The organism is Bifidobacterium sp. LH_424, assembly GCF_056356895.1.
The window spans coordinates 1-115,343 of the sequence record NZ_JBKEVC010000008.1; the positions used below are offsets into that span (position 1 = coordinate 1).

Annotated in this window: 78 protein-coding genes, 5 tRNA genes and 1 pseudogene (1 of these 84 running past the window's edge); 71 read left to right on the plus strand and 13 right to left on the minus strand. The window is 66.6% G+C overall.

All coding sequences use genetic code 11. The features are described 5' to 3' along the window. Positions 1-201 precede the first annotated feature (201 nt). Positions 202-615 (minus strand): OsmC family protein, encoded by a 414-nt coding sequence (locus tag AC1AYP_RS07355; RefSeq protein ID WP_034525863.1) that lies wholly within the window; start codon positions 613-615, stop codon positions 202-204. A gap of 337 nt (positions 616-952) precedes the next feature. Between AC1AYP_RS07355 and AC1AYP_RS07360 the strand changes: the two genes are divergently transcribed. The 4 genes from AC1AYP_RS07360 to AC1AYP_RS07375 all read left to right on the plus strand — a co-directional run bounded on the left by AC1AYP_RS07360 (position 953) and on the right by AC1AYP_RS07375 (position 9,965). Continuing rightward, positions 953-1,828, plus strand: a complete 876-nt coding sequence (locus tag AC1AYP_RS07360) for a thymidylate synthase (protein ID WP_476547305.1) — start codon at positions 953-955, stop codon at positions 1,826-1,828. A 44-nt stretch (positions 1,829-1,872) separates the two neighbouring features. Beyond that, positions 1,873-2,538, plus strand: a complete 666-nt coding sequence (locus AC1AYP_RS07365) for a dihydrofolate reductase (RefSeq protein WP_476503094.1) — start codon at positions 1,873-1,875, stop codon at positions 2,536-2,538. 13 nt (positions 2,539-2,551) lie between these two features. Continuing rightward, positions 2,552-3,085, plus strand: a complete 534-nt coding sequence (locus AC1AYP_RS07370; protein ID WP_476547307.1) for a low molecular weight protein-tyrosine-phosphatase — start codon at positions 2,552-2,554, stop codon at positions 3,083-3,085. Positions 3,086-3,365: 280 nt separating this feature from the next. Beyond that, on the plus strand, positions 3,366-9,965 hold the full coding sequence (locus tag AC1AYP_RS07375; protein WP_476547309.1) for an Ig-like domain-containing protein: 6,600 nt from the start codon (positions 3,366-3,368) through the stop codon (positions 9,963-9,965). A 952-nt stretch (positions 9,966-10,917) separates the two neighbouring features. On the opposite strand, the gene nagA is transcribed toward AC1AYP_RS07375, so the two are convergent. The 4 genes from nagA to trmB form a co-directional block, all read right to left on the minus strand. Continuing rightward, the gene (nagA, locus tag AC1AYP_RS07380; RefSeq protein WP_476547310.1) at positions 10,918-12,378 is read right to left on the minus strand and encodes an N-acetylglucosamine-6-phosphate deacetylase; all 1,461 of its coding nucleotides are present in this window, start codon (positions 12,376-12,378) and stop codon (positions 10,918-10,920) included. 590 nt (positions 12,379-12,968) lie between these two features. Next, entirely contained in the window at positions 12,969-13,547 is a 579-nt protein-coding gene (locus AC1AYP_RS07385) for a hypothetical protein (RefSeq protein WP_476547311.1), read from the minus strand. 301 nt (positions 13,548-13,848) lie between these two features. Next, positions 13,849-13,920 (minus strand) — tRNA-Glu (locus AC1AYP_RS07390). A gap of 132 nt (positions 13,921-14,052) precedes the next feature. Then, entirely contained in the window at positions 14,053-14,829 is a 777-nt protein-coding gene (gene trmB / locus AC1AYP_RS07395) for a tRNA (guanosine(46)-N7)-methyltransferase TrmB (RefSeq protein WP_476547401.1), read from the minus strand. A 342-nt stretch (positions 14,830-15,171) separates the two neighbouring features. Here trmB and galE point away from each other — a divergent pair, with 342 nt between their 5' ends. The 4 genes from galE to AC1AYP_RS07415 all read left to right on the plus strand — a co-directional run bounded on the left by galE (position 15,172) and on the right by AC1AYP_RS07415 (position 17,301). Next, positions 15,172-16,185 (plus strand): UDP-glucose 4-epimerase GalE, encoded by a 1,014-nt coding sequence (galE, locus tag AC1AYP_RS07400; protein ID WP_476503099.1) that lies wholly within the window; start codon positions 15,172-15,174, stop codon positions 16,183-16,185. 219 nt (positions 16,186-16,404) lie between these two features. Then, positions 16,405-16,478, plus strand: a tRNA-Asp gene (locus AC1AYP_RS07405). Positions 16,479-16,523: 45 nt separating this feature from the next. Then, a tRNA-Phe gene (locus AC1AYP_RS07410) sits at positions 16,524-16,599 on the plus strand. A gap of 261 nt (positions 16,600-16,860) precedes the next feature. After that, positions 16,861-17,301 carry a nucleoside 2-deoxyribosyltransferase gene (locus AC1AYP_RS07415; RefSeq protein WP_476547312.1) on the plus strand — a complete coding sequence of 147 codons (441 nt, stop codon included), beginning with the start codon at positions 16,861-16,863 and terminating at the stop codon, positions 17,299-17,301. A 71-nt stretch (positions 17,302-17,372) separates the two neighbouring features. Here AC1AYP_RS07415 and AC1AYP_RS07420 read toward each other — a convergent pair whose 3' ends face one another. Then, the gene (locus tag AC1AYP_RS07420) at positions 17,373-18,677 is read right to left on the minus strand and encodes a class I SAM-dependent methyltransferase (RefSeq protein WP_476547314.1); all 1,305 of its coding nucleotides are present in this window, start codon (positions 18,675-18,677) and stop codon (positions 17,373-17,375) included. 320 nt (positions 18,678-18,997) lie between these two features. Here AC1AYP_RS07420 and fucO point away from each other — a divergent pair, with 320 nt between their 5' ends. Next, on the plus strand, positions 18,998-20,149 hold the full coding sequence (gene fucO, locus AC1AYP_RS07425; protein WP_476503102.1) for a lactaldehyde reductase: 1,152 nt from the start codon (positions 18,998-19,000) through the stop codon (positions 20,147-20,149). 292 nt (positions 20,150-20,441) lie between these two features. On the opposite strand, the gene AC1AYP_RS07430 is transcribed toward fucO, so the two are convergent. Next, a complete protein-coding gene (locus AC1AYP_RS07430) occupies positions 20,442-21,365 on the minus strand; it encodes a glycosyltransferase family 2 protein (RefSeq protein ID WP_476503103.1) in 924 nt (307 codons plus the stop codon). Positions 21,366-21,488: 123 nt separating this feature from the next. Here AC1AYP_RS07430 and AC1AYP_RS07435 point away from each other — a divergent pair, with 123 nt between their 5' ends. The 17 genes from AC1AYP_RS07435 (at position 21,489) to AC1AYP_RS07515 (ending at position 47,777) form a co-directional block, all read left to right on the plus strand. Further along, a complete protein-coding gene (locus AC1AYP_RS07435; RefSeq protein ID WP_476503104.1) occupies positions 21,489-22,952 on the plus strand; it encodes an AI-2E family transporter in 1,464 nt (487 codons plus the stop codon). After that, on the plus strand, positions 22,952-24,175 hold the full coding sequence (locus tag AC1AYP_RS07440; RefSeq protein ID WP_476547316.1) for a glycosyltransferase family 2 protein: 1,224 nt from the start codon (positions 22,952-22,954) through the stop codon (positions 24,173-24,175). The genes AC1AYP_RS07435 and AC1AYP_RS07440 overlap by 1 nt, the downstream gene beginning before the upstream one ends. A gap of 116 nt (positions 24,176-24,291) precedes the next feature. Further along, entirely contained in the window at positions 24,292-25,731 is a 1,440-nt protein-coding gene (locus AC1AYP_RS07445; RefSeq protein ID WP_476547318.1) for a D-alanyl-D-alanine carboxypeptidase/D-alanyl-D-alanine-endopeptidase, read from the plus strand. Between the two features lie 55 nt (positions 25,732-25,786). After that, positions 25,787-26,350, plus strand: a complete 564-nt coding sequence (gene hpt / locus AC1AYP_RS07450; RefSeq protein ID WP_476503107.1) for a hypoxanthine phosphoribosyltransferase — start codon at positions 25,787-25,789, stop codon at positions 26,348-26,350. After that, on the plus strand, positions 26,347-28,449 hold the full coding sequence (ftsH, locus tag AC1AYP_RS07455) for an ATP-dependent zinc metalloprotease FtsH (RefSeq protein WP_476547320.1): 2,103 nt from the start codon (positions 26,347-26,349) through the stop codon (positions 28,447-28,449). Before hpt ends, ftsH begins: the two co-directional genes overlap by 4 nt. Positions 28,450-28,680: 231 nt before the next feature. Continuing rightward, positions 28,681-29,286, plus strand: coding sequence for a GTP cyclohydrolase I FolE (folE, locus tag AC1AYP_RS07460; RefSeq protein WP_476503130.1), 606 nt, complete (start codon positions 28,681-28,683; stop codon positions 29,284-29,286). A 144-nt stretch (positions 29,287-29,430) separates the two neighbouring features. After that, entirely contained in the window at positions 29,431-30,315 is an 885-nt protein-coding gene (folP, locus tag AC1AYP_RS07465; protein ID WP_476547322.1) for a dihydropteroate synthase, read from the plus strand. Between the two features lie 108 nt (positions 30,316-30,423). Further along, positions 30,424-31,956, plus strand: coding sequence for a 2-amino-4-hydroxy-6-hydroxymethyldihydropteridine diphosphokinase (folK, locus tag AC1AYP_RS07470; protein ID WP_476547324.1), 1,533 nt, complete (start codon positions 30,424-30,426; stop codon positions 31,954-31,956). 66 nt (positions 31,957-32,022) lie between these two features. Further along, a complete protein-coding gene (locus AC1AYP_RS07475; protein WP_476547326.1) occupies positions 32,023-32,589 on the plus strand; it encodes a DUF3180 domain-containing protein in 567 nt (188 codons plus the stop codon). Positions 32,590-33,275: 686 nt separating this feature from the next. Continuing rightward, positions 33,276-34,748 (plus strand): DHA2 family efflux MFS transporter permease subunit, encoded by a 1,473-nt coding sequence (locus AC1AYP_RS07480; RefSeq protein WP_476547402.1) that lies wholly within the window; start codon positions 33,276-33,278, stop codon positions 34,746-34,748. Between the two features lie 272 nt (positions 34,749-35,020). After that, positions 35,021-35,293, plus strand: coding sequence for an ACT domain-containing protein (locus tag AC1AYP_RS07485; RefSeq protein WP_476547328.1), 273 nt, complete (start codon positions 35,021-35,023; stop codon positions 35,291-35,293). A gap of 30 nt (positions 35,294-35,323) precedes the next feature. After that, positions 35,324-36,688, plus strand: a complete 1,365-nt coding sequence (locus AC1AYP_RS07490; RefSeq protein WP_476503112.1) for a DUF711 family protein — start codon at positions 35,324-35,326, stop codon at positions 36,686-36,688. 795 nt (positions 36,689-37,483) lie between these two features. Then, complete coding sequence (locus AC1AYP_RS07495) at positions 37,484-38,122, plus strand: tRNA (cytidine(34)-2'-O)-methyltransferase (protein WP_476531381.1); 639 nt, start codon at positions 37,484-37,486, stop codon at positions 38,120-38,122. A gap of 43 nt (positions 38,123-38,165) precedes the next feature. Then, positions 38,166-39,179, plus strand: a complete 1,014-nt coding sequence (locus AC1AYP_RS07500; RefSeq protein ID WP_476547404.1) for an HhH-GPD family protein — start codon at positions 38,166-38,168, stop codon at positions 39,177-39,179. 40 nt (positions 39,180-39,219) lie between these two features. Further along, a complete protein-coding gene (locus AC1AYP_RS07505; RefSeq protein WP_476547330.1) occupies positions 39,220-39,867 on the plus strand; it encodes a hypothetical protein in 648 nt (215 codons plus the stop codon). Between the two features lie 162 nt (positions 39,868-40,029). Then, positions 40,030-43,593 carry a DNA-directed RNA polymerase subunit beta gene (rpoB, locus tag AC1AYP_RS07510; RefSeq protein WP_476503115.1) on the plus strand — a complete coding sequence of 1,188 codons (3,564 nt, stop codon included), beginning with the start codon at positions 40,030-40,032 and terminating at the stop codon, positions 43,591-43,593. A 47-nt stretch (positions 43,594-43,640) separates the two neighbouring features. After that, on the plus strand, positions 43,641-47,777 hold the full coding sequence (locus tag AC1AYP_RS07515) for a DNA-directed RNA polymerase subunit beta' (protein WP_476503116.1): 4,137 nt from the start codon (positions 43,641-43,643) through the stop codon (positions 47,775-47,777). Between the two features lie 159 nt (positions 47,778-47,936). Here the strand turns inward: AC1AYP_RS07515 and AC1AYP_RS07520 are convergent, their stop codons facing one another. Continuing rightward, on the minus strand, positions 47,937-49,328 hold the full coding sequence (locus tag AC1AYP_RS07520; protein WP_476547331.1) for a hypothetical protein: 1,392 nt from the start codon (positions 49,326-49,328) through the stop codon (positions 47,937-47,939). A gap of 251 nt (positions 49,329-49,579) precedes the next feature. Between AC1AYP_RS07520 and AC1AYP_RS07525 the strand changes: the two genes are divergently transcribed. The 9 genes from AC1AYP_RS07525 to galK all read left to right on the plus strand — a co-directional run bounded on the left by AC1AYP_RS07525 (position 49,580) and on the right by galK (position 61,492). Beyond that, on the plus strand, positions 49,580-50,626 hold the full coding sequence (locus AC1AYP_RS07525) for a 3-isopropylmalate dehydrogenase (RefSeq protein WP_476503118.1): 1,047 nt from the start codon (positions 49,580-49,582) through the stop codon (positions 50,624-50,626). A gap of 72 nt (positions 50,627-50,698) precedes the next feature. Next, entirely contained in the window at positions 50,699-51,931 is a 1,233-nt protein-coding gene (locus tag AC1AYP_RS07530) for a lipoate--protein ligase family protein (RefSeq protein ID WP_476547406.1), read from the plus strand. 191 nt (positions 51,932-52,122) lie between these two features. Next, positions 52,123-52,818 carry a Crp/Fnr family transcriptional regulator gene (locus AC1AYP_RS07535; RefSeq protein WP_034526722.1) on the plus strand — a complete coding sequence of 232 codons (696 nt, stop codon included), beginning with the start codon at positions 52,123-52,125 and terminating at the stop codon, positions 52,816-52,818. A 106-nt stretch (positions 52,819-52,924) separates the two neighbouring features. After that, positions 52,925-55,204: a transglycosylase domain-containing protein gene (locus tag AC1AYP_RS07540; RefSeq protein WP_476531391.1), complete on the plus strand. Its 2,280-nt coding sequence runs from the start codon at positions 52,925-52,927 to the stop codon at positions 55,202-55,204. A gap of 487 nt (positions 55,205-55,691) precedes the next feature. Next, positions 55,692-56,753, plus strand: a complete 1,062-nt coding sequence (locus AC1AYP_RS07545) for an NADH:flavin oxidoreductase/NADH oxidase (RefSeq protein ID WP_476547407.1) — start codon at positions 55,692-55,694, stop codon at positions 56,751-56,753. A gap of 19 nt (positions 56,754-56,772) precedes the next feature. Beyond that, on the plus strand, positions 56,773-57,924 hold the full coding sequence (locus AC1AYP_RS07550) for a quinone-dependent dihydroorotate dehydrogenase (RefSeq protein ID WP_476547333.1): 1,152 nt from the start codon (positions 56,773-56,775) through the stop codon (positions 57,922-57,924). 201 nt (positions 57,925-58,125) lie between these two features. After that, positions 58,126-58,935, plus strand: a complete 810-nt coding sequence (locus AC1AYP_RS07555) for a DeoR/GlpR family DNA-binding transcription regulator (RefSeq protein WP_476503122.1) — start codon at positions 58,126-58,128, stop codon at positions 58,933-58,935. A 2-nt stretch (positions 58,936-58,937) separates the two neighbouring features. Continuing rightward, complete coding sequence (gene galT / locus AC1AYP_RS07560) at positions 58,938-60,188, plus strand: galactose-1-phosphate uridylyltransferase (protein ID WP_476547335.1); 1,251 nt, start codon at positions 58,938-58,940, stop codon at positions 60,186-60,188. A 53-nt stretch (positions 60,189-60,241) separates the two neighbouring features. After that, positions 60,242-61,492 (plus strand): galactokinase, encoded by a 1,251-nt coding sequence (gene galK, locus AC1AYP_RS07565; RefSeq protein WP_476531396.1) that lies wholly within the window; start codon positions 60,242-60,244, stop codon positions 61,490-61,492. Positions 61,493-61,715: 223 nt separating this feature from the next. On the opposite strand, the gene AC1AYP_RS07570 is transcribed toward galK, so the two are convergent. Both AC1AYP_RS07570 and ettA read right to left on the minus strand, forming a co-directional pair. Next, on the minus strand, positions 61,716-62,618 hold the full coding sequence (locus AC1AYP_RS07570) for an acyl-CoA thioesterase (RefSeq protein WP_476547337.1): 903 nt from the start codon (positions 62,616-62,618) through the stop codon (positions 61,716-61,718). 305 nt (positions 62,619-62,923) lie between these two features. After that, the gene (ettA, locus tag AC1AYP_RS07575) at positions 62,924-64,603 is read right to left on the minus strand and encodes an energy-dependent translational throttle protein EttA (protein ID WP_476531398.1); all 1,680 of its coding nucleotides are present in this window, start codon (positions 64,601-64,603) and stop codon (positions 62,924-62,926) included. Positions 64,604-64,874: 271 nt separating this feature from the next. On the opposite strand from ettA, the gene AC1AYP_RS07580 reads away from it, so the two are divergent. The 5 genes from AC1AYP_RS07580 (at position 64,875) to AC1AYP_RS07600 (ending at position 69,929) form a co-directional block, all read left to right on the plus strand. Further along, positions 64,875-65,723 (plus strand): HAD family hydrolase, encoded by an 849-nt coding sequence (locus AC1AYP_RS07580; protein WP_476547339.1) that lies wholly within the window; start codon positions 64,875-64,877, stop codon positions 65,721-65,723. Continuing rightward, the gene (locus AC1AYP_RS07585; protein WP_476547340.1) at positions 65,720-67,000 is read left to right on the plus strand and encodes an MFS transporter; all 1,281 of its coding nucleotides are present in this window, start codon (positions 65,720-65,722) and stop codon (positions 66,998-67,000) included. The genes AC1AYP_RS07580 and AC1AYP_RS07585 overlap by 4 nt, the downstream gene beginning before the upstream one ends. A gap of 71 nt (positions 67,001-67,071) precedes the next feature. Next, on the plus strand, positions 67,072-68,589 hold the full coding sequence (locus AC1AYP_RS07590) for a DHA2 family efflux MFS transporter permease subunit (protein WP_476547341.1): 1,518 nt from the start codon (positions 67,072-67,074) through the stop codon (positions 68,587-68,589). 118 nt (positions 68,590-68,707) lie between these two features. After that, positions 68,708-69,682 (plus strand): hypothetical protein, encoded by a 975-nt coding sequence (locus AC1AYP_RS07595; protein ID WP_476547343.1) that lies wholly within the window; start codon positions 68,708-68,710, stop codon positions 69,680-69,682. A gap of 170 nt (positions 69,683-69,852) precedes the next feature. Then, positions 69,853-69,929 (plus strand) — tRNA-Asp (locus tag AC1AYP_RS07600). 290 nt (positions 69,930-70,219) lie between these two features. On the opposite strand, the gene AC1AYP_RS07605 is transcribed toward AC1AYP_RS07600, so the two are convergent. Beyond that, positions 70,220-71,170, minus strand: a complete 951-nt coding sequence (locus tag AC1AYP_RS07605; protein WP_476531406.1) for an ROK family glucokinase — start codon at positions 71,168-71,170, stop codon at positions 70,220-70,222. Between the two features lie 511 nt (positions 71,171-71,681). On the opposite strand from AC1AYP_RS07605, the gene AC1AYP_RS07610 reads away from it, so the two are divergent. From AC1AYP_RS07610 to AC1AYP_RS07700, 19 genes are all read left to right on the plus strand, one after another. After that, on the plus strand, positions 71,682-72,692 hold the full coding sequence (locus AC1AYP_RS07610) for a sugar kinase (RefSeq protein WP_476547344.1): 1,011 nt from the start codon (positions 71,682-71,684) through the stop codon (positions 72,690-72,692). Between the two features lie 98 nt (positions 72,693-72,790). Then, a complete protein-coding gene (gene eda, locus AC1AYP_RS07615) occupies positions 72,791-73,474 on the plus strand; it encodes a bifunctional 4-hydroxy-2-oxoglutarate aldolase/2-dehydro-3-deoxy-phosphogluconate aldolase (RefSeq protein ID WP_476547346.1) in 684 nt (227 codons plus the stop codon). A 20-nt stretch (positions 73,475-73,494) separates the two neighbouring features. Beyond that, complete coding sequence (locus AC1AYP_RS07620) at positions 73,495-74,334, plus strand: sugar phosphate isomerase/epimerase family protein (RefSeq protein ID WP_476547348.1); 840 nt, start codon at positions 73,495-73,497, stop codon at positions 74,332-74,334. A 157-nt stretch (positions 74,335-74,491) separates the two neighbouring features. Then, positions 74,492-75,595 (plus strand): beta-galactosidase BglB, encoded by a 1,104-nt coding sequence (bglB, locus tag AC1AYP_RS07625; RefSeq protein WP_476547350.1) that lies wholly within the window; start codon positions 74,492-74,494, stop codon positions 75,593-75,595. A gap of 88 nt (positions 75,596-75,683) precedes the next feature. Next, positions 75,684-76,490 carry a gluconate 5-dehydrogenase gene (locus AC1AYP_RS07630; RefSeq protein WP_476547352.1) on the plus strand — a complete coding sequence of 269 codons (807 nt, stop codon included), beginning with the start codon at positions 75,684-75,686 and terminating at the stop codon, positions 76,488-76,490. A gap of 14 nt (positions 76,491-76,504) precedes the next feature. Next, positions 76,505-77,143 carry an RpiB/LacA/LacB family sugar-phosphate isomerase gene (locus AC1AYP_RS07635; RefSeq protein ID WP_476547353.1) on the plus strand — a complete coding sequence of 213 codons (639 nt, stop codon included), beginning with the start codon at positions 76,505-76,507 and terminating at the stop codon, positions 77,141-77,143. 157 nt (positions 77,144-77,300) lie between these two features. Further along, on the plus strand, positions 77,301-78,371 hold the full coding sequence (locus AC1AYP_RS07640; RefSeq protein ID WP_476547354.1) for a LacI family DNA-binding transcriptional regulator: 1,071 nt from the start codon (positions 77,301-77,303) through the stop codon (positions 78,369-78,371). A 418-nt stretch (positions 78,372-78,789) separates the two neighbouring features. Further along, on the plus strand, positions 78,790-80,094 hold the full coding sequence (locus AC1AYP_RS07645) for an ABC transporter substrate-binding protein (RefSeq protein ID WP_476502522.1): 1,305 nt from the start codon (positions 78,790-78,792) through the stop codon (positions 80,092-80,094). A gap of 196 nt (positions 80,095-80,290) precedes the next feature. Further along, positions 80,291-81,271 (plus strand): carbohydrate ABC transporter permease, encoded by a 981-nt coding sequence (locus AC1AYP_RS07650; RefSeq protein ID WP_476502521.1) that lies wholly within the window; start codon positions 80,291-80,293, stop codon positions 81,269-81,271. 6 nt (positions 81,272-81,277) lie between these two features. Continuing rightward, positions 81,278-82,183 carry a carbohydrate ABC transporter permease gene (locus AC1AYP_RS07655; RefSeq protein WP_476502520.1) on the plus strand — a complete coding sequence of 302 codons (906 nt, stop codon included), beginning with the start codon at positions 81,278-81,280 and terminating at the stop codon, positions 82,181-82,183. Between the two features lie 155 nt (positions 82,184-82,338). Further along, entirely contained in the window at positions 82,339-83,076 is a 738-nt protein-coding gene (locus tag AC1AYP_RS07660) for a DUF624 domain-containing protein (RefSeq protein WP_476502540.1), read from the plus strand. Then, positions 83,073-84,062, plus strand: a complete 990-nt coding sequence (locus AC1AYP_RS07665; RefSeq protein WP_476502519.1) for a LacI family DNA-binding transcriptional regulator — start codon at positions 83,073-83,075, stop codon at positions 84,060-84,062. The genes AC1AYP_RS07660 and AC1AYP_RS07665 overlap by 4 nt, the downstream gene beginning before the upstream one ends. Positions 84,063-84,324: 262 nt before the next feature. After that, complete coding sequence (locus AC1AYP_RS07670) at positions 84,325-85,197, plus strand: rhamnogalacturonan lyase family protein (protein ID WP_476547355.1); 873 nt, start codon at positions 84,325-84,327, stop codon at positions 85,195-85,197. Positions 85,198-85,643: 446 nt separating this feature from the next. Next, positions 85,644-90,353 (plus strand): carboxypeptidase regulatory-like domain-containing protein, encoded by a 4,710-nt coding sequence (locus AC1AYP_RS07675; RefSeq protein ID WP_476547357.1) that lies wholly within the window; start codon positions 85,644-85,646, stop codon positions 90,351-90,353. A gap of 103 nt (positions 90,354-90,456) precedes the next feature. Continuing rightward, entirely contained in the window at positions 90,457-93,864 is a 3,408-nt protein-coding gene (locus AC1AYP_RS07680) for a rhamnogalacturonan lyase family protein (RefSeq protein ID WP_476547359.1), read from the plus strand. A 52-nt stretch (positions 93,865-93,916) separates the two neighbouring features. Next, positions 93,917-95,599, plus strand: a complete 1,683-nt coding sequence (locus AC1AYP_RS07685) for an InlB B-repeat-containing protein (protein ID WP_476547361.1) — start codon at positions 93,917-93,919, stop codon at positions 95,597-95,599. A gap of 30 nt (positions 95,600-95,629) precedes the next feature. After that, positions 95,630-100,573, plus strand: a complete 4,944-nt coding sequence (locus tag AC1AYP_RS07690) for an Ig-like domain-containing protein (RefSeq protein WP_476547363.1) — start codon at positions 95,630-95,632, stop codon at positions 100,571-100,573. Positions 100,574-100,652: 79 nt separating this feature from the next. Beyond that, the gene (locus tag AC1AYP_RS07695; protein ID WP_476502512.1) at positions 100,653-101,033 is read left to right on the plus strand and encodes a glycerophosphodiester phosphodiesterase; all 381 of its coding nucleotides are present in this window, start codon (positions 100,653-100,655) and stop codon (positions 101,031-101,033) included. Positions 101,034-101,194: 161 nt separating this feature from the next. After that, on the plus strand, positions 101,195-101,914 hold the full coding sequence (locus AC1AYP_RS07700; protein ID WP_476547365.1) for a hypothetical protein: 720 nt from the start codon (positions 101,195-101,197) through the stop codon (positions 101,912-101,914). Positions 101,915-102,040: 126 nt separating this feature from the next. On the opposite strand, the gene AC1AYP_RS07705 is transcribed toward AC1AYP_RS07700, so the two are convergent. Further along, positions 102,041-102,463 (minus strand): glycerophosphodiester phosphodiesterase, encoded by a 423-nt coding sequence (locus AC1AYP_RS07705; RefSeq protein WP_476544661.1) that lies wholly within the window; start codon positions 102,461-102,463, stop codon positions 102,041-102,043. Between the two features lie 373 nt (positions 102,464-102,836). Here AC1AYP_RS07705 and AC1AYP_RS07710 point away from each other — a divergent pair. The 9 genes and pseudogenes from AC1AYP_RS07710 (at position 102,837) to AC1AYP_RS07750 (ending at position 110,878) form a co-directional block, all read left to right on the plus strand. Beyond that, positions 102,837-102,910 (plus strand) — tRNA-Ile (locus AC1AYP_RS07710). Positions 102,911-103,060: 150 nt separating this feature from the next. Beyond that, positions 103,061-103,273, plus strand: coding sequence for a 50S ribosomal protein L31 (gene rpmE, locus AC1AYP_RS07715; RefSeq protein ID WP_151917191.1), 213 nt, complete (start codon positions 103,061-103,063; stop codon positions 103,271-103,273). Between the two features lie 138 nt (positions 103,274-103,411). After that, entirely contained in the window at positions 103,412-104,500 is a 1,089-nt protein-coding gene (gene prfA / locus AC1AYP_RS07720) for a peptide chain release factor 1 (protein WP_476502509.1), read from the plus strand. 2 nt (positions 104,501-104,502) lie between these two features. Then, entirely contained in the window at positions 104,503-105,420 is a 918-nt protein-coding gene (prmC, locus tag AC1AYP_RS07725) for a peptide chain release factor N(5)-glutamine methyltransferase (RefSeq protein WP_476547409.1), read from the plus strand. A gap of 430 nt (positions 105,421-105,850) precedes the next feature. Beyond that, a complete protein-coding gene (locus tag AC1AYP_RS07730) occupies positions 105,851-107,029 on the plus strand; it encodes an ABC transporter substrate-binding protein (protein WP_476547367.1) in 1,179 nt (392 codons plus the stop codon). Positions 107,030-107,273: 244 nt separating this feature from the next. Then, positions 107,274-108,200 (plus strand): branched-chain amino acid ABC transporter permease, encoded by a 927-nt coding sequence (locus AC1AYP_RS07735; protein ID WP_476502507.1) that lies wholly within the window; start codon positions 107,274-107,276, stop codon positions 108,198-108,200. A 1-nt stretch (position 108,201) separates the two neighbouring features. Then, positions 108,202-109,302, plus strand: a complete 1,101-nt coding sequence (locus tag AC1AYP_RS07740; RefSeq protein ID WP_476547369.1) for a branched-chain amino acid ABC transporter permease — start codon at positions 108,202-108,204, stop codon at positions 109,300-109,302. Position 109,303: 1 nt separating this feature from the next. Further along, positions 109,304-110,174 (plus strand): annotated as a pseudogene (locus AC1AYP_RS07745) (ABC transporter ATP-binding protein). Beyond that, on the plus strand, positions 110,174-110,878 hold the full coding sequence (locus AC1AYP_RS07750; RefSeq protein WP_476502504.1) for an ABC transporter ATP-binding protein: 705 nt from the start codon (positions 110,174-110,176) through the stop codon (positions 110,876-110,878). Before AC1AYP_RS07745 ends, AC1AYP_RS07750 begins: the two are co-directional and overlap by 1 nt. Before the next feature lie 203 nt (positions 110,879-111,081). Here AC1AYP_RS07750 and AC1AYP_RS07755 read toward each other — a convergent pair whose 3' ends face one another. After that, entirely contained in the window at positions 111,082-111,684 is a 603-nt protein-coding gene (locus AC1AYP_RS07755; protein ID WP_476502538.1) for a sugar O-acetyltransferase, read from the minus strand. 267 nt (positions 111,685-111,951) lie between these two features. On the opposite strand from AC1AYP_RS07755, the gene AC1AYP_RS07760 reads away from it, so the two are divergent. From AC1AYP_RS07760 to guaB, 3 genes are all read left to right on the plus strand, one after another. Beyond that, a complete protein-coding gene (locus tag AC1AYP_RS07760; protein ID WP_476502503.1) occupies positions 111,952-112,599 on the plus strand; it encodes an L-threonylcarbamoyladenylate synthase in 648 nt (215 codons plus the stop codon). Next, entirely contained in the window at positions 112,596-113,786 is a 1,191-nt protein-coding gene (locus AC1AYP_RS07765; protein WP_476531434.1) for an MraY family glycosyltransferase, read from the plus strand. The genes AC1AYP_RS07760 and AC1AYP_RS07765 overlap by 4 nt, the downstream gene beginning before the upstream one ends. A gap of 128 nt (positions 113,787-113,914) precedes the next feature. Next, positions 113,915-115,343 carry the 5' portion of an IMP dehydrogenase gene (guaB, locus tag AC1AYP_RS07770; protein ID WP_476502501.1) on the plus strand. The gene runs 122 nt beyond the window's last position, so only the first 1,429 of its 1,551 coding nucleotides appear in the window; the start codon lies at positions 113,915-113,917; its stop codon lies off the right edge, out of view.

Sequence of the window (115,343 nt, forward strand, 5' to 3'; positions counted from 1 at the left end):
CGCCAAGCCGGCGCGCCGCGGCCTTATAGCCATGGCCCTCATGGAAGACACCAACGACGAGCCGCATGAAACCATCGTCATAACGACGCCTGCGATTCCCGGACATGAGAAACCGCACCTCCAATCATCGAATCCGAATTACTTCAGTCCAACAATCAGGGTGCGGTTCAGTCAGAGGGGGGCCGATTGCGTGCGATTGGCCTACTTCTTGATCGTCACTTCCATGCGGACGGGGGTCTCCTGCACGTAGGTGTGCTTGACCGTGCAGCCCTTGTCGATGTGACGGGTGATGCGCTCCTTGAGCTTGGCCGCGTCCTCGTCGCTCAGATCGGAGCCGGTCGCGTCGACGACGACCTGCTCGTCGAAGTTGATGTACGCGTCGTTGTCCGCGTCATAGGTGCCGCCGACGACGATCTTCGCGCCCTTGCCCTCGCCCAGCGTATGCTCGATCGCGAACTGGCTGGACAGCGCCGCGCAGCCCGCCAGCGCGATCTTCATCAGATCGCCCGGCGTGAACTGGCCGCGGTCCTTGCCGAACTTGATGTGCGCGCCGTCTTCGCTGAACGCGTCCCACGAACCGTCCTTGTTGCGTTCCACCCACAGTCGCTTGGCCATGATGACTCCTCGTCTATCCGTGCGGCGCGCCTGTCGCGTCGCGACCATCTCCAATCTAGCCGAAAACCGCCGCCTTCGCCGCAAATCGCCATCCGCCGAAGCGAACCCCCTCAGCCGGCTTCGCCGCCAGCTCCCCCTAAAGGGGGAGCAAAGAGATGATATGCACCCTTTCCGGGGAGCAGGAAGACGGCATGCGCCCCCTTCAGGGGGAGCTGGCCGGCCGGAGGCCGGACTGAGGGGGTCACGGGCTGACGGCGGGGTCACGGGCTGACGGCGGGGTCACGGGCTGACGGCGGGGTCACGGCCGGACTGAGGGGGTCACGCTACACTGGTGCCCATGGCTTTGACCCCGGAACAACTCGCTGACATCCGCACCCGCATCCCCGCCCGCCCCGAGACGGACGTGCCCACCCCGTACGAGGATCTCGTGCGCACGATCCTCACCGAGGGCACGCTCAAGTCGGACCGCACCGGTACGGGCACGATCTCCCTGTTCGGCCGCCAGATCCGCTTCGACCTGTCCGACGGCACGTTCCCGCTGCTCACCACGAAGACCGTGTTCTTCAAGGGCCTCGCCTACGAGCTGCTGTGGTTCCTCAAAGGCTCCTCGAACGTGCGCTGGCTGCAGGAGCGCGGCGTGCACATCTGGGACGAGTGGGCGGACGAGAACGGCGACCTCGGTCCGGTCTACGGCGTGCAGTGGCGCAGCTGGCCGGCCCCGACCCCGGACGACCCGAACCGCACGATCGACCAGATCGCCAACGTGATGGACCTCATCAAGCATCACCCGGATTCGCGCCGCATGATCGTCTCCGCGTGGAACCCGGCCGAAGTCGAGCACATGGCGCTGCCGCCCTGCCACGCGCTCTTCCAGTTCTACGTGGCCGACGGCAAGCTCAGCTGCCAGCTCTACCAGCGCAGCTGCGACATGTTCCTCGGCGTGCCGTTCAACATCGCCTCCTACTCGCTGCTCACCCTGATGATGGCGCAGCAGGCGGGCCTCGAGCCCGGCGAGTTCGTGTGGACCGGCGGCGACTGCCACGTGTACGACAACCACATCGAGCAGGTCCTCGAACAGCTGTCGCGCGAGCCCTACCCGTACCCGAAGATCGCGATCGACAAGACCGACTCGATCTTCGACTACGAATACGAGGACTTCCATATCCTCGACTACCGTCATCACCCCACCATCAAGGCGCCCGTCGCCGTCTGACATTACACTTCTGTTCCAGTCCAATCCCACTCAAGGAGTCCGAAATGGAGCATGACAGTAGCCGAAGCGGCTATCACGAACCCGAGCCCGGGGATGCCGGGCTCGACGAGACCGAGGACTGGGGCGACGATTTCCCCAAGACGTTCTCGGTGAACCTCATCTGGGCCGAAGCCCGCGACAAGGAAGGTCGTACGGGGGCCATCGGTCTGGAGGGCGGCATGCCGTGGCATCTCGCCGAGGATATGAAGCATTTCAAGGAGCTCACCGTCTCGCACCCGGTGATCATGGGTCGTCGCACTTGGGAGTCGCTGGACCTGCGTTACAGGCCCCTGCCCAACCGCGACAACATCGTCGTCTCCCATGACCACCAGTACCGCGCGCCCGGCGCGACCGTGGTCGACAGTCTGGAGGACGCGCTCGACCTGGCCCGCCAGGAGGCGATTCCGGACGACGGTCTCGACCGTTCCGAGATCTGGGTGATCGGCGGCGCGCAACTGTTCGAGGAGGCCCTGCCGCAGGCGAACAAGGTGTTCGTCACCCTGCTCGACGCGGCCGTGGACGCCGACACGTACGCGCCCGACATCGCCGCGCTCGCGGACGACGACCACGCCGGCTGGCAGGTCGCCGACCGTTCGCCGTGGCTGAAGCCGAAGAAGCCGGAATCCGGTATCGCCCGGTACCGTTTCATCAAGTATGTGCGTTCCCGTTAGCCGAAAGAGAAGTATGACCGACGAGAAGAAGTACACCGTCATGACCGTGTGCACCGGCAACATCTGCCGGTCGCCGATGGGCGAGATCATCCTGCGCCACTATTTCGACGAGCGCGGCCTGTCCGATCGCGTGGACGTCGAGTCCAGCGGCGTCTCCGATGAGGAGTGGAGCCACCCGATCGACCCGCGCGCCGTGCATGTGCTGCGCGAGCGCGGCTATGGCGACGAGATTCCGCGCGACCATTTCGCGCATCGGATCAGCCGTGACGAGATCAACCGCACCGACCTGTTCCTGCCGATGACCGCCTCGCACATGCGCGCCCTGCTGCGCATGCTGCCGCCGGCGAAGCGCGCCGAGGTGCATATGTACCGCAGCTTCGACCCGAATCTGCCGAAGCCGCCGGCCGGCCGTGAAAGCGAGATCGACCTGGTCGATCCGTGGTACGGCGGTCCCCACGAGTTCGAGGTCGCCATCGACCAGATCGAGGAAGTCGCCCCCTACATCGTCGACTGGGTGGCCCAGCGCCTCACCGCCGCCGAACACTAACCCCCGTTCCCGCGCGTATCCCGCGCGCACTCTCCCATGGTGCGGTAACACACAATCTCCATAACGGCGGAATCAAGCCGTTTTCGGCGACCGCACCATGGGGGTTTTACCGCACCATGGGATGGAGTGCGTGAGTGCGAGGGGGGGGGGTGAGGTGCGGTGATACACCGGTTGACCAAGAGTCGGTTTCCATGCTATCCTGCGATGTTGTATGGTACACAGCTGTACCACTTGACGAGGGAGAGAGCCCGTCAGGTGTCGTAGAAGGATCGACAGGCCAATGAACGGAACACACCAGCAGAATCGTCCCGACGCCGGGCATCACGGTATCGGGTATCACAGTACCGGGCAACATGGTACCGGGCAGCACACGCAACCGCGCACGGGGCATCGCGTCGCCAACATCGTCGGCATCATCCATCGCGTCGTCGCCGGCATCGTCACCCGCGTCACCCGCCGTGCGCGCGCCGCGGTGGCCGGCGTCGCCGCCGCGGCCATCGCGCTCGCGATGATCGCGGCCGGCACGGCGGCCACCGCCACCGCCGACGTGACCAACACCTCGGCCGACGCGACCGTCCGCCCGGTGAGCAACATGGGCTTCGAATCGGGGCTGGACGGATGGACCGCCAAAGGCGACGTCACGACCGTCACCGGCGGCGCCTCGGAAGGCGACCGGTACGCGGACCTGCCCGCGGGCGCGTCCATCACCCGAACCATCACCGGCATCCCGCAGGGCAGCTACTCGCTGAACCTGAACGTGAAGGGCGCGGCCGGCGGCAACACCGCCAACCTCACCGTCTCCGGCACGGGCGGCCCCGACTCCGTGCTGAAGCTCGACGCCTATCTCAAGACGGGCCAGTGGACCGCCACATCGCACCGCAACGTGCTCGTCTACAACGGGCGGATGACCGTCACCATCACCGCCGGAGCCAACGCCCTCGCCGTCGACGGCCTCAACCTCCAACTCGACTCCGACGACGCCAACGCGCTCGCCAACTGGGACTTCGAACAGGGGACGGACGGCTGGACCACCACCGGCGACGTCGCCGTGGACGGCGCCAACGCCGACACCGGATCCAAGGCGCTCCGCCTCGCCGCCGGATCCACCGTGGCGCAGACCGTCACGGTCAAGCCGAACACGAAATACGTGCTCACCGCACGCACCAAGGTCGACCGCCAGGACACGTTCTCCACCGAGGCGCACAACAACTGGCGCGGTCAGGACGGCCTGCTCGTCAACCGCGAATCGACCGGCGACCGCATCAACATCGGCGTCAGGGGCGCCGACGGCACGGTGCTGCGGCAGGCGCCGTCCGGCACCACCGGATACTCGCTCGTCAGCGTCGTGTTCACCACCGGCGCGACCGGCGAGATCACCGTATACGCGAACACCGTGCACGACGAGGCCTACACGAAATCCGTCACGCTGCACCGGACCGACGGGACGTATGTGGAGGACCCGTGGACCGGCAACGGCCAGGACCATGCGTGGGTGGACGACGTCGACCTGTTCGAGATGCACGACGTCGGCGTCGCCAAGGGCGCGGACGTCTCGTTCCTGCCGCTCATCGAGGACAACGGCGGCAAGTACTTCGCCAACGGCGTCCAGCAGGACTGCCTGAACATCCTCGCCAACCACGGCGTCAACTCGATCACGAACATGATCTTCGTGCAGGCCGGCAACGACACCTACTACCCGAAGAGCCTGACCAAGGTCTACCAGAGCTTCGACGACGCGAACGGCGATCCGATGCCCTACCGCATGCCCCAGGGCGGCTACTTCGACAAGGAGCATTCCGCCGAACTCGGCGTGCGCGCCACCGAACTTGGCATGAGCTACCTGCCGAGCTTCCACTACTCGGACTCGTGGATCAGCGCCGCGAAGGCCTACACGCCGCTCGAATGGCTCAACAAGGCGTACGACGGCACGCTTTCCGAATCCGACCTGAGCCACATGAAGGCCATCGTGTACCACTACGTGCACGATTTCATGACCGAACTGGTGGACCGGCACGTGAACCTCGCCGGCGTGAAGACCGGCAACGAGCAGGACGGCGGCCTCATCCGCCCGATCGGCCAGGGCGCCACCAGCGAGGGACACGCGGCCATCGTCGCCGCCTCCTACGACGCGATCAAGGACGTGGCCCCCGGCATCCCCACCTACGTGCACACCAACAACGGCTACGACGTGGACTACGCGTTCACCATGTTTGAGGGGCTGTCCGCCAACGGCGCCGAATACGACGGCGAGGCGCACTCCCTGTACGGCGGCCGTTCCAGCGGCAACATCATCAAGTTCGCGAACGCGATGAACGCGAGTGGGGAACACCGTTGGCGCGACTACGTGAACGTGGAGGCCGGCTACAGCTTCACCCGCTACAAAGCCACGTTCGACCAGCAGACCAGCCAGATGACCCAGGCCGCCTACGCGGGCAGTCCGAACGGCCAGTACAACTGGCTGCTTGACTACATGCAGGCGCCACTCGACACCCCCGATCCGTACGGGCGCACGCGCGGCTTCTACTACTGGGAGACCGATTGGATCCCCACGCCGGGCGCGGCCAGCACCGAAGGCGGCTCCGCGGACGTCAACCAGCGCATCATGTTCAACAACGGCGACCCGGCCATCCGGGAGATGGGCAGCACCGAGGCCGGCAAGGCCGGCGACATGATGGATTCCATGTACGCGTACCTCATCCGCGGCGTCGCCAAGACGAAGACCGCGGACGTCGTCACGCCGCTGAGCAACGACAACGGCATCGCGGACGGCCGCTACGAGGTCGCCCCCGCCAAACCCACCGCCATCGGATTCGAGGACGCGGACCTCACGCTCACCGCGGGCGGCATGTCCCGGCGGCTCAAGCCTACCGTCCAGCCCACCGACGCCGTGCTGTCCGACAGCGCGATCACGTACACGTCCAGCGATCCGGACGTCGCGACCGTCTCCGCGCAGGGCTTCGTGACCGGTGTGAAGGCCGGTACCGCGACGATCACCGCACGCGCGGGCGGCGAGGATGGCGTGGGCGGCGTGTCCGCCACCGCGCGCGTCGCCGTCAAGGCCCCGACGCAGGCCGCCGACGGCGATCTCGTCGTGACCGTCGGCGGCAAGCGGGTGCACGACGGCGACGTCATCGCCGCCAAGGCGCTCGACTCGGTGGACATGACCGCCACGTTGTCCAAGACCGTGAGCGACCAGCATGCCGTGTTCACCTCCTCCGACACCGGCGTCGCCACGTTCTTCGGCGAGACCTGGCAGACCGCCAAGGGGCGCATGGAACAGCGCACCGACGACGGCTCCGTCGTGCAGCTCGACGTGAAGCAGGCCGGCCGGACCGCCGTCACCGTCACCTCCGACGACGGCAAGGCGACGCTCACGTTCACCGTGGACGCCACCAAGACGCCCGTCGCCTCGGTCACGCTCGACAAGACCGCTCCGATTACGCTCAGCCACGGCCGTTCCACGCAGCTCACGGCCACCGTGAACCCGAAGGACGCCACCCTGTACAAGGTCACGTGGAGCTCGTCGAATCCGGACGCGGTCAGCGTCGACCAGACCGGCAAGGTCACCGCCGTCGGCCGGGGTGACGCCGTCGTCACCGTCACATCCGACGACAATCCCGCCGCCTCGGCCAGCGTGACCGTCCACGCCGTTCCCGTGCAGGTGGAGGGCGTCTCGCTCGGCCGCGACAGACTTACCATCCAGAAGGGGAGCGTGAAGCGGCTCGACGTGCTCGTCACGCCGTCCGACGCCGACGACAAGTCCGTCACGTGGACGTCCGCGGACCCCGCCGTCGCCGGCGTGGACGCGGACGGCAACGTGACCGGCAACGCGATCGGCGAGACCACCGTCACCGTCACCACGGTGAACGGCGGGTACAGCGCGAGCGTCGCCGTCAAGGTGCAGAAGGACGCGATCGCGGCCACCGGCGTCACGCTCGACCGGCATGAGGTGTGGGTCAAGTCCGATGCGCTCGGCGCGCAGGGCGGCGACGGCGCGACGGTGCGGCTCAACGCCGCCGTCACGCCCGACGACGCCACCGAAACCGACGTCGACTGGAGTTCCGGCGACGAATCCGTGGCGACCGTCGACGCGTTCGGCACCGTCACCGCGCTGAAGCCCGGCGTCGCCGTCATCACCGCCGCCACCAAGGATGGACGATTCAGCGACAAGGCGACCGTGTACGTGCCGACCATCTCCGAAAGCTTCGACGGCATCGACGTCGGCGGCAACGGCGGATTCGGCAAGTACGCCAACTACGCCGGCCAGCTGGGCGCGAAGGTCGTCGACGGCGACGCGGACGGCGGTTCCGGCCACGTGCTCGAGATCTCCGGCGGCGGCTCCGGCGGCCGCGCCACGGCCAGGACCTTCGCCCCGGCCGTCGCCAACGGCAAGGTCGTGTTCGACGTCGACTGGAACGTGGGCGCGCCCGCCGGCTCCAAAGGCGCGTTCCTCACGCTCGTGGACGGTTCCGACAACCGCTATCTGAGCCTGCAGACCAATGCGGACGCCGAACTCGTCTACAACACCGGCGGACGGTCGTCCACCAAGGACACGAACAGCGCCCTGACCGGAACCACCGCCGTCGGCGACGGATTCGATCGGAACAACGCATGGTACAACGTGCATGTCGCGCTCGACTTCACCGCACGGAAGATCACGTTCACCGTCACGTCCAAAACCGACGCGAAACTCACCGCCACCCACACCGTGCCGTTCGCCGACGGCGTCGACTACGACGGCACCCTCGCCGGCATCCAACTGTGGGGAACCCGTGGCGCGGGCACGCTGAACTGGACCACCCGACTCGACAACCTCGCCGTCTACGCGGCCGAACCCTCCGCCAGCGCGGTCAAGGTCGACGCGACCAGCGTCAGACTCGTCCCCATCAAGGGCACGCTGAGCGCCACCCACCGGATCGCCGCGTCCGTGGAACCCGCCGGCTACAGCCAGGACGTGACCTACACCTCGCTCGACCCGGACACGGTCGCCGTGAACGATGACGGCGTGATCGCGCCCGTCGCCTACTACGACGACCTCGACGCGATCGTGCCCGTCAAGGGCACGGTGCGCGTCGCCTCGAAGCAATCGCCGAACGTGTACACGGACATCGCCGTGGACATCACCAAGACGCCGGGAGCCTCCGAGTTCTTCACCGTCACCGACGCGGCGACGGGCGACGACCTGACCGGCGGCAAGACGACGCTCGACGCCGGCGGCACGCTGCGCCTCGCCGCGCGCAGCACCGGCGGCGACGGCGACGTGCTGCTCAAATCCGTCACGTGGACGTCCAGCGCGCCCAAGGTCGCTACGGTGGGCGAGGCCAACGGCGTCGTCACCGCGCTCGCCGGCGGCACCGCCGTCATCCACGTGACCGCCATGCTGTACAACAGCGACACGCCGCTGGAAGCCGACGTGACCGTCACCGTGAACGGCGACGCGCCGGTCGCCGCCGACGCGATCGCCGTGACGAAGACGCCCGCGAAGACCTCCTACGTGATCGGCGACCGACTCGACACGACCGGACTTGAAGTCAGCGAAACGGCGGGCGGCAAGACCGTCGGTACGCTGGACGCGAGCCGGTACGAGCTGAGCGGCTTCGACGCCGACCTGCCCGGCGAGAAGACCGTCACCGTCACCTCCAAGAGCGACGACACGGCCGGCAGGACCGCCACGTTCACCGTGACCGTGAACGACCCGGACCTGCCGAGCGGAAATCTCCTCGCCAACGGCGGCTTCGAAGACGGATTCGACTCCTGGACCGCCACGTGGAACAAGCCGCAGGGCTCAGTCGGCGTCAAGACCCAGAAGAAGGAATCCGACCTGCACGAAGGCAGCAAGAGCCTCAACGCGTGGAACGCCGCCGCCATGGACTTCACCGTGGAACAGCGGGTGACCGGACTGGCCGAAGGCTGGTACGTGTTCTCCGGCTGGCTCACCGGCGACAGCGGCAAGAACGACGACATCCGCCTGTATGCGAAGGATGCGGGCGGCGCCGAGCTCGACGCGGTGGGGGAGAAGCTGCCGGGGGCGGGTTCGGCTGGTGCCGGCGGTTCGGCTGGTGCCGGTGCCGCCGGGTATAAGTGGCTGAATCCGACGCTTAAGCCGGTGCACGTGGGCGCGGACGGCGTGCTCACCGTCGGCTTCAGCGTCAAACAGGACGCGGGCGGCTGGGCCGTGTTTGACGATTTCAGCCTCGTGCGCGTCGCTGCCCCGGATTCGGCCGTCACCGGGCTCACGCTGGTCTCCGGTCCGTCCAAGACCGCATACGCCAAGGGCGAGGCGCTCGACACGGACGGTATCGCCGTACGCCGACTCCTCGACGGCGGCACCACCGCGCCGCTGAGCGAGGCCGATGGCGAACTCGCGTTCACCGGCTACGACGCCTCCGCGCCCGGACGCCAGACCGTCACCGTCTCCATGACCGTCGGCGGCGACACGTCCCACGTCGTCTCCACGACGTTCGACGTGACCGTCAAGGACGATGCGGAGCCGGAGCCGGATCCGGAGCCCGAACCCACACCGGATCCGGACAAGCCGGATAAGCCGGACAAGCCGGGGAACGGCTCGGACGGCGACAACGGTAACGGCGGTAACGACGGTTCTGGTAACGGCGGTTCCGATGGTTCCGGCGATAGTGGCGATACCGGTGGGAACAATGGCAATGGTTCCAACGGCAATGCCGGTTCCAACGGTTCCGGTGACTCCGCTGGCACCGCGCAGCGTCCAGTCGGACAGTCATCCGCGCAGGCCAACGCCTCCGCCAAGTCGCCGCTCCCGGCGACCGGCGCGGCCATAGCCGGCGCACTCGCGGTGACCATCCTCGTGCTCGCCGTCTGCGCCGTCGCCCTGGCCCTGCGCCGTCATCGCGCTCGTCATTGACGCGCGTCGCAATGGCCGTTGCGGTCTATCTGGACCGTAACGGCCATTGCACGTGAGGCTTATGCTACTATGTAGTTGGTTAACGGCACCCGTGATTGTCGGGATTTTAAATTTATTCATACATGACAATTACTTGTTTTGATTTCGAGCACGCTGTCCATGGCGCGAGGTAACCTCACAGTGTTCGTTCGAATTGGCTAAAAATAAGGCCGTAAACGAATGAACGTGCAAATAAAAATTCGGTTGCCCACTGCCATGGGCAACCGACTCAGAGAAAGGAGACTACCAGTGGACATTAAACTGCTGAATTTTAAGCTGCTGGTCGTCATTCTGGTGCTGGTGATTATGCTTTAACATAGAACAGCATCACGTCTAGGGTACCACACGTACGCTATGTGCGTGTGGTACCCTTCGGTTGGACTCAAGATTCGATGTGTCGATTGATGGTCGCTGCTCAATCTTGGGCTTTCATTGAGGGATGACAATCACTTGTTTCGATTTCCCTAATACAAATATCGCCCTGCTTCAGCGGGGCTTTCGATGAGGTCCACGGTGCTAACACCGCGGTGCCGGGATGCCGGGTTCTGGAGCGTTGCTTCGGAACCCGGCATTTTGTTTCCATCCCCTTGGGGTCTCATGCCTTCTGCACGGCAATCCATCCCGTCTTCACATGATGGCGGCATGGGCTTCCGTATCCCAACGGTTTCGCCCGGCCGGCGGACTACACCGTTCCTCGCGGTTCGGGGCTTGCGCTCATGAAGGTATCCGGCAGTGATCTAGCAAGCCAACTCCGCCAGATCGAACCGACCCATTCCGTCCCCACCCCCATGGTGCGGTAACACACAATCTCCACAACGGCGGAATTAAGCCGTTTTCATCGACCGCACCATGGGGTTTTCACCGCACCATGGGGCACGAGGTGCAGTCGGTAGCGCGGCGCGCCTGTTTCGTCTCACCGCAGGCGGCGGCCGGCGCACCAGGTGTGACGGACGGTCCAGTCCGTCGCGTCGATCAGGTTGAAATCGGCGGCGTAGCCGGGGGAGATCAGACCGAGCGGCGCGCCGGTGACGGGATTGGGCCGGTCGAAGCCGAACGCGCGCGCCGGAGTGAGCGTGGAGGCCTCGACGACGTCGACCGGGCCGAGACCGAGCGCAACGACCGCGCGCCGGACGGCGGCTTCCATCGTGAGCGTGGAGCCGGCGATCGCGCCGCCGTCGGCGAGGCGCGCTCGGCCGGCGACCACGCTCACGTCGAGGCCGCCGAGACGGTACGCGCCGTCCGGGCAGCCGGTGGCGGCCATCGCGTCGGTGACGAGCGCGATCCGGTGCGGCGCGAGCGCGAAGCCGAGCCGCACCATCGGATCGTCCACGTGGAAGCCGTCATTGATGAGTTCGATGATGACGCGCGGGTTCTCGATTGCGGCCGGAATCGGACCGGGATCGCGGTGATGCAGGCCGTTCATCGCGTTGAACATGTGCGTCATGATGCCGGCGCCCGCGGCGAAGGCGGCTTCGGCGGTGTGATAGTCGGCGTCGGTGTGGCCGATTGCGGGGACGACGCCGGCGGCGTGCAACCTGCTGATGGCGTCGAGGGCGTGCGGGAGTTCCGGGGCGATGGTGATCTGGCGGATACAGCCGGGGTGGTTTGCTGCGAGGGCGGTGGGTGCGTCGGAGCTGGTGGTGCTGGGGTCGGCGGCGTCGGTAGCGTCGGTACTGGCGGTGCTGGCGGTGCCGCGGTCGCCACCAGCCGCGTCGAGCAGTGCGTCGATGAGTTCGGGCGTCGGGTTCCGTAGGTGTTCCAGCGCGTGCGCGCCCTTGCGTTCCGGCGCGAGGAACGGGCCTTCCAGATGGCAGCCGAGGATGTCCGGTCGTCCGGAGCCCATTGCGGTGCGCACGATGCGGATGTTGCGTAGAATCACGTCCATCGGATTGGTGACGAGCGACAGCACCTGGCGCGTCGTGCCGTGCATCGCGTGACCGGCGCGCGCCGTGTCGATGCCGTCCGGCCCGTCGTCGAACGACGCTCCCCACGCGCCATGGGAGTGGATGTCCACGAATCCGGGCGTGAGGATCAGCCCGTCCGCGTCGATGATCGCGCCCGGCTCGGGGGAGTCCGGATCGATGCCGACCGCGCGGCAGGCGCGTCGGAACGGTGTGGTTCCGGCGCGGGAAACGTGACCCGTACTTTCCCCGGCTGGGTCATAGTCGTTCGCGTTGTCGTTCGCGTTGTCGTCATCCGAGCCGCATGCCGCGATCACGCCGCGCGCATCGGCGACCACCCAATAGTCGCGCCGTTCGCCATGGGCATCCACCTTGCGTGCGCCTCGGATCGCCACCGGCCGCGGCTTGCTCTTCAACGCCGCCGTCACCCGCGCGACGGTCTCCCGTCTGGTCTCGTCCGCCAAGTCCCTCATGTCTCCTCATGATAGATGCGACTTCGCTGCGACCGTGGCGCGGTTGCGCTGTAACCGTGGTGCGGTTGCGCTACGGCCGCCGTCGTGCAACCGTGGCGCAAATCGCGGTGCAAACCGCGTTCCCCCGGCGGCGGGTGCCCTCGTCGGCGGATGCTCCGGCGACAGATGCCTTCGGCGCAAGAAATCCCGGAAATCCGCCCTATCATCCGGGATTATTTGCACTGAGGCGGCGTCAACGCAAGAAATCCCGGAAACTCCTCCCATTCCCCGGGATTTCTTGTGCTGTGACGACGTCAGCGCAAGGAATCCCGGGCGTCGCGGTTCTTTTCCGGGATTTCTTGCGCTGGGACGGAATCAGTGCAACTTTTCCCGGATGACACGGTTCTTTGACCCCTTTGAGTCCTTATAGGGCGGCATCGGCCTAGATAGCGCAGGAGCCGGCCCCCATGATGCACAGGGAATCCGGCTCCTACTTCCATTTCCTCCTCGGAGGCTGGCTTATCTCATACTATAGCGCGTAATCGCGACTGTGGCTAGCGCTATTCCGTAATCCGTTGATTGCAGAGACGCCTCATCTGATATATCAGCTATTAGACATCTTGTAGATTCACGGTACGAAAATCCAAGGATTCGACCAGTGGACTGAAATCCAGTGTCTTGTTGCGCGTATCTCCGACTGCGCCGAGAACTTGATCGGGAATCCATAGGCGCGCGTCATCGGCACCGGGCCTGAAATCCACGCGTAACTTATCGATAAGATGACGACTGCGAATTCCTCTGACGAAGGTGAGGTCCATCTCATCCTGATGGGACTCCCGTGATTCAAGGAAGAATCGGTCTACTCCATATTCGTATTCCAGGATGGGCAGCAGCAGTTCCATACATTTTCTCCTGGCCCGTTCCGAGCTTACTCTTCCGTCGAGAGGCATGGCCGCCACCACCATATGAGGCAGTGTCATATGTTCGATGATCGGTATGGATTTCCGTTTCTCCGAAGAGGTCATATCGCGCCAATGCAACTTGGCTGCATGCCTTGTGAGTGCTGAAGATAATTTGCGGCGTATTTCGTCTTCTTCGGACATGCAGATGCATGCGGCCATATAGTAAGCGGGAAGATCGCGGCCTTGCGTTCTGACGCTTTCGTCGCCCCAAGCAATCAGACCACGCATTGGTTGCTCCCTTCATTGGCATCTACGTTGATGGGGCAATCATATCGCAAATATGACAAATATTCAATATGGATAAGTGAGGTTAAGTCACAACAGGTTAAATCCAGCATCGACTGATTTCCCCATATCGATGAGGAACACTACATAGCCCCACTTATCCATAGGGTCATTCCCTTTTTCGAGGGACGTCCCCATCATCCTCGACAGCACCGACTTCATCGGTTGAACTCTCACGGTCTTGGAAAGCGAAAGGGCGCTGAAACATCTGAGTTTCAGCGCCCTTCGTGGCTCTCGCCGCAGGTACCCCCAGAGAGAGTCGAACTCTCGTTGTCAGATTGAAAGTCTGGTGTCCTAACCGTTAGACGATGGGGGCGTGACAACTTGCATAACAATACGCAAGTCGTCGGTGCTGCGCAAATCCGGCGTGTCGTCGAGCGTTGTGCACCGTCGTATCGTGCGCCGTCACGTCGCCCGCGTCACGTCGCCCATGTCGCGCCGTCCCGCGTCACACCTTGCGGTAGGTGAAGTCGTGAATCACGCGGCCGGCGGCGAGGCCCTTCTTCTCGAAGTTGGTGAGCACGCGGCCGTCGAATCGCTCCGACTCGGTGAAGTCGGCGTGCGGCATGTCGGCCGCGAGGTCGGCGTTGCCCTTGCCCACGTGGCCGGTCGGCAGGCTCACGGTCACGTCGCCCGCGTTCTGCCAGCCGTCGAGCCCGTCCATCACCTCGTGCACGTGCAGCGCGTAGTCCTCGATGTCGGTGGCGATGCGCCACACGCCGCCGTCCGCCAGCACGCGGCGCACCTCGCCGGCCAGCTCCGGCTGCACGATGCGGCGCTTGTGGTGCTTCTTCTTCGGCCACGGGTCGGGGAAGAACGTCCAGACCTCGGCGGCCACACCGTCGGAGGCCGCCTTGAACAGCTCCGGCGCGTTCACCTGCGCCACGCGGATGTTCTTCAGTCCGCGCTTGCCGGCGAGCAGCAACGTGTGCGCGACGCCGGGGTCGTAGACCTCGAGCGCGAGGAAATTCGTGCCCGGATTCGCCTCGGCGGCCGCGACGATGTTCTCGCCCTGGCCGGAGCCGATCTCGATGACGAGCGGATTCGCATCGCCCCACGTGCCGCGCACGTAGTCCGCGTCGAACGCGAACCCGTCGCGCACGTCGAGCGAGCCCTCGCCGGCGTTGATGTCGAGCAGATAGTCGCCGGCGTAGTTGTCCCACGCGCGCTGGAGTCGCGCGTCGAGGCGGCCGGAGCGGCGCACGAACGAGAGCACGCGGTGCATCGGGTGCGTCGGCGCGGCCGCGGCCTGCGGCGTCGCGGCCGTCGCCTCCGTCGTTCCGTTCACGGCGTCCGTGTCCGTGATGTCGCCGTTGGTGATGTCGCCGTTCGCGGCGTGGTCGTCCGTCATGTGCGTTCCTTCCGGTGTCGTCTTGCGTTGTTCCATTATTCACCATGATTCCGTATGATTGGACCGGGCTGATTCATGGAAACGCGTGTGTTCGTTCATGTGCCGTGTTATACTCAAATTGTTCGAAAATATAACAAATGTGAGCAGAAGCGAACAGCGGCTCGCGCAGTCGAACCGCACGCCGCAAGGCTCTACAAGGCAATCGAAAGGCCAGATATGACAGTTCTCGTCACTGGTGGGTGCGGCTACATCGGCGCCCATGTCGTCCACGCTCTGCATGAGGCCGGTGAGAAGGTCGTCGTCGTCGACGATCTGAGCTACGGCAAGCCCACCCGCATCGAAGGCTCCCGCCTCTACGGCATGGACATCTCCGCGCCGGGCGCCGGCGAGCGCCTCGCCGAGATCCTCGACGCCGAAGACGTCGAGGCCGTCATCCACTTCGCCGCCCGCAAGCAGGTCGGCGAGTCCGTCGAGAAGCCGCTGTGGTACTACCAGCAGAACATCGGCGGCATGCTCAACGTGCTCACCGGCATGACCAAGTCCAAGAAGGCGAAGAAGCTCGTCTTCTCCTCCTCCGCCGCCACCTACGGCGTCCCGCCGGTCGACGTGGTCCCCGAGGACGTCGTCCCGATGCTCCCGATCAACCCGTACGGCCAGACCAAGCTGTTCGGCGAGTGGATGGCCCGCGCCTGCGAAGGCACCTACGGCATCCGCTTCTGCGCGCTGCGCTACTTCAACGTGGCCGGCTGCGGCCCCGTCGAGCTCGAGGACCCGGCCATCCTCAACCTCATCCCGATGCTGCTCGATCGTCTGAAGAAGGGCAAGGCCCCGCTGATCTTCGGCGACGACTACCCGACCCCGGACGGCACCTGCGTGCGCGACTACATCCACGTCTCCGACCTGGCCGACGCGCACCTCGCCGCCCTCAAGTACCTCGACCGCGACGAGCGCAAGTACGACGCCTTCAACGTCGGCACCGGCGAAGGCACCTCCGTGCGCCAGATCGTCGACGAGCTCAAGAAGGTCACCGGCCTTCCGTTCGAGGAGCACGTCCAGGGCCGTCGCGCCGGCGATCCGCCGCACCTCATCGGCTCCCCGAAGCGCATCAACGAGGAGATGGGCTGGCATGCCAAGTACAACGTGGAGGACATCGTCGAATCCGCGTGGCGTGCATGGCAGGCCAACCCGGAGCACCACATCGATGTCGAGAACTGGAAGCAGACCGACTGAGTCGCATGTGGCCGTATCGCGCCATCGTGTGGGGCGTGTCCGTTCGTCGGGCGCGCCCCACGCGCGTTTCCGGGGCAGTTGCATGTGTATTCGCCTGTGTGAGCGTCGTGTGCGGGTGGTCGAAATCGTTGCAATATAAGGCGACACGCCGTGATTTGCGCGATGCTTCGTTTCGGGTAATATATTCACTCGTTGCCTCACGGAAACGCGAGAAACAACGGCCGCGTAGCTCAGTTGGTTAGAGCGCCGCCCTGTCACGGCGGAGGTCGCCGGTTCAAGTCCGGTCGTGGTCGCTAGGATGATTAGGAATCCGGTTTCGGGTTCATTGATTATCCAATGGCTCTGTAGCTCAGTTGGTAGAGCGAGCGACTGAAAATCGCTAGGTCAACGGATCGACGCCGTTCGGAGCCACCATGGAAACCCCGCAAGCACTGCTTGCGGGGTTTCGTTTATTTCTGTCTGAGGTTCCAGGGGTAGGCCTGGAATCCCCCTCAGTTGCGCTGCACGCGACAGCTCCCCCTGAAGGGGGAGCAAGGGGTTGGGGATGCGGGGAGCTTGATGACCGACGGGCGCTGCGGCGCGCCTGATTCCACATAGTGACCATATCGCGGTCGCTCGTCCGAAACGTGAACCGCATGGTGGTCGCTTGAACCGCCCCGCGTTTCAATGGTGGGCATGAACGATACGAACAACGACGACGAACATATCGACTTCTATGTGGCCGGGCCGTTCTTCGACCCGGAGCAGGCCCACAGCATGGAGCGTCTCGAACAGGTATTGGAAGACCATGGCAGGACGCTGTTCAAGCCGCGCTTCGCCAGTCAGATCGAGGAGGTCGGGCCGGAAGGCTGCTTCGTCGACGACATCAGGGGCATCGACGCCGCGGACGCCGTCATCGCGAACCTCATGGACGAGGACGCGGGCACGATGTTCGAAATCGGATACGCCTACGCATCGGGCAAGCCGGTGTACGGCTACCGTGACGAGCTGACGCCGATGGACCGCGTGAACCTGATGGTCGCGCAGGCCGTCAAGGCCGTGTTCAACGGCCCCGAGGATCTGGCGAAATACCTCGAGACCGGAGAACACGAGGAAGTGGACTACATCCAGTTCTGACGGGGTCTCTCCCTCAGTCAGCCTGCGGCTGACAGCTCCCTCGTCAGAGGGAGCCAAGGGGAGGCCGAAGGTCACGCCTTCCACCAGGGGCGCAGCGGGTACCACTTGCCGTCCGGGTGGCCGGCGCGGTCCGGCCGCACGGCGAGGAACTGGTGGATCTGGATGCCGTCGAGCTCGAAGTTGAGCGCGCAGGCCGCCATGTACAGGCCCCACACCTTCGCCCGTTCGAAGCCGACCTGCTTCACCGCGTCCTCCCAATGCTCGGAGAGGTTGCGGTTCCAATGGTGCAGCGTCAGCGCGTAGTGCTGGCGCAGGTTCTCCTGATGCACCACGTTGAATCCGGCGTCGTGGATGCATGATTCGATGAATCCGGGCGCACCCAGGTCGCCGTCGGGGAAGATGTAGCGGTCGAGGAACTCGTCGGTGCCCGGCTTGCCGTCCGGCTTGTCGTGGCTGATGGTGATCTGGTGGTTGAGCAGGCGCCCCATCGGCTTCAGGAGCTTGAACATCTCCTCGAAGTAGCTCTGGTAGTTCTTCACGCCCACATGCTCCATCATGCCGATCGAGCTGATGCCGTCGAAGTCGCGTTCGGGCACCTCGCGGTAGTCCTGCACACGCACCTCGGCGAGGTCGGACAGGCCTTCGCGCTCGATCCATTCGTTCGCGTACGCCGCCTGCTCCTTGGAGAGCGTGACGCCGAGCGCCTTGATGCCGCGGCGTGCGGCCGCGATGACCATCGAGCCCCAGCCGCAGCCGATGTCGAGCAGACGCTGGCCGGGCTCCAGTCCGAGCTTGTCGAGGATCAGGCGCAGCTTGTTGGCCTGCGCGTCCTCGAGGCTCATGTCCTCGTTCTCGAACACCGCGCAGGTGTACGTCATCGAAGGCCCGAGGAAGTCCGCGTAGAACTCGTTGGACATGTCGTAGTGGAAGCTCACCGTCTTGGAATCGGCCTTCTCGGTGTGGGGGAGCAGCCCCTCTTTGATGCGGGCGAACTTGCTCGGCCCCTCGGTGGCCGGCACCGGCGGCCGCCTGAATCCGTGGCTCAGGATCCCGGCCGTCACACGCGCCATCGAGACCGGCGTGATCGGCTTGACATATTTCGCCATCGACACCATCGCGCGCATCGCCGGGTACGGGTCGGCGTAGTCGATGCCCTCCACGTCGAAGTCGCCGAGCACGTACGCGCGCACGACGCCGATCTCGTTCGGGTGTGCGAGCAGCTGGTACATGCAGTTCGGGCTGGCGATGCGCACCTTGAGCGCCGCATCGGCCGCGCCGAAATGCGAACCGTCGAACGCGTCCACCCTCACGGGCGCGTCGTCCCTCAGGAACAGTCCCACCATCTCGCCGACCGTCATCGATTTCCCGTTCGCCATGATTCACCTCCGGTACCGTGGCGGGAGATGGCGTCTCCCGCACGCGCGCTTGCGTCCGCGTGCACGCATAGTCGTGTGTCCGCGCGTCCTCGTGTGTCATTGCCGCACCATTCGAACCCCATGATGCAGCGCCCATGATAGTCCCGTGCGATGTGGCGGAAACGCCGGGGGAATGTGCGGTTTGACGACGATGATGCGAAATCGTGCCCGGCAATGGTTGGGAACGCTCCCATCGGCGAGTACACTGGATGTCGTCGGGCGGTGCAGCGATGTACCGACCCACGGTAGTAAGGCAAAGACACAGCTTAAAGGAGAGCCTTATGGTCTATCGCATGATTTTCAACCAGACCGCGTACTTCGGTCGTGGCGCGATCAAGGAGATTCCGACCGTCGCGAAGCAGCACGGCTTCACGAAGGCGTTCATCGTCACCGATCCGGTCCTGCTCGAGACCGGCACCGCCGAGAAGGTCACCAAGGTCCTCGACGAGGCCGGCCTGCCGTACGAGGTGTTCTCCAACGTCAAGCCGAACCCGCCGGTCGAGTGCATCAAGGACGGCGTCGAGAAGTTCGCCGCCTCCGGCGCCGACTTCCTGATCGGCCTGGGCGGTGGTTCCCCGCAGGACACCTGCAAGGGCATCGGCATCATCACCGCCAACCCGGAGTTCTCCGACGTGCTGTCGCTCGAGGGCGTCGCCGACACGAAGAACCCGTCCGTGCCGATCTTCGGCGTGCCGACCACCGCCGGCACCGCCTCCGAGACCACCATCAACTACGTGATCACCGATACGGCCAACAAGCGCAAGTTCGTGGCCGTCGACCCGCACGATATCCCGATCGTCGCGTTCGTCGACCCGGATCTGACCGACTCGATGCCGCGCGGCCTCAAGGTCGCCACCGGCCTCGACGCCCTGACCCACGCGATCGAGGGCTACATCACGCCGGGCGCGTGGTCGCTGTCCGATTGCCTGTCGATGCAGACGATCCGCATGATCGCGAAGAACCTCGCCAAGTCCGCCGACGGCGACGTGCCGGCCGGCGAGCAGATGGCGTACGCCTCGTATATCACCGGCATGGCCTACTCGAACGTCGGCCTCGGCCTGGTGCATGGCATGGCCCACCCGCTGGGCGGCCGCCTCGGCGTCGCGCACGGCGTCGCCAACGGCATCCTGCTGGCGCCGGTCATGGAGTACAACAAGGACTACACGGGCGAGAAGTACCGCGACATCGCCGATGCGTTCGGCATCGAGGACGCCTACACGGGCGACCTCGAGAAGGTGCGCGAGGAGGCCGTGCAGGCCGTCCACAAGCTCACCGTGGATCTGAAGAACCCGACCAAGATCTCCGAGGTCGGCGCCACCGAGGCGGATCTCGCCCCGCTCGCCCACGACGCGTTCAACGACGTGTGCACCCCGGGCAACCCGCGCAAGGCCACTGAAGAGGAGATCCTCGCCATCTACAAGTCCCTGATGTGATGCGGCGCATAGGCCCCCTCTGACGAGGGGGCTCCCGGCGCAGCCGGGTGGGGGAGAGACAGCGGCCGCAGGCCGCGGGGAAACGGAATCGGCCTTCGGCCGATGCAATGTTCCCGCGGCCTGCGGCCGCTCTGCTTCTCTCCCTCCGTCATCGCTTCGCGATGACACCTCCCTCGTCAGAGGGAGGCAACACGGCTGGCCTCATGTCAGCTCGCTTGTCGGCTCGCACATCGTCTGCAAACGCCTCAGGCGTTTGCTTCACGGCGATGCCCCGTCAGAGGGAGGGCCGGGACTACTCGTGCTTTTCGTCCCATTCCTCGTCGGTGGGGGTCTCGTCGTAGAGTTCGCGACCCTCCTTCTCGGCGAGCTCCATCTGCTCGTTGATCCACGCGGCTTCGGCCGGGTTGATGTCGGCCGAGTCCAGCACCTTCTGCCACACCGGGTAGAACAGGTGCATCGCCGGGTAGAGCGCGGTGAACAGAATCTCCGGCTTGTGCTTGCGCCAATGCTGCGGATGCGCGTCGAACGTGTTGCGGAACCGCTTCATGTAGTTGCGGAACGACGAGAGCGACGTGTCCATGCGGCGCGCGCTCATGCCGGCGATCATGCGCGGCGAGTACACGGTCTTCAGGCCCTTGCCCATCAGGTGCAGGGAGATGTCGATGTCCTCGTGCATCACGTCCGCCTTGTCGCGGCACACCTCGCCGGAGATCGCGCGCCAGGCGGAGGCGCGCAGCGCCATGTTCGAGCCGAACAGCAGCGGCTGGCCGCCGTCCGCCTTGTAGATGCGCCTGCGCAGCGAATTGTCGCCCTTCAATCCGAAATGGCGCGACGGCATGTCGTAGTACATGACCGGTCCGGTCGCGCCCATCGCCTCGGGGTCCTCGGTGAAGATGCCGGAGACGACCTCCACCCAGTCGGGCTTGATCATGCAGTCCGCGTCGAAACGTCCGAGCACGTCGCCGGTGGCATGGTCGAGGCCGTAGTCGCGCGTGGGGATGAGCCCCTGTTCGGCGTCCTGATGCATGAGCTTGATCGGCGCCTCGGGATGCTCCTTGATGAACCGTTCGACGATCTCGCAGGTGTTGTCGGTGGAACGGTTGTCCACGACGATGACTTCGTAGGGCATCACGGTCTGCCGGATCGTGTTGAGCAGGCAGTCGGCGATGCGTTCGGCCTCGTTCCAGGCCGGGATGACGATCGAGACGTTCAGCATGAAGCCCAAGGATAATGTCGCGGGCGTACACGGGCGGCGGCCGACGCGGCCATACACGCCGCCCGAAAGCGAACATCGGGTGAACGGTTCCGCCTATCGCACCCGACGCTACAATGGGGAGCCATGAATCAAAGCGTGCGTGACCATACCTCAGACGAGGACGCCGAACAGCGGTGGGATTTCGGCACCCTCTTCCCGTCGAAGGGGGACCCGCGCAAGCCTCCGGAATGGTTCAGCCGCGCGCTGCTCTACGTGGCCATCGCCGTCATCGCGTTCAACTTCTGCTTCCAGTCGTGGGGCAAGATCTCCTATCTCGTGCTCGACATCGTCATCTCGTTCTTCCTGGCGCTCGCCATCGAGCCGATGGTCGTCGCGCTCGTCAAGCACGGGTGGAAGCGCTCCGTCGCCTCGCTGGCCGGCCTGCTCACGGTGGCGCTCGTCATCGGCGTGCTGTTCTCCCTGTTCGGCAGCATGTTCCTCCAGCAGATGATCGCCATGATCTACGGCATCCCGGCCACCTACGAGCAGATCCGCTCGTTCGTCGTCGACCAGTTCTCGGTCGACATCCCGGACATGAACAATCTGGGCGCCGAACTGATGAAATCCGATCTGCTCAAGAGCTTCCAGACCTCGTGGGTGAGCGATTTCGCCGGCACCGCGATCAGCACGGTCGGCGGCCTGTTCTCGTTCCTGCTGCAGCTGCTTACCGTCGTGATGACCACCTACTACATCTCCGCCGCCGGCCCGAAGCTGCGCCGCTCGTTCTGCCAGTGGATGGCCCCCGGCATGCAGAAGCGGTTCCTGCTCGTGTGGACGGTCGCGCAGGACCAGATCTCCTCGTTCCTATTCTCCCGTTCGATCCTCGCCCTGATCAACGCCACGTGCACGGCGATCTTCCTCGAAGTGCTCAACGTGCCCTACTGGCTGCCGCTCGCCCTGTTCTGCGGCGTGGTCTCCCAGTTCATCCCGACGGTCGGCACGTACATCGGCGGCGCGCTGCCCGTCCTGTTCGCCTGGGGCAACCGCGGATGGACGTACGCGGTCGCGGTGCTCGTGTTCATCATCGTGTACCAGCAGATCGAGAACCTGATCCTCTCGCCGGTCATCTCCCGCCGCACGATGGACATCAACGAGGCGGTCGCGTTCCTCGCCGTGCTCGCGTTCGGCTCGCTGTTCGGCGCGCTCGGCGCGTTCCTCGCGCTGCCGGTCACCGCTTCGCTGCAGACCATCTTCCGCGTGTACACGCGCCGGTACGATCTGGTCGATTCGCCGTTGATGAACGATCCGGTGGGGCGTAAGTCGAAGGTGGTCGAGGCGTCCGAGGCGTTCAACGAGCACGTGCTGCACCCGATCGGCGAGCATATGCCGCGCGCCGCGAAGGGATCGACGAGCCGCGTGCCGATGAACGACGAGATCCGTCGCCTCCAGGAGCAGATCTACGCGATTCCGCACGACGGCGAAGACGGCGGCGACGGTCACGCGCGCACCGCCGACGAGGACGACTCCGCCACCGTGGCGATTCCGCAGGGCGTGCTGAAACCCGATGAACCCGATACCCCCGACAACCCCCGTGCGAGGTGGCGCTGATGGTCCTGCTCACCGTACTCGATATCCTGCTCGTCATCGTCGGCGGCGCCGGCATGGTCTACCAGGGGGCGTGCATCCTCATCTCCCTGTTCTCCAAGCCGGTCCGCTTCCCGGACGCCCCGATGGACAAACGCTACGCGGTGCTGATCTCCGCGCGCAACGAGTCGAAGGTCATCGGCAACCTCATCGACTGCATCCACGGGCAGACGTACCCGCGCGAGCTCATCGACATCTGGCTCGTCGCCGACAACTGCACCGACGACACGGCCGACGTGGTGCGCGCGATGGGATGCCACGTGGTCGAACGCCACAACGACAAGCTCATCGGCAAGGGCTACGCCCTGACCTACCTGCTCGACCACATGGTCGACGAGGGGCTGTCCGACACGTACGACGCGTACTTCGTGTTCGACGCGGACAACAAGCTCGACAAGCACTACTTCGAGGAGATGAACAAGGCGTTCCAGTCGGGCTTCCGCATCCTCACCTCCTACCGCAACTCGGTGAACCTCAACGACAACTGGGTCTCCTCCGGCTCGGCGCTGTGGTTCATCCGCGAATCGCGATTCCTCAACAACTCGCGCATGCTGTTCGGTTCCAGCTGCCACGTGGGCGGCACCGGATTCATGTTCTCCAAGGAGGTCATGAAGCGCAACAAGGGCTGGAAGTTCCACCTGCTCACCGAGGACCTCGAGTTCACGATGGACTCGGTGCTGCACGGCGACCGCGTCGGCTACTGCGGCACCGCCGTCCTCTACGACGAGCAGCCGGTCACGTTCGCGCAGAGCTGGCGTCAGCGCCTGCGCTGGAGCAAGGGCTTCCTGCAGGTGTTCCGGTACTACGGTCCGTCGCTGATCCGCCGCGCGGTGCGCGAACGCGACTTCTCCGCCGTCGACTTCACGCTGCTGCTGTGCCCGTTCACCGTGCTCGGCGTGGCCCGCGTGATCCTCGGCGCGCTGTTCGCCGCGTTCGGGTTCGTCTCGTGGTCGAGTCAGCTGGGCGCGCTCACCGGATGGGTGAACGGCATCGTCCTGTCCGTCCTCGGCATGATGGCGCTCGCCGGCCTGACGATCGTGGCCGAGCGCGGCCAGATCGGCGCGACCAACAAGGAGCTGTTCGCCTACGTGCTCGCGTTCCCGATCTACATGCTCTCCTACGTCCCCATCTCCTTCCAAGCCATCTTCTCCAAAGCCCAATGGAAACCGATCCAGCACAAAGGCTGAGCCGTTAAGAAAACAGTCCGGTGGACTGTTTTTAGGCTCAGCCGAGCGGCGGCAGCCGCGAGGTGATGATGAGTCCGGCCGTAGGCCGGTCCATAATTGCTAATAAAAGGTGAGGTATGAACACGAACCCAGTCCGCAAATCCCATCGCGTCGCCGTGTGCGCGACCTGCGTCGCGCTCACGCTCGCCGCGTGCGTCGGCTACACGGCCGCCGACGTGGCCGACGTCGCGCCGGGCCTGCTCACCTTCGCGCCCGTCGAGACGCGCACGTACCCCGACCCCGCCGCGACCGTCGCCGCCGGCACGGTCGTCGGCGACGTGGCCGTCGGCGCGACGATCGACAAGACGAAGGCCGAGGCGCTCATCAAAACGCTCGGCGAGGCGGACGGTGTCGGTGACGACTATTCAGTCGTGATCGCCGATGCGAAGGGCAACGTGGTCGCCGAGCATGAGGCGACGACGCCGCGCCAGCCGGCGTCGACGACGAAGACGCTCACCGCGTTCGCCGCCGCAAGCACGCTGGAGATGGGGTCGACGCTCGACACCACGACCTACCTCACCCACGGATCCGACGATTCCACCGTCGTGCTCAAGGGCGGCGGCGACATGCTGCTCGGCGCGGGGGAGAGCGACGACACCCACGTCAACGGCCGCGCCGGTCTCGCGACGCTCGCGCGCGAGACCGCGGCCGCGCTGAAGGCGAAGGGCGTGACCTCGGTCGCGCTCGTCGCCGACGACACCCTGTTCGGCGACGACCGCACGCCGGACGGCATCGAGGAGAACAACGACGAGAACCGCTACTACACGCCGATCTCGTCGATGGCGATCGACGGAGGACGCGACTGGAGCGGCCTCAACGAGGAGGACGCCGACGATTTCGAGGAGTATCCGATGCTCTCCCAGGACACGGCGGCGGACGTGGCGGACACGTTCGAGACGCTCCTCGCCGGCGACGGCATCCAGGTCTCCGAATCGTCCGCCGCGACCGAATCGTCCGACCTGTCCGGCGCCACGCGTCTCGCCAAGGTGAGCTCGGCGCCGCTCAACGAGGTCATGGCGTTCATGATGCGCCATTCCGACAACACGCTCGCCGAGCTGTTCGCCCGTCTCACCGCGCTGAAGCTCGGCACCGGCGATTCGATCGACGGCGACGTCAAGGCCGTCACGAAGGTGCTCGCCGAACAGGGCGTCTCCACCGACGGCCTGCACATGACCAGCTGCTCCGGCCTCGCGCCCGGCACGACGCTCACCGTGAAGACGCTCGCCCAGGTGCAGTCGAAGTACGTCGATCCGGACGGCGGCGCGGCGGCCGCGTCCGAGGGCCTGGCGCTGCCCGGGCTCGTCGGCACCGTGAGGAACCGCATCGCCGATGATTCCGCGCTTGGGCTGCTGCGCGTGAAGACCGGTGCGCTGGGCGACGTGCGCGCGCTCGCCGGCAACGTGTCGCGCGTCGGCGGCGGCGTGCTCACGTTCGCGGCGATCGTCAACGATCCCGATGACGGCGCGGCCGCGAACGCCGCGCTCGACACGTTCGCCGCCTCCCTGACGAAACTCTGAATTCTCCCAGTTACCGCCAAGAAACACGTCACTCTCGTGTGCCAAGATGGGGTGCATGCGAATCGCTGACGTACAAGAAGACATCGACCACGAGCTGGTCAGTGCAGAGAAGATCCACGCCATCATCGAGCATGCCGCGGCGCAGGCGAGCGAGGACTACCAGGGGAAGGACCCGCTGCTCGTCGCCGTGCTCAAGGGGGCGGTGAACACGCTTGCCGCGTTCTCGCAGGCGCTCTCCATCCCCTGCCAGATCGACTTCATGAGCCTGTCCAGCTACGGTTCGGGCACCGTCTCCAGCGGCACCGTGACGATCCGCCAGGATCTGTCGACCGATGTTCGCGGTCGGCACATTCTCATCGTCGAGGATATCGTTGACTCAGGTCGTACGCTGGCTTGGCTGGTCGAGGAGCTGAAGCGGCGCGGGGCCGCCTCGGTGGAGATCTTCGCCCTGCTGGAGAAGCCCGCCCGCCGCGAGGTGGACGTGGACGTGAAGTACAAGGGGCTGGAGATCCCGGACGAATTCGTCGTCGGATTCGGCCTGGACTATGACGAGCGGTACCGCAATCTCGACTCGATCGCCGTGCTCAAGCCGGCAGTGTATCAAGGAGAACAGGCATGAGTTTCCCCCAGGGGCCCGGGCAGCCGAACAACGGCGGCAACGGCAACCCGTTCAACAATCCGTTCCGCCGCAACAACGATAACGGCAACAACGGCAACGGCAACAAGCCGAACCGTAAGGGCGACAAGAACGGCGGCGACAAGCCGTTCTGGCAGTCCCCGTGGCTGTGGGGCGCCGTCGTGGTCGTGCTCGTCGCCATGATGTTCCAGATGTTCGCCGGCACCGGTGCGCAGACCATCGACACCAAGGACGGCCTGCAGCTGCTCAACGGCGGTCAGGTGACCTACGCGAAGATCGTCGACAACAAGCAGAAGGTCACGCTCGAACTCAAGAGCGACTTCAACAAGCAGGACCCGGACACCGGCAAGAACCACAACTACGGCGACAAGGTCCAGTTCTACTACACGTTCGCGCAGGGGCAGGATATCCTCAAGGCCGTCCAGAAGGCCGACCCGTCGAAGGGCTGGAGCGCCGACATCGAGCAGACCAGCATGATGAGCTACCTCATCACCTCGATCCTGCCGTTCGTGATCTTCTTCGCGCTGTTCTGGTGGCTGATGAGCCGCATGGGCGGCGCCTCCGGCATGCTCGGCATGGGCGGCAAGAAGAACAACGGCAAGCTGCTCGAAGGCCAGACCCCGACCACGAAGTTCTCCGACGTGGCCGGCGAGGACGAGGCGCTCGCCGAGGTCGAGGAGATCAAGGACTTCCTCAAGGACCCGTCCAAGTACAAGGCGCTCGGCGCGCGCATCCCGCGCGGCGTGCTCCTGTACGGCCCTCCCGGCACCGGCAAGACGCTGCTCGCGCGCGCCATCGCCGGTGAGGCGGGCGTGCCGTTCTACGCGATGGCCGGCTCCGACTTCGTCGAGATGTTCGTCGGTCTCGGCGCCTCCCGCGTGCGCGACCTGTTCGACGAGGCGAAGAAGAACGCCCCGGCGATCATCTTCATCGACGAGATCGACGCCGTCGGCCGCAAGCGCGGCTCCGGCATGTCCGGCGGGCACGACGAGCGCGAGCAGACGCTCAACCAGCTGCTCGTCGAGATGGACGGCTTCGACAACGACACGAACCTCATCATCATCGCCGCGACGAACCGTCCCGACGTGCTCGACCCGGCCTTGCTGCGCCCGGGCCGTTTCGACCGCCAGGTGGGCGTCGCCGCGCCGGACCTCGAAGGCCGCGAGGCGATCCTCAAGGTGCACGCGAAGGGCAAGCCGTTCGTCCCCGACGTCGACCTGCACATGGTCGCCGTCCGCACGCCGGGCTTCACCGGCGCCGATCTGGCCAACGTGCTCAACGAGGCGGCCCTGCTGTGCGCCCGCGCCGGTGCCCAGCTCATCGACAACCGCGCCATCGACGAGGCCATCGACCGCGTCCAGGCCGGCCCGAAGCGCAAGTCGAAGGGCATGGCCCTCGACGAGCTGCGCAACACCGCCTACCACGAGGGCGGCCACGCGCTCGTCGCCGCAGCGCTGCACAACACGGACCCGGTCACCAAGGTGACGATCCTGCCGCGAGGCCGCGCGCTCGGCTACACCGCCGTGATGCCCACCTCCGACCGCTACTCGCAGTCGCGCAACCAGCTGCTCGACCAGATGGCGTACGCGATGGGCGGCCGCACCGCCGAGGAGATCGTCTTCCACGATCCGACCACCGGCGCCTCCAACGACATCGAGAAGGCGACGAACATCGCCCGCACGATGATCACCCAGTACGGCTTCTCCTCGAAGCTCGGTGCGATCAAGTGGGCGGACGACGAGGACCAGAGCGGTGATCTGGGCAGCCTCGCGCCGCACAACTACTCGAACCGCACCGCCGAGGTCATCGACGAGGAGGTGCTCAAGCTCGTCGAGACCGCGCACACCGAGGCGTGGAACATCATCAACGAGAACCGTGACATCCTCGACGAGCTCGTGCGCCAGCTGCTCGTCAAGGAGACGCTGAACGAGAAGGAGCTCGCCGCGATCTTCGCGCCAATCCGCAAGGCGCCGGTCCGCCAGGTGTGGCTGTCCGACGAACGTCGCCCCGACTCCGACCTGCCGCCCGTCGAGATCCCCGAATCGCTCAAGCGCTCGGTCGGCATGAAGCCGGGGGAGTGACGCATGGCCAGGCACGCGCAGAACATCTCCCTGCCGGACTCGCCGTCACCGGTCCGCGAGGTCTCCGACGCCAAGCCGTCCGGTGACGTCTCCCGCAAGCCCGGCATGGTGCAGGCGAGGCCGCACCACGCCGGCCACGGCGGACCGGGTGCCCCGGCGCAGGCGCAGTCCCGCGCCGCGCAGGACGGCTCCGCCCTGCAGGTCTCCCTGCCGCAGTCTCCCCGCGGGCATATCGCCGCGAGCCAGCCGCGCGGCGAGGCCGCGGCCGACGGTCCCGCCTACGACGAGGACGGCGTGCGCAAGGCCGTGCGCATGTTCCTCAAGGCGATCGGCGAGGATCCGGACCGCGAGGGGCTGGTCGAGACGCCGGACCGCATCGCGCGCGCCGGCCGCGAACTGTTCGCCGGACTCGGCGCGTCGCCGGAGCATGTGCTCGAGAAGCATTTCGACGTGGACACCGACGAGCTCGTGCTCGTCAAGAACATCGAACTGTATTCGGTATGCGAGCATCATCTGCTGCCGTTCCACGGCGTCGCCCACGTCGGCTACATCCCCGCCAAAGACGGGGTCATGGGGCTGAGCAAGCTCGCCCGGCTCGTCGAGGTGTACGCGCGTCGGCCGCAGGTCCAGGAGCGCCTCACCCAGCAGATCGCCGACGCGCTCGTCGAATACGCGGGCGCGCGCGGCGTGATCGTCGTCACCGAATGTGAACACCTGTGCATGTCGATGCGCGGCGTGAAGAAGTCCGAGGCGCGCACGGTCACGTCCGCGGTGCGGGGCCTCCTGCGCAACCCCGCCACCCGCGCCGAGGCCATGAGCCTCATCATGAGCCGCTAGGCGGTTCCGGGGGCGGCGGTACACCCCCTCAGTCGGCCTGCGGCCGCCAGCTCCCCCTCAAGGGGGAGCAGAATATTTTGTATATTGCTCCCCCCCCCCTTGAGGGGGAGCTGTCCCGCGGAGCGGGACTGAGGGGGTACTCACATGGCAACCGATTCCGCAATCGATCTCAAGGCGCTGCACGACGCCACGCACACGCTCGTCATGGGCGTGCTCAACATCACCGAGGACTCGTTCTCCGACGGCGGCCTCTGGCTCGACCCGCGCGCCGCCGCCGACCACGGACGCGCGATGATGGCCGCCGGCGCGGACATCATCGACATCGGCGCCGAATCGACGCGTCCCGGCGCGAAGCGCGTGAGCGAGGAGGACGAGCTCGCGCGCATCACCGGTGCGGTCGAGGCGCTCATCCCGGCCGGCGCGACGCTGTCCATCGACACGACGCGTGCGACCGTCGCCGCCGCGGCGCTCGACGGCGGCGCGCAGATCATCAACGACGTGTCCGGCGGCACGCTCGACACCGAACTGCCGCACGTCGTCGCCGACCACGACTGCCTGTACATCGTCCAGCATTGGCGCGGCTGGCTCGCCGGCTCCAAGACCGGCACCCCCGACGCCGACACGTCGCACTACGAGCACGGCGTATTGCAGGACGTGCACGACGAGCTCATGCGCCAGGTCGACGCGGTGCTCGCCGCCGGCGTCGCCCCCGAACGCATCATCATCGATCCGGGTCTCGGATTCTCGAAGCCCGGCATCGCGCACAATCTGCCGCTGCTCACCGGACTCGACCGGTTCCGCGCGACCGGCTACCCGGTGCTCATCGGGCAGTCGCGCAAACGCTTCGTCACCGCGATCCTCGACAATGCCGGATTCACGGACGTCACGATGGACGCGCGCGACGACGCCACCGCCGCGTTCAGCGCCCTATGCGCGGAACACGGCGCGTGGGCGGTGCGCGTCCACGACGTCGCCCGCAGCCGCGCCGCCGTCGCCGTCGGCGACACGTGGCGCGAATACGCGAGGTGACCTATGCCCCCTCAGTCGGCCTGCGGCCGCCAGCTCCCCCTGGAAGGGGGAGCTGTCCGACGGAGTCGGACTGAGGGGGTGCCGGAAGACGAGACGGAAGGAACTGACATGGACACGATCACTTTGACCGGCGTGCGGGCGAACGGGACGCACGGCGTGCTCGACTTCGAGCACGAGCGTGCGCAGCCGTTCGTCGTCGACGCGACCCTCCACCTCGGCCTCGCCGCCGCCGGCCGCTCCGACGCGCTCGGCGACACCGTCGACTACGGCCGCGCCGCCAAGACGATCGTCGACGTCATCGAAGGCGACCACGTCGACCTCATCGAGAAACTCGCGCAGGATATCGCCGACAGACTGCTCGCCATCAATCCGATCCGCACGGTCGACGTGACCGTGCACAAGCCGCACGCGCCAATCACCGTGCCGTTCGACGACGTCGCCGTGCGCATCACGCGCACGCGCGGCGCGGCGTCCGCCGGGAACGGCGCGACGGACACCGCCGGCGCGGCCGCGGCGACGGACGCCGGCGATGGTGCTGCGACATCCGGCGACGGTGCCTCGCATCGCGTCGTCATCGCGCTCGGCGGCAACCAGGGCGACGTCGAAGCGACGTTGCGTGACGCGGTGCGCCGCATCGACGCGCTCGACGGCACGCAGGTCACCGGCGTCTCGCCGCTCTACCGCACCGCCGCGTGGGGCATGGCCGACGGCACCCCCGACTTCCTCAACGCCGTGGTCGAGGCGACGACCACGCTCGACGCGCGCACGTTGCTCGACGCGCTCCAGCGCATCGAACGCGACCACGGGCGCACGCGTGAAACCCACTGGGCGAGCCGCACGCTCGACCTTGACATCATCGACTACGACGGCGTCGAATCCGACGCGCCCGACCTGACGCTGCCGCATCCGCGCGCATGGCAGCGGGCGTTCGTGCTCGTGCCGTGGGCGGCGCTCGACCCGCACGCCGACCTTCCCGGCCTGCACGGCGGCCCGGTGAACGAACTCGCCGAAGGGCTGCTCACCGAGGCGGACGGCGACGAGCCGCCGGTCGAGCGCGTCGTCGGCGACTGGATGAGCGGGACGCGGAACGGTGATTCCGGTGATGCCGGCGCATCCGACGCGGGCACGGGTGCCGATGACGCCGGAACCGGTTCCACGGATGGCGCGACCGTGCCGCTCAAGGCCGTCATCTCGATGGACTCGACCTCCACCGACGCGGAACACCTGTTCCGCGAGGCGATCGTCGCCATCGACGGACTGCCCGGCAGCCAGGTCGACGGCATCTCGCCGCTCTACCATGTGAGCAGCTTCGACGGGCCGGACGCGATGAGCGCCGTCATCCAGATCGAGACGAAGCTCGGCGCACGCGCGCTGATCGCCGCGCTCGGCACCATCGAAGGCACGCACGACGGCGCGATTGACCTCGACCTCGTCGACATGGAGCACGTGACCGCGGACGAGCCGGACTGCCGCGTGCCATGGCCGTCGGCCAAAACCCACGCCTCCGTGCTCGCACCGTGGATGGACATGGACCCGAACGCCACGCTCGGCGGCGACCCGGTCTCGTTCCTGCTTGCGATGGCGCCCGACGCGGGCATGGTCGGTCAGCTGAGCGACAACTGGATCATCGGCGCGAAATGACGGGAAACGCCGGGGCGTGCGGATACGCGGGAACTCCCCGGTGACGGACGAACGGAAGGACACGAGATGAAGGCGCATAGGACACCATGGTGGCAGCCGGCGCTCGGCCTGGCGCTGGGACTGGCAGCCGGCGCGGGCGTCGCCGTATTGGGCGAACGGTACGGGCTCACGCTGATCGGCGCGCCCTGGTTCGTCGCGGCGTTGCTCGTCGCCATCGGCGTGCTCGTGCTCGTGCTCGCAATCAACGTGCACAAGTACGCGACCACCGACCCGCGCAAACGGCCGCACACGTTCATCAACCCGACGATCGCGTTCCACACGCTCGTGCTCGCCAAGGCGCTGGCGTTGGCGGGGGCGGCGCTCGCCGGGTGGTATTTCGGCCAGATCATCCCGTCCATCGGGCACATGGAGGCCGAGTTCTACGCGCAGGCGGTGACCGAGTGCGCGGTGACCGGCGTGATCTGCCTCGCGGACATGATCGTCGGACTCGTGGGGGAGTGGCTATGCCAGCTGCCGCCCAACGAGGGACCGGAGAACCCGAAGATGAAGCAGGCCGCGCGCGAACGCGGCATCACCCCCGCCGCCGCCAAAACCGCGGAGACCACGGTGCGTGACACCGGGCGCAGGCGGTGAGCGCGACGTTCTTCGGCCCCCTCTGAGGAGGGGGCTGTCAGCCGCAGGCTGACTGGGGGAGAGACAGCGGCCGCAGGGCGCGGGAAAAAACGAATCGGCCTTCGGCCGATGCCGTATCTTCCGCGGCCTGCGGCCGCTCCGGTCTCTCCCTCCGTCATCGCTTCGCGATGACACCTCCCTCGTCAGAGGGAGGCGAAACGTCGGCGGACTGGGGGAGGTTCCCGCACGCGGGATTTTCCGCGACACGCCCGGCTCGCTTACGAAAAAACGGAAAACGTACTACGGTCACATCTCGACTTGATAACCGCATGCCTCCGGCGCATTCTCCGCCTTGGGGCATGCGGTTTTTCGTTGCCGTCGGGACCCGGACGTTAGGGGTTCTCGATTCCCCGCCGATGATGCCGCCGCCGCGCGTTTCCCGCGAAACGCGCGGCGTACGCGGCCATGTCTGCGGCATGCGGTCATGTCTGCGGTCATGTCTGCGGTATGCCGCCCATGTGTGGGAATCGCCCGGCGGCGACGCATCGATACAGACAAGAAGAGGTTTTCCGTTGTCCGATCAGACAACCGTCCGCAATGATTCCGTCTCCGGTGGCCAGGCCGCCGGCTCCGTGGCTGGTTCCGTGGCTGGTTCCGCGACCGCCAAGCCGCATCTCGACCACGTCTCCTACGAGGTCGCGACCCCCGTGCCCGGCGGCGCCCCCGCCCCGCGCTTCGCGCATCCGCACCGCGTGATGCTCGGCCTGTACTTCGGCGCGTTCCTCGGCATGCTGTCCGAGACGTCGATGAACATCGCCATCCCCGATCTGATGGACGAGTTCTCCGTCTCCTCCGGCACCGCGCAGTGGATGGTCGTCGGCTACATGCTCGCCATCGGCATCGTGCTGCCGTGCGTCGGCTTCCTGCTCAAGTGGGTCAAGGCGAAGACGCTCGTGCTGTTCGCGCTCGCCTGCTTCCTCGTCGGCGCGCTCGTGTGCACCGTGGCGACCACGTTCCCGGTGCTGCTCGCCGGCCGCATCGTGCAGGGCGTGAGCACCGGCATCGTGCTGCCCACCCTGTACGCCGCGATCATGCGCGTGTTCCCGCCGTCGAAGATTGGTGCCGCCAACGGCGTGGCCGGCCTCGTCGTCATGTTCGCGCCGGTCGTCGGCCCGACCGTCGCCGGCGCGCTCATCGGCGCCATCTCCTGGCGTGCGATCTTCGCCTTGTTCGCCGTGATCGCCGCCATCGCGATTGCCTGCACCGCGCTGTTCTTCGTCACGCCGATCGAACGCACCCGTCCGGCCGTCGACGTGCTCTCCATCCTCGCGTCCGCGCTCGGCTTCGGCTGCCTCGTCGCCGGCGTGAGCCTCGTGAGCGACATGGGCTTCTCGCCGGCCGTCATCGGACTGCTCGTCGTCGGCGTCGTCGTCCTCGCCTTCTACGCGCACCGCCAGCTCACCATCGCCACGCCGCTGCTCGACCTGCGCGCGCTCGGCATCGCGGCGTTCCGCACGCCGGCCATCATGGTCTCCTGCTCGTTCGCCTGCACGCTCGCGTTCATGTACCTCGTGCCGCAGGAGCTGCAGCGCGGCCTCGGCCTGAGCTCCACCGTCGCCGGCCTGCTCATGCTGCCCGGCGGCATCGTCAACGCGCTGTGCACGCTCGGCGCCGGCCGACTGTTCGACCGCCACGGCGCGCGTCGTCTCGTCTGGATCGGCGTGGCGATGACCGCGGTCGGCGGCGCGCTGTTCTTCGCGATCGGCGCCGGTTCGCCCGTCGCCCTGTTCCTCGCCGCGCATATCATCGTGATGGTCGGCATCCCGTTCATCCAGCAGTCCACGCAGTCCGCCGCGCTGAAGGCGCTGCCGGGCCGCATGGCCGCCGACGGCAGCACGATCCTCAACACGATGCAGCAGGTGTGCGGCGCCATCTCCACCGCCGTCGCCACCTGCCTGCTCGGCCTCGGCCAGGCGACCTACACGGCCGGCGGCGGCACCGATCCGGCGCGGGGCTTCGTGGACGGCTCCCGCTACGGCTACCTGTTCGGGCTCGCGCTCATCGTGCTCGTGCTCGCCTTCTCGTTCGCGCTGAAGGAGCATGCCCGCCGCGAACCGGAGATGACCCCGGTCGAGGTCGACGAGGCCGTCGAAACCGGCGAGAAGAAGCTCGCCGCGTAGCGTCCTTGTTATGGCTCCCTCTGACGAGGGAGCTGGCCGCGAAGCGGACTGAGGGAGAGAAACCGTGGACTTCGTGCCGGGGTCTCTCCCTCCGCCGGCCCGACGGCCGGCACCTCCCTCGTCAGAGGGAGGCGATTCCGTCGTGGACGTTCCATGACGCACCAACGGGTGTTCACCTATACTGGTGAACACCCGTTTTCCGTATTCTCCGAGCCAATCCCCAAACCGGACCGGCATCACCGGACATCACACCAAACCATTCAGGGAGCGCCATGAACAAGGCAATCATCACCGTCGTCGGCCAGGATACGGTCGGCATCATCGCACGCGTGTGCACCTACCTCTCGCAGCACAGCGTCAACGTGCTCGACATCTCCCAGACCATCATCGACGGCTACTTCAACATGATGATGATCGTCGACTACGCGAACTCCGATAAGGAGTTCAGCGCCATGGTCGGCAACCTCGAGGACCTCGGCGACGACATCGGCGTGCGCATCCGCTGCCAGCGCGAGGAGATCTTCACCAAGATGCACCGCATCTAGCCTCGCCGGACCGAGCCGAAAGGAAGAACCATGCTGAATATCATGGAGGTCCACGAGACCAACCAGATGATCGAGCAGGAGAAGCTCGACGTGCGCACCATCACGATGGGCATCTCGCTGCTCGACTGCGCGAGCGACGACGTCGACGAGACCTGCGACAACATCTACCGCAAGATCACCACGTACGCGAAGGACCTCGTCTCCACCGGCGAGGACATCGAACGCGACTACGGCATCCCGATCGTCAACAAGCGCATCACCGTCACCCCGATCTCGCTGGTCGGCGCGAGCTGCTGCAAGACCTCCGGGGACTTCGTCAAGATCGCCCACGCGCTTGACCGCGCGGCCAAGGAGGTCGGCGTCAACCTGATCGGCGGCTACTCGGCGCTCGTCTCGAAGGCGATGACCCCGGCCGAGGAGCTGCTCATCCGCTCCCTGCCGCAGGCGCTCTCCGAGACCGAGGTGGTCTGCTCGTCCGTCAACGTCGGCTCCACGAAGACCGGCATCGACATGAACGCGGTCGAGCTGCTCGGCCACATCGTCAAGGACATCGCGCACGCCACCGCCGACATCGACTCCTACGGCTGCGTGAAGTTCGTCGCGTTCTGCAACGTGCCCGACGACAACCCGTTCATGGCGGGCGGCTTCCACGGCGTGACCGAGGGCGACGCGGTCATCAACGTGGGCGTCTCCGGCCCCGGCGTCGTCTCGCGCGCGCTCGACGCCGCGAAGGGCAAGGACTTCGAGTTCCTGTGCGAGACGATCAAGCGCACCGCGTTCAAGATCACGCGCGTCGGCCAGCTGGTCGCGCAGGAGGCGTCGCGACGATTGGGCGTGCCGTTCGGCATCATCGACCTGTCGCTCGCGCCGACCCCGGCCGTGGGCGATTCCGTCGGCGAGGTTCTCGAGAAGATCGGTCTCGAACAGGTGGGCGCGCCCGGCACGACCGCCGCGCTCGCGATGCTCAACGATCAGGTGAAGAAGGGCGGCATCATGGCGTCCTCCTACGTGGGCGGTCTGTCCGGCGCGTTCATCCCGGTCTCCGAGGACAAGAACATGATCGACGCGGCCGGCAACGGCTGCCTCACCATCGAGAAGCTCGAGGCGATGACCTGCGTGTGCTCGGTCGGTCTCGACATGATCGCGATCCCGGGCGACACGTCTGCCGCGACGATCTCGGGCATCATCGCCGACGAGGCGGCCATCGGCATGGTCAACCAGAAGACCACCGCCGTGCGCGTCATCCCGGTCGAGGGCAAGGGCGTCGGCGAGATGGCGAACTTCGGCGGACTCATGGGCTACGCGCCGATCATCCCGGTCAACCAGACCTCGTGCGAGGCGTTCGTCACCCGCGGCGGCCGCATCCCCGCCCCGATCCACAGCTTCAAGAACTGATCCGTACACGGGGGGACCGATTCGTTCGGGAACCGAAGTCATCCCCGCGAACGTACCGCCAGTCCTCCGTCTCCCCTTCCGGCGCAAGGAATCCCGGAAAACAACCGCTTTGTCCGGGAATAGTTGCGCTGACCGGTTCTCAGCGCAAGGAATCCCGGAAAACAACCGCTTCATCCGGGTTTTCTTGCGCTGACGGGTTTTCAGTGCAAGGAATCCCGGGAAACAACCGCTTTGTCCGGGTTTTCTTGCGCCGGGGCCTGTCCCGGCAAGACGGATTCTCTGGGCGGATTCCTCGGGCGGGGCGTCCGGTGTGAAGGCTATCTGCATTGGAAGGGGTGCTTCCGTCAGGGCGCGGATCGCCATTTCTCTTGCGAGGGGTATCCGCTGCGGCGTGAGGACGGGTATCGACAGTGCGATTCCCCGGGATCGTGCCATTTTGGTAGTCCCTTCGCATGATCGGGTACCCCTCGTAAGCGAGATGTCTGTCGGTGGACGTCGCAAAGCACCCCTCGTAACGCAGTTTGATGCTGATTAGGTGCCGTTTCGATGCCGATTAGGTGCCGATTGCAAGCATCTCCGCAACGTCTGACGCACGCGTTTCCCGTAGCGTCCGGTTCCTTCGTCATGTGCAGTCATCCGTATCCGGCATGGCTCCGCCGGGGCCATGCCCGGCCTTCTGCCCGCCCGGCATCCGTGTCGGGCAGAGCATGCCCTATGCTCGATTGTCGGTCGCGATCCGCTAGGAGCGGCGCGTACGATCCGCAATCACGATGAACAAGGGATGACGGTGGCGATATGAGTGAAAACGGAAACCCGGAAGACAAAGTCGAGAAGATGTTCGAATACGGCTACCGCAAGTCGAACTACGGGCCGGACGAGCTCGTGACCGACGCGCACGGCAACCCGATCAGCGTGGTCGACGCGATGCTCACCGCAGAGAAGGCGGCCGAGGCGGAGACCGTCACCCCGCACCTGTGCTACTACAGCCCGCGCATCCCCGGCAACACCGGTTCCGCGATCCGCCTGTGCGCGGTGACCGGCACGATCCTGCACCTCGTGGAGCCGCTCGGCTTCAACCTGCGCGACACGAAGCTGCGCCGCGCCGGCCTCGACTACCATGACATGGCGCATGTGGTGCTGCATCCGAACTTCGAGAATCTCGTCGAGTCGATGCCGAACTCGCGCATCATCGCGTTCACCGCGCACGCGACGAAGCTGTACACGGAGATCGAATACAAGCCGACCGACATCCTCCTGTTCGGGCCGGAGCCGGGCAACATCCCCGATCCGATGGACATCATGGCCGGCCCGCACGTCGCCGAGCAGGTCAGGCTGCCGATGCGCCCGTCGCTGCGCAGCCTCAACCTCACGAACTGCGCGTCGATCGCGATCTACGAGGCCTGGCGCCAGCTGAACTTCGCCGGCGGCCGGTGACCTCGGCATGACCGATACTGTTGCCGTGGACTCGCCAGCCGGCATGTCCGCGTCCGCCCGTGCCGCGCGCGTCCGCCTGCGTCTCGCCGCATGGTGGGAGGCGAACGCCCGCGACCTGCCGTGGCGCTTCGGCCGCACGACGCCGTGGGGGATCCTCGTGTCGGAGGTGATGAGCCAGCAGACGCAGATGAGCCGCGTCGTGCCGTACTGGACCGCGTGGATGGCGAAGTGGCCGGATGCGGCCGCGCTCGCCGCCGCGCCGAAATCCGACGTGATCACCGCGTGGGGCCGTCTCGGCTACCCCCGCCGCGCCCTGCGCCTGCAGGAGTGCGCGCGCGTCGTCGCCGGTGAGTGCGGCGACGCCCTGCCGCGCACGTACGACGCGTTGGTCGCGTTGCCCGGCGTCGGCGACTACACGGCGAGCGCGGTGATGAGTTTCGCGTATGGCGAGCGGATCGCCGTCGTCGACACGAACATCCGTCGCGTCCTCGCGCGCGTGTTCGCGGGTGAGGAGTCGCGTGGCGGCGCGGCGAGCGCGGCGGAACGCGCGCTCGCCGCCGTCGTCCTTCCGCGCGATGACGGAGGCGATCGTGCCGGAACCGATGATGATGACGGTGATGTTCCACGCGATGTTCCACGCGATGTTCCACGGGATTCCAGTGATGTTTCACATGACGTTTCACACGACGTTCCACGCATCCCCTCCGTCACGTGGAACCAGTCGGTGATGGAGCTGGGCGCGCTCGTGTGCACGGCGAAGAACCCGCTGTGCGACCATTGCCCGGTGCGCGACGACTGCGCGTTCCTCGCCGCGGGCCGGCCCGGGCTGGGGGAGCGGCGCACGCGGCCCCGGCAGCGGTTCCGGGGCACGGACCGCCAGGTGCGCGGCATCGTCCTCGACGCGTTGCGCAGGCTGCCGTCCGGGTCCGTGTTGGAGCGTGCGACGGTCGAGACGTTGTGGAAGGACCGCGCGCAGCTCGACACCTGCGTGGCGGGCCTCGACGAGGACGGTCTCATCGAGATCCTCCCCGGCGGCGCGATCCGGCTGCCACGATAGACGCGATGGACGCAATGGACGCGATAGACTGAAAGGCACTATGGCACAAGGTGGAACGGGTATGGGCAAGCAGCGCAAACGCAAGCTGAACAAGCGGCAGCGTGCGATCTATCGTCGTCGTCGCATCGTCGTCGGCATCGTGCAGCTGCTCGCGCTCGCGCTCATCGTGTTCTGCGGGTACAGCCTGTCGCGCGGCGTCGGCGCGGTGTGGGGTGCGACGTACGGCAGTGTGAGCCGCGTCGCGCTGGAACGCGACGGGGCTCCCACGCCGCACCGCAGCACCGGCGTGCGGAACTGCTCCACGAAGGACACGCGTCTGACGCTCACCGCGAAGGCCGCGACCGTGGCGGTCGGCGGTTCGATCGACTTCGTCGCGACGATCGAGCATGAGGGCGCGGACTCCTGCCTCGTCGACGCCTCCGATTCGGGGCGCGTGCTCACGATCTCGTCGAACGGACAGACCGTGTGGAGGTCCGATTCGTGCCCGGCGGACGCGAGGATGCTGCTCATGGCGAAGGGCGACAAGGACGTGCAGACGCTCACGTGGGGCGCGAACCGCACGGGCTCGGAATGCGTGGAGAGCCAGGACGACCTGCCGAAGGTGGACCGCGGCGCGTACACCGCCCAATTGAGCCTCAAGGACGCCCCCAAGGTCGTCAGCGAGAAGGTCAACATCGAAGTGCGATGACGGTGCGATGAAAGTCCTTACATACCGCTATTCTTTGTAATTTGCATACGGTGTGTCATATTGCGGGCATGCCTCCACACAACGAAGCTCGCATAGGCATATGGTGGCCATGCGCGCTTCGACGGGGAAAACGAACACATAGCGAGCGATAAGGAACGTCCATTGGCTACTGAAGCTACGACGAACACCACCACCATCACCGCACGCGCCGACCAGCACGACATCGACCTGCACAAGGCGTCGGATCGCGTGAACTTCGGTTCCATCAAGGAACCCATCGACGTGCCCTACCTCCTGGGCGTCCAGACCGACAGCTTCGACTGGCTGATCGGCAACGAACGCTGGAAGGCGCGCGTCGCGAAGGACGAGGAGAACGGCACGGTCACCACGCCGCACGTCTCCGGCCTCGACGAGGTCTTCAACGAGATCTCCCCGATTGAGAACTTCGCGCAGACCATGTCCCTCACCTTCTCCGACCCGTACTTCGAGGAGCCGCGCCACACGGTCCAGGAGTGCAAGGAGAAGGACTACACCTACTCCGCCCCGCTGTACGTGAACGCCGAGTTCGAGAACGGCGAAACCGGCGAGATCAAGTCCCAGACCGTGTTCATGGGCGACTTCCCGCTGCAGACCGCGCACGGCACGTTCATCATCGGCGGCACCGAGCGCGTCATCGTCTCCCAGCTCGTGCGCTCCCCGGGCGTCTACTTCGACCGCCAGCAGGACCGCACCTCCGACAAGGAGGTCTTCGGCGCGAAGATCATCCCGTCGCGCGGCGCGTGGCTCGAGTTCGAGATCGACAAGAAGGACCAGCCGCAGGTGCGCGTGGACCGCAAGCGCAAGCAGTCCGCGATCGTGTTCCTCATGGCCATCGGCATGACCAAGCAGGAGATCCGCGAGGCGTTCAAGGACTACCCGCTGGTGCTCGACGCCCTGGAGAAGGAGACCCTCCAGACCCAGGACGAGGCCCTCGTCGACCTGTACCGCAAGATCCGCCCGGCCGACACCCCGACCCCGGACGCGGGCAAGAACCTGCTCGACTCCTTCTACTTCAACACGAAGCGCTACGATCTGGCCCGCGTCGGCCGCTACAAGATCGACCGCAAGCTGGGCCTGGAGAACGAGGTCAACGACCGTTCCCTGCACCGCGAGGACATCATCGCGACGATCAAGTACCTGTGCACGCTGCACGACGGTAAGGACACCTTCCCGGGCAAGCGCAACGGCGAGGACGTCGACCTGCGCGTCGACGTCGACGACATCGACCACTTCGGCAACCGTCGTATCCGCCAGGTCGGCGAGCTGATTCAGAACCAGCTGCGCACCGGCCTGTCCCGCATGGAGCGCGTCGTGCGTGAGCGCATGACCACGCAGGACGCCGAGGCGATCACCCCGCAGTCCCTGATCAACATCCGCCCGGTGAACGCCACCATCAAGGAGTTCTTCGGCACCTCGCAGCTGTCGCAGTTCATGGACCAGAACAACCCGCTGTCCGGCGTGACGAACAAGCGTCGTCTCTCCGCGCTGGGCCCCGGCGGCCTGTCCCGCGACCGCGCCTCCATGGAGGTGCGCGACGTGCACCCGTCCCACTTCGGCCGCATGTGCCCGATCGAGTCCCCTGAAGGCCCGAACATCGGCCTCATCGGCTCGCTGGCGACCTTCGGCCGCGTCAACCCGTTCGGCTTCATCGAGACCCCGTACCGCAAGGTCGTCGACGGCCACGTCACCGACGAGGTCGAGTACATGACCGCCGACCGCGATCTCGACCACGTGATCGCCCAGGCCAACCAGGAGCTCGACAAGAACGGCAACTTCGTCCAGAAGTCCGCCCTCGCCCGAGTCGGCGAGGAGGAGGCGGTCGATGTGCCCGTCAGCCAGGTCGACTACATGGACGTCTCCCCGCGTCAGATGGTCTCCCTTGGCGCCTCGCTGATCCCGTTCCTCGAGCACGACGAGGGCCACCGAGCGCTCATGGGCACCAACATGCAGCGCCAGGCCGTCCCGCTGATCGAGTCCGAGCGCCCGCTCGTCGGCACCGGCTCCGAGTGGCGCGCCGCCAACGACTCCGGCGACGTCATCAAGTCGGAGAAGGACGGCGTGGTCACCTACGTCTCCGCCGACATGATCCGCGTGATGAACGACGACGGCACGACCAGCTCCTACAAGCTGGCCAAGTTCCAGCGTTCCAACCAGACCACCTGCTACAACCAGCGTCCGATCGTCCACGACGGCGAGCGCGTCGAGGCCGGCACCGTGATGGCCGACGGCCCGGCGATCGAGAAGGGCGAGCTGGCCCTCGGCAAGAACCTGCTCATCGCGTTCATGCCGTGGAACGGCTACAACTACGAGGACGCCGTGATCATCTCCCAGCGTCTCGTCCAGGACGACACGCTCTCCTCCATCCACATCGAGGAGTACGAGATCGACGCCCGCGAGACCAAGCTGGGCGCCGAGGAGATCACCCGCGACCTGCCGAACGTCGGCGAGGACGCGGTCGCGAACCTCGACGAGCGCGGCATCATCCGCATCGGCGCCGAGGTCGAGGCCGGCGACATCCTCGTCGGCAAGGTCACGCCGAAGGGCGAGACCGAGCTGACCCCGGAGGAGCGCCTGCTGCGCGCCATCTTCGGCGAGAAGTCCCGCGAGGTGCGCGACACCTCGCTGCGCGTGCCCCACGGCGAGACCGGCACGGTCATCGGCGTCAAGGAGATCACCCGCGAGGACGCCGAGGAGGACGGCGACGAGCTGCCCAACGGCGTGAACCAGATGATCCGCGTCTACATCGCCCAGCACCGCAAGATCACGGTGGGCGACAAGCTCTCCGGCCGCCACGGCAACAAGGGCTGCATCTCCCGCATCCTGCCCGAGGAGGACATGCCGTTCCTCGCCGACGGCACCCCGGTCGACATCATGTTGAACCCGCTCGGCGTGCCGTCCCGAATGAACCTCGGCCAGGTGCTCGAGCTGCACCTCGGCTGGATCGCGCACTCCGGCTGGGACATCTCCCTCGATCCGGACCTCGAGGCCGAGTGGAAGAAGCTCGTCCCCTCCGGCGCCGAGAAGGCCGAGCCGGGCACCCCGGTCGCGACCCCGGTGTTCGACGGCGTCAAGCCGGACGTGCTCAAGGGCCTGCTGTCCACCACGCTGCCGAACCGCGACGGCGACCGTCTGGTCGGCCCGGACGGCAAGGCCACGCTGTTCGACGGCCGCACCGGCGAGCCGTTCGCGCGTCCGATCTCCGTGGGCTACATGTACATGCTGAAGCTCCACCACCTGGTCGACGACAAGATCCACGCCCGCTCCACCGGCCCGTACTCGATGATCACCCAGCAGCCGCTGGGCGGCAAGGCGCAGTTCGGCGGCCAGCGCTTCGGCGAGATGGAGGTGTGGGCCCTCGAGGCCTACGGCGCCGCGTACACGCTGCACGAGATGATGACCACCAAGTCCGACGACGTGGACGGCCGCGTGCGCGTCTACGGCGCGATCGTCAAGGGCGAGAACCTGCCGCCGGCGGGCATCCCCGAGTCCTTCAAGGTGCTCCTCAAGGAAATGCAGTCCCTGTCCCTGAACGTCGAGGTGCTCAACGCCGAAGGCCAGGCCATCGACATGAAGGACGAGGACGACGATCCGGCCGGCTCCTCCGACGACCTCGGCTTCAACATCGGCGCCCGCCCCGACGCGGCCGCGAAGGAAGACCAGGCCGCCGCTCAGCCCGAGTACCAGTGAGACCCATCGAGAACCGTAAGCAAGCGTAAGTAAGGACGAAAACAACAGTGCTGGACGTCAACGCATTCGACAAGCTTCGCATCGGCCTGGCCACCGCGGACGATATCCGCGGCTGGAGCCACGGCGAGGTCAAGAAGCCCGAAACCATCAACTACCGCACCCTGAAGCCGGAGAAGGACGGTCTGTTCGGCGAGCAGATCTTCGGACCGACCCGTGACTGGGAGTGCGCCTGCGGCAAGTACAAGCGCGTGCGCTTCAAGGGCATCGTGTGCGAGCGATGCGGCGTGGAGGTCACCCGCTCCCGCGTCCGCCGCGAGCGCATGGGCCACATCGAGCTGGCCGCCCCGGTCACCCACATCTGGTTCTTCAAGGGCGTCCCGTCCCGTCTGGGCTACATGCTCAACGTGACCCCGAAGGACCTGGAGAAGGTCATCTACTTCGCCTCCTACATGGTCACCGCCGTGAACGAGGAGCAGCGTCACCAGGACCTGCCGGACCTGCAGGACGAGTTCGACCACGAGATCGCGAACTTCGAGAAGCGCCGCAACGTCGAGATCGAGGACCGCGCCAAGAAGGTCGAGGCCGATCTGCACGAGCTCGAGGAGGCCGGCGAGGCCAAGGGCGCCGCGAAGGCCAAGCTGCGCAACGGCGCCGAGCGCGACATGGCGGCCATCCGCCAGCGCTACGACGACCAGATCGCGCGTCTGAACGCCGTGTTCGACAAGTTCAAGAAGCTCAAGGCCGGCGACATCATCGACGACGTGGACCTGTGGCGCGAGATGCAGGACCGCTACGAGGACTACTTCGAGGGCTCCATGGGCGCCGAGGCGGTCAAGAAGCGCCTGCAGTCCCTCGACCTCGAGGCCATCGCCGCCGAGCTGCGCGAGGAGATCAAGGACGCGTCGGAGCAGCGCAAGACCAAGGCCCTGAAGCGCCTCAAGGTCGTCAACGCGTTCCTGTCCACCGGCAACAAGCCGGAGGCCATGGTGCTCGACGTGATCCCGGTCATCCCGCCGGACCTGCGCCCGATGGTCCAGCTGGACGGCGGCCGCTTCGCGACCTCCGACCTCAACGACCTGTACCGTCGCGTCATCAACCGCAACAACCGTCTGAAGCGCCTCATCGAGCTCGGCGCCCCGGAGATCATGCTCAACAACGAGAAGCGCATGCTCCAGGAGGCCGTCGACTCCCTGTTCGACAACGGCCGCCGCGGCCGTCCGGTCACCGGCGCCTCGAACCGCCCGCTCAAGTCCCTGTCCGACATGCTCAAGGGCAAGCAGGGCCGCTTCCGCCAGAACCTGCTCGGCAAGCGCGTCGACTACTCCGGCCGTTCCGTGATCGTCGTCGGCCCGTCGCTGCGCATGCACCAGTGCGGCCTGCCGAAGCCGATGGCGCTCGAGCTGTTCAAGCCGTTCGTCATCAAGCGTCTCGTCGACATGAACTACGCGCAGAACATGAAGAGCGCGAAGCGCATGGTCGACCGCGGCGACACCGAGGTGTACGGCGTGCTCGAGGAGGTCATCTCCGAGCATCCGGTGCTCCTCAACCGCGCGCCTACGCTGCACCGTCTGGGCATCCAGGCGTTCGAGCCGATCCTGGTCGAGGGCAAGGCCATCCACCTGCCGCCGCTCGCCTGCGCCGCGTTCAACGCCGACTTCGACGGCGACCAGATGGCCGTCCACCTGCCGCTGTCCGCCGAGGCCCAGGCCGAGGCCCGCTCGCTGATGATGGCCTCCGACAACATCCTGAAGCCGGCCGACGGCCACACCGTGACCATGCCGTCCCAGGACATGATCCTCGGCCTGTACTACCTGTCCACCGTGGTGGAGGGCGTCAAGGGCCAAGGCCGCGTGTTCTCCTCGCTGGCCGAGGCCGAGATGGCGCTCGACCTGCACGAGATCGACATGCAGGCCAAGGTGCTCATCCGCGTGCCGAAGGACTTCGTCCTGCCGGCCAACTGGGAGCCGGGCGAGCTCAAGGTCGCCGATCCGGACGCCCAGAACGGCGAGACCGTCGTCAAGGAGGAGCGTTTCCAGGACGGCACCGCCCTGTTCGCCACCTCCTACGGTCGCGTCCTGTTCAACCAGACCCTGCCGGTCGACTACCCGTTCGTCAACGAGCAGGTCGGCAAGAAGCGTCTGGCGAAGATCGTCGACGACATCGCGACCCGCTACTCCACCGCCCAGGTGGCCGCCTCGCTGGACGCCCTGAAGGATCTCGGCTTCACCCGCGCGCCGTGGTCCGGCGTGTCCTTCGCGTTCTCCGACGTCATCGAGCCGGGCGAGCGCAACACCCTCGTCGCCAAGTACGAGGACGAGGCCGCCCAGGTCAACGACAACTTCGAGATGGGTCTTCTGACCGAGGAGGAGCGCCGCCAGGAGCTCATCGACCTGTGGACGAAGTGCACCGCCGAGGTGTCGAAGGCCGTCGAGCACGACTTCGATCCGCTCAACAACCTCGCCATCATCGTCCAGTCGGGCGCGCGAGGCAACATGATGCAGATCAACCAGATCGCCGGCATGCGTGGCCTCGTGGCCAACCCGAAGGGCGAGATCATCCCCCGTCCGGTGAAGTCCAACTACCGCGACGGCCTGTCCGTGCTGGAGTACTTCATCTCCCAGCACGGCGCCCGCAAGGGTCTGGCCGATACCGCACTGCGTACCGCCGAGTCGGGCTACCTGACCCGTCGTCTGGTCGACGTCTCCCAGGACGTGATCGTCCGCGAGGAGGACTGCGGCACCAAGCAGGGCATCGACATCCGCGTGGCCGACCGCGACGCCGACGGCAACCTCGTGCTCGTCAAGAACGCGGACGGCGGCCCGTACTCCCGTCTGCTCGCGGCCGACGTCATCGACCCGGCCGACGGCAAGACCGTGCTGTACAAGCGCGACGACGCCCTGTCGATGGACGTGCTCAACGACCTCGTCGCCCACGGCGTCGAGTTCGTCAAGTGCCGTTCCGTGCTCTCCTGCGCCTCCAAGCGCGGCGTGTGCGCGAAGTGCTACGGCTGGTCGATGGCCACCAACAAGCTGGTCGACGTCGGCGAGACCGTCGGCATCGTCGCGGCCCAGTCCATCGGCGAGCCGGGTACCCAGCTGACGCTGCGTTCCTTCCACTCCGGCGGCGTCGCCTCGGCCTCCGATATCACCCAGGGTCTTCCGCGTGTCACCGAGCTTTTCGAAGCCCGTACGCCGAAGGGCGAGTCCCCGATCGCCGAGTTCGCCGGCACCATCAAGGTGGTGGACGGCGACCGCGGCCGCCAGGTCATCCTCACCCCGGACGCCGACTCCGGCGCCCCGGTCGAGGACGGCGAGATCAAGCCGATCACGTACAACGTGTCGCGCCGCGTCCCGCTGCTGGTGAAGGACGGCGAGCACGTCGCCACCGGCACGCAGCTCATCGAGGGTTCCGTCGATCCGAAGAAGATCCTGCGCATCCTCAACAAGCGCGCCGCCCAGATGAACATCGTGGAGGAGGTGCACAACGTGTACCGCTCCCAGGGCGTGGACATCCACGACAAGCACATCGAGGTCATCGTCCACCAGATGAGCCGTCGCATCACCGTGATCGACTCCGGCGAGACCGACCTGCTGCCCGGCGAGCTGGTCGACCAGCAGCGCTTCCGCGAGGTCAACAAGGCCGCCGTGCAGGCGGGCAAGAAGCCGGCCTCCGGCCGTCCGGAGCTCATGGGCATCACGAAGGCCTCGCTGGCCACCGATTCGTGGCTGTCCGCCGCCTCCTTCCAGGAGACGACCCGCGTGCTCACCGACGCCGCCCTGAACCAGAAGGTCGATGACCTGAAGGGTCTCAAGGAGAACGTCATCATCGGTAAGCTCATCCCGGCCGGCACCGGCCTGGCCCGCTACCGCAACGCGGTGGTCGAGCCGGACAAGGCGATCCGCGACACCATCTACCCGAACTTCGGTCTGGGCGGTGGCGACGACGGCGAGGGCCTCGACTTCACCGACGGCGACATCAACGATGTGGACTTCTCCAACATCGATTTCGGCGACCTGAAGCTCGGCGAGGACTTCAACCCGGACGACTTCCTGGACGACCAGGGCGGCACCGCCGACTTCGGCGGCGACGCGGACGGCTCCGACCTGAAGCTCCCCGGTGACGACGGCGACGCCGCCGGCACCGACGCCGCGGGTTCGGACGACGATCCGACCGCCATCGTCTGATGATCGGTCGGCCTGCTCGATTGAGCGGGTCGGCCGGCGCATATGGCCGCATATGAATGACCCCCTCCGCGGATTGCGGAGGGGGTCATTCATATGCGGCGTGGGCGGCCGGGCGTTACGCGCGAACGGAAGCCGCGCGCGACAGGCCGCCGGAAGCCGTTACTTCAGCTTCTCGTTGAAGCCGTCCTGGATGACGTCGTTCAGGTCGTTCAGCTCGTCGGACGGGTTGGCCTCCTTCTCGATGTCGTCCAGTCCGTCGTTCAGGTCGGACGAGGCGTTGTACGGGCTGTCCAGATCGTACAGCTGCTCCGTCAGGTCGCGGTACTGCTGGTACTTGCCGTCGTCGCTGTAGATGTCGTCGCCGTTGCCGAGCGCCTCCAACTGCGTCATGATGTCGCCCAGCTTGGTCAGGTAGTCCTTCATCGTGGTGGCGTATTCGGCGATCGGCTTGATCTTGGAGCCGCTGAGGTCGCCGAGCGCCGTCGTGCAGCCCTTGATGTAGTCGTTGTACTCGCTGAAGTAGTCGTTGTCGGTGTAGGACGCGGTCGGTGTGGAGTCGCACGCCTTGGTGACGGCGCTCATCGTGACGGCCGTGTCGGCGAGGTTGTTGGAGAACGTGACGAACTTCTTCGCCTTCTTCTCGTACTTGTCGTACGCCTCCTTCACCTTGTCGTCCTTCTGGTAGATCTTGAGGTCGGTGAACTCCTTGTTCGAATCCTCGTAGGCCTTCACGTACTCCTTGATCTTCGCGGCGTCCTCCTTGTCGAAGGTGGACTTGCTGTCGTACGTGGTGGCCATGGCCTTCGACAGCTTCGTCGAGATGTTGCCGTACTTCGTGAGCATCACGCCCGTCTGGTGCTGGCCGTCCAGATAGTCGTCGGAGGTGAGCGAGCCGGGCTTGACCACCGCGAACACGACGACGAGCGCAATCACCGCGACCACGGCGATCGCACCGACGATGATGCCGATCAGCGCGCCGGTGGAGCGCTTCTTCTTCGGCGCGGGGGCACCCGGGTAGGCGGGCGGCTGGCCCGGCTGTCCCGGCTGACCGGGCTGCCCCGGAGCGGGTGCACCCGGGTAGGCGGGGGCGGCGGGCGTACCCGGCGCGCCAGGCTGTCCATACGGCGGCTGCTGGCCCTGTCCGAACGGCGGCTGTCCCGGCTGCCCGGGCTGTCCCGGCACCGCCGGCGTGTACGGCGGCGCCGCGAACTGCTGCTGGGACGCCGCGGCATCCGGGGCGCCGAACGCCGGCGCCGCCGGAGCTTCGGGCTGGCCGTACTGCGGCGCCTGGATCGGCTGCGTCGGCGCATCCGGCTGCGGTGCCGAGAACTGCTGCGTCGGCACATCGGCCTGCGGGACCTCCCACGGTGCGGGCGCGGCCGGGGCGGGCTGCTGCTCATATGATTGTCCGAACGCCGGTGCCGGCGAATCCGGTGCCGGGGTGCCGGCCTGCGCCGTGTCCGGCGTCTGGTCGAAGGGGATCTGTCCGTTGTCCGTGAACTTGGGGTCCGGGGCTCCGGAGCCGCCTCCATTGGCGTTTGCGTCGTTCATACGCATTCCTTTCATTACCCTCCTTACCACGTCACCGTCATCGATGACGTTCCAACCGCTCGGAGGCTGCTTCCAGCCTATCACCGGCGAACACGCAGGGCGAACATCACCATGCGCATCGTCCGGTCGGCGGACCGGGATTGGCGGACCATCCCGTGCCTGCCGTCCGCATCCGGCCCATGTCCGGAATCGTGTCCATTTGATGAACGGCCGCCGTGGGCGCCGTGCGGCCGCGAGTAACGTCTCGTGCCATGAGCGAAAACACCGCAACGAAGAAGTACACGATCGCCGTGATTCCCGGCGACGGCATCGGCAAGGAAGTGACCCCGTGGGCGCAGAAGGCGCTCGAGAAGGCGGCCGAAGGCGTGGCCGAATTCGACTACGAGCCCTTCGACCTGGGCGCCGAGCGCTACCTGCGCGACGGCTCCATCCTGCCCGAGGACGAGGAGGAGCGCATCAAGAAGACCGACGCGATCCTGCTCGGCGCCGTCGGCGACCCGCGCATCAAGGCCGGCATCCTGGAGCGCGGCCTGCTGCTCAAGCTCCGCTTCGATCTCGACCAGTACGTGAACCTGCGCCCGTCCAAGCTGTACAAGGGCGTCACCTCGCCGCTCGCGAACCCCGGCGACATCGACTTCGTCGTCGTGCGCGAGGGCACCGAGGGCCTGTACTGCGGCGCCGGCGGCGCGGTCCGCCGCAACACCCCGAACGAGGTGGCCACCGAGGTCTCCATCAACACCGCGTACGGCGTGGAGCGCGTCGTGCGCTACGCGTTCAAGCTCGCCATGAAGCGCCGCAAGCACGTCACGCTCGTCCACAAGAAGAACGTGCTCGTCAACGCGGGCGACATGTGGCAGCGCATCGTCGACAAGGTCGGCGAGGAGTACCCGGAGGTCACGCACGACTACTCGCACATCGACGCGGCCACGATCTTCCTCGTGTCCGATCCGTCGAAGTTCGACGTGATTCTCACCGACAACCTCTTCGGCGACATCCTCACCGACGAGGCCGGCGCCGTCGTGGGCGGCGTGGGCTACTCCGCCTCCGGCTGCATCAACGCCTCCGACGAATACCCGTCGATGTTCGAGCCGATCCACGGCTCCGCGCCGGACATCGCCGGCCAGAACAAGGCCAACCCGACCGCCGCGATCCTCTCCGCCGCCATGCTGCTCGAGCATCTCGGCTTCGACGAGGCCGCGCAGAAGATCCACAAGGCCGTCGAGGCGGATATCGAGGAGCTCGGCTCCACCGTCCGCACCACCGACCAGGTCGGCAAGGACATCCTCGCCCGCATGTGACGCGTCCGTCGCACGTTTCCGAAGGCCCCCGGCATCACGCCGAGGGCCTTTTGCTATGGTGGCGGCATGGATATGGAGAACGCGATGCGTGGGGAATGCAAGACGCCGGGCGGCAAACTCGTCGCCGTGACCGTGGAGCCGGACGGCATGGACGCGCCGCGCGTGCGCGTCGACGGCGATTTCTTCGTCGAGGCCGATTCCGACGAGACCGCCGACGCCCTCCTGCACGGCATCGAACGTGCGCTCGCCGCGGTCCTCGCCGCGTCTCCCGCGATCGGCGCCGATTCCGCGACAATCGATTCTGCGACGATCGATTCTGCGGCGATCGATTCTGCGGCGATCGATTCCGCGCCGATCGCGGCCGCGGTGCGCGAGGCGATCGCCCGCCATCCGCACGCCCGTCTCGTCGGCACCGACGCCGACGCCGTCGCCATCGCCGCCGTCCGCGCGATTGCCCCGTCCGCCACCGATACCGCGTCCTCCCTCACTCCGCCCCCGCCGGCGGGGGCTCCCGCGCAGCGGGTGGGGGCGGTCACGACGCCCGACCCCGACTTCGCCTCCCGCTGGGTCTCCCTCTGGCCGCGGCTCGCCATCGTCCACGACATCCCCCGCACGCCCGCCGACCAGATGGCGGTCGACGAACAGTGGGCGCGCGAGGTCGCGGCCGGCACACGCCGGCCGACCTTGCGCATCTGGGAGTGGAACGCGCCGTGCGTCGTCGTCGGCCGGTTCCAGTCCATCCCCGACGAGGTCCACGAGGATGTCGCGCGCGCGGAGGGCATCACCGTCGTGCGCCGGTGCACGGGCGGCGGCGCGATGTTCATCGAACCCGGCAACACCATCACCTACTCCTTATATACTCCGCTCGATTTCGTCGCCGGCATCGACGTCGCATCGTCGTATCGTCTGTGCGACCGGTGGCTCGTCGAGGCGTTGCGCGGGCTGGGACTCGACGTGCGGTTCGCCGGTCTCAACGACATCGCCTCGCAGCACGGCAAGATCGGCGGCGCGGCGCAACGGCGCTTCCCCGCGCCGCACGCGCGTGCGGCGGCGCGCGGGGAAGCGGCCGCGCCCGCCGCGACGCACGCTCCCGGCGCGGTCCTGCACCACGTGACGATGGCGTACGACATCGACGCGGTGAAGATGACGCGCGTGCTCAACGTGAGCGGCGAGAAGACGAGCGACAAGGCGGTCAAGTCCGCCGTGAAGCGCGTCGACCCGCTCAGAAGCCAGACCGGGCTGTCCCGCGCCGAGGTCGTCGCGCACCTGCTCGCGTACTGCCACGCGCAGGCGTCCCGCGCGTGACGGCGGCGCCGCCCGCCGCCCGCGCGTGCGCCGACGCGCGCCTGTGAACGCCTGCGGTACGTTCACGGCGGCTCCGGTGGGCGTGCGGTACAATGTTGCGGACGATGGTCGAGGATGTCCGCGGACCGACGATGGAATACGGCGACGTGATGATGGGATGGTGATGTGAGTTGGCGGAAAAGCCGAACGCGATGCCCGAAGAGGAGAACGTGCTCCTGCATACCGCGCTGTTCAAGCAGGTGTCGCCGGAGCAGGCGGAGGAGCTGATCCCCCATCTCAACCAGGCCGTGTACGACAAGGGCGAGGCCATCTTCGAACAGGGCGGCACCGACCATCGCATGTATCTGCTGGAGCACGGGCGCGTCAAGCTCGTGCGCGAATCGAACGACCATCGCATCCAGCTGCTGTCCATCCACGCGCCGGGCGAGGTGCTCGGCGAGATCCCCGTCTTCGACCCGACCGGCGGCCCGCGCACCGCGTCCGCGCTGGCGATGAACCACGGCACGCGCGTCGTCTGGCTCGAACATGACGCGCTGTTCCACTGGCTCGACCAGCATCCTCGCGTCGCCATCGACATGCTGCAGGTGATGGCCGGGCGCATGCGCTCCAACAACGAGCACATCTCCGACCTCGTGTTCATGGACGTGCCCGCCCGCCTCGCCAAGACGCTCATCAACCTCGCGTCCCGCTTCGGCGAGCCGGTCGAGGAGGGGCTCAAGGTGCCGCACGATCTGACGCAGGAGGAGATGGCGCAGCTCGTCGGCTCCAGCCGCGAGACCGTGAACAAGGCGCTGATGGACTTCGCGAACCGCGGGTGGATCGCGCGCGAGGGCCGTTCGATCATCATCTACCAGCCCGGCATGCTCATCCGCAGGTCGCGCCGCTGACCGCGTTCACCGGATTTCCGGGAGACGTTCAGGGAGTGGGGTTCCTGTGAATGATTCCCCACGCGCCGTGGCACGCCATCGGTTCCGGTAGACCCACCCACTTAGAATGGGGCGCATGCCGAAAAAGAACTCCCTTACCGCTCGACGTGTGCTTACTTTGCTGTTGGCCTATCTCATGCTGTGCGTCGGCGGCGGCGTGGTGATGGCCACGCTGGTTTCCCCCGCCGTATTCGCCGCGAATTCGGTGGCCAAGGCCGTGGTGCCGTCGCTCAAGGTCGAGGGCGTCGATTTCGACGTGACCTCCCTTCCCCAGAAATCCGTGATGTACGCCTCGGACGGCACGACGAAGATCGCGGAGTTCTACGCCGACAACCGTACCGTCGTGCCGCTGAAGAACATCTCCAAGGTCATGCAGCAGGCCGTCGTCGCCCGTGAGGACCGCCGATTCTTCAAGCACCACGGCATCGACGTGCAGGGCGTCATGCGCGCCTTCTTCCAGACGTTCGTGAAGAAGGGCGATACGCAGGGCGGCTCCACGCTGACCCAGCAGTACGTGAAGAACGTGCTCGCCATGCAGGCCCGCGAGGACGACGACCCGATCGCCGAATACCACGCCTCCGAACAGACCGTCGCGCGCAAGGTGCGCGAGATGCTCATCGCCGTGCAGATGGAGAAGCAGTACTCGAAGCTCGAGATCCTGCAGGGCTACCTCAACATCGCCCAGTTCGGCAACCACAACCTCTACGGCGTGGAGAGCGCCGCGAAGCGCTACTTCAACACCTCCGCCAAGGACCTGACCGTGGTGCAGGCCGCGACCATCGCCGCCATCACGAAGAACCCGGCCAGGTATGATCCGACCAGCGACGAGAACCTCAAGGAGTCGCAGAAGCAGCGCAACATCGTGCTCGACCTCATGCTGCAGGAGGGGTACATCACCCAGAAGCAGCATGACGAGGCCTACAAGACGCCGCTCAAGGACACGCTCAACGTGCAGTCCATCGAATCCGGCTGCCAGGTGGCCGGCGACGCCGCGTTCTTCTGCGACTACGTGACCCGTCAGATCCTCAAGAACAAGGAGTTCGGCAAGACCGAGGAGGAGCGCAACAAGCTGCTCAAGGAGGGCGGCCTGTCGATCGTCACCACGATGGACGTGAACGCGAACAACTCCGCCATGCAGGCGGCGCGTGACGCCATCCCGCCGGCCGATCCGACCGGCTTCGAGGTCGCTATCGCCGCGATCAGGCCCGGCACCGGCGAGGTGCTCGGCTTCGGCATCAACCGCACCTACGATGCCACCGATCTGGCGAAGCTCGATTCGACCCGAACGGCCGTGAACTACGCGGTCGACGAGTCCGACGGCGGCGGCTGGGGCTTCCAGCCCGGCTCCACCTGGAAGCCGATCAACCTCGTCGCCTGGATGCAGGCGGGCAAGTCCATCAACCAGTACCTGCGCACATCCACCGCGTACAACACGGCGAGCTTCAGCTGCAACGGCTACGCGTTCGCCGGCACGTGGAGCGTGCAGAACTCCGGCGGCGGCACCTCGAACGAAAGCCCGCTGCAGGGCCTCGTGCTCTCGCACAACACCACCCAGGCCTCGATGACCCAGCAGATCGGCCTGTGCGCAATCGCGGACGCCGCCAAGCAGGTCGGCTACCACAACTCGATCCAGGGCCATGAGGACGTGTACGACTCCAACTCGTTCCAGCCGCCGATGGTGATCGGCACCGTGCAGGCCTCGCCGCTCACGATGGCGAACGTGTACGCGACGATCGCCGCCAAGGGCGTCGAATGCACCCCGATCGCCATCACCAAGATGACCGACCGCGCCGGCAAGAACTACAAGGTGCCGTCCGCGAACTGCCATCAGGCCATCGACCCGGAGATCGCGGAGACCGCCGCCTACGCCATCAACCAGGGCGTCGTCCGCTCCAACGGCAACGCCGTGGACGCCCAGCTGGCCAACGGCCGCAAGACCTTCGCGAAGACCGGCACCAACGAGGACACGTACATGCTCACCGCCGGCTTCATCCCGCAGGTGGCCGCGTTCGTGGCCGTCGGCAACGCCGAGTCGCCGCAGTCGTTCAACTACAAGACGATCAACGGCGTGTACCGCCCGACCTGGTACGGCATGTACATCGCCGAGCCCGCGTGGAAGCAGTTCATGCAGAGCTACGTCGACGCCGCCGGTATCCCGATCGACAACAGCTACGGCAACCCGAGCGCGAAGTACACGGGCGGAGGCACCACCACGTACAGCGGCACCAGCTCGGGCACGACCGGCACGACCACCCAGGGGACCACCGGCACGACCACGCAGCAGGGTACCACGACGGAAGGCACGACCGGTACGACCACCCAGCAGGGGACCACGACCGGCCAGTGATTCGTCTCCCGTAAGCCCCGCGTGACGCCATCGCGGGCTCGTGCCACTGGCGGCCGCGCCATCGCGGCATCGCAACCGAACGCCCACCGTATTCCCACATACGGTGGGCGTTCGGCGTACTTTCAGCTTGGACGTTAGAATTGTCGAGGACGATCATCGCCGGACATTCGGCGTAAGGGGGAACATCATGGTGGAAGACACCACGGCATACGGAAGCACGGCAGGCGTGACGGCGAACGTCGAAGGCCCGAGCGGATTCGACTTCCGCGGCCTCGACGTGACGAACACCGTCGAGGCGGGAGGCAAAGGCAAGCCCGGGAAACCGGGCAAGGCCGCGAAATCCTCGAAAACGGCGAAGTCCGCGAAATCGGTGAAATCGGGCAAGGCCGCAGGCAAGGCGACGAAACCGGGCAAAACGGGCAAGACCGGTACACCTCTGACGGGGGAGAACCCCGCCAAGGATGCTGGCCCGCTGCTGTTCCGGCCGATGACGCTGCGCGGCCTGACCATCCGCAACCGCATCTGGCTGCCGCCGATGGACACCTACTCGGCGTTCGCGCAGGACGGCCGCCCGACGCCGTTCCACTACCAGCACTACGTGTCGCGCGCGATGGGCGGCTTCGGCATGATCATCGCCGAGGCGACCGCCGTCGCGCCCGAAGGCCGCATCTCGCCGAACGACGTGGGCCTGTGGGCCGACTGGCAGATCGACTCGTGGAAGTGGATCGTCGAAGGCGTCAAGGCGACGGGCGCCGTGGCCGCCATCCAGCTCAACCACGCGGGACGCAAGGGGTCGACCGGCTCGTTCACCGTCGGCTACGAGCACGAGACCGTGCCCGGTGAGGCCGGCGGCTGGCAGACCGTCGCGCCGAGCGCCATCCCGTTCGGCGGCTACGCGACGCCGCGCGCGCTGAGCGTCGACGAGATCCACGGACTGGTCGGCGCGTTCGCCGCGGCGGCCGGTCGCGCCGTGGCCGCCGGATTCCAGGCGATCGAGATCCACGCCGCCCACGGCTACCTGATCTCGCAGTTCCTCGACCCGCTGAGCAACGAACGCGACGACGAATACGGCGGCGGCTTCGAGGGGCGCATCCGCTTCCTGCTGGAGGTCGCCGACGCGATCCGCGGCGTGATCCCGGACGACATGCCGCTGCTCGTGCGCGTCTCCGCCACCGACTGGGCGGCGGGCGGCTGGGACCTCGACCAGACGGTCGCGCTCGCGCAGATCCTCAAGGCGCACGGTGTGGACCTGGTCGACGTGTCCACCGGCGGCATCGTCGCCGGCGTGACGGTCCCGGTCAAGCCCGACTACCAGGTGCCGTTCTCCGCCCAGGTGCGCAAGCGCGCCGAGGTGCCGGTCACCGCGGTCGGCCTCATCACCAAGCCGAAGCAGGCGGAGAAGGTGCTCGCCAAGGGCAAGGCCGACGCGGTCGAGATCGGCCGCGCCGCGCTGCGCGACCCGTACTGGCCGCTGCGCGCCGCCGCCAAGCTCGGCGTGCCCGTCACCGAGGCCCCCTACCAGCCCCAGTATGTGCGCGGCGCCTACTGATTGACTAGACTGGGTGCCCATGAGTTACGTTTCGGACAGCTTCTGGCATGACGCGGTCAACAAGGCGACCTGCGACCTGTTCACCTTCGGCTACAAGCACGTCATCAAACCCAATTTCGTCTTCAACGTGCCGCCGGACGATGCGCACGACCGCATGATCGCGTTCTGCCGCGTGGTCAAGCACATCCCGCCGCTGCTGTGGGCGGAGCGCACGATGCTCGACTACACCGATCCGATCCTCGAGACCACGGTGATGGGCGTCGACTTCGCGAACCCGTTCGGCCTGTCCGCCGGACTCGACAAGAACTGCGACATGCCGGTGCTGCTCGACAACGCCGGCTTCGGATTCGAGACGGTCGGCTCCACCACGTCCCGCCCGTGCCCCGGCAATCCGAAGCCGTGGTTCCACCGTCTGCCCGAATACGATTCGATGATGGTGCACGTGGGCCTCGCGAACATCGGCTCCGACAAGGTCATCGACCGTGCGGAGAAGGCGTGGACGCACGCGCACGACATGCAGGTGTCCGTCTCGATCGCTCGCACGAACGACGCACTGTGCGGCGACCTCGACGAAGGCATCGAGGACTACTGCGTCTCGATGCGCCGCGCCGCCGGCCGCACCGCGATGGTCGAAGTGAACGTGTCCTGCCCGAACACGCATGTGGGCGAGCCGTTCACCGCCTCGCCCGAGGCGCTCGACAAGCTGTTCACCGCGCTCGACGCGATCGACCGCCCGCAGCCGACGCTCGTCAAGATGCCGCTCAACAAGCCGTGGGAGGAGTTCCGCGACCTGCTCGACGTGCTTGCCGAGCACAACGTGCAGGGCGTCTCGCTTGCCAACCTCAACAAGGACCGCGCCGGCCTCGCCATCCCGCACGAGTGGGAGGGCGGCCTGTCCGGCGGCCCGTGCACGGACGCCAGCACGGCGCTGGTCGCGCGTGTGCGCCGTCAGTACGGCGACCGGTTCGCGATCGCCGGCATCGGCGGCGTGTTCACGCCCGAGCAGGCGTACGCGAAGATCCGCGCCGGCGCCGACCTGGTCATGTTCATCTCGTCGCTCATGTACCGCGGCCCCCAGCAGATCACGGTCCTGAAGCGCGGCCTCGCCGAGCTGCTGCGCCGCGACGGGTTCTCGTCCGTCTCCGAAGCCGTCGGCGTCGACGCCGAGTGATTGTGTCTCCGGCCCCCTCTGACGAGGGGGCTCCCGGCGGAGCCGGGTGGGGAGAGATACCCGGAAACCGTCCGGAGAATTCCGATAGGCAATCGCGCCTATGTTGTTTTTTGTTCGCTAACGTTTGCAAAACTACAAAAAGGGTACGCGAAACGCACAACTCGGTTTGAACTATGGGTGATTGTGTGCGATAATGTTCATATGATATCGTCACAACGTCAACACCTGATACTGAGCAGGCTTCGCACCCGGGGTGCCGTGCGCATCACGGCACTCAGCAAGGAACTCGGCGTTTCCGCGATGACCATCCGCCGCGATATCGCCGAACTCGCCGACAAAGGGCTCCTCAAGCGGGTCCACGGCGGCGCAGTCACCACCAGCACGCTGCTGAGCGAGCCGTTGTTCTCCGTAAAGTCGCAGATGGACATCGGGCTCAAGGACGCGATCGCGCAGGAGGCCGTCAAATACGTGGCCCCCGGCGACGTGATCGCCATCGGCGGCGGCACCACCGCCTACGTCTTCGCACAGCATCTGCTGGAAAGCCAGCAGGCCGCGGGCGTCACCATCCTCACCAATTCGATCCCGGTCGCCGAACTCGTGCAGGCCCTCGAATCGAAGGACGTGGAGGTGATCGTCACCGGCGGCGTCATCACCCGATCGAACTCGCTCGTCGGCCCGATCGCCGACAAGGTCGTCGCCTCGCTGCGCGTCAACACCGTCTTCCTCGGCACGCATTCCGTGTCGATTCCCCGCGGCTTCCTCATGCCCAATTCGCTGGAGGCCGCCACCGATATGGCGATGATGGACATCGCCGATCGCACCATCATCTTGACCGACCACACCAAGTGGAGCTGCACATCGCTGTCGCTGTTCGCGCGGTTCGACCAGGTGGACACGGTCATCACCGACGACGGTCTCGACCCAGATACCGCCGCCAAAACGAAGGAACTGGTCAAGGAGCTCGTGCTGGCCGAACAGACCGAGCCCGTACAGGAAAGTGAGCAGGAATAACCATGACCGAATTCGCAGCCTACGAGCCGGGTGCGTACGCGAAGGAGCACATCCGCATCACGCCGACGACGCTCGCCGACGGACGTGACTTCTTCTACCTCGACGACGATCCGGAGTACGTCTCCGGCGCGAAGACCCGCGAGCTCAAGGACCCGCGTCATCTCGCCTACCGTTTCGCCAACCAGCTGAACGCCGCCGGCGAGGAGGTGCCGTACGCGGCCCCCGAGATGCGCCGCGACCCGCTGACCGGCGATTGGATCCCGATGGCGACCGCGCGCATGAACCGCCCGATCACCGCCGGCCCCGGCGCCACCGCCAAGGGCAACCCGCTGGCCGCCCGCAAGCCCGGCGACCCGTACCAGGACGGCGAGGTGCCGGACACCGACTACAACGTCGTCGTGTTCGAGAACCGCTTCCCGTCGATGGTGCGCGTGCCCGGCCGTTCCGAGGACGTCACCTACGTGGACGGCAACCCGCTGTGGGAGAAGAAGATGGCCGCCGGCCGCTGCGAGGTCATCTGCTTCGACCCGAACGAGCACGGCCTGCCCGCCGACCTGCCGGTGAGCCGTCTGCGCACCGTCGTCGAGGCGTGGGCGTTCCGCACCGCCGAGATCTCGAAGATGGACGGCATCGAGCAGATCTTCCCGTTCGAGAACCACGGCGCCGAGATCGGCGTCTCTCTCGCCCACCCGCACGGCCAGGTCTACTGCTACCCGTTCATCGCCCCGAAGATGGAGCAGGAGCTCAAGCACACCGAGGCCTACCACGAGAAGACCGGCGGCAACCTGCTCAAGGACCTGATGAACGCCGAGCTCGAGGCCAAGGAACGCGTCATCATGCGCAACCACAGCTGGGTCGCCTACGTGCCGGCCGCCGCCCGATGGCCCCTCGAGGTGCACGTGGTGCCGGTGCGCGACGTGCTCACCATCGACCAGCTCGACGACCAGGAGCGCTGGGACCTCGCCTCCATGTACTCGCACCTGCTCAAGCGCGGCAACGCGTTCTTCGACAAGGGCGACGGCAAGGGCATGGACCTGCCGTACATCGCCGCCTGGCACCAGGCCCCGATCCACGACCCGCGCCGCGAGAACTACCGCCTCAACCTGCAGTTCTTCTCGTTCCGCCGCGCCGCCAACAAGATCAAGTACCTCGCCGGCTCCGAATCCGGCATGGCCGCCTGGATCTCCGACACGACCCCGGAGCTCATCGCGAAGCGCTTCCACGAGCTCGGCGACGTCGACATCGCCGACTGACGCCATCTTCTCAACAAGGATGTTCCACAAAACCAAGGAAGGATAAAACACCAATGGCTGCTGTTGAATTCATCGAGCCGATCTCCCATGAGGAGGGCGTCTCCGAGGCGACGAAACTGTTCGTCGACACCTACGGCTTCGCGCCGGAAGGCGTGTGGGCCGCTCCGGGCCGCGTCAACCTGATCGGCGAGCACACCGACTACAACGCGGGCCTGTGCCTGCCGATCGCGCTGCCGCAGCGCACGTTCATCGCGCTCAAGCCGCGCGAGGACACCAAGGTGCGCGTCGTCTCGTCCATCTCCCCGGACAAGGTCGCCGAGGCCGATCTCGACGGGCTCAAGGCCCGCGGCGTGGACGGCTGGGCCGCCTACCCGGTGGGCGTGGCGTGGGCGCTGCGCGAGGCCGGCTTCTCCAAGGTGAAGGGCTTTGACGCCGCGTTCGTCTCCTGCGTGCCGCTGGGCTCTGGTCTGAGCTCCTCCGCCGCGATGACCTGCTCGACCGCGCTCGCCCTCGACGACGTGTACGGTCTCGGCTACGGCGACTCCGACGCCGGCCGCGTCACCCTCATCAACGCCGCCATCAAGTCCGAGAACGAGATGGCCGGCGCCTCCACCGGCGGCCTCGACCAGAACGCTTCGATGCGCTGCACGCCCGGCCATGCGCTGCTGCTCGACTGCCGCCCGGAGCTCACCCCGCTGGAGAACGTCTCCCAGCAGGAGTTCGACCTCGACAAGTACGGCCTCGAGCTGCTCGTCGTCGACACCCAGGCCCCGCACCAGCTCAACGACGGCCAGTACGCCCAGCGTCGCGCCACCTGCGAGGAGGCCGCGAAGATTCTCGGCGTCGCCAACCTGCGTGTCGCCGCCGACGGCATCTCCAAGGCCGACGACCAGCTCCAGGCTCTCAAGGAAACGCTCGACGCGCTGCCCGACGAGACGATGAAGAAGCGCGTGCGCCACGTCGTCACCGAGATCGAACGCGTGCGCTCCTTCGTGCGCGCCTTCGCCCAGGGCGACATCGAATCCGCCGGACGCCTGTTCAACGCGTCCCACGATTCGCTCGCCGCGGACTACGAGGTCACCGTGCCGGAGCTCGACGTGGCCGTGGACGTGGCCCGCCACAACGGCGCCTACGGCGCCCGCATGACCGGCGGCGGCTTCGGCGGCTCCATCATCGCGCTCGTCGACAAGGGCCGCTCCCAGGAGGTCGCCCAGAAGATCGCCGACGAGTTCGAGAAGCAGGGCTTCCATGCCCCGCGCGCCCTCGCCGCCTACGCCGCGGCGAGCGCCTCTCGCGAAGCGTAAGCCTCACTTCGGCTCCCCTCTGACGAGGGAGCTGTCGCGGCATAGCCGCGACTGAGGGAGAGACAGGAGCGGCCGCAGGCCGCGGGAGATACGGCATCGGCCGAAAGCCGATTCGATTTCCCCGCGGCCTACGGCCGCTCTTCTTCTCTCTTCTCTCCCTCCGTCATCGCTTCGCGATGACACCTCCCTCGTCAGAGGGAGGCAACGCCACGGCACCGAGTCATCACCCGCGCGGCACGCGGATCATCGCCTCCTGGGCGATGGCGGCGACCAGCTCGCCGTCCTGCGAATACACCTTCGCCGTGCCGAGTCCGCGGCCGTGCGCGGCGGTCGGCGTGTCCTGCACGTACAGGTGCCACTGGCAGATGTCCACGTCGCGGTACCACCACATCGAATGGTCGATCGACGCGTAGGCGATGCCCGGCGTGGAGATCGACAGTCCGGCGCGACGCAGCACCGGCTCCATCATCACCTGATCGCAACCGAGCGCCAGCATCGCACGATGCATGAGCTGCGGCGCCTCGACCTCGCCGTCGGCCTTCATCCACACCATCTGCCTGCCGGAGTCGGCGGCCGCGGACTCCTTGTCCGGTCCGAGCATGATCGTCGGCGTGATATGGCGGATGTCGAACGGCGACTTCTCCGCGTAGTAGTTCGCGAACGGCGACCTGCCGGCGTACGGCGCCATCAGCTCCTTCGCGCTGGTGAGCGATTCCGGGTCGGGCAGGTCGGCCGGCATCGGGTCGGCGAACTCCACGCCCTCCTGTCCGGTCACCTGGAACGAGGCGATCGCGGTGAGGATCGATCCCTCGGCCTGCGTGACGTTCACGCGCCGCGCCGAGAACGAACGCCCGTCGCGCAGCTTCTCCACGTCGAACAGCAGATCCTGGCGGATGTCGCCGGGCGCGATGAAATAGCCGTGGATCGAATGCGGCAGACGGTTCGGCGCCACGGTCTTCGCGGCCGCCATCAGCGACTGGGCGATCACCTGGCCGCCGTACACGCGGCCGGTGGGGAAGTAGAGGCTTTCGCCGTTCACGTACGTGTGGTTGCGGTAGTCGGAGGGCTTGCCCAGTTTGAGCACCTTCACCAGATGTTCCAGCGGTGTGATGGTGTCGTCGGTCATGCTCGTCTCCCTAGATTGTCGTGTTCGATGTTCGATTATGTGATGCCTCGACTGTAACGGTCGGTCGTTACTGGCATCAGAGACGATTGTAACGAGCATGTGAGCCGTGTGAACGGCGGGTTATGGCCCGCATACGAATAAGGCACCCTCGCCCGCTACGACTTGGCCCCCTCTGACGAGGGGGCTGTCCGCGGTAGCGGACTGGGGGAGAGATAGCGGGAACCGTTACGTTCCAGCTATCTCTCCCCCAGTCTCACTGCGTTCGACAGCCCCCTCGTCAGAGGGGGCCGAATGAGGACTGATGCTCAGACGCGCGTCAGCTTGCGGTGCAGGCGGTGCGGGCGGGCCGCGTCCTCGCCGAGGCGGGCGACGCGGTTCTCCTGGTAGGCCTGGAAGTTGCCTTCGAACCAGTACCACTTGGCCGGGTTCTCGTCATCGCCCTCCCATGCGAGGATGTGCGTGGCGACGCGGTCGAGGAACCAACGGTCGTGGGAGATCACGACGGCGCAGCCCGGGAAGCCGAGCAGCGCGTTCTCGAGCGATTCCAGCGTCTCGACGTCGAGGTCGTTCGTGGGCTCGTCGAGCAGCAGCAGGTTGCCGCCCTGCTTCAGGGTCAGCGCCAGGTTGAGTCGGTTGCGCTCGCCGCCGGAGAGCACGCCGGTCAGCTTCTGCTGGTCGGAGCCCTTGAAGCCGAAGCTCGCCACGTAGGCGCGGGTCGGCACCTCGACGCCCGCCACCTCGATGAAGTCGAGGCCGCCGGAGACCGCCTCCCACAGGTTCTTGTTCGGATCGAGGCCGGCGCGGTTCTGGTCGACGTAGCTGATCTTCACCGTGTCGCCGATCTTGAGCTCGCCGGAGGTCAGCGGCTCCAGGCCGACGATCGTCTTGAACAGCGTGGACTTGCCGACGCCGTTCGGGCCGATCACGCCGACGATGCCGTTGCGCGGCAGCGTGAAGGACAGGTCGTCGATGAGCACGCGGTCGCCGAACGCCTTGTGGATGTGCTTCGCCTCGAGCACCGTGGAGCCCAGGCGCGGGCCGGCCGGGATCTGGATCTCGGAGAAGTCGAGCTTCTTGTTGTTGCGCGCCTCCTGCTCCATCTGGTCGTAACGCTCCAGACGGGCCTTGTTCTTGGCCTGACGGGCCTTCGGCGAGGAGCGCACCCAGTCGAGCTCGTTCTTCAGGCGCTTGGCGAGCTTCGCGTCCTTCGCGCCCTGGATCTCCATACGCTTCGCCTTGGTCTCCAGGTACGTGGAGTAGTTGCCCTTGTACGGGTACAGGTGGCCGCGGTCCACCTCGCAGATCCACTCGGCCACGTTGTCCATGAAGTAACGGTCGTGGGTGACGGCGATGACGGCGCCCTTGTACTGGTGCAGGAACTGCTCCAGCCACAGGATCGACTCGGCGTCGAGGTGGTTGGTGGGCTCGTCGAGCAGCAGCAGGTCGGGGGCTTCGAGCAGAAGCTTGCACAGGGCCACGCGGCGGCGCTCGCCACCGGAGCACACGTTCACCGGGGTGTCCGGGTCGGGGCACTGCAGGGCGTCCATCGCCTGGTCGAGCTGCGAGTCGAGATCCCAGCCGTTCGCGGCGTCGATCTCGGTCTGGAGCTTGCCCATCTCCTCCATGAGGGCGTCGAAGTCGGCGTCCGGATCGGCCATCTCCTCGCCGATCTTGTTGAAACGGTCGACCTTCTGCGCGATGTCGCCGAACGCCATCTTGATGTTCTCGCCCACGGTCTTCGTGTCGTCCAGCGGCGGCTCCTGCTGCAGGATGCCGACCGTGAAGCCGGGGGTGAGCGTGGCCTCGCCGTTGGACACGGTCTCAAGGCCGGCCATGATCTTGAGCAGCGTGGACTTGCCCATGCCGTTCGGGCCCACCACGCCGATCTTCGCGCCGGGCAGGAAGCTCAGGGTCACGTCGTCGAGGATGACGCGGTCGCCGAACGCCTTGCGCGCCTTGATCATCTGATACACGAATTCTGCCATTGGTTGCAGCTTCTCCTTAAGTAAGGTCGAATTCCAGCCGTTTCCAGTCTGTCCGGTCCGCCCGCATGATATCCGCGTATGATGCGGACGCATGGTGTCCGCATGCTGGTCGGATACGGGCCGAACCACCGCCCACCATGCTATCGGAAGGGCTGGAATGCCGGCGTTTGTCATGGCCGCCCTGCGCTACAGTGGTGCGGGTCGAAACACGGACGTCCGCTCGCGGAACGTCCGTAACGAGTGAGAGACGAGAGACGAAGGAGTGGCGCACATGCCGCAGAATCCGCAGAACCTGCCCGATTTCACCGAAGACGCCGGGCTGAAGGACATCAGGGTCGTCGCCAGCGACATGGACTGCACGCTGCTCGCCGACGACGGCACGATGCCGCCGCGCATGGCCGAGCGCATCCTCGCGCTGGACGCCGCCGGACTCACGTTCTGCGCGGCGAGCGGCCGCCCGAACTACACGCTGGCCGAGATGTTCCCCGATCTCGCGGACCACATGGCGTTGATGTCCGACAACGGCGCCGCGATCTACTGCCGCGGCGAGCTCGTCTACGAGAGCCTCATCCCCGTCGAGGAGTACCGCCGGCTGATCGACTTCACGCTCGCCGACGGCCGCGGATGCCCCACCGTCTGCGGTCTCGAGGCGTGCTTCATCCGTTCGTGCGACAGGAAGTACGACGACTACTTCCGCACGTTCTACAAGAAGATCGTCTACATGGACGACATCACGACGCTCGACGCCGACGTCAACAAGTACACGGTGTTCTTCCCCGGCAACGATTCCGAGGAGGTGTACCGCGAGACCTACCGCGACGCCTGGTCCGACCGCTACACGGTGACGAACGCCGGCAAGATGTGGATCGACATGATGAATCCCGGCGTCGACAAGGGCGCCGGCCTCGCCCGCCTGTGCGAACACCTCGGCGTGCGGCTCGAGGACGCCTGCGCGCTCGGCGACACCTACAACGACATCCAGATGCTCGAAGCCGCCGGCCACGGCTACGTGGTGGCGAACGCCGAGGAGCACATGCGCGCCCACGCCGGCTGGATCGCCCCGAGCAACAACGACCGCGGCGTCGCCACCGTGATCGACGCCGTGCTCGCCGCCCGATGAGCACCGCCAAGGCCGCTGATTCCGCGGCGTCGACCAATACCACGGCACCGGCCAACCCCGCGACCCCCGCCCTGCTGGCGGCCCTCATCTTCCTGGTGGCGCTGAACCTGCGTCCCGCGATCGCCGGCGTCGGGCCGGTGCTCACGCGTATCGGCGACGATCTCGGCTGGGGCGAGAGCGTGCTCGGCGTGCTCGGCGCGATGCCGCTGTGGGCGTTCGCCGCCGTCAGCCCGCTGGTCCGGTTCGCGGAACGACGTCTCGGCGCGGACGGCACCGTCCTCGCCGCGCTGCTCGTCCTCGCCGCCGGCGACCTCGTCCGGTCGTTCGGCGGTCCGGCCGGCGTGTGGCTGGGCACGTTCGCCGTCGGCGCGGGCATCGCCGCCGGCAACGTGCTCGTGCCGGTCATCGCGAAACGCGACTACGCCCGTCATATCGCCGTCGCCACGGGCGTGTACTCCGGCTGCATCACCGCCGGCTCCGCCATCGCCGGTCTCACCGCCGCGCCGCTCGCCGCCGCGCTCGGCGGCTGGCGGCCGGCGCTCGCCGTCTGGGCCGTGCCGCCGCTCGTCGTCGCCGCATTGTGGTCGATCCGCGTGGCGCGCGGGATGCGGGGAAACGGAAACGGCGTCGCCGCCGGTTCCGCCGCGAACGTCGCCGCCGGTACCGCCGGTACCGTCATGGATGCCGCCGTCGCCGTCGCCACGGACGCACGTCCGCTGTGGCGACGCCCGATGACGTGGTGGGTGACGTTGTTCATGGGATTGCAGTCGGCCGCGTTCTACACGATGTCAAACTGGCTGCCCTCGCTCGCCGCGGCCGCCGGATTCTCCGAATCGCAGGCCGGCATCCAACTGTTCGTCTTCCAATCGCTCGGCATCCTCTCCGGCCTCCTGATCCCCGCGCTGATGCACGTGAGCGGCAACCAGGTATGCGCGGCGCTCGTCGCCAGCGTGCCGATGGTCGTCGCCGGATGCGGCTGGCTGCTGGCACCCGCGGCGTCGATGCTGTGGAGCGTGATCGGCGGCATGGGGCAGGGCGCGTCGCTGGTCGTCGCGCTCACGCTGATCGCCCTGCGCGGCCGCACCCCGGCCGACACGGTCGCATTGTCCGGCATGGCGCAGTCGCTCGGCTATCTGGTCGCCTCCGTCGGCCCGCTCGCCTTCGGCACGCTGGCCGAACTGTCCGGCGCATGGGTCGCGCCGCTCGTCCTGTTCACCGCGCTCGCCGCCGCGCAGTGCGTGGTCGCGGTGCTGGCCGGCATGGTGCGTTTCGCGTAACATTCGCCCGTACGATGACATTGTTTGATATGCAACAATCATGGTCATGACGGGAACGGAGGCACAATCGCATGAACGGACACGACACCCAGAACGCACGGGCGGCACGCGCGGGGGAGTCGGTGGAATCCGCGCGAACCGGCCGTGACGGCGGCGGCGCTACGGACACCGCCAAACGGCCCGTCGCGCCGAAGCTCGTCGTCACCGTCGTCGCGCTCGCCATCCTCACGTTCCTCGGCATCCTGTCCGAAACGTCGCTCAACATCGCCTATTCGACGCTGATGGCCGAGTTCGCGATCGACGCGTCCACCGTGCAATGGCTCACCACCGGCTACCTGCTGCTGTTGTCCGTCGCGATCCCGAGCTCGCCGTTCATGGTGCGACGGTTCGCCACGAAGACGCTGTTCGTCGTCGCCGTCGTGATCTTCACGCTCGGCACGCTGATCGGCGCGCTCGCCGCGAGCTTCCCGATGCTGCTCGCCGCGCGTCTCGTCATGGCGCTCGGCACCGGCATCTCCCTGCCGCTCATCACCACCATCATCCTGGAGAAGGCGCCGCTCGAACAGCGTGGCGCGATGCTCGGCATCGTGAGCCTCGTCACCTGCGCCGCGCCCGCCATCGGCCCGGTGTTCGGCGGCGTCGTGATGGAATGGCTCGACTGGCATTGGATCTTCTACGCGATGCTGCCGTTCCTCGTGGTCTCCTTCGCGCTCGGCGTCGCCACCGTGCCGGAGATCCGGCATCCGGGCGACGCGGAGCAGGCGCGCATCAGCGTGCCGTCGCTGCTGCTGGTCGCGCTCGGACTCGCGGGCCTGATCGTCGCGGTCAGCTTCTTCGCCGCATGGAACGGCGACTGGCGGTTCTGGGCGACGCTCGCCGGTGCCGTCGCCGTGCTCGCCGTGTTCGCCGCCGCGCAGCTGAGGATGGACCGTCCGCTGGTCGAAGTGCGCGTGTTCGGCTACCCCGGGTTCACGCTCGGCATGCTCATCCTGCTCATGGCCTCGGGCGGCGTGCTCGGCCTCAACTTCATGCTGCCGATCCTGCTGCAGCGCGGCTTCGGTTTCGGCTCGCTCGTCGCCGCGCTGATCCTCCTGCCCGGCGCGGTGGTCGGCGCGATCGCCGCGCCGATGATCGGCGGCGCGCTGAAGGGCCATTTCCCGCCGAAGTTCATCCTGTGCGGGTTCCTCGGCGTCACCGTGATGGACGCGGCGATCATCGTCGCCTACCGCAACGTGATCGCGGTGGCCGTCGCCTACGCGCTGTTCATGGCATGCTCCGGATTCGTGCTCGTGCCCGACCAGACGCACGCGCTCAACCAGCTGCCCGCGCGGCTCAACGCGGACGGTTCCGCCGTGATGAACACGGTCCAGCAGCTCGCCGGCGCGATCGGCACCGCCGTCGCGAGCGCGCTGATCACCGAGTTCTCGGCCGCCGCCGCACGCTCCGGCGCCCCGGCCGCCGCATCGTATCTGCTCGGCTTCGCGTCGAGCATGTGGCCGCTCGCCGGCATGGCCGTGTGCGGTGCCGTGCTCGCCGCGCTCATGTTCCGTTTCTCCACGCGCCGCCCGCCCGAGTTGGTCGAGGCGTGAGTTTCGCGCGTTTCGTGTGGTCTGGTGCGTGGCGTTTCGTGCGTGGCGTTTCGCGCGTTCATCGACTGTTCATGTCGCGTGACGTCAGGTCCGACGGATTCGATGCGATGATGAGGCCATGGATGAAGGATTCGGCGGCGATGGCGCGCGGAACGATGGCGGTGCGGTGACGCCCACCGACCGTGCGGCGCTGCGACGCATCCGCGTCAGGGCATCGATCTGGCTGGCGGCGTTCCTCGCGCTGCTGGCGTGCGCAATCGCGGCGGGCATGGACCGTGCCGGCGCGACCCCGCTCGGCCGCGTCTATCCGTGGCTCGCCATCGCGGCATTTGTCGCCAGCGTGGGCGCGTTGACGTACGTGATCGGGTGGCGGCGTGCGGCCGCCCTGATCCGCGACGCGGAGGACGGCGACCGCGTGGCCGCCGCGTACCTGCGTCGCGGCCCGCGGTTGGGGACGGTCGACTGGTGGTGGACGCAGCCGCCGGTGCGCCCGTCGTCGGAACGTCGGCGCGTGCTCGCGATCGGTGTGATCCAGCTTGTCGCGGCCATGCTGTTCCTTGGCGTCGACGTGGCGTTGAGCGTATCGGGCGTGTTCGCGGACGCCGGCATGGACGGTTTTCCGCTCGCCGTCGCGTTGGCGTGCGTGCCGTTGGTCGCCGTCGGCGCGTGGTGCGTGACGTTCCGGTTCCATCCGACCGAGCGGTGCATCCGCACGCTGCGACGCATGCAATGGGTGCTGTTCGCGTACGGATTGGCCGGGTTGGCGGTCGTGGGGTTGCTTTCGCGCGGCGTCGCGGCCTGTGCGGCGTATACGTCGGTGGTCGTGCTCGCGGGGAGTCTGTCGCGCGCGGTGATGCCGATCGCGCGGATGGCGCTGCCGGACCATGTGGTCGTCGCCGACGCGCGCGCCGCCATCGACGAGGACGTCGCGCGCCGCGCCCGCGCCGAAGCGCAGATTCCCTCCGAAGGATGGGGGTTGGACATGGTCCGGGCGAAACGCGAGCGCCGCCTGATGCTGCGGTATGCGCTGGTGGTCGTCGGATTCCTGGTGGTATTGGGTGTCGCGGTCGCGGTGAAGATGCTGCTGGGGTAGGGGAGCGCCGGAGTGTTTTGGACTGTTTGAAACCGCTTGGAATCACTGGGTTTTTCGGTGATGGGCGCGGGGTGCCGCTGAGGAATCGCAAGCGCGACACGCCGAGAGTTGCATGGGTCGCGGATATCGGTAATATATCTACTCGTGCTTGCACAGCGCAAGTGCGAAACGGCCGCGTAGCTCAGTTGGTTAGAGCGCCGCCCTGTCACGGCGGAGGTCGCCGGTTCAAGTCCGGTCGTGGTCGCCAAAGAAAGCCCCGTCATTGCGACGGGGCTTTCGCGTTTTCATGATGTTGCGGGGTGTGGGAATTCGGCTCCCTCTGATGAGGGAGCTGTCGGCGGAGCCGACTGAGGGAGAGAAGGAAAGAGCGGCCGTAGGCCGCGGGGAAATCGAATTGCCCTTCGGTCGATGCCGTATCTTCCGCGGCCTGCGGCCGCTGTCTCTCCCCCACCCGGCTTTGCCGGGAGCCCCCTCGTCAGAGGGGGCGAACAAAGTCCCTTGAACTTCGCTGGGGAGGCGTCAGGAATCGAGGGCCTGTTACCGCAGGGCGAGGTTGGCGGCGCCGATGAGGCCGGCGTCCTGGCCGGCGGTGGCGGCGACGATCTTCGCGTGGCTGCGGTAGGCGCTGCCTTCGAGGAAACGCGCGTAGTTGTAACGGGCCGGTTCAAGCAGGATGTCGCCGACGGCCACCACGCCGCCGCCGATCACGAAGATGTCCGGGTCGAGCACGGCGGCGACGGCGGCCATCGTGCGGCCCAGCCATTCGCCGATCTTGCCGAACGCGTACAGACCGAGCTCGTCGCCCTCCTGCGCGGCCTGGGAGACCATCGGGCCCTCCAGCTTCGTGATGTCGCCGCCGCACAGTTCCATCAGGCGCTTGCCGTCCTGCGGACGGCGGCGCACGGCCGACTTGGCGAAGTTCTCGAGCGAGGTACCGGAGGTGTAGCGCTCGGCGCAGCCGCGCAGGCCGCAGCCGCAGTGGTCGCCGTCCGGGACCATCGGCAGGTGGCCGAGCTCGGCGGCCATGCCGAACGAGCCGCGGTACAGGTCGCCGTTGATGACGATCGCGCCGCCGAGGCCGGTGCCGACGGTGAGCGCCACCATGTTGCGGTGCCCCTGGCCGGCACCGTGCACGTATTCGCCCCAGCCGGCGCAGTTCGCGTCGTTCTCGACGACGACCGGCACGGCGTGGTCGATGAGCGCGCCGACATGCTCGGACAGGTTGTAGTCGATCCACGCGGGGATGTTGGCCGCGAAGGTCAGGGTCTTGCGGTCCGCGGCGACGTTGCCGGCCGCGGAGATGCCGATCGCCTGGATATCGGTGTGTCCGGCGGCGACGGCCTCGTGGTAGATCTCGGCGATGTGCTGGTTGATGGCGTCGGCGTCCATTGGTGTGGGCACGCGCCAACGCTGGATGATGCTATCGTTTTCATCGCAAACGGCACCCGCGATCTTGGTTCCTCCGATATCGATGGCCAGCGTGGTCATGTGCTCTCCTTTGACTGGGTACTAACGTTGTAGACACTGGAAATCATAGCGTTTGTGGGTGACGTTACGGGGATGGGAAACGCATGTTCTGTCCGCATGGTGGCATGTTTTGTTGCCTTGTGATGACTGGGAGCGCTCACACAAAATATGTCCGCACAAGAAAAAATCCGCAAACGATTGCATGCGTGAGCCGCTCCATCGGAGAGAGCGGAGAGCGGAGCAGTTTGCAGGATTTGCGGTGGGGATTGCAGGGCGGGTTGCATCGGGGCGCAATCGTCCTTGATCCCTCGGGAGGCGTTGCGATTGCTGGGCTGGGGCGGGTCGCACGCTCGCGACCTGATGGAACCGACGGCGTGCCGGGTGAAACGGATGGCAACTTATTCCGCGGATCGGCCGAGCGCTCATACCCTGAAACCACAACGACGACGAAGGTCCCGGACGAAGCGGTCGGGACCCGCCAACGACGACGACCATAACCATAACGACGACCAATCAGGAAACGAGGTGTGCGATGGAGAACGGCGATGATTTCCGCGTCCCGGGCATACGACCAGGCGGCGTGCTCCTCGCCGGCGAGGCGATGGGACTGTTCACCGCAGGGCAGGAGGGCCCATGCAGCAGCGTCGGCATGTTCCAGGCCTCCGTGGCCGGTGCCGAGCTCAACGTGGCCATCGGCCTCAAGCGGCTCGGCCAGAACCCGCGCTATCTGACCCGCGTGGGCGACGATCCGCTCGGCACCCGCATCCGTCTGCTCATGGAGGCAGAGAAACTCGACACCTCCCTGCTGGGCGTCGATCCCGACCGTCACACCGGCTTCATGATGAAGACGCGCGAACATGCGGGCGACCCGAAGACCTATTACTACCGCAAGGGATCCGCCGCATCCACGCTCAGCGGCGGCGACGTCAACAAGATCGATCCGACGGGACTCTCCGTGGTCCACCTGACCGGCATCCTGCCGCCGCTCTCCCCGTCGACGATGGACGCCGCCGAAGCGCTCGTCGTCTACGCCAGGCGCCACAACCTGTTCCTGTCCTTCGACCCGAACCTGCGCCCCGCATTGTGGATGAGCGAGACCGTGATGAAGTCCACGCTGCGCCGGCTCGCCGCGCAATCCGACCTCGTCCTGCCCGGCATCGGCGAAGGACGCGAACTGTTCGGCGTCGACGACGTCGAATCGATCGGCAAGGCGTTCATCGACAACGGCGCGCGCTGCGTCGTCGTCAAGGACGGCCCGCGCGGCGCCTACGCGACCGACGGCACGGACGGCGTCTACGTGCCCGGCTTCGTCGTCGACCATGTGGTCGACACGGTCGGCGCAGGCGACGGCTTCGCCGCGGGACTCCTCTCCGCCCTGCTCGAAGGCCACACCATCGCCACCGCGATGGAACGCGCCTGCGCGGTCGGCGCGATGCAGACGCAGGTCGTCTCCGACAACGAGGGGCTGCCCACCATCACCGAGCTCGACGAATTCATGATGCTGCACGACCGCGCGCCGCTGCGCGAGACCGTCCTCGTGTGACGGGCGCGCACGCGCCCGCCCGCCGTCCATCATCCCATACGAACCGCAATCATCGAAAACCGATCACCATCCCGCATCTTCCAGCAAAGGAGCCAACCATGAGCACCGCGATCCTCGAACCCACCCTCACCACCCTGTCCGACAAGCAGGCCACCATCGGCACGATGGAACGCCTCGGCGTCGTCCCGCTCGTCACCCTGAACGACGCGGACGAGGCCATCCCGCTCGCCCACGCCCTCACCGACGGCGGCGTGCCGATCGCCGAGGTCACGTTCCGTTCCGAAGCCGCCCTCGCAGGCATGGCCCGCATCCACGACTACGTGCCCGAAGTCATGCTCATCGCCGGCACCGTGCACAGCGTCGAGCAGGCGCGCCAGGCCGTCGCCGCCGGCTGCATCGGCATCGTCACCCCGTCCTTCGACGAGCGCGTCGTCGACTGGTGCCTCGACAGCGACGTGCTCGTCCTGCCCGGCACCGCCGTCCCCTCCGACATCGAGAAGGCGTACGACCGCGGCCTGCGTTATGCGAAGTTCTTCCCGGCCGAGGCGTACGGCGGCGTGAAGACGCTCAAGGCGCTCGCCGGCCCGTTCGCCGAGATGAAGTTCCTGCCCACCGGCGGCGTGAACCTCACGAACGTGGCCGACTACGCGGCATTGAAGAACGTGTTCGCCGTCGGCGGCAGCTTCCCGGTGCCGTCCGCCGCGCAGAAGGTCGGCGACTGGGCGGCCGTCGCGCAGGCGTGCCGCGCCGCGCGCGAGGCCGTCGCCGCCGCCCGCGCCTAGCGGTGAGAGGAGACGATACGATGATCGATTTCGGAGTCCGCGGCCACGACGTGTCGTTCGACGGCACGCTCGAGGGCCTGGCGCGCGGCATCGCGGCCACCGGCGCGCACAACGTGCAGTTCGCGCTCAACGCGCTCTTCCCGGACCTGAAGTCCGGGGCGCGCGAGATCAATCCCGGCATGGGCACGTACTTCCGCCGCGTGCTCGCCGAGCAGGGCGTGCAGATCGCCGTGCTCAGCTGCTACATCAACATGATCCACCCGGATCCCGCCACGCGCGAGGCGCTGCTCGAGAAGTTCGAGGCGTACCTGCGCCACGCGAAGTACTTCGGCGCGCCGATGGTCGCCAGCGAGACCGGCTCCGTGCTCGAGACGCTCGGCGTATACACCGAACGCAACTTCACCGAGGACGTGTACCTCGACACGGTCGGCGTGATCCGCCGGCTCGTCGCGGCGGGCGAGCAGTACTCGACGCTCGTCGGCATCGAACCGGGCCGCAACCACCCGATCCACGACCTCGATACGATCGAACGGCTGATCCGCGACATCGACTCGCCATGGATGGGCATCGTGCTCGACCCGTCCGTGCTCATCGACGGCGAGACGTACGACAGCCAGATCGACGTGATCGAGGAGGCGTTCTCCCGTTTCGGCGACCACATCGTCGCCATGCACCTCAAGGATTTCCGCCCGGTGCCCGGACGGCTGGAACTCGACATGGTGAACATCGGCGAGGGCGTGATGCGCATCGCCGACGCGCTCGCCGTCGTCGAGCGGTACCGGCCGTATCTGCCGGTCATCACCGAGGAGACCAAGGGCGAGGCGATCACGCGCGCCATCGCACGGTATCAGGGCGTGTGATGGAAATTATGCAACACGCTGGAAACTGATTTCCATGTTTGCTGGAAATGTTGTACAGTATTCCATGAAAGCGAAAACCTCCAATCTCCATCGCTTTCCCGCCGGACGGTCACCGCAGATCGGTCCCGGCGCAACCATCCACCAGAAACGAGGATTCATGGAACCACCACAGATGCCGGCCACCAGGGAACGGCTGCTGCGATCGATCGACGCCATGACGGACAACCTCGTCTCCATCGCGTCCAACGATGGCGAGGGGCTGTGGAAGGTCGGCGACGTCGTCATCGACGACAAAAGCTGGAACGTATGGAACTGGCCGCAGGGCATCGGACTGTACGGGCTGTACCGCAACTATGAGGTGACCGGAAGCGCCAAGGCGTTCAACGCCGTCACCGCATGGTTCGACGGCCGTCTCGCCGAAGACAGCCCGGACAAGAACGTCAACACGATGTGCCCGCTGCTCACCATGGCCTACCTGTACGAACGCACCGGCGACAGCCGATTCCGCCCCTACCTCGAGCAATGGGCGCGTTGGGCGTACGAGAGCATGCCCCGCACCGACCTGGACGGCATGCAGCACATCACGCTCGGAGAACCCCACCACAATCAGCTGTGGGCCGACACGCTCGTCATGACCGTGCTCCCGCTCGCCAAGATCGGCCGGCTGCTCGGCGTCGGCCGCTACGTCGAAGAGGCGAAATACCAGTTCCAGATCCACATCAAGTACCTGATGGACGACGCCAGCGGACTGTGGTTCCATGGTTGGACCTTCGACGGGCGCCACAACTTCGTCGGCGCCCACTGGGCGCGCGGCAACTGCTGGGCCACCATCGCGATCCCCGAGATCATCGACATCCTCGGGCTCAAGGAAGGCGACGCGCTCTACCGCTGGCTCGTCTCCGTGCTCAAGGCGCAAGTCGACGCCCTTGCCGCGCACCAGAGCGACGGCGGCCTGTGGCACACGCTCATCGACGACGAGACCTCCTACCTCGAATCCTCCGGCACCGCGGGCATCGCCTACGGCATCCTCAAGGCCGTGCACCAGGGACATCTCGACGAGCGATACCTCGACGTCGCGTACCGCGCCGTCGAGGGCCTGCTCGACCGGATCGACGAACACGGATCGGTCGCCGGCGTCTCCGTCGGTACCGGCATGGGAACGGACCTCGACTACTACCGCGGCATCGACATCTCGCCGATGCCCTACGGGCAGTCGCTCACCATCCTCGCGTTCACCGAGATGCTCGTCTCCTACTGCTGACGGGCGTCGACCACCGACCATACAACCAACCACACATCAACCAACCACACCACCCATCGGGAAGAGGGAAACCTCGGAAAGGACCATCATGGGTTACGACATGAGCAAGTTCTCGCTCGAAGGCAAGGTCGCGCTCGTCACCGGCGCCAGCTACGGCATCGGCTTCGCCATCGCCACCGCCTTCGCCGCCGCCGGCGCGAAGATCGCCTTCAACGACCGCAGCCAGGAGGCCGTCGACCGCGGCCTCGCCTCCTACAAGGAGGCCGGCATCGACGCCCACGGCTACGTCGCCGACGTCACCGACGAACAGGCCGTCGCCGGCCTCGTCGAGAACATCGAGAAGGACCTCGGCACCATCGACATCCTCGTCAACAACGCCGGCATCATCAAGCGCATCCCCATGCTCGAGATGTCCGCCGCCGACTTCCGCCAGGTCATCGACGTCGACCTCAACGGCCCGTTCATCGTCTCCAAAGCCGTCATCCCCGGCATGATCAGGAAGGGCCACGGCAAGATCATCAACATCTGCTCGATGATGAGCGAACTCGGCCGCGAGACCGTCTCCGCCTACGCCGCCGCCAAGGGCGGACTGAAGATGCTCACCCGCAACATCTGCTCCGAATATGGCGAAGCCAACATCCAGTGCAACGCCATCGGACCCGGCTACATCGCCACCCCGCAGACCGCCCCGCTGCGCGAACGCCAGCCCGACGGCTCCCGCCACCCCTTCGACGCGTTCATCGTCGCCAAGACGCCCGCCGCCCGCTGGGGCACCCCCGAGGATCTCCAGGGCCCCGCCATCTTCCTCGCCTCCGACGCCTCCGACTTCGTCAACGGCCACGTCCTCTACGTCGACGGCGGCATCCTGGCATACATCGGCAAGCAGCCCCAGTGAAAGGAACCACGCATATGAAGATCGCACTGATCAACGAGAATTCGCAGGCGGCCAAGAACGGCGTCATCGAACAGGCGCTCGCGAAGGTCGCCGCCACGCACGGGCACGAGGTGTTCAACTACGGCATGTACGCGGCCGACGACGCCGCACAGCTCACCTACGTGCAGAACGGCATCCTCGCCGCCGCCCTCCTCAACACGAAGGCCGCCGACTACGTCGTCACCGGCTGCGGCACCGGCGAAGGCGCGATGCTCGCCCTCAACAGCTTCCCCGGCGTGATCTGCGGACACGTCGAGGACCCGCTCGACGCGTACACGTTCTCCCAGATCAACGACGGCAACGCCATCGCCATCCCGTTCGCGCTCAAGAACGGCTGGGGGCAGGAGCTCAACCTCGAATACATCTTCGAGAAGCTGTGGATCGAGCAGCCGGGAACCGGCTACCCGAAGGAGCGCGTCGTGCCCGAACAGCGCAACAAGAGGATCCTCGACGGCGTGCGCGCCGCCGCCTACCGCCCGCTCGTCGACATCTACAAGGACCTCGACCCGGAGCTCGTCAAGGGCGCGTTCGCGGGGGAGCGGTTCAAGGAGTACTTCACCGCCAACGCCGAAGACGGCGACGTGAAGGACTACGTGCTCTCGCTCCTCGACTGAGCCGGGCGGCCCCCTCAGTCGGCCAAGGGCCGGACTGAGGGGGCCGGGTTAGGCGATGCGGCCGTCTCACTTTGCGCAAAATGATGCAATTCTTTTGGCAAACAACGTGTAGCATGGAAACCACGACGAAGTGTTTCCATGCAGGAGGTCAATCATCATGGCGGAAGCGACCATCACCGATGTGGCGAAGGCCGCTGGCGTCGCGGCATCGACGGTGTCCCGCGCGCTGAACGGCGGCAATGTCAAGGCGGAGACGCGTGAGCGCATCATGCGGATCGCACGCCAGATGGGCTACCGCGGCACGTCGGCGGCGTCCGTCGCGCCCGCGCGCGAACCCGCCGACGGCGGCGCGCGCGGCAACCTCGGCGTCATCGTCTCCGGCATCGGCAACTTCTACTTCACCGACATCTTCAAGGGGCTGTTCTCCGTCGCTCAGAACGCGAAATACCGCCTGTTCGTCGCCGACCTGGACGCCTCCGGCGACCGCGTCGACACGCTGCAGAGCGTGATCGGCGCCTCCGAAGGCCAGATCCTCGTCTCCCCGCGGCTGAGCGACGCCGAACTGAAACGCTACTGCGATCCGACCACCACCGTGTTCACCAACCGTCAGGTCGAGGGCTTCTCCACCGTCGGCATCGACGACGCGTCCGGCATCCTCCAGGCCGTGCGCCACCTCGCCTCCCTCGGGCACAGACACATCGCCTACATCTCCGGCATGGGCAGCTCCTACGCCAACCAGGTGCGCTGCCGGACCTGCATCGACGCCGCCAAGTCCTACGGGATGGACTGCATCGTCATCGGACCGTTCGAACCGACCTACGCTAGCGGCGTCAACGCGGGCGACGCCCTACTGCTCGAACCCGGCGTCACCGGCGTCGTCGCGTTCAACGATCTCGTCGCCACCGGGCTCATCGGACGCCTTGCCGAGCGTGGCGTCGACATCCCCGGCGAGGTGAGCGTGATCGGCGTCGACGATTCCGTGCTCTCGCGCGTCGTGCGCCCGCAGCTCACGACGATCGACGTGCGCCAGGAACGCATGGGCGCGCTCGCCATGCAGATGCTCATCAACAAGATCGAATCCGCCGCGTTCCCCGAGGATGCGGCAGCGGCCGGGGAGCCGCAGGTGGAACTCGTGCCCGAGATTCTCGTCACGAGGGAGTCCACCGGCGTCGCGCCCAAGTCCCCCGAGCCCGTGGAGGACGAGACGGAGATCGACGAGGCCGCGTGACCCCCACCCCCTCAGTCACGCTTCGCGTGACAGCTCCCCCTGACAGGGGGAGCAAGTGGTGTGCCGATTCCTTGCGCCCTCAGGGAGCCCGCATTAGGAATTCCTCCAATTCCGAGGGCCGTTGATTCTTTGCGCCCCCTTCAGGGGAACTGGCCGGTCGTAGTCCGGACTGAGGGGGAACGCCCGCAACGCACGGAAGGTCCCGTTCCGATGAGGAACGGGACCTTTTCCTATGCCCGGCAAGAGCTCTGGAAATTATTTGCGGAAACAAGTGGAAACTGTTGCGTGTCTTTGGAAATATTTGCTATAGTGATTCATGTCACGGAAGACATCGGTGATGATGGTTTCCAATCACATACATACTCGGGCCGGTGGTCGAGGACGATCAACCTACGGCACATCAAGAAAGGTTGCAGTAATGAAGTTCGGCAAGACAATCATCGCGGCGGTCGCGGCCGGTGCGGCGATGCTCTCCATGGCTGCGTGCGGCAGCGGCTCCAGCTCCTCCGATGGCAAGGACGCCAACACCCTGACGGTCGCATGGTGGGGCAACCAGCAGCGCAACGAGCGTCAGGCCAAGGTCAACAAGCTGTTCGAGCAGGCCAACAAGGGCGTCACCGTCAACGGACAGTTCTCCGAATGGGACGACTACTGGAAGAAGCTGTCCACCAACGCGGCCGGCAAGCAGATGCCCGACGTGATCGCCATGGACTACTCCTACCTCCAGCAGTACGTCGACAACGGCCTGCTGCTCGACCTCGACGACTACCTCGGCACGACCATCAAGACCGACGACATCGACAAGAACGTGCTCGAGGCCGGCAAGATCGACGGCAAGACCTACGCGCTGAGCCTCGGCAACACCGCCCCGGCGCTCATCTACAACAAGACGCTGCTCGACAAGGCCGGCATCGAGGTCCCGGACAACATGACCATCGACGACTTCATCGACATCTCCAAGCAGGTGTACGAGAAGACCGGCGTCAAGACCAACTACCGCTACTACGAGGCCTCCGAGCTGCTCGAGTACCAGCTGCGCGGCGAGGGCAAGACCCTGTTCGCCGACGGCAAGCTCGGCGCCAGCGCCAAGGACGTGGAGAAGTACCTCGACGTCTACCAGACCGGCATCGAGGACGGCTGGCACATCTCCCCGGAGATCTTCGCGCAGATCAAGGCCGGCTCCGTCGAGCAGGACCCGCTGGTCTACGGCTCCGACCCCGCCGCCCGCTCCTGGTGCTCCTTCAAGTTCACCTCCCACTTCACCTCGATGCAGTCCGTGCTCACCGACGGCACCCAGCTGGCCATGACCACCTGGCCCGCCAAGAACGTGAAGAAGGCCGACTACGTCAAGCCCGCCATGTTCTTCGCGATCTCCAAGACCGCCAAGAACCCGGAGCTGGCCGCCAAGTACATCGACTTCTACACGAACAACGAGAAGGCCGTGAAGGCCATGTCCACCGACCGCGGCCTGCCGATCAACTCCAAGATGATGGACGCCCTCGAGCCGAGCCTCGCCGACACCGACAAGCAGTCCGTCGCGTTCCTCAACGAGAAGGTCATCCCGAACAGCTCGAAGATCAACCCGCCGGCCCCGAAGGAAGCCACCGAGTTCAACTCCACGATGCTGCCGACCGCCGAGGAGAACGTCCTGTACAAGAAGAACACCGCCGCCGAAGCCGCCAAGACGCTGGTCGACGAGGCCAACGACGCCCTGGCGAAGTAAGGAGGCCCCATCGACACCAGACCATGACGCCGCCGCCGGTCCTTCCACTCAACCGACAATCGACGACCGGCGGTGACGGAATCTCCTTTCCTTCCAACTACTCCTCCTCCTTCAGACGAAAGCCGGGCATGGCTTGACGCGCAAGCGACGTCCGGCTTTCGTCGTCCCCACACTTCATATCCCGAAAGGCATGGCAATGTCCCAAGCAACCGCAGCGGCGCCCGTCTCGGCACGCAACGCGAACAAGGCAAGGAAGACCGCCGGGGTGACGTTCCACAAGGAAGGCGCGCTACGCCGGTTCCTCAACAAGGAGAGCGTCGCCGGATACGTCTGCGCCTCACCGTTCATCTTCGGCTTCCTGATGTTCATGATCGTCCCGATGGTGCTGTCGCTCTACTACTCGTTCACCGACTACAGCATCATCGGCGAGGCCTCCTGGATCGGCTTCGACAACTACATCGAGATGTTCACCCAGGACGACCTGTTCTGGAAGTCCCTCGGCGTGACCTTCCTGTTCGCCCTCATCTCCGTGCCGCTCAAGCTGATCTTCGCCCTGTTCGTGGCCATGCTGCTGCTCAGGAACTCCAAGGCCTCCGGCTTCTACCGCGCCGCCTACTACCTGCCGTCCATCCTCGGCGGCTCCGTCGCCATCGCCGTCCTGTGGAAGCAGATGTTCGCCTCCGACGGCACCATCAACCAGGTGCTCGGCCTGTTCGGCGTCAAGTCCGACTTCGCGTGGCTCGGCAACACGAAGACCGCCATCTGGACGCTCATCATCCTGGCCGTCTGGCAGTTCGGCTCCTCGATGCTGATCTTCCTCGCCTCCCTCAAGCAGATCCCCGCCGAACTCTACGAGGCCGCCAGCGTCGACGGCGCCTCCAAGTGGACGCAGTTCTGGAAGATCACCCTGCCCCTGCTCACCCCGACCATCTTCTTCAACCTGGTCATGCAGATGATCAACGGCTTCCTGGCCTTCACCCAGTGCTACATCATCACGCAGGGCAAGCCGATGAACTCCACCCTGTTCTACATGGTCCACATGTACGACGAATCCTTCACCAACTACCACGCGGGATACGGCGCCGCGATGGCCTGGGTCATGCTGATCCTGGTCGGCGCATTCACCCTGTTCCTGTTCGCCACCAAGCGTTTCTGGGTCTACGACGAGGAGGCCTGATCCATCATGACCACAGCGATTCCCACCACCCCGGGCCGCAAGTCCGCCACGGTCCCCGTCCACAAGGCACCGCGCGTCAAGCCGGGCCGCATCGTCTACCACGTGCTCGTCTTCGCGTTCGCGCTGCTCATGCTCTACCCGATCGCATGGATGGTGTTCAGCTCCTTCAAGCCCACGAAGACCGTATTCACCACCGCCGGCCAGCTGTTCCCGACCACGTGGACGTTCGACAACTACGTCAACGGCTTCCGCGGATTCGAGCCCGGCATCCCGTTCTTCCGCTACATCGGCAACTCGCTGTTCATCGCCGTGACCGCCACGATCGGCACCGTGTTCTCCTCCGCGATCGTCGCCTACGCGCTGAGCCGCCTCAAGTTCAAGGGCAACAAGACGCTGTTCGTCGCGATGATGATCTCGATGATGCTGCCCGCCCAGGTGCTCATGGTCCCGCAGTACCTGTGGTACCAGAAGCTCCATTGGACGAATTCCTACCTGCCGCTCATCGTGCCCTACTGCTTCGCCATCCAGGGATTCTTCATCTACCTGATGATGAACTTCATCGACGGCATCCCGAAGAGCCTCGACGAGGCCGCGAAGATCGACGGCTGCTCCTTCTACGGCATCTTCGCCCGCGTGATCTTCCCGCTGCTCACCCCGGCGCTCGTCACCGGCTGCATCTTCTCCTTCATGTGGCGCTGGGACGACTTCCTCGGAGCCCTGCTGTACGTGTCCGACACCGAGAAGTACCCGGTGGCCCTCGCGCTCAAGCTCTTCTCCGACCCCGGCTCCTCCTCCGACTACGGCGCCCTGTTCGCCATGGCGTCCGTCTCCATCCTTCCCTCGGTGCTCATCTTCCTCTTCTTCCAGAAGTATCTGGTCGAAGGCGTGAGCACCTCGGGACTCAAGGGCTGAGCGCTTCCTCCTCCTTCGGCTCCAGCCCGCATCGCCGCCGCGCACCCGCCGCCATGGACTTGCTACCTCCTTCCTTCCCCATGGCGGCGGAGGCCGGCACTTCGCGTATCCACCACCATCCACACCATCCACCACCAGAAAGCCGGTTGACCACCATGAGCCTGTTCTCGCTGTTCTACAACGGTCGGAGCCATGAATCCGAGCGCGAGGCCAACCCGCAGGGCATCCACCTGTTCTTCGCCGTCATCAAGTGGCATTGGGGCCGCCTGATCGGCCTCAACATCATGTTCATCCTCTCCTGCGTGCCGATCGTCACCATCCCCTGCGCGATGACCGCGATGAGCGACGTCCTCGGGCGCATGGTCCAGCGTCGCGTCTGCTATCCGGTCCACGACTACTGGCGCGGGTTCGCGCGCGAATGGAAACGTTCCACGGCGTGCGGCGCGGTCGTGTTCGGCGTGCTCGCCGCCGCGCTGTTCGGCATGCTCTTCTACCCGCGTTCCGGCATGCCCGGCGGCTTCGCGCTCGCCGGCCTGTGCCTCGTCGCCGCGCTCGTCGACGTCATGGTGATGATGATCGTCTTCCCGCTCGTCGCGTTCACCGACCTGCCCGTCTCCGCCGTGCTGAGGAACGCGGTCTTGCTCACCCAGATGCGGTTCGGCCAGATGGCCGGCGCGCTCGCCGCGCTCGCCGGCCTCGTGGCCGTCACCTACCGCGGCATGCCGTTCACCGTGCTCGTCCCGCCGCTGTTCGGGTGTTCGCTCGCCGGCCTGATCGGCGTGTACGCCGCGTGGGAGGGGATGCGACGCTACGTGATCGTCGACATGGCCGATCACGTCACGGCGGGACGTGACGTCGCGTCCGCCGCCGGCGGCAAGGAGGTCTCGCGATGAGCGACAAGGTCACGATATACGACGTAGCGAAGGTCGCCGGCGTCTCGCCGTCCACCGTCTCGCGCACGTTCGCCGCGCCCGGCCGCGTGAGCGCCGAGACGGCGAGGAAGGTCCAGGACGCCGCCGACGCGATCGGCTACCATTCCGATCCGATCGCGTCCGGCCGTCGCCGCGTCAACGGCAAGGGACTGGTCGCGGTGATCGTGCCCGACCTCGCCAACCCGTTCTTCGCCGCGATCTGCCGCAGCGTGCAGGACGAATGCTCGTCGCGCGGATTCGGCATGGTCGTCAGCGAATCGCGCGAGGTCGTCGCCCGCGAACGCATCATCTTCGACGAGGTGCTGCCGTACGTGCGCGGCGTGCTGCTCGTCTCGCCGCGCATGCCCGACGTGATGATCCGCAAATGCGCGCAATTGTGCCCGACCGTCGTCGTCAACCGCAACGTGCGCGGCGTGCCCAACGTGGTCATCGACATCGCCGACGCGGTCAAGCAGGCGGTACGGTACTTCGCGCTCATGGGCTACCATCGGCTCACCTACATCGACGGGCCGTCGACCTCGTGGGTGGGCGGCGTCAAATGGCGCACGATCTCCGACGAATGCAACGCGCGCAACATCTCGCTCAAACGCTCCCACCCGTGCGCGCCCACCGTGGACGGCGGCAACGTGTTCGTCGACGAATACCTGCTCAATCCCACCGGCGCGGTCATCGCCTACAACGACCTGATGGCGCTCGGCTTCGTCGCCGGTATGCGCAAACGCGGCTACGACTGCCCGGAGCGGTTCTCGGTGATCGGCTTCGACAACGACAAGCTCGCCGCGCTGTCCAATCCGTCGCTCACCACGATCCACATGCCGGCCGCGGCGCTCGGATCGGATGCGGCGGCCGCGCTGCTGAGCCGCATCTGCGGCGGCGACGTGCCGGGCACCGCCGTCACCGTCCCCGCCCGCCTCGTCATGCGCCACAGCGTAGGCAAAGCGGCGTGAACGGCTCGGACGTCCACCCCCTCAGTCGCGCTTCGCGCGCCAGCTCCCCCTCAAGGGGGAGCAAGGAAACGGGGACGCGCTCTTGCTTCCCCTCAGTGGGGAGCAAGAAGCGGACGACATGCTCTTGCTCCCCCTTTCAGGGGGAGCTGGCGGCAAGTGGCCGGACGCGGAGGCGAAGTTCAAGCTTGCTCCCCCTTTCAGGGGGAGCTGGCCGGCCGTAGGCCGGACTGAGGGGGCGCAACGGAACGATGACGGAAAAGGAGTGGTCGATGAGGACTCACGAGGCCGCCGCGTGGATGCGGCGGATGGGTGCCGCACTGTGCGCGGCGGCGATGACGGCGACGCGCGGCAGGCCATCGCCGTGATCGACGGCGAGACCGGCACGATGAGGGCCGTCGCGCCCGTGCCGGAGACGTACCTCGCCGACGGGCCCATGTACGCGCGCTTCGGCGTCGGCCATCTCGACGGGCGCACACCCAGCCTCATCGCCGCGTTGAAGAACCGGCAGGACGGCGCGAACGGCAAGCCCAACGCCGGCGACTGGGACGGCGTCACCGAGGACGTGGGGCGCGGCATGGTCGGCGACATCGACCCCGACGCGCCCGGCGTGGAGGTCTGGTCGAGCAGCACCGGACTCAAGAACGCGGCCACCGGCGAGACCATCGCGCCACGGCAGGACGGCGTCAACGGCGCAATCTGGCCCGACATGGGCGTGCTGTGGGACGGCGACCTCGGCCGCGAACTGCTCAACTCGATGACCTTCAACAAATGGGACCCGGCCGCGCGCCGGCTCAGGCGCATCACGACGGCCTCCGGTACCGGGATCAACGCGAAGACGTTCGGGGCGGTCGCCTCGCGCGGCGGGTACGAGTCCTCCGGCACGCGCACGTTCCGGCCGCTGTTCTACGGCGACCTGTTCGGCGACTGGCGCGAGGAGGTCGTCTACACGAACGCCGCGTTCGACGAGCTGACGATATTCACCACCGATCAGCCGACCGATTACCAGGTGACGACGCTCGCGCAGAACCCCGCCTACCGCGATGACATGACGGTGAAGGGCTACATGCAGGACCACGAACCCGACTACTACCTCGGATTCGGCATCGCGCTGGCGGTCAGCCGCAGACGGCGGTAGCGTATTGCCTCCCTCTGACGAGGGAGGTGGCCGCCGGAGGCGGTCGGAGGGAGAGACAGCGGCCGCAGGCCGCAGGAAAACGGCATCGGCCGAAGGCCGATTCGATATTCCCGCGGCCTGCGGCCGCTCTTCTATTGGCTCGCCTGTCGGCGAGCACATCGCCTACAAACGCCTCTGGCGTTTGCTTTACGGCGATGTCCCGTCAGAGGGAGGCGATGTGCCATCAGAGGAGGGCGAGTCGGGGAAGCAACAATTGCGGGTGGTTGCCAAATGGAAGGCGATTGGCCGTGATTTTTTTGTATTTCCGTGTTATGGTAATCGAAAGCAAATTTTATGGAAAGTTTGCAGAAGATATGCAAGAGCATGGCAGCTCTTGTGGAAACGGCCGGAATCCGCATGGCGACGACGTCATCGCGCACGGTCCATCTCCAGATGAAAGGAAACGCATGGGTGCCTTGAGAACATGGGGCGCACGCGCGGCGGCCATATCGGCCACGGCCGCGATGGTCGCCGCGTTCATGCCCGCCACCTCGGCCATGGCGGCCGACGCCTCGGCGACATTCTCCGGTTACACCGACAAGACGGCGCTGAAGGCCGCCGGACGCGACGTCGTCAAGGCGGGAGGCCTGTCCGTCGCCGACGACTCCGCCCCCGCCGCGAGCGGCACCACGTACTACGTCGACTCCGCGGGCGGCGACGACGCCGCGGCCGGCACCAGCGAGGCGACCGCGTGGAAGACGTTCGCGAACGTGAACGCCAAGGAGTTCCAGCCCGGCGACCGCATCCTGCTCAAGGCGGGAAGCACGTGGACCGCCGAAGGCGACACGGTCGCCAAGGAGGCCTACGACTACACCACGTGGAAGAACGGCGTCGGCACCGACGTGGACGGCCAGGCCCCTACCGCCCTGCTCGCGCCCAAGGGCTCCGGCACCGCCGAGCAGCCGATCGTGTTGTCCAGCTACGGCGACGGCGACGCGGAGGCGGACGCCGCCCCGAAGCTCGAAGGCCGTGGCGTCGTCAACGACGTGCTGCAGCTGACCAACCAACAGCACTGGGACATCTCCAACCTCGACATCTCCAACCTCACCGACGGCTTCGACCCGTCGAGGTTCACCAAGGACGACGAGCCGAAGGCCGGCGACCTGAGGGGCGTGCACATCCAGGGCGAGAACGCGGGCGCGCTCGCCGGCTACGACATCCACGACCTGTACGTGCACGACGTGTCCGGACAGAAGTGGGCCATCGGCGCGTGGGGGCTCGACCGATCCAAGCGCACCGGCGGCATCATGTTCGAGGGCCTCAAGGGCGACGCAAAGACCGCCTCCACGTTCACCGACGTGACCGTGCGCGACAACGTGATCGCCAACACCTCGTTCGGCAACCTCGTGTTCAAGCAGTTCTCCGGCATGGGCACCGACAAGTACAAGGACCATGCCCCCGGATGGGGCGACCGCGCGGTCGGCAAGGCCGCCGTGGACGGCACCGTCACCGAGGATCCGGACTGGGCGCCGCACACCGGCGTCACCATCTCCGGCAACTACATGACCAACCGCGACACGCAGTTCGGCTGGGACTCCATGTACCTGACGTCCGTCAAGGGCGCGACCGTCGAGAACAACGTGGTCGACGGCGCCGGCGTCTCCGGCATCGAGATGTACTACGCGGCCGACATCGTCGTGCAGAACAACGAGGTCGCCGAACTTGCCGCCCGCCCGAACGCCGCCGACTCCAACGGCATCGACCCGGACCGCGGCACCTCCGACATCATCATCCAGGGCAACTACGTGCACGACTCCGGCGAAGGCATCCTGCTGTGCGGCTTCGGCTTCGGCACCTCGGTCGTGCGCTACAACATCATCCAGGACGTCGAACGCTACTACGTGAACGGCCACGGCTCCACCGGCGTGAACGCCATCACCAACAACCTGATGGTCAACACAATCGAACCGTGGAGCAAGTCCAACGGCAACGTCGGCTTCTTCGGCTCCTCCGGCTCCAGCTACTTCAACAAGAAGAACCTCCACTACGTGTTCAACAACACGTTCGTCAACCTCAACGCCAAGGACACGAAGGGCGTCACCTTCTCCGACGCCAAGACCGGCGTGACCTTCTCCAACAACGCCTACTGGGGCGAGCACATGACCCCGGCCGCCACCGACCAGGCCGCCGTAACCGCCGACCCGAAGATCGGCAACCCGGCCGACGGCCTCGACGGCGCGAAGCCCGGCGAAGGCTCGCCGCTCATCGGCGCCGGCAGGACCGTCGACCTCGACGCGATCATGCCCGGATTCAACGCCGCCGGCGCCGACGGCGTGAACGACGACGCGATCGGCGTCGACTTCTTCGGCAACCCGATCGCCGTGCCGCCCGCCATCGGCGCGGCCGGCGCACAGGTCGCCGCCGACTCCGGCACCGTGACCGGCGTCGTGAAGACCGCGGACGGCGCGCCGGTCGAAGGCGCGACCGTCACCGCCGACGGCGACGCCGGCGCGGCCGCCTCCACCGACGAGGCCGGCGCGTACACGCTGAGCCTTAAGGCCGGCGACCACACGCTCATCGCCGCCGCCCCCGGCTACAAGGACTCCGCCGCCGCGACCGTCACCGTCGCCGAGGGACAGGTCGCCACCGTCGACCTCGCGCTCGGCGAGGCCACCGCCACCACCGGCGCCATTGCCGGCACGACCAAGGTGAACGGCACCGCCGTCGGCGGCATCACCGTGACGCTCACCGACAAGGACGGCAGGAAGGTCGCCTCCACGACCTCCGTCCTCGGTTCCGTCGACGCCGACCGCGCCGGCGCGTACGCCTTCGACGTCGCGCCCGGCGCCGGCTACACCGTCACCGCCTCCCGCAAGAACTACGCGACCCGCGTCACACGCGACGTGACCGTGAAGCTCGCGCAGACCACCACCGTCGACTTCGACCTCGTCAAGACCGCCGACGACGCCACGCTCGGCTCGCTCACCGCCACCTCCGCCTACGGCGACCTCACGTTCGCCCGATCCGAGGACGGCACGCTCACGGCGAACGTCGGCCCGTACGCGGACAAGGCGACGCTCACCGCCAAGGCGAACAGCGCCGGCGCGAAGGCCTCCATCAACGGCGGCGACGCGGCGGCCACCGCCGTGGCCGACGTCGCGCTCGCCGTCGGACCGAACAACGTCACGATCGACGTCACGTCGAAGAGCGGCAGGAAGGCGACCGTCACGGCCGTCATCACCCGCGACGACCCGCAGCAGACGGCCGCATTGAAGTCGCTCGCCGTGGACGGCTTCGAACTCACACCCGCCTTCGACTACACGCGCGTCGGCACCGACAACCCATACGCCGTCACCGTGCCCGCCTCCGCGACCCACGTCACGCTCGCCTTCACGCGCGGCTGGGACAAGCAGACCGTGCTCGTCAACGGCGCCAAGACGACCGACGACACCGCCGACGTGGCGCTCGCGGACGGCGAGACCACCATCGACGTGAACGTCGACGAGTTCGCCGGCGGCGTCGAGGACTACATCATCAAGGTCACGCGCTCCGGCTCCGGCGAAATCGCGCCGAACCCGCCGACCACCGACCTGAACCCGCTGCTCTCCGCCGACTTCACGCAGCAGAGCGATCCGGAGAACCTCGGATTCACCGGCAACGCCGCCGTCGCCGACGGCAGGCTGACCGTCGGCAAGGACCTCGCCGCCGGCAAGGCCGTCAAGTCGACGCTGCCGATCGCCGTGCGCGCCCAGAAGACCGCCGAAGCGCAGTTCACGTGGAAGGCGGACGCCACCGCCAGGTCCGGCATCGAACTGCGCGACGCCTACGGGCGCCTCCTGTTCGCCATCGCCGCCGGCAACGACGGGTCCAAGCGGACCGTGAGGTACGCGACCGCCGCGCCGCGCGACATCGAATGGACCGCCTCCACCGTCGGCGCCAAGCAGTTCCGGAACGGCGAGCCCACGTGGACCACCACCGAGGGCGACGCGACCGCCGCCTGGCAGGTCAAGGTGCGCGCCGACTTCGCGAACGGCAAGGTGACGTACGCGATCACGCCGCTCGCGGGCGGCGACCCGATCGCCTCCGGCGAGACGGCCACGCGCGCCACCTCGATGGCCGCCCTGTTCGCCGTCAACTACGAGGGCACCGCCGTCCACACGATCGACGACGTGCTGTTCGCCGGCGCGACGAAGGCCGCCGACCTCGACCTGCCGCTCAGCGGCAGGACCGCCTACGCGTTCGGCGACTCGATCATCGCCGGACACAAGTACCCGGACGCCAGCTTCGCCACCTTCGCCGGCAACGAGGAGGGCGTGACCGTCCGCCGCTACGCGCAGAACGGCGCGACCGTCATCAAGGGCGCGGCCATGTGGTCCTCCCGCTACCTCGCCACGCAGATCGACAAGGCCCCGGCCGAATCCCCGGACATGGTGATCTTCGACGGCGGCACCAACGACATCGCGTCCATCGCCAAGGACGGGACGAAGTGGACCACCGCCATGTACGAGGAGCAGCTGGGCGGCGTCATCGACCAGATGAAGACCAAGTGGCCGGACGCGAAGATCGTGTTCGTCCAGGTCGCCAAGCTCAACGGCCGCGACTCCGCCCTGCAGGACGAGGTCCACGCGATCCAGGACAAGGTCTGCGCCGCCAAGGGCGTGACCGTGGCCGACGTGTACGACGCCTTCGAGGTGACCGACGCCAACCAAGACCAGTACTCGTTCACCGCGCTCGGCTCCACCGGCCTGCCGCAGACCAGCGGCTCGACCTCCGGCACCCACCCGAACTTCCCGGCCATCGAGCGGTACTACGTGCCCGTCGTCCGCGCCGCCATGCGCGCCGCGTCCGCCGGCGACGTCCCGAACCCGCCGGACCCCGACCCGACGCCCGATCCCGACCCGACGCCGGATCCGGACCCGGACCAGCCGGGCACCGGTCAGCCGGACCAGCCGGACCAGCCGGACCAGCCGGACCAGCCGGACGACGGTGACGGACCGCAGAACGGTGACGGCGGCCAGAACGGCCAGAACGGTGAGACCAGGAAAGACTCGCAGGACGCCGCCGACGGCGGTCTCGTCGCCACCGGCTCGCCGGTCGCCGCCATCGCGATCATCGCGGCGGCCACACTGATCGCTGGAATCACGGTGCTCGCCCTCGGCCACCGCAGACGCGACTGAGGCCACCCGTTCCCGCCGGCGCGGCATCGTCGCGCGCCGGCGGGACGGAACCCGCACATCATCACAACAACCAACCATCGAACATCCAAAGGATGGCCATTCAATGAGGAACAACACCATCGGCAAGGACGCCGGGCGCAAAACGCCATGGCTCAAGCGCGCCGTCGCCGCGTTCGTCGGCGCCGCGACGCTCGGCACCGTCGCGCTCACCGGCGTGCCCGCCGCATACGCCTACGACGGCTCGCTCGACACGGCCGACAACGACACGTCATGGACGGCCGAGAAGTACGCGGACCGCGCGCTCACCGTCGTACCCACCGACCAGGGCGTGCTCGCCACGTGGCGACTCTACGCGAACGACGCGGACGGCACCACGTTCACGCTCAAGCGCAACGGCGCGACCGTGTACACCGGCACCACCACCAACTACGCCGACAAGGACGGCAAACCCGGCGACACCTACACGCTGAGCGCCTCCGCCGGCCAATACGGCGAGGAGACCGCCACCGCCTGGGCCTCGAAGTCACTCACCCTGAAGCTCGACCCGCCGGCCGATCAGAAGATGCCCGCCGGCCAGACCACCGGCGTCGACCAGATCGCCACGTACACGGCCAACGACATGAGTCCCGCCGACCTCGACGGCGACGGCGTACTCGACCTCGTCGTCAAATGGGATCCGAGCAACTGGCAGGACAACTACTACGCGGGCTTCACCGGCACCACGTTCCTCGACGGCTATACCTTCGACCGTTCCACCGGTGCCACCAAGCGCCTGTGGCGCATCAACCTAGGCGTGAACATCCGATCCGGCGCACACTACACGCAATTCCAGGTGTGGGACTATGACGGTGACGGCAAGGCCGAGGTGCTCGTCAAGACCGCCGACGGCACGTCCACCTACAAGGACGAGGCGGGCAAGCTCGTCGAGACCGGTCACGTGGGCGCCGCGAGCGCCGAGGACCTGCCCACCGACACGGTGAGCGGCTCCGCCAAGCACGACTACCGCATGACCGGCAAGGCGTCCGACCCGAAGGACAAGAAGAACGGCAAGATCAACTCCGGCCCGGAGTACCTGACCGCCTTCGCCGGCGACGACGGCCACATCATCGACACCACCGACTTCGAGCCGAGCCGCGACGACGGCCTGTGGCACTGGGGCCCCTCCGACGCGAACATCGTCGACCGCTTCCTCGCCGGCACCGCCTACCTGGACGGTGAGAACGGCAGGCCGTACGCCGTGTTCTCGCGCGGCTACTACTTCCGCACCGAGATCGCCACCTACTCGCTCCAAGGCGGCAAGCTCACGCTCGACTGGCACTTCCGCGCCAACAAGGACACCTCGTCCGGCAAGGACCCGAGCTGGGTGGAGAACCCCGACTTCGCGCAGCAGGGCTTCCACAACCTGTCCATCAACGACGTGGACGGCGACGGCAAGGACGACATCGTCTTCGGCTCCATGACCGTCAAAAGCGACGGCACCGGCCTGGCCAGCTCCAAGCTCGGCCACGGCGACGCCCAGCACATCGGCGACTGGAACGACGACGGCGTGCTCGACACGTGGAACGTGCACGAAGGCAAGCGCGACGCGACGCTCACCAACCCGGCCACCGGCCAGGTGATGTTCCGCCAGTCCGTCAGCGGCGACAACGGCCGCGGCATGGCCGCCGACATTGACGCCCGCTACCCCGGCGCCGAGCTGTGGAGCGCGATGGACGCCAACACCTACAACGCCGTCACCCCGGCCCCCGCGGACAAGACCGCCTGCACCGCCAAGAGCCCCACGCCGTGCGTGAAGAAGATCTACAGCAAGACCAAGCCGGCCAGCGCCAACTTCTCCCTCCACTGGGACGGCGACCTGCTGGACGAGCTGTTCGAATACAGCGGCACGCAGGATCCGTCCATCACCACCGCGCACCAGGACCGCGTGGCCCCGCAGGTCCAGAAGTGGAACCCCGAGACCATGACCACCGACGTGATCTGGGAGGACGCGGCCGCGTCCACCAACAACGGCTCCAAGGGCAACGCGGGCCTCATCGGTGACATCATGGGCGACTGGCGCGACGAGATCATCGTGCGCGACACCAAGAATCCGTCCGTGGTGCGCCTGTACTCGACGGACATCGCCACGCCGTACAGCATCGCCACATCCCTCCAGTCCCGCTCCTACCGTGAGGGCCCCGCCTGGCAGAACACCGCCTACAACCAGCCGGCCCACCGCCAGACCATGCTCTCCGCCGGCGTGACCGTCCCGACCGTCACCACCACGAAGCACGGCGCCGACGCCGCCGTCACCTGGACCGCCGCCACTGACGGCCGCGTCTGGGGCGTCGGCGTGGGCGGCTACCGCATCTACCGCGCCGACAAGGGTTCCACCGAGTTCACGGCCGTCGCCGACGTGACCGCCGACACGCTCGCCTACACCGACACCGGCCTCGACAAGGCCAAGGACTACACGTACCGCGTGGCCGCGCTCATCGCCGGCCAGCCCTACTATGCCAGCTTCGACACGGACACCGTCGCCTCCACCGACCCGGTCGAGCCGTCCGCCGACAAGACCAAGCTCGACGCGGCGATCGCCGCCTACTCCGATCCGGCCAACCTCAAGGAGAGCGACTACACGCCCGAAAGCTGGAAGCCGTTCGCCGCCAAGCTCGAGGAAGCCAAGGCCGTCTCCGCCGACGCGAACGCCACGCAGGAGCGGGTCGACACCGTCCTCGCCGAACTGTTCGCCGCGAAGAAGGCCCTCGTCAAGACGACCGTCACGCCGCCCGCGCCCGAGAACAAGGCCCCGGTCGTCACGCTCAACACGGGCGTGGACGCGGCCGTGACCCTCGACTACGGCGCCGATCTCACGCAGCCGTCCGCCGACGACGTCACCGTCACCGACGACACGGACACCGGCCTCAAGGCCGCCGTGACGATCGCCCTCGACGGCAAGGCCGTCGACAAAGTCGACACCACCGCGCCCGGCACCTACACGATCACCTACACGGCCACCGATTCCGGCAACCTCACCGGCAGCGCGACCCGCACCGTGACCGTCGGCGAGAAGCCCACGCCCGAAATCGACACCGCCAAGCTGGAACTCGCCGTCAACGAGGCCAAGGCCAAGGCCGCCCTCGGCGAGGACGCCTACACCGCCGACACGTGGACGCCGTTCGCCACGGCCCTCGTCGAGGCCGAGAAGGTGCTCGCCGCGCCGACCGACCAGCAGGCCGTGGATGCGGCCGCCGACGACCTCGCCGCGAGAACCGCCGCGCTCAAGGCCAAGCCGGCCATCGAACCGGCCCCGGAGCCGGGAGACGGTGACGGCACCGGCGACGGCGGCTCGGCCGGCGACGATGCCGGTGATGCCGGCGATGCCGCGGACGACGCTGCCGGCGACGGCGACGGCGACGCCGCGGCGGGCAAGCTGTCCGCCACCGGCGCGGGCGTGGCCGGACTCGCCGCCGTCGCCACGCTGATGCTGGCCGCCGCCGGCATCACCCTCACCCTGCGCAGGCGCGGCTGACACCGCCCGCTCCCGTTCCCATCCCATCAACGACGATCAAGGAAACCCCACCATGCATACCCGCAACCACTGGCGTCCCATCGCCGCGGCCGCATTGTCGCTGACGACCGCCCTCGCCTGCGCCGTCCCCGCCGCCTTCGCAGCCGACACGACCGCACCCGCTCCAGCCGCCACCGCTCCGACCGCACAGACCGCGGCGGCCGCCGACTACGACCCCGCGTATCCGGACAACCATCAGGGGGAGAACACGACCGACTATCTGATGGCGTACTTCGTGACGGCGGCCGACTACAACCTGTGGGAGGAGCAGGTCTACTTCGCGACCAGCCATGACAGCCGCGAATGGACCGACCTGCACAAGGCCACGCTGCCCGTGCTCACCTCCACCGTGGGCTGCGGCGGCATCCGGGATCCGTTCCTGCTGCGCTCGCCTGACGGCTCGAAGTTCTACATCCTCGCCACTGACCAGAACCAGGTGAACAAGGACACCGTCCCCGGCTGCGGATGGAACGTGGACGGCTCCCGTAGGATCATCATCTGGGAATCCACCGACCTGGTGAACTGGAGCCAGCCGCGCGCCGTGGACGTCGGCTCCAAGATCCCCTCCAGCGAGAAGAAGGAAGGCATGGTCTGGGCCCCCGAAGCCGTGTGGGACGAGGAGAACCAGCAGTACTTCGTGTACTGGTCCACCAACTCAGGCGTGGACGACCAGTACGGCCGCTCCGACTCGCCGAACCAGTACTATGCCACCACGAAGGACTTCGTGACCTTCTCCGACCCGGTCAAGTGGATCGACCGCAAGGGCTACACGCTCGACTCCACGATGATGAAGGCTGACGACGGCTATTGGTACCGCGTTCACAACGCCGGCATCATCGAACGCACGAAGAACCTGTACGCCACCTCCTTCAAGGAGAAGACCCGCAAGGCCGACGACACCAAGGAATGGAAGTACCTCACCCAGGTGCAGTCCGCGCTCTCCGTGAACAACAAGCAGGTCGAAGGCAACGAGTTCCTCGTCACCAACAAGGACGACATCGACGAACTCGGCTACAGGTACGCCATCGTGGCCGACCAGTTCAAGGAGGAGAAGGGCTTCGGCATCGTGAGGACCAATGACCTCGCCGCCACGACCCCGGCCGAATGGCATCGCGACGACCTCGTCGACTTCCACCAGGATCCCGCCAAGGGCGAGACGATCAAGAAGCACGGCAGCTTCCTCAACATCACCAGCGAGGAGTACGACCGCATCCACGCCGCCTTCGACGGCGACAAGTGGCCGGTCACATTCGACTCCGCCGGCGGCTCCGCCGTGGCGATGGAGACGTTCGCCAAGGGGGAGAAGGTCATGAAGCCCGCCGATCCGACCCGCGAGGGCTACACGTTCAAGGGCTGGACGCTCGACGCCGCCGGCACGCAGGCCTTCGACTTCGACCAGGCCATCGAGAACCCGACCGGCCCGATTCACCTCGTCGCCCAGTGGGAGAAGAGCGAAGAGCCGGTCGATCCGACGCCCGACCAGGACCCGGCTCCGAATCCGGAACCGACGCCCGATCCGGACAAGTCCGGCACGACCGACGGCGACAAGCCCGGCGCGACCGATCAAGCCGGGAACGCCGACGCCAAGCATCCGCGGGCACTGTCCCGCACCGGTGCCGACGTGACCGGAATCACGACAGTCACCATGCTGACGGCTCTCGCCGGTATCGCTCTCACCCTGCGCAAACGCTGCTGACCGCCGGTCATGGAAAGAAGGGAACAATCGATGGGATTCAGGAACAGGGCAATCGCGTTCGGCGTCGCCGCGGCGATGGCCGGCACGCTGTTCGCCGGCGTGCCGGCCGCGACCGCCGCCGAAACGCCGGCATCGTCGGAAACGCCGGCATCGTCCGGAACGGCGTCGCCCGCGGCAGGAACCGCGGACGCGACCGGACGTACCGTCGACTTCGACGCCGGCTGGAAGTTCGTCACAGGCAATCCGTCCGGCGCGCAGAACGACGATTTCGACGATTCCGGCTGGCAGGACGTCGACCTGCCGCACGACTGGCGCATCTATGAGGACTTCACCGGGGTCGGCTCGTCGAAGGCGGCCGCGAAGGCCGCGCGCGGCTACCTGCCGTACGGCACGGTCTGGTACCGCAAGACCTTCAGCTTCACCGACGCGATGAAGGGGCGGCGCATCGTCATCAACTTCGACGGCGTGCAGTCGAGCTCCACGCTGTACGTCAACGGCAAGGCCGTCGGCGTCAAATCCACCGACGGGTACACGCAGCTCGTCGGCTACGGCCCGTTCAGCGAGGACATCACCGACTATCTGGACCAGGACGGCCCGAACGTCGTCGCCGTCAAGGCGGTCGTCAACGAGCCCACCTCACGCTGGTACGAGGGCGGCGGCATCTACCGCGACGTGACGCTCAGCGTCATCGACGACGTGCACGTGGGCCTCTACGGCACCGACATCACGACGCCGATCCCCACCGCCGCGACGTACGGCGACGGCGACGTCACCAACGATTTCAGCTATGACAAGGACACGGTCCTCGCCTATATCGCCGGCGGCAAGGCGCGGCTCGACATCGCCACCGACGTGGACAACGACGGCGGCGAGGACGCCGAGGCCACCGTGACGACGACGATCCTCGACGGCGGCACGCCCGTCGCATCCGTCACCGCCGACCCGGTCACCGTGAAGGCCGGCACGAGCGCCACCGTCAAACAGGCCGCCGACATCGCGAATCCGAAACTGTGGAGCACCGACGCGCCGAACCTGTACACGGCGAAGACCATCGTCGCCGTCGGAGGCAGGACCGTCGACGAAACCGAGACGACGGTGGGCGTGCGCTACCTGACGTTCACCGCGAACGACGGCTTCTACCTCAACGGCCGGTACATGAAGATCAAAGGCATGTGCCTGCACTCCGACCTGGGCGCGCTCGGCATGGCGTTCAACGAACGCGCCGCCGCACGCCAGCTCGAGATCCTCAAGGCGGCGGGCGTCAACGCGATCCGCACCGCGCACAACCCCGCCGCGCGCAAGTTCATCGAACTCGCGAACCGCATGGGCATGATGGTGCTCGAGGAGGTCGGCGAGGAATGGACCGGCCCGAAGATGGGCGGCAAGGGCCTCGGCACCGCCGCGCAGAAGACCGTGACCGGCGACGGCGAATGGGCGGGGAGGATCTGGCTCGAGAAGGAGCTCAAGACCATGGTGGACCGCGACAAGAACGATCCCGCCGTGATCATGTGGTCCATCGGCAACGAGATCACCGCCTCCCAGCTCGGCGAGGTCGCCTCCACGACCGGCCAGTACAAGGACCTCGACGAGAACCTCAACGCGTGGGTCAAGGAGGTCGACGCCACGCGCCCCACCACGATGAACAACTACCGTGAGATGGGCGCCGCGCAGACCGTGCTCGACAACGTGGACGTGGCCGGCTACAGCTACCTCGGCGGCCGCGTGATGAGCGAATGGCACAAGGCGCACCCCGACTGGATCAACCTCGCCTCCGAATCCGGCTCCCACCTGGAGTCTCGCGGCAAGTACTACGACCTCGACGACCCGATCATGGGCGACATCAAGTCCGTACGCGACGACTCCGCGCTGCAGCTGTCCGCCTACGACGCCTACCAGAACGGCAAGGAGGTGGACCTCACCTGGAACCAGGAGCTGACCGCCGACTACTCGCTCGGCGAGTTCAACTGGACCGGATTCGACTACATCGGCGAGCCCACCCCGTACGCGGGCGACTCCGGCACGAACGCGAAAGGCGAGACCATCGCCTCGAAATCCTCGTACTTCGGCATCGTCGACACCGCCGGCCTGCCCAAGGACTCGTACTACCTGTACAAGAGCTTGTGGACCGACCGCGCCACCGATCCGATGGTGCATCTCGTGCCCTCCAGCTGGAACTGGAAGAAGGGGCAGAAGATCGACGTGCAGGCGTACTCCAACGCCAAAAGCGTCGAACTGTTCCTCAACGGCAAGTCGCTCGGCGTGCGCAACTTCGACGAACAGACCACCCGGCTCGGTCTCATCTACCGCACCGCCGCCGACCGCAACACGATCGATGTGGACGACAGCAAGGACCGCAACGATTTCTACCTCACGTGGGACGACGTCGCCTACGAGCCCGGCGAGCTCAAGGCCGTCGCCTACGCGGGGAATGACGCCACGGGCGGCGTGATCGCCGAGGACACGCTCAAGACCGCCGGCAAGGCCGCCGCGTTGAAGCTCACCCCGGACCGCCGCCTCATCGACAACTCCGGATATTCGGGCGACGACCTGTCGTTCATCACCGTCGAAGCCACCGACCTCGACGGCACGCCCGTGCCCGACGCCGACGACACCGTCACCTTCGACGTGAGGAATGGCTATATCGCCGGCGTCGACAACGGCGACGGCGCCAGCCTCGAGAAATGGCAGACCGCCACCGGCGACTACACGACCAGCCATCGCAGCCTGTTCTCCGGCAAGGCGATGCTCATCGTCCGTTCCGACGGCAGCGGCAAGCCGATCGAGGTGAACGCGCAGTCGGACGGCCTCGCCGACGGCACCACCACCGTACGCACCGTGAAGGGCGACGCGAATACCGTCGTCGAAGTGCTCGGCGAACGCCGCGCCACCGACGTCGGCGTCGATCCGGGCGCGAAACTGCCCACCACCGTCACCGCCGTATACGGCGATGGCCATACCGCCCAGCTGCCGGTCACCTGGAACGCAATCGCACCCGCCGACTACGCGAAGACGGGCGTCGTGACCGTGGAAGGCATGGTCGACGGCACCACGATCAAGGCGACGCTCACCCTCTCCGTCGGCGACGTCAAACCGGGCGAACCGTCGACGCTCGCCGGCCTCACGGCAGGCCTCGATGGTCTGAAGGCCGACGGTTCCGGCGCATACACGCTCAAGGACGGCGACGACGCCCGCATCACCGTCACCGCGACCGGCAAGAACGGCGAGAAGATCGGCTTCGGCGTGGACTACACCTATGCATGCGACGACGAGACCGTCGTCGACGTGAAGGCGGACGGGGCGAGCGGGACCCTGACCGCGATCGGCAAGGGCACGGCCACCGTCACCGTGACCGGCTCCTATCGTGGGAAGACCGCGACCACCGTCATCACCGTGAACGTCGTCGATTCCGGCCGCGACGTCACCGCCGTCGAACCGGTGAGGACGACGGTCATGGTCGGCGCGGCCAAGGTCACGCTGCCGGACTCGGTCAAGGTGACGTATGCGACCGGGCCGGAAGGCACGCGCGCCGTCAGGTGGGATCCGGCCGCCGTGGCCGGACTCGACCTGACGCGCGTCGGCGTCGCCAAGGTGACCGGCGCGGTGGACGGCACGCCGTTGCCTGCCGAGGCCGTCGTGACCGTGCGCGACGTGGCAGCCGTCGAGAACATCGCCGTCGCCACGCCGGTCGGCGCCGTGCCGACGCTGCCCGAAACCGCCGTCGTCTACTACACGGATGGCACGGACGCCGAACAACCGGTCGCCTGGAATCCGATCGACCCCGCATCCGTCGCGAAGCTCGGCTTCGCCGACGCCACCGGCGCCGTCTCCTTCGAGGAGGACGGCGTGACGGTGACGCGCGAGGTGAGGGCGCGCATCCGCGCCGGCGAGGAGAAGACCGGCGAGAACCGCATCCTCTACCAGACCAACGCGTTCCCGCAGGTGAGCTCCACGCCCGCCTCGCCGGCCGAATCGGTGGGGCAGGTCAACGACGGCATCGTCAGCTTCAAACGCAGCAGCGGCAAGAACCGCTGGACCACGTACAAACTGGACGACGGCGCGACCCCCAAGGACGCGAAGCTGGACTTCATCCTCGGACTCGCCAACGAGACCGCGTACGACTTCAACAGGCTGCGCGTGTACTGGTACAAGTCCGGCATCGACGGCCCCGCAGACACGATCGCCATCAAATACAGGAACGCCGCCGGCGACATGGTGCCCGTCGCGAACCAGCAGGCCACGGCCGTCGACTACGACACCGAAGGTCGCGGGCAGGTCGTCGACTACACGTTCGACAACGTGAACACCTCGCGCTTCGAACTCGACATGCACAAGGACTCCGGCGCGATCGCCATCACCGAGATCGAGGCGTATGAACGTGATGTGGCCGCCGGCACCTCGACGGCGCTCACCGGGCTCAAGGTCGGGGGAGCGGCGCTCGACGGATTCTCCGCCGACAAGACCGACTACACGGTCAAGATCGAAGGAACGGCGATGGACGGGACCGTGGCGGACGGGACCGTGGCGGACGGGGATTATCCGGCCGTCGAACCCGAGTACGACGAGGCCGCCAACCCCGGCGTCACCGTCGTGCCCGCCTCGACGACCTATCCGACCGCGCGCGTCGTCGTGCGCAGCGAGGATCGGGAGAGTTCCGCCACGTACACGGTCGTGTTCGTCGGGGATGGACAGCCGGACCCGGAGCCGACACCCGACCCGGACAAGCCGGGCAGCGGAGGCAGCGGCGGTTCCGGCGATATCGGCGGTACCGGCAACGTCGGTGGTTCCGGTACCGGCGGTGGTTCCGGTGACGTCGGTGGTGCCGGTGCCGGCGGCAAGACCGGTGCCGGCGGCAAGACCGGCGGTCTGAGCGCCACCGGTTCGGCGGTCGCGATAGCCGTGCTGACGGCGGCCGTGTGCGGCGCGGCCGGCGCGGCGCTGACGGCCGGACGCCGGCGCAGGGGACGCCGCAGCTGAGGAATCCGGTCCATGGCCGCCGAATCATGGCGGCCATGGACCTGTCAAGACCATGGACCCGTCAATCAAGGAGGACATCATGTCATTGCCCGTTCCGCCGCGAGACTGCGGCTATGACCACGACCACGCCGTCGCACTGGCGCGCCGCGCAGGCGTGACCGACGCCGAGTTCGCCGAAGCCGCCGATTACGCGCGGCGACTCGACGCGCACCGGGCGTGGGGACTGCCGTTCAACGGCTACTGCAACGCCGCCGGATACGGCTACGTGCAGGAACCGACGTTCGCCGTGGCCCAGGACGGGTGGAATGCCTACGCGGCGTTCGCCGGCCTCTCCCGCGGCGCGCAGACCGCCGTCGTCTACGAGAGCCTCACCGACGCGCACGACGTCGACCATGAGTCCGCCCGCCAGTTCCTCAAACACGAACGCGGCATCATCATCCACGCCAACCAGCCGTACTGACCGGCGGCGTCGATGTGGACGCCGGGCCGCTCGTCCACCGGGTTGTCCACCGTCCCGCACCGCGGGACTACTGAGGTTGCCCGGGCCGTGACGCGGGCCTTATGGTGGGCCGCACATGGAGGGCGACGGCGCCTTCCGCAGGACCCTGAAGGGGGAGGACCATGACGATGTGCGATGTAGTGACGGTGGACGGGTGCGAGCGCGGCGATCCGGGATTCTCGACGATTCCGACCGACAAGGTGGTGTCGCTGTTCCGGGAGAACGACCTGGTGACGTACGGGGACGCGCGACGCGAGTTCTTCATCCAGCTGAATCTGAACCCGTTCCGTACGCGTTCGCGCTCCTTCCACGAGCATGTGGAGGACGCGTTCGCCCAATGGTTCGCGTTCGACTACCATCTTGACGTCTCCGGGCTGACGCCGTTCGTCGTGGCCGCCGCGCGCGAAAGCGAGGATGGCGGCGACGTGAAGGAGCGCGGTTACCAGGACCTGTGCGAGACGGCGGTCTCGAACTTCGCCTCGTGGTTCTGGGTGCACGCCGCAAACGCCGCCGACGGCGTCGTGACGGTAGAGGACTTGGCGCGCGGCGGCATGATCGAGATCCATGACCGTGCGGCGGCCGGCCGGTTCGACGGCGCGACCGGCGGTTCGATCATCGGGCGCGTCGCCCAGGTGCGCGGCGTGTGGCGTATGCCGTGGACGCCGTTGTATGAGGCGCATACGCCGAACGACGACACGTTCCGCGTGCATGTGGCGGCCTCGCTGCATGAGTGGGAACCGGGGTACGTCGACTACGCGCGCATGCTGTTCGGCCGGGACCGTCGACTCAAGATCGATTGGGAGGAGATGGCGCGTGCGGGTGCGCCGCGGGTGCGTCGTTAGCCGGCGGATGCCGGTGCTGGCTCGCCGGAACGCACAGGGCCGTGGGGCGGACGACGTCCGGCCCACGGCCCTTCGGTGTTGTCTGTGCGGACGCCTCGTTGCGTCGCATCGGTGAAGCGGTGCGGATCAGTACTTGTTGGCGCCGGTGCCGACGAAGTTCACCTTGAAGCCGCGCTGGTAGTGCAGGAACATGCTGGCGCCGTAGCGGTCGACCGGACGGTGGGTGAACAGCATGCGGATCGCGAACGCGGTCTGCACGTCCTCCGGCAGCGCGAGGAACGCCTTGTGGGCGTCCCAGTAGGGCTCACGCACGATGGCGGCGTCCGGCACGTAGGCGTAGCCGTAGCCGTCGTCGTTCACGTAGCCCATGAACGGCAGATCCCACGCGTTGTAGCGGGTGAGCTTGGCCTTGTACTCCTCGACCTCGGCGATGGCCTCGTCGCTGATGCCGAACGACTTGGCGACCTTGTTGGCCTCGGCGGTCTTCTCCTCCGGGGTCTTGTCGAACATGTCGAAGTTGACGGTGATTTCCTTGGCTTGCTCTGCCATGTCTGCTCCCTTCCACCGTGAATCGAACAATATTGATGTTCGATTCAGTGGTGAGAAAATGTACGGTTTTACTGTAACGTTTGTCTGTTGTTGGGGATGCTCTTGCGAACATCTGCGATATAGGTTAGCACGTTGTGAGCGCTAAACATATTGAAAATGCGTGATTTTTGACCTTGTTAACGCGAGCTTTACCTGAGTGCGCGGTATTGTGCGGCTCCTTCGCTTTGTGTGCGAATGACTACGTAATCTATCATCTGCAATGGTAGATTTTTCATTGAAACGAACATTGATGTTCGTTTTGGCTGGGTGCTCCGGCGTGTTGCGCGACGGTGCGCCGCGCGCCGTCCTCGCCGCCGGTACAATCGTGTGGGTCGCCCCCGTAGCTCAGTCGGTTAGAGCAGCACCCTTATAAGGTGTTTGTCCTGGGTTCAAGTCCCAGCGGGGGCACTGTCCGTTCGTCGGCCCCCTCGGGGTCAGAGGGGCCGAGCTCGGCGTGTCCCAAGTGTCGGCGGTGGGGACTATCATCCACTAGGTTCCGGTTCACGCCAGCCATAGGGGCATGGCGACCCGGGTCACCTGAATTCCTTAGGAGACATCATGAAGCAGGGTATCCATCCCGATTACCATGCCGTCGAGGTCCTGTGCTCGTGCGGCAACACCTTCGTCACCCGTTCCACCTACAAGGGCGACCACATGACGGTCGACGTGTGCTCGAAGTGCCACCCCTTCTACACCGGCAAGCAGAAGATCCTCGACACCGGTGGCCGCGTCGCCCGCTTCGAGCGTCGCTACGGCAAGAAGACCAAGTAGCATACTTGACGCCAGTCCCGCGAGACGGGTCGGCGCGCTTCGGCGTACCGTCCCGTCATCCATCGCAGGACTGGCGTTTTTGTATGCCCGCGCACCGCGAAACCGAACACCATACCGATTCCAAGGAAGACAGCGACCATGGCAGACGAACAGTTCCCCGCGGCGGCGACCGCGCTGGAGGAATACCAGAACATCGAACAGGAGATGGCCAGCCCCGAGGTGGTGACGAACCCGGACAAGATGCGCAAGCTGGGCCGTCGTCACGCCGAACTCGGCGCGATCGTCTCCGCATACAAGACCTACCTCTCCCTGCGCGATGACCTCGAGGCCGCCCGCGAGATGGCCGGCGAGGACCCCGACTTCGCGGCCGAGGCGAAGCGGCTCGAAGCCGAGCTGCCCGCCGCCGAGGAGAAGCTCCGCACCGCGCTCATCCCGCGCGACCCGGACGACGCGCGCGACGTGATCATGGAGATCAAGGCCGGCACCGGCGGCGAGGAGGCCGCGCTGTTCGCCGGCGACCTGCTGCGCATGTACACCCGATACGCGGAGAAGCGCGGCTGGACCGTCACCATCCAGTCGGAGAACGGCACCGAGCTCGGCGGCGTCAAGGACGTGCAGGTCGCGATCCGCGCCAAGGGCACGCCTGCTCCGGAGGAGGGCGTGTGGGCGTCCCTCAAGTACGAGGGCGGCGTGCACCGCGTGCAGCGCATCCCCGTCACCGAATCGCAGGGCCGCATCCAGACGTCCGCGGCCGGCGTGCTCGTCTTCCCGGAGGCCGACGAGGACGACGACGAGATCGAGATCGATCCGAAGGACCTCAAGATCGACATCTTCATGAGCTCCGGCCCCGGCGGCCAGTCCGTGAACACCACGTACTCCGCGGTGCGTATGACCCACCTGCCCACCGGCATCACCGTGAACATGCAGGACGAGAAGTCGCAGATCCAGAACCGCGCCGCCGCGCTGCGCGTGCTCAAGAGCCGCCTGCTCGCCATGAAGCACGAGCAGGAGGCCGCTGAGGCCGCCGACATGCGTCACTCTCAGGTGCGTTCCCTCGATCGTTCCGAGCGCATCCGCACGTACAACTTCCCGGAGAACCGCATCGTCGACCATCGCACCAACTACAAGGCGTACAACCTCGACGCCGTGCTCGACGGCGACCTGCAGGCCGTGATCGACTCCGACATCCAGGCCGACGAGGCCGAGCGTCTCGCCAACCAGAAGTGATGATGGACATCGACGATATGATCCGCGCCGCGGCTGCGCGGCTGCGCGAGGCGGGCGTCGACACGCCCGAGCATGACGCGAAGCTCCTGCTCGCCGAGGCGGCGGGCGTTCAGCTGCGCGACGTCGACAAGGCGCTGCTCATGGGCGATCCGCTCGACGCCATCGGTGATGCCGCCGACGACGCGGACGGCTTCGACGCCGTCGCCTCCCGCTTCGACGCGATGGTCGCGCGCCGCGCCAAGCGTGAGCCGCTGCAGCATATCACCGGCCATGCGCCGTTCCGCTATCTCGATCTGAAGGTCGGCCCGGGCGTGTTCATCCCGCGGCCGGAGACCGAGACCGTCGTGCAGGCGGGACTCGACTGGATCACGCGCAACGGGCTGTACCATCCGATCGTCGTCGACCTGTGCGCCGGCTCGGGCGCGATCGGCCTCGCCGTCGCGACCGAGGTGCCCGGCGCCGAGGTGTGGGCCGTCGAGAAGTCGCCGGAAGCCTACGTGTGGACGGAACGCAACCGCGACCTCGTCGCGCGCGCGAACCCGACCGCCGGCTACAACTACCATCTCGAACTGGGCGACGCGACCAGCGCGCTCACCCTCCCGCAGCTCGACGGGCGCGTCGACGCCGTCATCACGAACCCGCCGTACGTGCCGCTCGACCAGATCCCCGAACAGCCCGAGGTGCGCGACCACGATCCCGCGCTCGCGCTGTACGGCGGCTCGGCGGACGGCGCGCTCATCCCCGAGCGGATCGTGCTGCGCGCCTCGCGCCTGCTGCGTGCCGGCGGCGTGCTCGTCATGGAGCATGACGTGACGCAGGGGGAGCGGCTCGTCGCCTATGCGCGCGCGAACGGCTTCGCCTCCGCGCGCACCGAGAACGACTGGACCGGCCGCCCCCGCTTCCTCTTCGCCGAGAGATAGGATTTCGGCCCCCTCTGCTGAGGGGGCTCCCGGCGTAGCCGGGTGGGGGAGAGACGGCCGGCGCGTAACGATCCCGGCGTCTCTCCCTCCGTCAGGCTGACGGCTGACACCTCCCTCGTCGGAGGGAGGCTGATATGTCCGAGATGTGGAAATTGACCGCATCGCGGACACGAATGTGACTCGTCTCACAATAAGAAACGGCACTGCGGCCGGTACGGGCGTACCTGTATAACAGTCGGCGGCAAGCATCGTGAGAGAAGAGACACGGGTGCCGTGCGCATGGCCACAAGCCGTGCGGGCCGCACACCGCCAGGATGTCCCGCGCGCACATCATGCGCGTCATCGCACGGGCCGGCGATCCCGGAAGGACCGGGTGGAGGCTTGTGGCCGCGATGCGTAATTCACGAAGAAGAAAGAAGGCAGAACAGTCATGTTCTCCAAGAAGATGATCGCGGCCGGCGCGGCCGCCGTCATGGCCATGTCCCTCGCCGGATGCTCCGGCGGCAGCATGGACGACTCCTCCAGCTCCAGCTCCGCGGCTTCGGGCGACACCATCACCATCGGTTCCGTGACCACCAACTCCGGCACCGCCGCCGCGTACGGCGAGGCCGAGCTCAAGGGCTTCGAGCTGGCCGTCTCCGAGATCAACGCCAAGGGCGGCATCAACGGCAAGAAGGTCAAGCTGGAATCCCTCGACGACAAGGGCGACGCCACCGAGGCGTCCAACGCCTACAACAAGCTCGCCGCCGACGGCAACGTGCTCGCCGTGGCCGGCCCGACCATCTCCTCCACCACCGCCGCCGTCGCGCCGCTGGCCGACCAGACCAAGCTGGTCACCATCGCCCCGGCCGCCACCGCCGACTCCATCGAGACCGGCAACTACCTGTTCCGCACCTGCTTCAAGGACTCCTACCAGGGTGAGGTGGCCGCCCGCTTCGCCGCCGAGAACCTGAAGGTCAAGAAGGTCGCCGTGCTCTACGGCACCGGCGATCCGTACTCCTCCGGCGTGGGCGAGGCCTTCGCCAAGGCCGCCGAGAAGCTCGGCCTGCAGGTGGTCGACAAGGAGAGCTCCTCCTCCGCCGACGACACCGAGTACTCCGCCCAGCTGCAGAAGATCCAGGCCTCCGGCGCCGAGCTCCTGTACGCCCCGTACTACTACTCCGTGGCCGGCCCGTACATCATCCCGCAGGCCCGCTCCGTCGGCTTCGAGGGCTACGTGATGGGCCCCGACGGCTACGACGGCCTCAAGCTCACCGGCGACAAGTCCCAGTACAACAAGACCTTCTACACCACCCACTACTCGGCCGACGACACCTCCAACACCAAGGTGCAGGACTTCATCAAGTCCTACAAGTCGAAGAACAACGCCGATCCGAACACCTTCGCCGCCCTCGGCTACGACACGATCTACATGATCAAGCAGGCCATCGAGAAGGCCGGCAAGAGCGCCACCCGCGAGGACGTGCGCAACGCCGTCGCCGGCATGAGCTTCGAAGGCGTCACCGGCAAGTTCACGATGGACAAGTCCGGCTCGCCGACCAAGTCCGTGATCGTGCTCGAGCTCAAGGACGGCAAGCCCGTCTACAACACCACCGTCCAGCCCAAGTGAGCCACGCTCCAGTGAGTTCCGCCCACCAGGGTCGCGGCGTGTGACGCGACGCAAACGAGGAGAGCGGCCGGTTTCGCCGGCCCTCTCCGTTTTTGCGTTTTTCCGATCGATTTCTTTTTCGATTTTCCGTTACCTGTTTCCGTTTTTCGATTTTCGATTTTCGATTCATCCATCCATAACCATCCGTTCATGACGTCCCCGATTCGTGGGGACGTCCACGACTACCAGAAAGAAAGGGGGAGCGATGACCGATCAGATCATCATGTTCATCAGCCAGCTGTTCAGCGGTCTCAAGATCGGCAGCGTCTACGCGCTCGTGGCGCTCGGCTACACCATGGTCTACGGCATCATCCGACTGATCAACTTCGCCCACGGCGATTTCATCATGGTCGGCGCCTACGTGCTGATGCTCACCATTCCCGCCATCGTCGCCATGGGCCTGCCCGCCTGGGTGGCGATCGTCCCGGCCGTCCTCGTGTGCGTGGCCGTCGGCATCATCGTCGAGAAGGCCGCCTACAAGCCGGTGCGTGAGAAGGGCAATTCGATGACCGCCCTCATCACCGCCATCGCCATGTCGCTGCTGCTGGAGAACGGCGCCCAGGCCATCTTCGGCGCCGACTTCCAGACCGTCCCGACGATCTTCCACCTGCCGTCCATCGCGTTCGGCAAGCTCAAGCTGCCCGGCGACACGCTCCTGACGATCGTGCTCGGCCTGGTCATCATGGTCGGCCTGCAGCTGTTCGTCAAGTTCACCAAGCAGGGCAAGGCCATGCGCGCCGTCTCCGAGGACAAGGAGGCCGCCGTGCTCATGGGCATCAACGTGAACTCCACGATCGCCCTCACCTTCGCGATCGGCTCCGGCCTCGCCGCCGTCGCCTCGCTCATGTACTGCGCCGCCTACCCGCAGGTCTCCCCGATGATGGGCGCCATGCTCGGCCTCAAGGCGTTCGTCGCCGCCGTGCTCGGCGGCATCGGCTCGATCCCGGGCGCCATGATCGGCGGCATCGCCATCGGCCTCGTCGAGAGCCTCACCAAGGCGTACATCGGCACGATCACCGGCGGCGTCATCACCTCGGCGTTCTCCGACGCCATCGTGTTCGCCATCCTGATCGTCGTGCTGCTGGTCAAGCCGTCCGGCATCATGGGCAAGAACGAGGGAGAGAAGGTCTGATATGAAGAAGTCCATGCTTTCCACGAGGCAGTCGTACCTCGTCTGCTTCCTCGGCATCCTCGCCTCGTTCGGCGTCGTCATGGCGCTGTGCGAGTCCGGCATCGCCAACTCCTACATCAAGGGCATCATGATGACCGCCTGCATCGCCATCATCATGACCACCTCGCTGAACCTCACGATCGGCGTGCTCGGCCAGCTGACGCTCGGCTGCTGCGGCTTCGAGGCGATCGGCGCGTATGTGGCGGCCCTCGCCTCCAAGTACATGGTCGCCAACGGCATGCTCGCCGACCCGACGCTGCGCTTCCTCGTCACCACGCTGCTCGGCGGCATCGTGGCCTGCGTGTTCGGCATCCTCATCGGCATCCCGGCGCTGCGCCTGCATGGCGACTACCTCGCCATCATCACGCTCGGCTTCGGCGAGATCATCCGCGTGGTCATCCAGAACCTCAAGGTGGCCGGCGGCATGGGCCTCGACAAGGGCGCGGCCGGCCAGGCGCTCATCGGCATCGAGCGCACCGCCAACCTGTACATCGTGTTCTGGATCATGATCATCACCGTCGTGGTGCTGTTCATGTTCGGCCGCTCCCGTTACGGCCGCGCCGTCAAGGCCATCCGCGACGACGAGATCGCCGCCGGCGCCTCCGGCCTCAACACCACGTATCTCAAGGTGCTCGTCTTCGCGATCTCCGCGTTCTTCGCCGGCATCGCGGGCGGCATCTTCGCCCAGTACATCGGCTCGCTCAACCCGACGATGGCCGGCTGGCTCAACTCCATCAACTACGTGATCATGGTCGTCTTCGGCGGCATGGGCTCGATTACCGGCTCGATCGTCTCCGCGGTCGGCCTGACGATTCTGCCGGAGCTGCTGCGCGCGTTCGCCGACTACCGCATGCTCGCGTACTCGGTGGTGCTCGTGCTCGTCATGATCTTCCGCCCGCAGGGCATCTTCGGCTCCTGGGAGTTCTCGCTGCCGCGCCTCGTGAACCGCCTGCTGTTCCGCAACCCGAAGGCCGAGGCCGAGGAGAAGGCGGAGGCCGCCGGGAAGGCCGCGACCGGAACCGCCGAGACCGCCGCAACCGCCACGGACACGAAGGAGGCGTGAGATGACCGACGCGAAGAACAACGGACAGCCCATCCTCAAGGCCGAGCATCTCGGCATCACCTTCGGCGGCCTCAAGGCCGTCTCCGACTTCAACATGACGATCCGCAAGGGCGAGCTCATCGGCCTGATCGGCCCGAACGGCGCCGGCAAGACCACCGTGTTCAACCTGCTGACCGGCGTGTACAAGCCCACCGAGGGCGACTTCTGGCTCGACGGGCAGCACATGAACGGCAAGAAGACCTATCAGGTCGTGCGCGCCGGCATCGCCCGCACCTTCCAGAACATCCGCCTGTTCAAGCAGCTCACGGTCGAACAGAACGTGCTCGTAGCCTTCGACGAATCGTTCAGCTACCGTCTGGGCGGCGCCATCTTCCGCACCCCGCGCTTCTGGAAGCAGGAGAACGAGATGCACGCCAAGGCGATGGACTTGCTGAAGATCTTCGACCTCGACGGCCTCGCCTCCACGCAGGCCGCGAACCTGCCGTACGGCCAGCAGCGCAAGCTCGAGATCGCGCGCGCCCTCGCCACCGGCATGAAGCTGCTGCTCCTCGACGAGCCGGCCGCCGGCATGAACCCGACCGAGACCGAGGACCTGCTGCGCTGCATCAACACGATCCGCGACCGCTTCGGCATCGCGATCCTGCTCATCGAGCACGACATGAGCCTCGTGATGAGCGTGTGCCAGCGCATCCAGGTGCTCGACTACGGCCGCACGATCGCCTCCGGCACCCCCGGAGGAGATCGCGAACAACCCGCAGGTCATCTCCGCCTACCTGGGCGCCGACGACTCCGACGACGCCGGAGCCGACTCCACCGACCACGCGACGCCCGAACCGAGCATCGCCAAGACCATGCAGGAAGGGGCACGCTGATGCTGGAAATCAAGGATCTGTGCGTCTCCTACGGCGCGATCGAGGCGGTCAAGGGCATCAGCCTGACCGTGAACGACGGCGAGATCGTCTCGCTGATCGGCGCGAACGGCGCCGGCAAGACGACGACGCTGCACACGATCACCGGCCTCGTCCCGGCGAAGTCCGGTTCGATCGTCTACGACGGCCACGACCTGCTCAAGACGCATGCGAACAAGATCGTCACCCTCGGCATGGCGCACGTGCCGGAAGGCCGCCACGTGTTCACCCGCATGACCGTGCAGGAGAACCTGGAGATGGGCGCGTTCAGCCTCAAGGACCAGTCCGGCATGGCCAAGGACCTCGAGATGGTGTTCGACTACTTCCCGCGCCTGAAGGAGCGTCGCCGCCAGCTGGCCGGCACGCTCTCCGGCGGCGAGCAGCAGATGGTCGCCATGGGCCGCGCCCTGATGAGCCATCCGAAGACCATCCTCATGGACGAACCGTCGATGGGTCTGTCGCCGCTGCTCGTCAAGGAGATCTTCAACATCATCGTGGCGCTGCGCGAGAAGGGCATCACCGTGCTGCTCGTCGAGCAGAACGCGAAGATGGCCCTGTCCATCGCCGACCGCGCCTACGTGCTCGAGACGGGCCGCATCACGATGGAGGGCAAGGCCTCCGACCTCCTCCACGACGAAAAGGTCCGCAAGGCCTACCTCGGCGCGTGAGCGCCGTTTCCCGCCTCCCTCTGACGAGGGAGGCGTCATCGCGAAGCGATGACAGAGGGAGAGAAGAAGAGCGGCCGCAGGCCGCGGGAAAATCGAATCGGCCCTCGGCCGATGCCTTGTCTCCCGCGACCTGCGGCCGCTCCTGTCTCTCCCCCACCCGGCTTCGCCGGGAGCCCCCTCGTCAGAGGGGGCCGAATCCGACGTCACGCCCGGCAGTAGTCCTGGTACACGCTGGCGTCCTTGTCGGTGATCGTCTTGATCACGCGGGCCGGGTTGCCGACGGCGACCGAGTTCGCGGGGATGTCCTTGGTGACGACCGCACCGGCGCCGATCACGCAGCCGTCGCCGATCGTCACGCCGCCGAGCACGGTCACGTTGCCGCCGAACCAGCAGTTCGAGCCGATCCGAATCGGCTCGCCGTATTCGTAGTCGTAGCTGGAGCCGTCCTCGCGCGTGCGCACGTTGCGGTCCTGCCAGCGAAGCGGGTGCATCGGCGGCAGCAGGGAGACGTTCGGGCCGAACAGCACGTCGTCGCCGATCGTGACCGGCGCGCAGTCGAGCACGGTGAAGTTGAAGTTCGCGAACACGCGGTCGCCGATTCGCGTGTGGCAACCGTAGTCGAAGAAGACGGGGCCCATCACGTCGAGGTTCGCGCCGTGGCCGGGCAGCAGTTCGTCGAGGATCGCGGCGCGCGTCGCGTCGTCGTGGCGGGAGGTCGCGTTGAAGCGGGTGCACAGGTCGCCGGCCTTGCGGCGCAGTTCGTCGAGTTCCGGGTCGGAGGCGTCGTACAGTCTGCCGTCGAGCATCTCCTCGCGTTCGGAGCGGCGCGGCGTCGGCAGTTCGACGGGCGGGACCGCGAAGACGGGGGAGTCGGATGCGGCGGAAGATGCGGCGGAATCGTTGGAAACGTTGTCATCGGTGGTGACGTCGGTCATGATGCTCCTTTGCGTTACGGATGTCGCGTGGTTGCGATTCAGCTTAGATGTACGACCGTACATAACGGGTCATATGTGGCGGTCGAGGTGCGATGGTGCAATGATGGATTGTGTCAGACAGGTTTCAGGAGGCGTTCGATGAGTGAGATTCGTGCGATCGACGACGATGCGCTGCGCGAGGCGGCGGCCATCGTGAAGGACGGCGGACTGGTGGTCATCCCCACGGACACGGTGTACGGGATCGCCGGCGATCCGCGTTCGACCCGTGCCATCGACCGCATCTACGAGCTCAAGCGCCGCCCGCGCTTCAAGGCCCTGCAGGTGCTGCTCGCCGGCACCGACCAGCTCGACGAGATCGGCCTCGACCTGCCCGCCCCGCTCAACCGTCTGTCCGCTCGTTTCCTGCCCGGCGCGTTCTCGCCGATCGCCGTCGCGCGCGAAGGCTGCACGCTGAAGACCGTCGCCAAGGACGGCACGCAGGGCATCCGCGTGCCGAACTCGGCACTCACGCTGCGCATCCTCAAGGCCACCGGCCCGCTCGCCGCGTCCAGCGCGAACCTGTCCGGCGACGAAAGCGCGCAGAGCGTGCACGAGGCCGTCGAGGCGTTCGGCGACGCCGTCGCCCTGTATCTCGACGGCGGTTCGACGCCCGGCCACGTCTCCAGCACCGTCGTCGCCGCCGATCCGCACGAGCGCGACGGCATCGCCATCCTGCGCGAGGGCGTGATCGGCCAGTCCGAGATCCGCGCCGCGCTGCACGTCAACGGTGGAGGACTCGGCGCATGAGGATCTACCTGTTCATCGCCGCCATCGCCGGCGGCGCCACGTACCTGCTCACCCCGCTGATCCGCCATGTGGCGATCGAGATCGGCGCGGTCGGCGAGGTGCGCGCCCGCGACGTCCACACGATCCCGACGCCGCGCATGGGCGGCCTCGGCATGATGCTCGGCTTCGCCGTCGCCATGCTGTTCGCCAGCCACATCAGCTTCATCCAGGGCCTGTTCCAGGGCAGCCACCTGCCGTGGGTCGTGCTCGCCGGCGCGGTCATGATCTGCCTGCTCGGCATGGCCGACGACCTGTGGGACCTCGACTGGATGCTCAAGCTCGCCGGGCAGCTGCTCATCTCCGTGTTCGTCGCATGGGGCGGTCTGCAGATCATCTCCCTGCCGCTAGGCTCGCTCGTCACCGCCTCGCCGAGCCTGTCGATGGCGATCACCGCGTTCCTCATCGTCGCGTCGATCAACGCGGTCAACTTCGTCGACGGCCTCGACGGCCTCGCCTCCGGCATCGTCGCGATCGGCGGCATCGCGTTCGCGATCTACTCGTACATCCTCGCGCGCACGTCGCCCTCCTACGCCTCGATGGCGACGCTCATCGACGTGGCGCTTGTCGGCATCTGCGTCGGATTCATCCTGCACAACTGGCATCCGGCGAAGCTGTTCATGGGCGATTCCGGTTCGATGCTGCTCGGCTATCTCATCACCTGCGCGTCGATCGTGATGACCGGCCGCATCGACCCGGCCTCCGTGCACACGAGCATGTACCTGCCCGTGTTCATGCCGATCCTGCTGCCGATCCTCGTGCTGTTCCTGCCCGTGCTCGACATGTGTCTGGCGATCGTGCGCAGGCTCGCGAAGGGCCAGTCGCCGATGCACCCCGACCGCATGCACCTGCACCACCGCATGCTGCGCATCGGCCACAGCGTGCGCGGCGCCGTCGCGATCCTGTGGTCGTGGGCCGCGCTCATCTCGTTCGGCTCGCTGATGATCCTGTTCTTCAAGGCGTGGCATGTGGCCGTCGGCATGGCCGTCGTGGGCGCGGTGCTCGCCGTCGCCACGATGTACCCGTACCTGAAACGCCGCCTGCCGGAGATCATGGAGGAGAACGCGCGCGACGCGGTCGCCAGGGCCGAGCACGCCTCCGGGCGCATCGCCATCGGCGACCCGGACGAGGACGGGGAATCCGGCAAGTGAGGCGTCCCCACGCCTCGCCGGGCCTCCGCCCACTCCGCCTACTCCGCCCACTCCGCCCACGGCGTGGCGGAACGCCCGCATAACGCAGGATTGTGTATTACGTCACCCCACGTTCTTATAGTGGACGCATGGCTACAAACCCCGATATGAACGCGCAGTCCGCGTACGCTCCGCTCCCTCCGATCTTCGCCAAGCTCGGCCTCGCCTATGACGATGTCCTGCTGCTGCCGAACGAGACGGACGTCATTCCCTCCGAGGTGGACACCACCACCCATCTGACCCGCAAGATCACGATGAAGGCCCCGGTCCTCTCCGCCGCCATGGACACCGTGACCGAGTCCGAGATGGCCATCGCCATGGCCCGCAACGGCGGCATCGGCGTGCTGCACCGCAACCTCTCCATCGACGACCAGGCCGCCCAGGTCGACGTCGTCAAGCGCTCCGAGTCCGGCATGATCACCGACCCGCTGACCGTGAACCCGGACGTCACCCTCGCCGACCTCGACAAGCTGTGCGGCAAGTTCCACATCTCCGGCCTGCCGGTCGTCGACAAGGACAACAAGCTCGTCGGCATCATCACCAACCGTGACATGCGTTTCATCGCGTCCGAGGACTACGACCACCTCAAGGTCAAGGACGTCATGACCCGCGAGAACCTCATCACCGGCCCGTCCAACATCTCCAAGGAGGACGCGCACGACCTGCTCGCCAAGCACAAGGTCGAGAAGCTGCCGCTCGTCGACGCCGAAGGCCACCTGACCGGCCTGATCACCGTGAAGGACTTCGTCAAGACCGAGCAGTACCCGGACGCCACCAAGGACGAGCAGGGCCGCCTGCGCGTCGCCGCCGGCGTCGGCTTCCTCGGCGACGCCTGGCAGCGCGCCTCCGCCCTGATGGAGGCCGGTGTCGACGTGCTCGTCGTCGACACCGCGAACGGCGAGGCCCGTCTCGCCCTCGACATGATCTCCCGCCTCAAGCATGATTCCGCCTTCGACGGCGTGCAGATCATCGGCGGCAACGTCGGCACCCGTTCCGGCGCGCAGGCGATGATCGACGCCGGCGCCGACGCCGTCAAGGTCGGCATCGGACCGGGCTCCATCTGCACCACGCGCGTGGTCGCCGGCGTCGGCGTCCCGCAGCTCACCGCCGTGTACGAGGCCGCCCAGGCCTGCCGTGCGGCCGGCGTGCCCTGCATCGCCGACGGCGGCATCCACTACTCCGGCGACATCGCCAAGGCCCTCGTGGCCGGCGCGTCCTCCGTGATGCTCGGCGGCACCCTCGCCGGCTGCGAGGAGGCCCCGGGCGAGAAGGTGCTCCTGCACGGCAAGCAGTACAAGCTGTACCGCGGCATGGGCTCCCTCGGCGCGATGGCCCCGCGCGGCAAGAAGTCCTACTCCAAGGACCGCTACTTCCAGGCCGACGTCACCTCCAACGACAAGGTCGTGCCGGAGGGCGTCGAGGGCGAGGTCCCGTACCGCGGACCGCTCAACGCCGTGCTCTACCAGATGCTCGGCGGTCTGCACCAGTCGATGTTCTACATCGGCGCCCACAACATCG

Excerpts from the sequence above, each read along its gene's own strand:
- AC1AYP_RS07355 (WP_034525863.1), bottom strand. The coding sequence starts at position 615 with ATGGCCAAGCGACTGTGGGTGGAACGCAACAAGGACGGTTCGTGGGAC.
- AC1AYP_RS07360 (WP_476547305.1), top strand. The coding sequence starts at position 953 with ATGGCTTTGACCCCGGAACAACTCGCTGACATCCGCACCCGCATCCCC.
- AC1AYP_RS07365 (WP_476503094.1), top strand. The coding sequence starts at position 1,873 with ATGGAGCATGACAGTAGCCGAAGCGGCTATCACGAACCCGAGCCCGGG.
- AC1AYP_RS07370 (WP_476547307.1), top strand. The coding sequence starts at position 2,552 with ATGACCGACGAGAAGAAGTACACCGTCATGACCGTGTGCACCGGCAAC.
- AC1AYP_RS07375 (WP_476547309.1), top strand. The coding sequence starts at position 3,366 with ATGAACGGAACACACCAGCAGAATCGTCCCGACGCCGGGCATCACGGT.
- nagA (WP_476547310.1), bottom strand. The coding sequence starts at position 12,378 with ATGAGGGACTTGGCGGACGAGACCAGACGGGAGACCGTCGCGCGGGTG.
- AC1AYP_RS07385 (WP_476547311.1), bottom strand. The coding sequence starts at position 13,547 with ATGCGTGGTCTGATTGCTTGGGGCGACGAAAGCGTCAGAACGCAAGGC.
- trmB (WP_476547401.1), bottom strand. The coding sequence starts at position 14,829 with ATGCACCGCGTGCTCTCGTTCGTGCGCCGCTCCGGCCGCCTCGACGCG.
- galE (WP_476503099.1), top strand. The coding sequence starts at position 15,172 with ATGACAGTTCTCGTCACTGGTGGGTGCGGCTACATCGGCGCCCATGTC.
- AC1AYP_RS07415 (WP_476547312.1), top strand. The coding sequence starts at position 16,861 with ATGAACGATACGAACAACGACGACGAACATATCGACTTCTATGTGGCC.
- AC1AYP_RS07420 (WP_476547314.1), bottom strand. The coding sequence starts at position 18,677 with ATGGCGAACGGGAAATCGATGACGGTCGGCGAGATGGTGGGACTGTTC.
- fucO (WP_476503102.1), top strand. The coding sequence starts at position 18,998 with ATGGTCTATCGCATGATTTTCAACCAGACCGCGTACTTCGGTCGTGGC.
- AC1AYP_RS07430 (WP_476503103.1), bottom strand. The coding sequence starts at position 21,365 with ATGCTGAACGTCTCGATCGTCATCCCGGCCTGGAACGAGGCCGAACGC.
- AC1AYP_RS07435 (WP_476503104.1), top strand. The coding sequence starts at position 21,489 with ATGAATCAAAGCGTGCGTGACCATACCTCAGACGAGGACGCCGAACAG.
- AC1AYP_RS07440 (WP_476547316.1), top strand. The coding sequence starts at position 22,952 with ATGGTCCTGCTCACCGTACTCGATATCCTGCTCGTCATCGTCGGCGGC.
- AC1AYP_RS07445 (WP_476547318.1), top strand. The coding sequence starts at position 24,292 with ATGAACACGAACCCAGTCCGCAAATCCCATCGCGTCGCCGTGTGCGCG.
- hpt (WP_476503107.1), top strand. The coding sequence starts at position 25,787 with ATGCGAATCGCTGACGTACAAGAAGACATCGACCACGAGCTGGTCAGT.
- ftsH (WP_476547320.1), top strand. The coding sequence starts at position 26,347 with ATGAGTTTCCCCCAGGGGCCCGGGCAGCCGAACAACGGCGGCAACGGC.
- folP (WP_476547322.1), top strand. The coding sequence starts at position 29,431 with ATGGCAACCGATTCCGCAATCGATCTCAAGGCGCTGCACGACGCCACG.
- folK (WP_476547324.1), top strand. The coding sequence starts at position 30,424 with ATGGACACGATCACTTTGACCGGCGTGCGGGCGAACGGGACGCACGGC.
- AC1AYP_RS07475 (WP_476547326.1), top strand. The coding sequence starts at position 32,023 with ATGAAGGCGCATAGGACACCATGGTGGCAGCCGGCGCTCGGCCTGGCG.
- AC1AYP_RS07485 (WP_476547328.1), top strand. The coding sequence starts at position 35,021 with ATGAACAAGGCAATCATCACCGTCGTCGGCCAGGATACGGTCGGCATC.
- AC1AYP_RS07490 (WP_476503112.1), top strand. The coding sequence starts at position 35,324 with ATGCTGAATATCATGGAGGTCCACGAGACCAACCAGATGATCGAGCAG.
- AC1AYP_RS07495 (WP_476531381.1), top strand. The coding sequence starts at position 37,484 with ATGAGTGAAAACGGAAACCCGGAAGACAAAGTCGAGAAGATGTTCGAA.
- AC1AYP_RS07500 (WP_476547404.1), top strand. The coding sequence starts at position 38,166 with ATGTCCGCGTCCGCCCGTGCCGCGCGCGTCCGCCTGCGTCTCGCCGCA.
- AC1AYP_RS07505 (WP_476547330.1), top strand. The coding sequence starts at position 39,220 with ATGGCACAAGGTGGAACGGGTATGGGCAAGCAGCGCAAACGCAAGCTG.
- AC1AYP_RS07520 (WP_476547331.1), bottom strand. The coding sequence starts at position 49,328 with ATGAACGACGCAAACGCCAATGGAGGCGGCTCCGGAGCCCCGGACCCC.
- AC1AYP_RS07525 (WP_476503118.1), top strand. The coding sequence starts at position 49,580 with ATGAGCGAAAACACCGCAACGAAGAAGTACACGATCGCCGTGATTCCC.
- AC1AYP_RS07530 (WP_476547406.1), top strand. The coding sequence starts at position 50,699 with ATGGAGAACGCGATGCGTGGGGAATGCAAGACGCCGGGCGGCAAACTC.
- AC1AYP_RS07535 (WP_034526722.1), top strand. The coding sequence starts at position 52,123 with ATGCCCGAAGAGGAGAACGTGCTCCTGCATACCGCGCTGTTCAAGCAG.
- AC1AYP_RS07540 (WP_476531391.1), top strand. The coding sequence starts at position 52,925 with ATGGGGCGCATGCCGAAAAAGAACTCCCTTACCGCTCGACGTGTGCTT.
- AC1AYP_RS07545 (WP_476547407.1), top strand. The coding sequence starts at position 55,692 with ATGACGCTGCGCGGCCTGACCATCCGCAACCGCATCTGGCTGCCGCCG.
- AC1AYP_RS07550 (WP_476547333.1), top strand. The coding sequence starts at position 56,773 with ATGAGTTACGTTTCGGACAGCTTCTGGCATGACGCGGTCAACAAGGCG.
- AC1AYP_RS07555 (WP_476503122.1), top strand. The coding sequence starts at position 58,126 with ATGATATCGTCACAACGTCAACACCTGATACTGAGCAGGCTTCGCACC.
- galT (WP_476547335.1), top strand. The coding sequence starts at position 58,938 with ATGACCGAATTCGCAGCCTACGAGCCGGGTGCGTACGCGAAGGAGCAC.
- galK (WP_476531396.1), top strand. The coding sequence starts at position 60,242 with ATGGCTGCTGTTGAATTCATCGAGCCGATCTCCCATGAGGAGGGCGTC.
- AC1AYP_RS07570 (WP_476547337.1), bottom strand. The coding sequence starts at position 62,618 with ATGACCGACGACACCATCACACCGCTGGAACATCTGGTGAAGGTGCTC.
- ettA (WP_476531398.1), bottom strand. The coding sequence starts at position 64,603 with ATGGCAGAATTCGTGTATCAGATGATCAAGGCGCGCAAGGCGTTCGGC.
- AC1AYP_RS07580 (WP_476547339.1), top strand. The coding sequence starts at position 64,875 with ATGCCGCAGAATCCGCAGAACCTGCCCGATTTCACCGAAGACGCCGGG.
- AC1AYP_RS07585 (WP_476547340.1), top strand. The coding sequence starts at position 65,720 with ATGAGCACCGCCAAGGCCGCTGATTCCGCGGCGTCGACCAATACCACG.
- AC1AYP_RS07590 (WP_476547341.1), top strand. The coding sequence starts at position 67,072 with ATGAACGGACACGACACCCAGAACGCACGGGCGGCACGCGCGGGGGAG.
- AC1AYP_RS07595 (WP_476547343.1), top strand. The coding sequence starts at position 68,708 with ATGGATGAAGGATTCGGCGGCGATGGCGCGCGGAACGATGGCGGTGCG.
- AC1AYP_RS07605 (WP_476531406.1), bottom strand. The coding sequence starts at position 71,170 with ATGACCACGCTGGCCATCGATATCGGAGGAACCAAGATCGCGGGTGCC.
- AC1AYP_RS07610 (WP_476547344.1), top strand. The coding sequence starts at position 71,682 with ATGGAGAACGGCGATGATTTCCGCGTCCCGGGCATACGACCAGGCGGC.
- eda (WP_476547346.1), top strand. The coding sequence starts at position 72,791 with ATGAGCACCGCGATCCTCGAACCCACCCTCACCACCCTGTCCGACAAG.
- AC1AYP_RS07620 (WP_476547348.1), top strand. The coding sequence starts at position 73,495 with ATGATCGATTTCGGAGTCCGCGGCCACGACGTGTCGTTCGACGGCACG.
- bglB (WP_476547350.1), top strand. The coding sequence starts at position 74,492 with ATGGAACCACCACAGATGCCGGCCACCAGGGAACGGCTGCTGCGATCG.
- AC1AYP_RS07630 (WP_476547352.1), top strand. The coding sequence starts at position 75,684 with ATGGGTTACGACATGAGCAAGTTCTCGCTCGAAGGCAAGGTCGCGCTC.
- AC1AYP_RS07635 (WP_476547353.1), top strand. The coding sequence starts at position 76,505 with ATGAAGATCGCACTGATCAACGAGAATTCGCAGGCGGCCAAGAACGGC.
- AC1AYP_RS07640 (WP_476547354.1), top strand. The coding sequence starts at position 77,301 with ATGGCGGAAGCGACCATCACCGATGTGGCGAAGGCCGCTGGCGTCGCG.
- AC1AYP_RS07645 (WP_476502522.1), top strand. The coding sequence starts at position 78,790 with ATGAAGTTCGGCAAGACAATCATCGCGGCGGTCGCGGCCGGTGCGGCG.
- AC1AYP_RS07650 (WP_476502521.1), top strand. The coding sequence starts at position 80,291 with ATGTCCCAAGCAACCGCAGCGGCGCCCGTCTCGGCACGCAACGCGAAC.
- AC1AYP_RS07655 (WP_476502520.1), top strand. The coding sequence starts at position 81,278 with ATGACCACAGCGATTCCCACCACCCCGGGCCGCAAGTCCGCCACGGTC.
- AC1AYP_RS07660 (WP_476502540.1), top strand. The coding sequence starts at position 82,339 with ATGAGCCTGTTCTCGCTGTTCTACAACGGTCGGAGCCATGAATCCGAG.
- AC1AYP_RS07665 (WP_476502519.1), top strand. The coding sequence starts at position 83,073 with ATGAGCGACAAGGTCACGATATACGACGTAGCGAAGGTCGCCGGCGTC.
- AC1AYP_RS07675 (WP_476547357.1), top strand. The coding sequence starts at position 85,644 with ATGGGTGCCTTGAGAACATGGGGCGCACGCGCGGCGGCCATATCGGCC.
- AC1AYP_RS07680 (WP_476547359.1), top strand. The coding sequence starts at position 90,457 with ATGAGGAACAACACCATCGGCAAGGACGCCGGGCGCAAAACGCCATGG.
- AC1AYP_RS07685 (WP_476547361.1), top strand. The coding sequence starts at position 93,917 with ATGCATACCCGCAACCACTGGCGTCCCATCGCCGCGGCCGCATTGTCG.
- AC1AYP_RS07690 (WP_476547363.1), top strand. The coding sequence starts at position 95,630 with ATGGGATTCAGGAACAGGGCAATCGCGTTCGGCGTCGCCGCGGCGATG.
- AC1AYP_RS07695 (WP_476502512.1), top strand. The coding sequence starts at position 100,653 with ATGTCATTGCCCGTTCCGCCGCGAGACTGCGGCTATGACCACGACCAC.
- AC1AYP_RS07700 (WP_476547365.1), top strand. The coding sequence starts at position 101,195 with ATGACGATGTGCGATGTAGTGACGGTGGACGGGTGCGAGCGCGGCGAT.
- AC1AYP_RS07705 (WP_476544661.1), bottom strand. The coding sequence starts at position 102,463 with ATGGCAGAGCAAGCCAAGGAAATCACCGTCAACTTCGACATGTTCGAC.
- rpmE (WP_151917191.1), top strand. The coding sequence starts at position 103,061 with ATGAAGCAGGGTATCCATCCCGATTACCATGCCGTCGAGGTCCTGTGC.
- prfA (WP_476502509.1), top strand. The coding sequence starts at position 103,412 with ATGGCAGACGAACAGTTCCCCGCGGCGGCGACCGCGCTGGAGGAATAC.
- prmC (WP_476547409.1), top strand. The coding sequence starts at position 104,503 with ATGGACATCGACGATATGATCCGCGCCGCGGCTGCGCGGCTGCGCGAG.
- AC1AYP_RS07730 (WP_476547367.1), top strand. The coding sequence starts at position 105,851 with ATGTTCTCCAAGAAGATGATCGCGGCCGGCGCGGCCGCCGTCATGGCC.
- AC1AYP_RS07735 (WP_476502507.1), top strand. The coding sequence starts at position 107,274 with ATGACCGATCAGATCATCATGTTCATCAGCCAGCTGTTCAGCGGTCTC.
- AC1AYP_RS07740 (WP_476547369.1), top strand. The coding sequence starts at position 108,202 with ATGAAGAAGTCCATGCTTTCCACGAGGCAGTCGTACCTCGTCTGCTTC.
- AC1AYP_RS07750 (WP_476502504.1), top strand. The coding sequence starts at position 110,174 with ATGCTGGAAATCAAGGATCTGTGCGTCTCCTACGGCGCGATCGAGGCG.
- AC1AYP_RS07755 (WP_476502538.1), bottom strand. The coding sequence starts at position 111,684 with ATGCTCGACGGCAGACTGTACGACGCCTCCGACCCGGAACTCGACGAA.
- AC1AYP_RS07760 (WP_476502503.1), top strand. The coding sequence starts at position 111,952 with ATGAGTGAGATTCGTGCGATCGACGACGATGCGCTGCGCGAGGCGGCG.
- AC1AYP_RS07765 (WP_476531434.1), top strand. The coding sequence starts at position 112,596 with ATGAGGATCTACCTGTTCATCGCCGCCATCGCCGGCGGCGCCACGTAC.